This is a genomic window from Streptomyces spiralis, from assembly GCF_014654675.1.
Classification (GTDB): domain Bacteria; phylum Actinomycetota; class Actinomycetes; order Streptomycetales; family Streptomycetaceae; genus Streptomyces; species Streptomyces spiralis.
Window position 1 is genome coordinate 63,324 of record NZ_BNBC01000023.1, and the last position, 83,099, is coordinate 146,422.

Here is an 83,099-nt window from a genome sequence, read left to right on the forward strand (position 1 = left end):
ACCCCGGCCCCCGCCACCAGCTCGGCGGTCGGCCTGGACGCCGGGATCACCTCCCTGGTGACCCTGTCCACCGGGGAGAAGATCGCCAACCCCAAGCACGAGCGGCGTGACCGCGCCCGGCTGGCCCGCGCGCAGCGGGAGCTGTCGCGCAAGGCGAAGGGCTCGAACAACCGGGAGAAGGCTCGGCGTCGCGTCGCCAAGGTCCACGCCCGGATCACTGACCGGCGCCGGGACTTCCTGCACAAGCTGTCGACTCGGCTCGTCCGTGAGAACCAAACGGTCGTGATCGAGGACCTCACCGTCCGCAACCTGCTGAAGAACGGCCGCCTCGCGCGAGCCATCTCCGATGCGTCGTGGACGGAACTGCGCTTGATGCTGGAGTACAAGTGCGCCTGGTACGGGCGTGAACTCGTGGTGATCGACCGCTTCTTCCCCAGCTCGAAGCTGTGCGGGGCCTGCGGCACGGTCGCGGCGAAGCTGCCGCTGAACGTCCGCCAGTGGACGTGCGACTGCGGCGCGGTGCACGACCGCGACGTGAACGCGGCACGCAACATCCTGGCCGCCGGGCTGGCGGCGTCTGCCTGTGGAGACGGTGTAAGACCTCAACGGGAGTCATCCCGGACGGGGCGGTCGTCGATGAAACAGGAAACCCAGCGGGCGACCGCTGGAATCCCCCGCCTTTAGGCGGGGGAGGAGGTCAACTTCGCGGGAGTGGCACAACCACCGGGCGACGCCGCCCTCGGTGCCGCCCGTCGCAATACGGGCATGCTGCTCACGGCGAGCGGACTCGCCGTGGCGCATCTGGTGTCGGCCCAGTGGCTGCTGACCCACGGACCGAGCCCGTCCCTACTCGGTGCCGGAGCGCAACTCCCGGATGCGGACCAGGTTGCCCGCCGGATCACGGAACGCGCAGTCGCGCACGCCGTACGGTTGGAGCATCGGCTCCTGGACCACCTCGGCGTCGGATGCCTGCACCTTGTCGAAGGTGGCGTCGAGGTCGTGGGTGGCGAGCAGGATCCACCCGTAGGTGCCCTTGGCCATCATCTCCAGGATGGTGCTGCGCTCCGCCTCGGTGATCCCCGGGTCGGCGGCCGCGGGCGCCAGGAGGATGGACGTCTCCGGCTGAGAGGCGGGGCCGACCGTGATCCAGCGCGCCTTGCCGTGCCCTACGTCGCTGCGGACCTCGAAGCCGAGGATGTCGCGGTAGAAGGCCAGGGCGGCGTCCGGGTCGTCGTGCGGCAGGGAACTCGTATGAATCGTCAGGTCCATGGGCGCCACGGTAGCCGTAAACCCCTTGCGGGACTTCTCGATTCCTGATCCCTTCGGCCGGGAGACGCCACGATGGCCTCACGCCGCCAAGAGTGCACTTCAGCGTGCTGATCGGTGCGGTCGGTGGAGGGGGCGGTCACATCGCCCCGACCGGCTCGGCCGGATACGAATCCCCATGACGGCCAGCAGGATTCGGGGCGTTGAGCGGGCGTCCGACGAGGGAGTCGAGGATGTCGCGTGCGGCGATCAGGTCGTCGATCGCCGTGTCGATCCGGCGGCGCTCGTTCGCCAGGCCGTCGATGAGTTCCGGGCACCGTCCCGACAGCACCACGGTGTCGTCGACGGCACAGGGGAGGATCTCCGCGACGGCGGATGTGCCGAGTCCGGCGGAGAGCAGGATCTGGATGCGCCGCACGACGGTGACGCTGTGTTCGTCGTACTCGCGGTATCCGTTCGGCAGGCGCGCGGGGCCGAGCAGTCCTTGTTCTTCGTAGTAGCGCAGCGAGCGCCGGCTCACGCCGGTGCGTCGTGACAGTTCACCGATCCTCATGTGGGGCAGTCCAGCAGCGACTTGACCTTGACGTCAATGTGAAGGTTTAGCGTTCGAGACATGACCTCACCCGTTGACGAGACCGCCCGACCGACGCCTGTGACCGTCCTCGGCCTCGGCCCGATGGGCCACGCCCTGGCCTCCGCCTTCCTCCGAGCCCGCCATCCGGTCACCGTGTGGAACCGCACGCCTGGAAAGGCCGGAGACCTCCTCGACCGGGGTGCGGTGGCCGCCGGATCGGTGCGGGACGCGGTACAGGACGGACACGTGATCATTGCCTGTCTGATCGACTACGACGCGGTGCGAGCCGTGCTCGAACAGGCGCCCGCGGATTGGGGGAACCGGCGCCTGATCAACCTCACCAGCGGCGAACCGGCCCAGGCCCGCCGGATGGCCCGGTGGGCCTCGTCACGCCGCATCGACTATCTGGACGGTGCGATTCTGACCCCGACCTCCGCCGTCGGCACTCCCGCGGCCGCCGTCCTGTTCAGCGGCGCCCGCCACGTCTACGAGGCCGTCGAGGAGACGATGGCTGCCGTGGGCGGTACCGCGGTGCACCTGGGCGACGATCCCGGTCGGGCAGCCGCCTACGAGGTCGCGCTCCTGGACATCTTCGTCACCTCGGTCAACGGCATCGTCCACGCCTTCGCCCTGGCGTCGGCCGAGGGCATCGAGCCCGAACGGTTCGCCGCCTTCGCCACCGGGATCGGCGGACTCCTCCCGGAGATGATCACCCGTTTCGCCGAGCAGATCCGGACCGGCCGGTACCCCGGAGACCGGTCCACGATCGCGTCCGCGGCGTCGGGGATCACGCACATCATCAACGCCGCCACCAGCCACGGCATCGACACGGGCATGCTCACCGCGGCGAAGAGCGTCCTCGACCACGCCGTCGCGGAAGGCTACGGACCCCAGAGCCTGGCACGCCTGACGACCGTCCTGAACAAGACCGGCCGCCCCTGAACCCGCTCTGTGGAGCTCGGGCGCGCGGCCCCTGCTCCTCGACGACTCTTGCCGCGCCGGCAACTCGGGGGCGTCACTCCGGGTCCCTGAGCCGGGGCGGGATCCCGCCTTCTATGTCCAACCTGTGTTGTTCCTAGAATGGCCGGGTGGAGGACATCGACGCGATCGCGGCGTTGCAGGATCCGGTGCGGCGCCGCCTGTACGAGTACGTGGCGGCACAGGGCCGCGAGGTCGGCCGCAACGAGGCCGCCGAGGCGGCCGGGGTGACGCGCACGCTCGCCGCGCACCATCTGGAGAGGCTGACCGAGGCCGGGCTGCTGGAGAGCGGCAGCCGCCGGCTGACGGGGCGCTCCGGGCCGGGGGCGGGCCGCCCCGCCAAGGTGTACACGCGAGCACGGGCCGAGCGGGCGGTGTCGCTGCCCGCACGCGACTACCGCACCGCCGCCGAACTGCTCGCCGAGGCCGCCGAGCAGGCGGGGTTGGACGCCGGGCTCTGCGCGGCCGCACGCCGGCGGGGCGAGACCCTGCGCGACTCGGCGGCGCCCTGCGGCAGTCTCGAACAGGCCATGGAGATGCTGGCCGCCCGTGGCTACGAACCGCACCTGGAAGGCGCCGAGGGGGCGACCGGGGCGGCCGCACGCGTCGTCCGTATGCGCAACTGCCCCTTCCACGCCGTAGCGGAGCGCTTCCCGCCGCTCGTCTGCGGCATGAACCTCGCGCTGTTGGAGGGGCTGCTCGGCACGGACGGTCCGCTCCGCGCCCGTATGGACGCCCGGCCGGGGGAGTGCTGCGTGGTGGTCGACGACTCTAAAAACAATATCGATTGACATAGAAACGACGGCCTGCTGGGATGACGCCATGACCGCATCCACGCATGCCGCGCACCTCGCCGAGCTCAACGTCGCCACGCTCCGCCACCCCCTCGACGACCCGCGTATGACGCCGTTCGTCGAGATGCTCGATCCGGTCAACGCCGCCGCCGACGAAGCGCCCGGCTTCGTGTGGCGCCTCGTGGAGGACGGGGCGGCCGACGCCACCGGCCTGCGCCCGGCAGGGCAGGACGTCATCGTCAACCTGTCGGTCTGGGAGACCCAGGAGGCCCTGTGGGACTACACCTACCGCAGCGGGCACCTGGAGGTGATGCGGCGGCGCCGCGAATGGTTCGAGCGGCACGTCGAGTCCCACCTGGTGCTCTGGTGGGTCCCGGCCGGTCACCTCCCTACCGTCGGCGAGGCCCTGGAGCGGCTGGCGGACCTGCGGGCGCACGGGCCGTCCCCGCGCGCGTTCACCTTCGCCTCCTCCTACACCGCCGCCGAGGCCGCCGAGCACCTTCGCGCCGACGCCGCCGGCGCAGCCTGAGCAGGCCGCCCGGGACGCCCGACCGGCTCCGGCCGGGGTGCTCGGGCCGCGTGCGCCTTGCCGAATTCGCCGAGTCCGTCCGGGGCTTCTGCGCCTGTCTGGGCGCGTGCCGGCCCGATGCGACCTCGACTCGGCTCAACTGGTCAGCGTGCCCTGGTGGAAGTACATCCGCCAGCCCGTCTCCGTCAGACGCCACAAAGAGCTCCGCCATGCCCTACGGCCCTGGTTGTCGGCGAAGTAGGTCAGATGAACGATGCCTGGAGCGAGTACCACTCCCGACATCTCGCTGACCTCGACCGGAGACTCGGGGGACACCGAGCCACCGCTCGTCACCGTGAGGATGGACTCCGCGTCCCAGCGGCGCCCGGAAGCGCCGATCTCGGTGAACTCCGGATCCAGAAGTTCCAGCACACGGGCCGGCGAAGCCCGCACCTCGGGGTCGAGAAGCCGCATCTCCCCATCGATGGCCGCTCGAACGGCCGGCTCACTCTCATCCGTCATGCGGAAACCCTACGGACCCGTCCGCTTCGCAGCGGACGCCGGGTGAAGCCTTGCGGCGGCCCGGCGTACCGCCGTGCATGCCCGCCGCGCAGGCGGGTACGACCGTACGGGGGTGTCGCGGACGCGGCCGAAGAGCGAGGAGTGTCGGAAGTGATTCGAAAGCTGCAGGCCGTCGCGCTGGACTGCGACGATCCGGCACGGCTGGCGCAGTTCTACGCGGAGCTGCTCGGTGGCCGGGTGGTCGCGGACCCGGAGGATTCCGACTGGATCGAGGTGCACGGGTTCGAGGGGACGCCGCTGGCCTGCCAGCGGGTGGACGGCTACCAGCGGCCCGAGTGGCCCGGCCAGCAGCGCCCGCAACAGCTCCACCTGGACTTCGACGTGGACGACCTCGACGGGGAGGAGAAGCGGGCGCTCGCCCTCGGCGCGACGGTGCTGGAGCGGACGGACCAGCTCCGCCCGGAGGCCAACTGGCGGGTCTACGCGGACCCGGCCGGCCATCCGTTCTGCCTCTGCTTCCACTGATTCCACGGAGTTCGTTCAGGCTGTTCGCGAAGGTGTGCCGGTGACCTGACGGGGCCACCGGCACACGTGTCTTCCCCGGACGGTTCAGGTCACGGGTTGGGGCTCACGTCCGGGTGCAGGCAGTTCCATGTCTTCGGGCCGACGATGCCGTCCTTGGTGATGCCGCATCGTCCCTGGGCCCACACGACGGCGGCCTTGGTGGCGGAGCCGAAGATGCCGTCCTCCGCGAGCCCTCGGCCGTAGATGTTGAGCAGGCACTGCGCGTGGACGACGGCCTTGCCGGTGTCTCCCGGGTAGAGCGTCGGGTGAGCCAGGTCGTAGGGGCACGCGCTGTCCGCCGCAATGGCCGCCGGAACGGGGGCGGGAGCGGCGATCGCCGGGGCGGCGCCGGTTGCGGCGGCCCCGAGCACGAACGCCGAGAGGGCGAGGGCGGCCCGCTTGGTGAGCGTCATGAGCATGGTCCCTTTCTGTGACTTGAGGGCATCGGCGCTTCGAGACGTGCGCTTGCTTCGGGTGCGTACCGGCGACTCGGGCTCGGCCGGCCGGGCCGTCTTCCGGCCGCTTCGCGTGCTCCGTTCAGCAGCGCGGGATGCCGGGCCTGGGGTCGGCGCCGGTGTTGATGTGCTGGCCCGGGGTGTATCCGTCGACCCAGACCTCGTACTGCCAGGTCGTGGTGTAGTACCAGATGTTGTTGCCCGAGACCGACTGCCCGACGTAGTAGCAGGAGATCGACAGCGGCTGCCCGGCGAAGAGGTTCCTCTTCACCCGGCAGGTCGTCTTGGCGCAGGTGTACTGCTTCGTCGCCTGGGTGGTGTAGAAGACGTCGTCGCTCGCGGTGTCGGCCTTCTTCGGAGCCGCCTGCGCGGGCACGGCCAGGGCTCCGAACGCGAGCGTCGTACCGAGTGTCGCCGCCGCCAGGGCGTGACGCATGCTCATGAGCACTCCTTTGATGAAGCAGGTCTGATTCCAGGTCCACTTACCGAGAGGCGTTGCCGTTCGGGCCCCGCCTCCGTTGCGGCCCGTCCCCGCCGCGGGCCGCACCGCCTTGTCGCGGCCCCCGCCCCGCGAGCGGCCCCCCGCCGGCCGGGTCACCGGAGCAGCCGGGCATCACCCTGCACGGCCGGTCCTGGAGAAACCTTGGCCAGATCTCGAATTGGCTGCTCCGAGCCGCTTTGGCAGCGTGGACCGCGACCGAACGGGGGAGCGGTGTGATGGCAGTGGAGTGCCGCGTACTGGGCGACATCGCGGTACGGGTCGACGGCAGACCGGTGGAGTTGGGCCCTCCGAAGCAGCGCTCCGTCCTGGCGGCGTTGCTGGTCGATGCTCCCCGCACGGTGCCGACCTCCCAGCTCATCGACCGGGTCTGGGGCGACCGCGTGCCGCAGCGGGTCAGAGGCACGCTGTACGGATACGTCAGCCTCTTGCGGAAGGCTCTGGAACCCGCGGGCAAAGACGCCTCCATCACCAGGAGCTCAGGGGGCTACGCCTTGGAGGTCGATCGACTCGCCGTGGACCTCCACCGGTTCCGCGCTCTGGTGCGGCAGGCACGCGCGGTCGAGGACGCCGGTTCCCGCGCGCAACTCTTCGAAAACGCACTGGAGTTGTGGCACGGAGAGCCCTGCGCTGCCTGTGATACGCCATGGTTCGGCACGCTCCGCGAAGGGTTGCTCAGGGAGCGGTTCGCCGTCACGTTGGACTTCAACGACGCCCGACTGGACCTCGGTCTCCACGGAATGCTGCTGCCCCAGCTGTCCGCCCTGGCACAGCAGGACCCCTTGGACGAACGGGCAGCCGGACAACTCATGCTGGCCCTGTACCGCAGCGGGCGGTCCTCCGACGCCCTGCGCCACTACGAGTCCCTGCGCCGGCGCCTGGCCGAGGAGTTGGGCACCGACCCCGGCCCGGAGCTGCGCCGACTGTACCACCGGATCCTCACCGACTCCCCCGTCCTCGCCGCCCCCGCCCCGGGCTCTCTCTCCTCTGTCTCCTCTGCCAGGACGACGCACCTCCAGGTCTCTCAGCGGGCTGACTCGGCGGAAGCCCCGTATGCGACAGCGGCGGACCGTCCGGGCGACAGCGATGACCAAGCTCCGGGAGAGCGGGACGGGGGCGACGGCCAGCAACTCGTGCCCCGCCTGCTTCCCCCTGCCCCCGCGCTGTTCGTGGGCCGGGACGAGGAGCTGGCGGCCGCCCGCCGACTGCTCGGCCAGGTGCCGACGGGTCCGGTCACGCTCCTGGTGACCGGACCGGCCGGGGTCGGCAAAACGGCCTTCGCCGTCTCCGCGGGGCATGTGCTGGCCTCTCGGTTCGCCGACGGCCAGCTCTATGCGGACCTGCGGGCCTTCGACGACGAGCAGGTCGAGCCGTTCACGGTCCTGGGGGCCTTCCTACGAGCGCTCGGCGTACGCGGCGGTGCGGTGCCACCGGACCTCACCGGCCGGGTGCACATGTACCGCACCGTACTCGCCCAGCGGAAGACACTCGTCGTGCTGGACAACGCCGCGGACGCGCGGCAGGTGAAGGACCTCATGCCCAGCGGGGCGCGCTGCGCCGCCGTCGTCACCAGCCGAACCACCCTCCCGGACCTGAGCGGCCACCGGATCCCCCTGGGAGTTCTGGACTCCGAGACGGGACTCGCGCTGTTGCGGGAGATGATCGGTGCCGACCGGACCCGCGCGGAGTCGGACGCGGCCAGGGCCATCGTGTCGACCTGTGAGGGCCTTCCCCTGGCGGTGTGGGTGGCCGGTGCGCGGCTGGCCGCGCGACCGCACTGGCCCCTGGGCAAGGTCGCCCGCGCACTGGCGGACGAGCAGCGCAAGCTCGACGAACTCGCCGTCGGCCATATAGCCGTACGGGCCGGCCTGGAACTGACGTACCGGGCGATGACCCCCACGAACCGGCACGCCCTGCGCATGCTCGCCCTGCTGCCGACACCGGACTTCTCCGTCTGGGCCCTGGCCGCGCTCCTGGACCTGGACCTGCACCGCGCGGAAGCGGTGCTCGACGACCTCGTGGAAGTGCATCTCGTGGAGGCCGGTTCGACGGGGCCGGCCGGTACCCGTCACCGGCTGCACGACCTGGTGCGACTGCTGGGCCGCGAGAGGGCGGAACGGGAGGTGTCGCCGCGGGACCGGGCCGCCGCGCTGTCCCGGCTGCTGGGGGCGAGCCTGTATCTGGCCGATCGGGCCGCGGACAGTCTCAGCGTCGACTTCCAGGGCATCTCACAGACCCACCTGGCGTCCTGGCGGCCCACCCCGACCGACACCGCACAGCTCCTCACCGATCCGTCGGCCTGGTTCACCGCCGAGCGCCAGTTCCTGATCTCCGTGGCGGACCAGGCACTCGACAGGGACGAGATCACGGCGGCGGCCGCGCTGGCCACCGCGCTGACCACGCTCTTCCAGATCGGAGGCCACTTCGACGACTGGGAACGGCTCCAGGGCCGGGCCCTCGAGGCCGCCCTGCGCGGCAACCACCAGCACAGTGCCACGCAGCTCCACCGATGTCTGGGTGAACTCACCACCATTCTCGACCGGTATCCGGAGGCCCTGGACCACTTCGAGCAGGCGCTGACGTTGGCCGACGGAGCGGACCCGGCCTATCTGGCCGGCGCCACGGCCGGATTGGCGTACGTGCACCGACTCCTCGGTCGGTACGCCTCAGCCGTACGCCACTTCGAGCAAGCGGCGGAGCTGGCCCGCATGGCCGGAAACGTCAACTGCCTTGTGTACGCCACCAACGGCATCGGTGTGATCGAGCTTGAGCAGGGGCGTGTCGAGCCGGCCATGGAGCGGTTCTCGCAGTGCTTGCGCGTGAGCCGGGACGCCGGCTACCGGCCCGGTGAGGCGCAGGCCCTGCGCTGTCTGGGGCAGAGCCACCGCGCACACGGCGACTACCAGGCCGCCGCGGACTGTTTCCGGCAGGCCGCCTCGATCAGCGAGGGACTCGGCGACCGGCTGACCGCGACGCATGCCACGTGCTGGCTCGGCGATGTGCTGGTGCGGCACGGCGCGCAACGGGAGGGGCGTCGATTACTGGCCCGTGCCCTGTGGACCTACCGGGAATTCGGGAATCTCTGGGGCGAGGCGGCGACGCTCTACTCGCTCGCGGAGGCTCAACTCGTCGCCGGCCGCGTGGCGGCTGCCCGTCGACGCGCTGAAGCGGCCGCCGACCTGTGGCGGAGGATCGGCTCCCGCACCTGGCTCGCCATCGGCCTCGACACCCTGGCCAAGGCCCACACCCTGGCCGGGGACACCGCGGCCGCGTCCCGGGCTCGCGACGAGGCGGCCGAAGTACGCAGAGCCTTGGCAACCACCTGGCTGACCTAGGGGGTGTCTCGTCGATCAGGCGGGATCAGGGAGCGGTGCCAGGCGCCGCGAGCCCGGCATGATCGGCGAGACACCCCCTAAGGGCCTCTCGTTTGGATCAGGCCGGGCTCGCGGGTGTCCTGGCACAGTGCCTCCGATGTGGTGATGACCATGGCCACTGTCGGCAGCGCGGAGGTACCCGGCCTGGCCGTCCGCCTGGGACGGCGCCTGCTGGTGCACAGCATGCACAAGGGCTGCCGAACCGATCCTGCGGGACGTATCCGGGAAGTGGCCGAAGCCAAGCTGACCGACCCGAACCTCACGCCCGCGGAGGCGGTGTGGCCGCGGCGCCGTCTGGCCGGTGGCCGGGAGTGACCGCCTTGCGCCGCGAGGGAGCGGACGTGGTCCGCCGGGAGCCGGGCTGATTCCCGGTTCGGCCGCTGGGGTGGTGGCCTCGTCCGTCAGGGGCGGGTCTGTTCGCGCGCCGACGATGGAGCGATGACGATGAGCTCAAGGATCCCTCATCCAGGAGGAAGACCTGATGCTGTCCCTTCGTCGTGGCCGCCCCCGCCGCCTGCGACCTCTCGCCGTGGCCTCTACGGCCCTGACCTGCTCCCTCGCCGCCGGCGTGCTGACCGGGTGCGGCGGCGGTGGTGGCAACGGCTCGACGGGCAGCAGAACTCCCAGCACGCCGAACACGGCGTCGTTCACCGGATCGCCGCCCTCGGCGCTGGCCTCCTCAGCCTCCTCCGCAGCCGCTTCCGCCCGTGCCTCGGCCTCCGCGGCCGCCTCCTCGGCATCGGCGCGGGCTTCCGAGTTCGAGGCGTCGGTGTCAGCCGAGAGCGCCCGCAGGGAGGCGACGGCCGAGAAGAAGCTCAAGGGCGTCAAGGGACAAGGGAACGCGCTCTCCGAGGTCGGCATGTCGGGCATGCCCAAGGCCCAGACCGGTGGCGTGCTCGCCGTCCTGGTCAACATCACCAACAAGACGGACCGCAAAGCGTCCTACGCCGTACAGATCGACTTCGAGGACAGCAACCATCACGTCGTCGAGACCAGGTACACCGGCGCCGAGAACCTCGAACCGGGCCAGAAGCAGCAACCCATCGTCTTCAGCCGCCAGCCTCCCGAGCGGAAACTGACACCCCGTCTGGCCAAGGCCCAGCGGTACTGAGTGGTCCACGCTGCGACGGCTCTCAAGACACGAGCCCGGATGTCGGAGCGCAGGGCCACCGGCGCCCCGGACGGCCTCCCGCGCCCGTGCACTGGCGGCCCGCCTGGGACGGGCGGCCTGCCCGCTTCACTGGTGAACCGGGCGTCTCGGAGGGTCAGGTCGTCGGCCTCTCAGGGCCGGTCCGAGTGCCCGGTACAGGTGGATGGTCAGCGCGGTTGGCGTAGTCCCGCGACGAGGAGTGCGACCACTCGGCGCGCGTCGTAGCGGGGGTCGCTGTCGGCGCCGATGCAGAGGTTTCCGATGCCGCGCATGAGGTGGTAGGCGTCGATGTCGGAGCGGATCTCGCCGGAGGCGGCAGCGGCGTCGAGGAGCTGGGTGCACACCGGCAGGAGACGGTCGAGGAAGTAGGCGTGCAGCGTCTCGAAGCCGGCGTTGTCGGTCTGCAGTGCGGCCGCGAGGCCGTGCTTGGTGGTGAGGAAGTCGATGAAGAGGTCGACCCACCGTTCGAGGGCGGCGTGAGGTGTGGGGCCGGCCGTCAGCAAGGCCGGCCCGGCCTCGGCGCAGGCGTCGACCTGGTGGCGGTAGACGGCGATGACGAGGTCGGCCCGGGTGGGGAAGTGACGGTAGATCGTGCCCATGCCGACGCCGGCCTCGGCCGCGATGTCACGTACCGGCGCCTCCACGCCCGAGGTGGCGAAGACCGCGGCGGCCGCGTCCAGCAGGGTCTGCTGGTTGCGCCGGGCGTCCTTGCGTTTGGGCGCGGACGCGCTTTTCGGGTTCTGGCCGCTGTCGTTCACGGCGACGTTCCTTCCGTGCGGCTTGCGAACCGGAACAGCGCTCCGTATTGTTTGCGGAGCGAGGTTCCGTTTCGTTCATGATGGCAGACCGACGGTCCGGCGACCAAGCCGTCCACCGGCGTCATTCCCACACCCGGAAGCCGCGCGGAAGTCGCGCGGTCGCCCGGCGCTCGATCTCGATGTGGCCGAGCGCGAGCAACGTTCCTCGCTCACTGCTCGGCCCGGCCGTCGGCGCCGCCGACCACCGGGCCCTGCGAACCATGAGTGCGATGGAAACCCAACGGAAGGCACGTCCATGCCCGACTCGAACACCGCGCGGACCCCGAAGAGCCCCGGCGCTCCCGCCATGGTGATCTCCGCGAAGCCGGTCGTTCTGCCCGCCCCGGGCCGCGGTGAGGACCTCCAGGTCCGCATATCCGCCCCCGCGATCGGCGACGATCTGCCCGTCATCGTCTTCTCGCACGGCTTCGGCTCGTCGATGAACGGCTACGCGCCGCTGGCGGACTTCTGGGCGGCCCACGGCTTTGTGGTCCTGCAGCCCACCCATCTCGACTCCAGGACGCTCGGCCTGCCCGCCGACGACCCCCGTACGCCCAGGATCTGGCGCTTCCGCGTCGAGGATCTCAAGCGCGTGCTGGACGGACTCGACGTTCTGGAAGCCTGCGTGCCGGGCCTCGGCGGGCGGCTCGACCGCGGCCGTACAGCGGTGGCCGGCCACTCCTGGGGAGCCCAGACGGCGAGCATGCTGCTGGGCTCGCGTGTCCTCGGCCCCGACGGCCTCCCCGGGGAGGACATGTCCGACCCCCGTGTGAAGGCGGGTGTGCTGCTCGCCCTGACCGGTCTGGGCGACGACCTGACCCCGTTCGCCGCACAGAACTTTCCCTTCATGAAGCCGTCCTTCGACGCCATGACCACACCGGCTCTGATCGTCGCCGGGGACAAGGACCAGTCCCATCTGTCCACTCGCGGGCCGGACTGGTTCACCGACCCCTACACCTACAGCCCGGGGAGTAAGAGCCTGCTCACGCTGTTCGGGGCGGAGCACTCCCTCGGAGGCATTCCCGGGTACGAGGTCGCCGAGACGACGGACGAGAGTCCCGCGCGCGTCGCTCTGATCCAGCAGCTCACCACGGCCTTTCTGCGCAGCGCCCTCCACCCCGAGGACACCGGCTGGAAGGCGGCGGCCACCGCACTGGAGGACGACCCCCACCCATTGGGCAAGCTGCAGAACAAGTAGGCGGGCTCTGGTCGTGTGCCGGGTAACCGCAGGACGCCGGGCCGGGTGGCCGGACACGATGCGGCCATGATTGCTCACCTTCGACGTGCCCCGGACCCCGACTTCCTCGACAAGCCCGGCTTCGAGCAGTTGGGTCTGCACCGCATCTCGCTGGAGGTCTATGCCTTCAACCCGCGGGCTCGACGCGTCTACGAGAAGGTGGGGTTCCTCGCTGAGGGCGTCCTGCGCGATGCGCTGCTCTGGGAGGGCGAGCGGGTGGACGCGGCCGTGATGTCGATTCTCGCGCCGGAGTGGTCGCAGCACCGGGGCCGGCCGGAGACAACCGGGCACATGTCGGCCTGACCGTGCCGCTCGTATCCGACGACGATGCCGGCCACCGCCGGGGACGTGACCGGCCGTCGGATCCTGGGCGCGGGCTGCGACTCACTCGGCACCGGCGGGCCGGCGGGTGTCCAAGTCCGGGAAGAGGGTCGCGGCCACGTGCCGGGTGTCGGCGTACTCGACGACGGAGGTGATCCGGCCGTCGCGGACGGTGTAGATGCCGATGCAGCGGTTGTCGTACGTGCCGCCGTGGACGGTCTTGGCCCTGGCGGTCCATTCGGCGACCACGCGGTCGCCTTCGGCGATCGTGCTGACCAGTTCGATCTCCAAGGTGCCGGGGACGAAGGCCGGTCCCATGCCGCCGAGGAAGTCGTTGACGATCGCGTCGCGGCCGCGCCACACCCCGGAGACGGGGAGGTCGCCCGGGTAGTGCCAGGTCGCGTCCGCGGCGAAGCTGTCGTGGATGACGTCGGCGTCGCCGTCGCGGACGGCCTCGACGTAGCGGATGACGACGGTCCTGGGGTCGGTGCTGGTCATGGTCGTTCTCCTTCGGTGGTTGTCGGTTGCCGGCCGTTCGGATGGAGTTCAGGACAGGGTGAGCACGGCCTTGCCGCGGATGCGGCGCTCACGCAGGTCCGTGAGGGTGGTCGCGGTGTCGACCCAGCCCGCGACACGGCCGATCTCGGGGTGCAGGCGGCCTTCCGCGGTCAGCCGGACCAGCGCCGCCAGGTCCTGGTCGAGGCGGGTGTCGGCGTCGAGGTAGTGGAAGTGGCGGATGACGGCCGACTCCGGGCCGCTGAAGAAGTCGAAGAAGTCCAGCGTCGCGGGCGTACGTGCGGCCTGCCCGAACCAGATGAGCGTGCCGCGCCTGGCGAGCCGCGCCAGAGCGAGGGGGAGGGCCCGGCCGCCGGTCGACTCCAGCACGATGTCGTACGGACCGCGGGCGTCGGCGACATCGTGGACGATCTCGGCGGCGCCGAGCTCGGCGAGCCGGGTGCCGCGTTCGGGGTTCCGGGTCACGGCGGTGACCTCGGCCCCGGCGGCGGCCGCGAGCTCGGTGACGTAGTGGCCCACGCCTCCGGACGCACCGGTCAGCAGCACACGCCGCCCCAGCACCGGCCCCGCGGCCCGAAGCAGCCGCAACGCGGTGAGCCCGGCCAGTGGCAGCGCCGCGCCGGTGAGCGGGCAGACGGAGTCCGGCAGCACCGCCAGCGCGTCGGTCGGCACCGCCACGTACTCCGCCCAGCCGCCCGCCATGGGGTGGCCGACGACCCGCGCGATCCCGGCCGGTCCGCTGCCGTCGGCGGCCGGCTGGACCACCAGCCCCGCGACGTCCTTGCCGGGGCGCTCGCTGGGGACGGGCTTTTCCAGCTTGAACGTCTCACCCCGGTTGACCGAGAACGCCTCGACCCTCACCAGCGCCTCGTCGGGGCGCGGTGTGGGCTCGGGGACGTCGGCGAACACGACCGGCTCGGCGGGATCCCCGGTCGGTATGAGGGCCTTCATCGTTGTCATCTCCTCGGCGGGCTTCGCGGGTCACGCCCGGTGGGGCGTCCGGAACCATCCGACCCGGCGGGGCGGTGACTCGGCCAACAACGAAGCCGCCCAGCCGACAACGTGCGGTTGTCGCATAGGGTCAGCGGCATGGATCTCGACCTCGCCCTGGTCCGCGCGTTCGTCACGACCGCCGGGACACTGCACTTCGGGCGGGCCGCGGAAGAGCTGAACACCAGCCAGCAGGCGCTGTCCAAGCGCATCGCGCGGCTGGAGGAGCTGCTGGCCGTCCGTCTGTTCGAGCGCGAGGGCGGCACCCGGCTGACCGAAGCGGGCGAGCGGTTCCTGCCCGCGGCGCGCGAGGCGCTCGCGGCGGGCGAGCGCGCGATCGCGGCGGCCACCGGCGCCGTACCGGTCGTACGCATCGACACATGGGGCCACCTGTACGCGCCGATGCGCACGGTCGCCCAGGCGGTGCGGGCGTTCGGCCCGGTGCGGCTGGAGCCCGGTCCCGGACGCGACTGGCCCTCGGTCGCGCAGGCACTGCTGCGCGGCGACACCGACCTGGGATTCGGCCGGGTGCATCCGCTGCCGGGCGGCCGCGAGGCGGAACTCACCCAGCGGCTCGTGCGGCTGGAACCCGTGGACGCGGTGGTCGGCCCGTCCCACCCGCTGGCCGACGCCCGCGCACTGCGCCCGGACGATCTGCGCGACAGCACCCTGTGGTGCCCGGCCGAACTGACCCGCCTGGACTTCCTCCGCCGCTTCGCCGACGCCTTCCGGATCACTCGGCGACAGGACGGTCCCAACCTCGGCCTGGACCACCTCGTCCAGCACATCCGTGCCGACGCCGCGTGCTTCACCCTCTTCCCGGCCGACGCGCCGCTGCCCGACCATGCCGGCCTGCGCTCCATCCCGCTCGTCGAGCCGACCCCGCTGTACGCGTGGTCCCTGGCCTGGCGCGAGCCCTCCCGCCACCCGCTGCTCGACACCCTGCTGCGCGGCTTCACCGAAGCCGGCCGCGCGCGGCGCTGGCTGGACTACACACCGCAACGCGACTGGCTCCCCGACACCGACCACGCGAAACTGGCGGCGCACTCCGGGCTCGGGCTCGGCGTGGTGGACAACGGCCGACAGGACGACGCGAGTTCTCGGCCCTGACGTTGCAGGAGACGACCGGGCACGCGCACAGCGCGCCCGCGCGACGACCCGATGCGGCCGGCTTGCCCGGCACTGGACCGCTCGATCCCGTGCCGGGCCGGCCTTCGTCCGCCGTTCAGTTCGCCATGCCGTCGAACATGCCGGGCTCGTACGAACCCCCCGGCTGGTGCACGATCACGTTCATCCGGGTGGCCGCGTTGATCAGCGAGACCAGGCAGACCAGCGCACCGACCTGATCGTCGTCGTAGTGCTTGCGCACCTCGGCCCAGGTCTCGTCGGAGACGCCGTTCTCGCCGAGCCGGGTGCCCTCCTCGGCGAGCGCCAGCGCGGCCCGCTCGGCCTCGGTGAACACGGTGCTGTGGCGCCAGGCCGCGACCAGGTTGATCCGCAGAACGGTTTCACCGGCGGCCGCCGCCTCCTTGGTGTGGATGTCGACGCAGAAACCGCAGCCGTTGATCTGGCCGACCCGCAGCTGAACCAGTTCCCGCAGGGTCTTCGGCAGCGTCGACTGCTCCAGGACCGACGAGACGTTGTAGAACCGCTTGGCGACCTTCGCGGCGGTCGGGCTGTCGAACAGGTTGAAACGAGGTTCCATGACTTCTTCCTCACTCGGGCACGCTGCGTGCCGCGCGGATCGTCCGCACGGCGTCGTGACGGGCATTCAGATGCCGCCGCCCCGCTTCCTGTGACACCGGGGCCGTGTGACGAGCGCCACGTGCATGGGTGTCACAAAGCCGTGGACACCGGCGTCTTGTGTACGTCACGGTCGACGGCGAACGGGAGGAGCCGGCCATGGACGAGCGCGGCGAAGGAAGCAGCGGCACAGCCGGGCCGCTCCCTTCAGGCACCCGCATCGACGGTGCCACCGAGGCGTTCGTCGCCCACCGCGGCCTGCTGTTCACCGTCGCCTACGAGATGCTCGGCTCGGCCGCCGACGCGGAGGACGTGCTGCAGGAGACCTGGATGCGATGGGCGGGCGTCGCCTTCGACACCGTGCAGGACCAGCGTGCCTACCTGGTCCGGATCACCACCCGCCAGGCGTTGAGCAGGCTGCGTACGCTGCGCCGGCGCAAGGAGTCCTACGTCGGCCCCTGGCTGCCCGAGCCGTTGCTCACCACGCCCGACGTGGCCGAGGACATCGAGTTGGCCGACAGCGTCTCGATGGCGATGCTGCTGGTGCTGGAGACGCTCACGCCGACCGAGCGGGCGGTGTTCGTCCTGCGCGAGGTGTTCGATCTGGAGTACGACGAGATCGCCGAAGCCGTCGACAAGAGCCAGGCCGCGGTCCGTCAGATCGCGCACCGGGCGCGGGCGCACGTGGCGGCGCGCAGGCCGCGCGAGGTCGTTTCCCCGGCCGAGACCCGAGAAGTGCTCGAGGCCTTCCAGCAGGCGGTCGAGACGGGCGATCTGCAGAGCCTGCTCGACATCCTCGCGCCGGACGTCGTCCTCCTGGGCGACGGCGGCGGAGTCGTACAGGCCGTGCCGGCCCCCGTCGTAGGGGCGCGCCGCGTGGCCGAACTGGCCGCGGGGCTGGGCCGATTCGGCGCCGCGGCGTCGCTGCGGCCGGCACAGGTCAATGGCTACCCGGCGCTGATTCTCCGGCTCGACGGCGAGATCGACACCGTCGTGGCGGTGCATGTCGACGACGGCCTCATCACCGGGCTCTACGCCGTGCGCAATCCCGTGAAGCTGTCACGCGTCGAACAGGCGACCACCCTGTGCCGCTAGGGGGTGTCTCGTCGATCATGCCGGGTTCGCGGCGGCTGGCACCGCACCTCGCGGCGTTGTCGTCGGTCGCCGATGCTCCGCATCGACTCCCTCCTCCGCCTTGCGATGTTCCCCCACTGCCTGAACGGGGTGGGAGGTGCCCCCACCACCAGCCGCCGCTCCCTGATCCGGCCTGATCGACGAGACACCCCCTGGAAGGCGCGCCCGGCACTGCGGGGGCGCCTTCCGGCGGCGAGATCCGATACGGCCCCCGGGACCCCCTCGCGCGTGCTCGCCTGACTCGTGTGCCATGGGACGTGCACAGCCCGTTCGGCGCGACGGCGGGTCGGTCCCGGGGGTCCTGCCCGTCACAGGCTGCCGGCGTCGATGTTGCCGTAGCCGGTGGTGGCGTGGATGCGCAGGTCGGCGGCGCCGTCGCTGTTCCTGAGCGCGTTGTGGATCCTGCCGTAGCCGGTGCCGGCGTCCAGGGACGCGGACACTCCGGCTGCGGCGCCGACCGAGACGTCGCCCATCTGGGTGCTCAGCACGACCGCGCCGCGCAGGGCCTCGGTGATGCGGATGTCGCCCTGTCCGGTGCTGATCTCCGCGGGGCCGCCCAGGCGGCCGACCGACACGTCGCCGCCGGAGGTGGTGACGCGGACGCTCGCGGCCTCGTCGATCTTGACTGCGCCCTGCGCGCCCTCGAAGGCCACGTCGCCGAACCGTCCCACGCCCCGCAATTCGGAGCAGGACGACTTCACCGCGACCCGGGAACCGGCGGGCAGCTGGACGGTGACCTCGACGGATCCGGAGGGGCCGAAGTACTGGTTCTTCGCCGACGGGGCCTGGATCCGCAGAACGCCGTCGCCGTAGGTGATTTCGGTCTGCCCCGCCGCCTTCACGTCGCGGCCCTTCGAGGCGTTCGCGGGCAGGACCTCGACGGTGGTGTCGGCACGGTCGGCGGCGATGAACTGCACACGCCCGGCGGGGATGTCCACGACGGCGGAGACCGGGGCGGCGGTGTCGAACTTCTGCATGGTGCTCTCCTTCTGCGCTGTTCGTTTCTGACATCGCAAACGCTACGTTGCGTTCCCTGGTTGGGCAACGTGCTTGTTGCGTCTAAATGCTATTTATGCAGGTGGTAGACAGGTAATCGTTGCAACGATCGTGTTTTTAATGCAACGTCAGCTCACTCGACCGTTGCGTTGGGCGGAGAGTGAACGCTATGTTTGGCCGATCGAGGAAGCGTGGAGGGAGACCGTGATGCCGGGAGGCAGACTCACCCAGCAGGAACGCCAGCAGATCGCGCTGGGGGTGGCCGACGGGCTCGCCTACGCGGAGATCGCCAGACGTCTGGGCCGTCCCACCTCGACGATCACGCGTGAGGTGATGCGCAACGGTGGCCCGACCGCCTACCGCGCCGACCTGGCCCACCGCGCCACCGAACGCCGCGCGCACCGGCGCAGGCAGACCGCCCCCCGCGGCCCGCAGATGCCCGAGCAGGCGCACGGACGCGACGCCGAGGCCGTGCGCGAGTACGAGGAGGTGTTCACCACCCTCCTGATGCAGCAGGGCCTGCCCAAGATGATGGCCCGGGTGCTGACCTGCCTGTTCACCACCGACGCGGGCAGCCTGACCGCGTCCGAACTCGTCCAGCGCCTCCAGGTCAGCCCGGCGTCCGTCTCCAAGGCGATCGCGTTTCTCGAGAGCCAGGGCCTCATCCGCCGGGAACGCGACGAACGCCGCCGTGAGCGCTACCTCGTCGACGACGATGTCTGGTACCAGTCGATGATCGCCGCGGCTCGGGCCAACGCCCAGCTCGCCCAGACCGCGCGCCAGGGTGTGGGCATTCTCGGCGCCGACACCCCGGCGGCGGTCCGGCTGGAGAACATCGCCCGCTTCGTGGACTTCGTCGGTGAGAGCATCGCCCGCGCCGCCGAGCAGGCCCGCGAGATCCTCCACACGAAACCCGAGACGACCTCCGGCGGCACGGCCACGCCACGTCCGGACCACGGACAGCCGGCCTGACGGCCGGTCCCTCCCGACCAACGGCCCGTCCTCATCGAGGACCTCGGGCAGAGGCTTCCGGGCGAGCCGAGGTCAGGAGCGCTGGAGCTGTGGGAGGTCCTTGACGAAGACGATCCCGTCGGTGTCCGCCAGGTGTGCCGGGTCGAGCGGGGCATAGCCGAACCAGGGGGATACCCGGGGTGCGGGCCGTGCGTCGTCGAGGGCGGTGGCCAGACGGCGGGCGTCGATGACGCAGCGGTCCTCCGGGAGCGCGTACAGGAGTCCTTCGACGGTGTCCGGAGGCGGTGCGTCCACTCCCTGGTGCCGGATGGTGCCGAGTGCCGTCGCCACGAAGGCGTACTCCTCGCCGAGCCGTGCGCTCACCAGCGCGCCGGCGCTCCACCACTCCACCGCCCCCTGCCACATCCGCATGGAGCTCTGCTCCCGCTGGAGATGGGAGTTGTGGGCGTGGACGAGCACCAGGCCCCGAGCGGCGAGGTCGAGGAGGTTGTGGGCCATCATCACGTCCCGCAGCGCACAGAGCCGGGTCATCCGGGCCGGTGAGGTGTCGGCCATCCCGTAGTGGTAGCGCAGCAGGCCGGTCGCGGTGCGCCCGTAGAGGCGCGCCCGGTCCCACTCCTCCCGAGAGGACACCGCGAGCAGGTGCGGTGTCTGCGCGTCGAGCAGGGCCACCAGATCGTCGGCGAGCAGCCGCAACTCGCCGGCCTCGGCGGACCGCCCCACGGAGCGGGCCGGGTCCACCATGGCGGCGGGTTCGGTCCACCGGCCGTCGCCGCCGAGCAGGCGGTCGAGCGTCTCCCCGGTGCAGGGGAGCAGGTCCGCCTCCACCCGGGCCGCGAGATAGCCGTGGAGTGCGGTGAGGGACTGCCGGGGGCTCGCGGCACCGGTGATCTCCAGCGGGCCGTCGAAACCGGCGAAGCGGAGCCGCTCGGACGCGGGCCGGCCGTCGTTGTAGGCGCGCATCCAGCGCACGAGCTCGCGGTTGGCCGCGGAGGCGCCCCAGCCGTGACTGAACCCGTGCTTCATGACCTCGTCGAGATCGCCCCTGCCCGAGGTGACGTAGTCGTCCACGACCAGGCCCATCATGCAGTCGCTCTCGATCGCGACCGTCCGGTACCCCTCCTGCTCGACAAGCTGCCGGAACAGTTCGTTGCGCACTTCGAGCAGCGTTTCCTCGCCGTGGGTGGGCTCGCCCAGCGCGAGCAGCCGGGGCCGGGCCGGGAGCAGCCGCATGACGGAGGCAGCCTCGACGGCACGGGCGGTGTCCTTGATGTCAGTCGCCATGCCTTCAACGGTATCGTTGAAGGCTCGGTTGAAACTTTTCCACGCTATCGTCGGGAAACGTGGGACGAAACCTTCAAAGCGGTGAGCGGCTCAGGCCGGTCGATCTGGCGCGCCGGCACGGCCTTTCCACGCAGGCGGTCAGGAACTACGAGGAGGCCGGCATCCTTCCGGCCGCCGGTCGTACACCCCACGGCTATCGCACCTATACGCCGCTGCACGCGCGGGCGCTACGCGCGTTTCTCGCCCTGGTGCCCGCCCACGGTCACCCGACGGCGACGTCGATCATGCGGGCGGTGAACCGGGGCGCGGCCGATGAGGCGTTGCGTCTCGTCGACGAGAGCCACGCGCAGCTCCTGGACGACCGCCGGACCCTCGAGGCCGTCGAGCGGGCCCTCCGCGGTCTGGAGCTCACCGCGGCGTCCCACCCGGACACCGCGTCCCGCTCCGACACCGCGTCCGGGCCCGACGCCACGTTCATCGGGCCGCTGGCGGAGCAGCTCGGCATCCGGCCCGCGACGCTGCGTACCTGGGAGCGCGCCGGACTGGTGCGTCCGCGCCGCGACCCGCGGACCGGGTATCGCGTCTACGACGAGGCCGATGTACGGGACGCCCGGCTGGCTCATCAGCTCAGGCGCGGCGGCTACCTGCTGGAGCAGATCGCGCCGCTGATCGCCCAGGTGCGCGCGGCCGGCGGGCTGGAACCGCTGGAGGCCGCGCTGGGCGACTGGCGCGGCCGGCTGTCCGCCCGGGGCCGGGCGATGCTGACCGGGGCCGCCGAACTGGACGCGTACCTCCGCGAGCGCGGATGAGATGCCGGCCGTCAGCCGAGGAACATGCCGAGCACCGGCGAGGAACATGCCGAGGGCCGGCGCCTTACGGCACCGGCCCTCGGTTTCAGCAGCAGGTGTACGGCAGGTCTCGCCCGCCGGACCTCAGATGGCGCGAACGCGTGCGGCCTGCGGGCCCTTGGGGCCCTGAACGACCTCGAACTCGACCTGCTGGTTCTCCTCGAGGCTACGGAAGCCGTGGCCCTCGATCTCGGAGTAGTGCACGAAGACGTCCGGACCCTCGGCCTGGGCGATGAAGCCGAAGCCCTTCTCCGCGTTGAACCACTTGACGGTTCCCTGAGTCATTTTGTTGCTCCTTGCAGGGGCTGCGTACGGAACCCGCACCGTGCGGTGTCCCGGGCCGGCCTGGACGCTACTTCTCCAGTTCCCTGAAGGAAGGCGGCGCCCGCGACGTCGTTCTTCGCGAGCGTGCGGTGAAACACAGACACAAAAACTACGACCGATGAGTACAACCGGCCCCTCGCCGGATTCATTCCCACCGCTGAAGAGCCTGGTCAGAACGCTGACCTTGCACGTTGAGCCTCACGGCCCCGCGGGCCGGCCGTGCCGTTCCGAGGTCGCCCTGGGCCACCGCGGCGGCCCTGCAGCCCCCCGCGGAGGCGGCACCGGCGCCCGATGGTCGGGATGCCGGTGCCCGGCGGTGCGTCAGTCGCGCGAGAAGAGCCCGATGCCCTCGGGGATCGGGCGCTCGGCACCGCCCGTCGGGTGGTTGCGGACCACGGGGGCGCCGGAGACCGGGTCGCGGGTCACCAGGGTGGAGGAGCCGCCGCCGTCCAGGTTGACACCGTCGTCGGCGCCGACGTCGTGCAGCACCCCGGCGAGCTCGGCCACGGTCAGGCCGGCACCGCTCTCCGCGCTGCCGTCGAGCACCAGCAGGTACAGCGTCCGCCCATGGTCACCGATGGCTGCCCCGGTCCTGGTGGCCACGGCCTTGGTGTCCAGGCCGGGCAGTGGCTCACCGTCGCGCAGCACCGGGTAGCCGCCCACCGCGAATCTCAGTCGCTTGCCGCTGGTGGTCCGCAGCCTGTCGGAGACCCGTACCCGCTCTCCCACCTGGAGCGAACGCAGCTGCGCCGCCCCCGCCTCCCGGCCGACCAGGACCACCGACTCGGGGTCGACGGCACCGGCTCCGATGGAGTCGGACTCGGACACCACCCGGCCGTCCTTGACCGTCACCTCGTAGGCGTCGGTGGTGCAGGCGGCAGCGCGAACGGTGTCGGTGCCGCACACCGCGCGCCGACGCGAGACGTCACCCCACAGGGAGTTGAACGCTCCTATGCCGCCTTCGGGGATGGCGTACTGGTTCAGCCCGGCGAGCCCGAACCGCTCGCCGTGCCGGCCCCGGACCGTGCCGTCGAGGCTCAGCTCGTCCAGCCGGGCCTTGCGGTCGTAGCCGACGCCGATGACATCGCGGGTCGAGGTGCCGGGCGGCAGGGCGGGCCCGAAGCGCTGCCCGTTCGGCACGGCCGCCTTGAGCGGCACACCGTCCGCGATGGCGGGGCCCACCGCGGAACCGGTCGCCTGCACTCCGGGGTGCTGCGTCTCGTCGATGTTGAAGAAGTCGGCGTTGATGCCGGCCACCGCCTCCTGGGCCGCGGCCAGTTGGGAGAGTTTGGCGCGTGCCGCGACCTTGCCGGGGGTGAGCAGACCGACCGACACCCGCGGGTCGCTCAGGTCGGCGGCGACCACGTGGCCGGTCACCGTGCCGTGCGAGGCCGTCAGAGAAAAGGCCCGGTAGGTGATGCCCGGCGCGATCTGCACGTCGCCCGCCAGCCGGACCCGGTCGACCGCGTTCGCCGTGCCGGCCCCCGCACCCAGAACCGTCGCGCTGATCGCGAGCGCCGTCACCGCCGAGGCGGCCGCCGCACGCAACCGCACTGCCTTTGATGTCATGTGATCTCCCGTCAAATGGGCCCCGGCCGGGGCACCCAAGGAGACTGTCCACGCCATGACAATCGAACCGGGGAACGACGTGAGGCGCCGCGCTGACGGTGCGGCGAATGCCCGGGACTCGGTGGGTGTCGTACACCAGGTCTGCCTACTGACGGTCAGTCAAGTCCTTCGGCGCTGCACTTCTGTGCGCGTAGCATCTGCGTGCCCGCCTCCGCCCCGCCTCCGACCGGATCCGGCCGGGCACACGGCGGCGTTCGCTCATCGCCGCGTCCGTGGCGGCACGGCGTGCCGGACGGGTCGCGGATCAGGTGGTGTCCGGTGCCCGGCCGTCGTCCGAGGGCGCACGCTTCGTGGCATCGGGCAGGTAGCTCGCCAGGCCGCGCAGGATGATCTCCAGGCCGATGTCGAACCTCTCGTCGGAGGAGTCCGTCACCATCATTCCGGCCAGGGCGCGCAGGTGGGGGAAGTCCTGTGCGGGCAGGGACGCGAAGTAGTCCTGCATCTCCTCGGCCATCTCCCGCCAGTCGGGGCGGGCCAGGGAGGTGTCCTCACCGCTCTGCTCTGCGGCCCGGTCCCGCCACATGCCCTCCTCCAGGACGAACCCGTCGATGTAGGTGGAGATGAGATCACCGGCCTCCGCCGCGATCCGGTCGGGCAGCCCGGCGGTACGGAAGATGGCGAGCAACGACTCGACGTACGGCAGCAGTTCGGCGGTGAAGGGCACGTGGGCCATGGAGATCCTGGCCATGTCCCGGTGGGACAGCAGGCGTCGGCGTCCTGCGCGGGCGTAGTCGCGTACCTGCTCCTGCCAGCGGTCAGGGTCCGGTCGGGGCAGTTCGAAGCCGTCGAAGAGCCGGGTGTACATCAGCTCCAGGAGGTCGTCCTTGGAGCTGACGTGGGCGTAGAGGGCGGAGACCGTGACCCCCAGTTCGGCCGCCACCTGGCGCATCGACAGTCCGTCGAGCCCTTGCCGGTCCAGCACGGTGAAGGCGGCCTCGACGATCCGCTCACGTGACAGCGGTGTTCGCGCGACGGCGGCGCGGGTGCGAGCGGGGCGCTCTCGCTCCCAGGGGGAGGGCGGGGGAGGTGCGGGGGTGCTGTCGGCCGGGTCGGTCATGACTCCAGTCTAGGCATGGGCAGAACAGTGTTCTCCTTCGGCGAGCGGCGTTCATGCGGGGTCGGAGGCGGCGAGACCCAGGGCTTGACGCGATATATCTTGTCCAGCCGTCGAAGTTGCGCTATATCTTGGTTAACGCCGTTCTCTCGGTGAGCACTGTTCTGCTACGGTGAACAGTGTTCGCTCCTCCGCGACGTTCGGCCATCCGTCTGCACGGGCCGGATCAGCGGCCCGGACAGTCACATCCATTCGTCCCACCGCGCTCCCGGGTCACCACCCGACGCGGTTCCTCTGCGAGGAGTTTCGATGTCCACCACCGGTGTCGCGCCCGACGAGGCGCTCACCGATTCGCCGGCGCCCTACCGGTGGCGCTGGGCTGCCCTCTTCGTGATCCTCGCGGCCGAGGTGATGGACCTCCTCGACGCCGTTGTCACGAACATCGCCGGCCCGTCCATGCGGGCCGACCTCGGCGGCGGTGCCTCCACCCTGCAGTGGCTCGCCGCCGCGTACACCCTGTCGATGGCCGTCGGACTCGTCACCGGAGGGCGGCTCGGCGACATTCACGGCCGCCGCCGGATGTTCCTGGTGGGTGCGGCCGGCTTCACCCTTGGTTCGTTGCTGTGCGCGGTGTCCGTGGCGCCCGAGATGCTGATCGGCGCACGCGTCGTGCAGGGACTGTTCGGCGCGGTGATGCTGCCGCAGGGCCTGGGCATGATCAAGGAGATGTTCCCGCCGAAGGAGTCGCAGAAGGCCTTCGGCATGTTCGGCCCGGTCATGGGGCTGTCCGCGGTGTGCGGGCCGATCCTTGCGGGCTGGCTCGTGGACGCCGACTACTTCGGCACCGGCTGGCGGATGATCTTCCTGATCAACCTGCCGCTGGGGGCCGCGGCGTTCCTCGGCGCCGTGCGCTACCTGCCCAGGGGCCGGTCGAGCGACAAGCCGCGCCTGGACATCCCCGGCATGCTCCTGGTCTCGCTGGCCGCGCTGCTCATCATCTTCCCCCTGGTCCAGGGGCGTGAGTACGACTGGCCTGTGTGGACGTTCGTGATGATGGGCGCCTCGGTGGCCGTCTTCGTCGTCTTCGCCGGGTACGAATCGCGCCGCAGCAAGACCGGACGGGACCCGCTGGTCGTCCCCAGTCTCTTCCGCAAGCGCGGGTTCAGCGGCGGTATGACCCTCGGGCTGGTCTTCTTCTCGACCATGCAGGGCTTCATGCTGGTCTTCAACCTCTACACCCAGATCGGGCTGGGCTACTCGCCCCTCAAGGCGGGATTGGTGATGGTGCCCTGGTCGGGCGGCATGATCGTCGGCTTCGGGATCGCCCAGGGTGTCGCCCGGTTCGGACGTGCCGTCCTTCAGGTGGGCGCGCTCGTCATGGCGCTCGGCGTGTTCGGCGTGTGGCTCACCCTCGAGATGGTGGGCAGCGGCGTCGGCCCCTGGCAGCTCCTGCCGTCCCTGCTCGTCACCGGCATCGGGATGGGCCTGCTCATGGCGCCGTTCTTCGACATCGTGCTCGCGAGTGTCGAGCAGCACGAGACCGGTTCGGCATCCGGCACGATGACGGCGATGCAGCAGCTCGGCGGCGCCTTCGGCGTGGCCGTCCTCGGCACCGTGTTCTTCGGCCTGCTGGGCGGCGGGATCGCCGGCGCCGTCGACCACCGCTCGGACGACCTGCGGCACCAACTGGCCGCCGTGCACATCGCTCCCGCCGCTCAGGACCGCGTCGTCGCGGACCTGCGTGCGTGCTCCTCGGACCGCGCCGTCGCCAAGGACCCCGCAGCGACCCCCGCGTCCTGCGCACGCCTGGAGAAGGACACCCGGGCCGCCGTGACCTCCCCTCAGGCCGGGGCGCGCGTACCCGCCGCACTCAAGGCCACCTCGCAGTCGGCCTTCCGCAGCGGCTTCGGCTCGGTCATGAAGACCGTGCTGTGGATCGTCGACGCCATGCTCGCCCTGACCTTCCTGCTCGCGTTCCTCCTGCCGCGCCACGCACGCCCCGAGGGATCAGCCGGGCACTGAGCCCCGGCCGGGCCGGCAACGCCGAACGGGACGACGACGCAACAAGGACGCTTGCGCAGATCACGGGCAGCACCGTGATCTGCGCAAGCAGAGCCGCCACTTGCCACGCCCGGCCACCGGGGGGAGTGGACGGATGACGCACCGGGAGCGCCGGCCGACGCCTGACCCAGCAGGTGGCCCCGCGAGCCGCGTCGCGTGCCCGCTGTGCCGGCTGGGAAAATCGACGGCGGTTGTGCGGGCGTGATGATAGGCATCCAGCGTGGCGAAGACACTTGAGTTCCGCGTTCTGCTGCGGCTGATCGACGAACGCTCGGTCGCGTTCCGGGGCGCGGTGTCCTCGGCGCGCCTCGGCTGCGCCCCGGGAGCGCGAGGCACCGCTCGCCTGGTCGGCCGAGTCGACGGAGCATGGGTGTCCGGCGACCGGGCGAAAAAATCGGTGGTGAGGCTGCCGTTCGACGGAGGTGGCCTGCGCGGATGATGCGTGCGGAGCGAGCCATCGCGACGGTCGTCGGCTCAGCGGTGGGTGACGCGCTGGGAGCCCCTTTCGAGTTCGGTCTCCCGGGTGCGTTCTCTGCCCGGTTCCCGGAACCAGGGTGCGGCGGCGAGATGTGCGGAGGCGGCGGTTGGGAACCGGGCGAAGTCACGGACGACACGCAGATGGCCGTTCTGGTCGCGGAGTCGCTGCTGCAGCGCGGCGGACTGGACCTGCCGGACGTCTTCGCCCGCTTCCAACGGTGGGCGGCGGCTGAGCCCAAGGACATCGGCCTGCAGACCGAGGACGTGCTGACCAACGGCATGCCGTGGGATCTGGCTGCCGCCGTGCATTTCCAGGTCAACCACCGAGCGGCCGGAAACGGCTCGTTGATGAGGGCGTCGACATCCGCGGTCTACTTCGCACCCGGGCGATCGACCTCGGCGGTGACACAGACACGGTCGCCGCGGTGACCGGGGCTCTCGCGGGGGCGTATCACGGACTGGATGCGATACCTGCCCGGTGGACCGAGCCCTTGCACGTCCCCCTGCCAGGGTTCGACGGGCGGGTGCTGCGTCTGGTCGATCTGATCGATCTCGCCCACCGCCTCGGGGCCGGTACGGACTGACGCAGTCATCGGGCGAGCCGCGGGTCCAGTCTCCGTGGTTCAGGGTGGTGCAGATGGGGCCGGTGTGACGGTTGATCAAGGTTCTGCGCTTTGTCATTGGGGCCTGACGGGCCCTCAGGACAGGTAAGTGTCGGTCCGGCCTGATCCTCAAGTCGCGCATGTGCAGCGCGCTTGAGCGGTCCAGGCCGAAGGACTCCCTTGGGGGAACCTTGACGAGAAGCACCATGCCCGGGCGCCTACTGGCCAGGACCGTGGGCGTTGTCGCGGCGGTCACCGTCGCGCTCACTGCTGCGCCGCTGTCGGGCACCGCGCAGGCCCACAGCGCGGAGTCGGGAACGCTCAGTTTCAGCGGCGAAGCGGGGGAGCCGATCTCGGGCGGTCAGTCGTACGAGTACACGGCTGGCTCGGTCCAGCTGTTCGATGTCCAGGGCAGCAAGGACGAGAACGGCCTCACCGTCGCGGTGGATGCGGAGCAGGGCACTCTCTGGCGTCTCCTCATCGCCGCCCCCGACGGGCAGAAGCTGACGGAAGGCACCACGTACACCGGGGCCAGGCAATGGCCCGACGCCCAGCCGGGGGACCCGGAGCTGCAGTTCAGCGGGACCGACAACGGGACCGAGAAATGGTGCAACACCAACTCCGGCTCGTTCACCATCGAGCACATCGCCTTCGGTCCCTACGGCTACGTCCGGGCGCTGGACGCCACCTTCGAGCAGTACTGCAACGGATCGACGGTGCCTCTGCGCGGTGAGGTGCACGCGGTCATGCCGGAACCTCCGGCCGAACTCACCGTGGGAATGACCACCGACCCCGATGGCACGGTGGACACCCGCGACGGCCGGATCACCGTCGGTGGCACCGTGACCTGCAACAAGCCTGCGAGTGTCGCGTTGACCGGGCAGGTCTTCCAGATCCAGAAGAACGGCACGCCGAGCGCGTCGTACGAGACAGCCGTGGCCTGTACCCCGGGGGCGCCCGTCCCGTGGTCCGTCAGGCTGACCAGCCAGACACCGGACACCTCGTTCCGCCCCGGCACCGCGACGATGCGCAGCAGGGCCCAGGCGGACGACCGGGACTACCCGGTGACCGCCGACACGGGGCAGCAGGAGTCGGAGGTCACGCTGTCCAAGGCCTGATCTCGGCGCCATGAGGCCGGCCGGCACCACCGGTCGCGGGCGACGGGGCCGAGCCGCCCCGTCCGCTCGCGCGTGCCGGCCGGCATAGGCGCCGATGATGCCGGCACGGCGATCGCGCCTGCGCCCGGCGTGGTCGCCCGGGAGTTCCGGTACAAGATCGATCCCAGCCCCTGCCCCAGCCGCTGTCGGAGCACGGCGCGGCGCGTCGACCGCGAGACGTACGTCACAAATCGGGTGGGGCTGTCACACTTCGGGAGCGTGTCTCGTCCTCCCGGCATGAACGAACCGAACGCTGCCGACGAGGTGGCGGCCGTCTTCGAGGAGCTGCGCCCCCGCCTGGTCGGCGTGGCCTACAGCATCCTCGGAACCCTCTCCGAGGCCGAGGACGCGGTCCAGGAAGCCTGGATCCGCCTCCACGGTTCGGAAGTGGCCGCCATCGAGGACCTCACCGGCTGGCTGGTGACCACCACCTCCCGGATCGCCCTCGACGGTCTGCGCTCGGCCCGCGCCCGCCGCGAGGCCTACGTGGGACCGTGGCTGCCCGAGCCGGTGGAGACCGCACCGGACCCCGCCGACTCCGTCAGCCTCGCCGACTCCTTGTCCTGGGCGCTGATGGTGGTGCTGGAGACCCTCTCCCCGGCCGAACGTGCCGCGTTCGTCCTCCATGATGTCTTCGGGCTGTCCTTCACCGAGGTCGGCGCTGCCCTGGGCCGCAGCCCGGCCGCGTGCCGCAAGCTCGCCAGCCGCGCCCGCGCCCACGTCGAGCAGCGCAAGCCGCGCTTCGACGTCGACCCGCAGGCGCACCAGGAGATCGTCGGCGCGTTCGCGGAGGCCGTCCGCACCGGAGACATGGCCGGCCTGACACGGCTGCTCGATCCGGAAGCGGTGCTCACCACCGATGGCGGCGGGGTGGTCCGCGCCGTCCTCGAACCGCTCCGCGGAGCCGACGACATCGCCCGGTTCTTCGCCCGTGGCGCCCGCTTCGCACCGGACCGCGAATTCCGCGTCACCCGTGTGAACGGCGGTGCCGCGCTGCTGATGATCGATGACGGCCGCCTCAGTGCCGTCGTCGCGCTCACCATCAGCGAGGGCCGCGTCACCAGGATCGACGCGGTCCGCAACCCCCACAAGTTCCACGGCCTGCACCCCCTTGGCGAGGCCGGGAAGTGAAAGGAAACACACCACACATGGAACCCCGCTTCAACTTCAACGACACCGAGTTCGGCCGGACGTTCTACCGCAAGTTCGGCGCCGCCGCGATGGCGGTCAACGACTCGCCCCTGGCAAAGACCGTCCAGGAACTGGTGAAGATCCGCGCGAGCCAGATCAACGGCTGCGCGGCCTGCACCGACATGCACACCAAGGACGCCCTGGCCGCGGGTGAGACCCAGACGCGGCTCAACCTGATCGCGGTATGGCGGGAGGCGACCGTCTTCACCGAGGCCGAGCGCGCCGCGCTGGCCCTCACCGAGCAGGGAACGCGCCTGGCCGACACTCGCGGCGTGGACGACGAGACCTGGGAGGCCGCGCGGAAACACTTCGACAATGAGGAACTCGCCGCGCTCATCGCCCTGATATCGGTGATCAACGTATTCAACCGCTTCAACGTGATCGTCCGCACACCGGGCGGCGGCTACGAACCCGGCCAGTACGCGTAGCCCCTCGTGGACATGGAGGGAAGACCCTGACGCTGGTCACCAGGCCGGGCGTCATGATCGATACCGGTGGTCTGCAGCTGGCGCACCGCAGGGTCAAGTACCGTCAGTCTCCGGCGAGTCCTGATGTGCCGGTCGTTCTGCGAGTCGAGTTGGCCGGTCAGAAGGCTTCACGGCCGCGTGGTGGTACGGCCCGCGCGGCGGACGGTCGGGCAGTGGCTGCTGCGCAGGCCCACGTGCTTCTCCGCAGGTGAGTGACCCCTCGTGGTGAGCGGGTGGCCCGGGCAGGGTGAACGGCGGACCTCAGGCCTTCTTCAGCAGTAGCTCCGTGTTGCGGTCGCGCGGGTCGCCCTGAAGGCTGAGGGAGCCTTCGCGCGCGTTGAACGAGAGTTCCCGGTAGAGGGCGGCGAGGCCGGTCTGGGACAGGTCGGTGAAATCCGTGCGGTGCGGGGCGGCGGACTCGATCAGGGTGGTGTGCAGGGAGAGCGTGCCGTCCTTGTTGTCCACCAGCTCGATGATGCGGGCCAGTTGCGGGAAGTCGACGTGGGAGGCGGTGGAGATCTCCCAGAAGGAGTGGCCGCCGCTGCCGGTGTGCGGGGTGATGGTGTTGCGGTGCACATGGCCGTTGATCCAGGCGACCACGTTGCGGTGCCGGCCGAGCAGGGCGAGCAGTTCGTCGCCGTTGTGGCGCTTCTCGTGCGGCCGGGCGGGGTCGGGGCGCGGGGTGGTCATCGAGGTGCTGGTGTAGTGGCTGAAGACGATGGCGTACTCGTCCTTGTGTGCGTTCAGCGTGCGTTCCAGCCAGGCCATCTGGGCCGCCCCGATCGAGCCGCTGAAGTTGCCCTGAGGGTCGGTGGTGTCGAGGCTGATGCCGACGACGTGGTCGGAGACGCGGAAGGAGTAGTACTGGGTGCCCTCCGCGAGGTTGGCCTGTGTGTAGCCGTGGCCGACCGGGCCGGGGCCGGTGTACGCCGGGTCGAGGTGGGCCTCGACGTACTCGGCGGGCGTGAACAGGGCACGCCGCTCGTCCGGGGTGACCCGGCGCATCGCGCGGCTGTGGGACTTCAGCAGGTCGCGCAGGCCCAGGCCCTTGGGGTCGGAGCCGTCGTTGATGCTCTGCTGCAGCTTGCGGGCCTCGGCCGCGGTCACGGTGAACAGCTTGCGGTCGCCGGTGGCGAACTCGGTGAAATAGGAGTCCCCGTGTCCGAAGCAGCCGCCCAGGACGGAGTCGTGGTTGCCGACGGTGGAGTACCAGGGGAGGTTCAGGCCGGGACTACGCACCTCGCGGGTCGCGGACCGCAGGAAGCTCTCCAGGTGCGGGAAGCCGCGTTGCTTGTACTGGTCGCGGACGGTCGCTTCGGGCTGCCAGTACAGACTCAGGCCGCTGCTCGACGCGCCCTCGTAGTGGCGCGGATCGCCCGAGTCGGGGGTGATGCGGCCGCCGCTGAGCACCTTCAGGTACCAGTCGAGCTCGATGCGGGAGTTGTTGTCGGTGTTGTCGCCGGTGGTGATGGCGAACTCCAGGGGGCTGCCGGTGACCGGCGCGCCGCGCAGCGCGTTGACCCTCTCGACCAGGGAGATCGCGCCCTGCACGGTGAGCGCCTCCTGCGGGCGCCAGGCGTGCGGCGAGCCGGCCTGAAGGAACTCCGTGCGCAACGGGTGCTGGCTGTCCATCACATGGAGGTCGGTGAGCTGCACGAACGCGGCGAGCGCGGTACGCCGCCCGGCGCGACCCGCCTTGGGGCCGGCCAGTTCGCCGCGCACGACCCGGCTCCAGCCGGGGCCGTCGCCGAGACGGCGGTAGCCGGAGCCGTTGCGGGCCGCCGCGACCGTGGCGAGCGTGGTGCCCTTCGTGTACGGGGCGAGGGGCGCGGCCGGCGCCTGCCGGGAGTGGGCCGCGGGAACCTCCCTCCGGGCAGGGTCGGCGGCGGCCCGGCCCTCCCCGGGCCGCAGGGCGAGTCCGACGCCCGCGGTGAGCGACGCCGCCCCGGCGGCGAGGAGGGTGCGACGGTCCAGAGCGGCCTTCGTGGCGACAGAGCGTGTGCGCGACATGTGCGGTCTCCCCGATGCGAACGCGTCAGTGAGCAGTGGTCGCGGGGCCGTCGCCGTCGCGGACGTCCCGCTCGCTCTGGATCGTCGGCACCGGCGGTGACCTGCGCGCGAACGCGGACGCAACACACGACGCCGATAACCGTACGTGGATGTTGAACCACCCAGGGTGTTCACGGCCGCTCGTCGGACGGCCGTGGGGCGGTCACTGCGTGTTCATGCCGATGGGTAGCGGCCTCGCCGCTTTTGAGTGGCATCGACGGGCCTCCGGCCGGCCTCCGGCGGGGCCTCGGGTTATCCCCACCCGGGATCCGCCGGTGGCCACCATGGTTCGCGACGACCGTGATCCGTAGCTTCGAGGCATCGGTTCGAAAAGATCGCGAGAGGGCGGACCATGAGGCTGCGCAAGGGCAAGGGGCGGAAGACGGATGACCGGCCGGAGGCCGAGGAAACATCCGGTCTCGCCGTCGAACTGCGCGGCGTCCGGCGGCAGTACGGCCGCGGCTCCGGCGCCGTGCACGCCCTGGCGGGTATCGACCTCGCCCTGCCGCGCGGCACGTTCACCGCGGTCATGGGCCCTTCCGGTTCCGGCAAGTCCACCTTCCTGCAGTGTGCCGCCGGCCTCGACCGGCCGTCGGCCGGCTCCGTGCGCCTCGGCGGCACGGAGATCACGGGCATGCGCGAGAACCAGCTCACCGAGTTGCGACGCAGCCGCCTCGGCTTCGTCTTCCAGGCCTTCAACCTCCTGCCGTCCCTCACCGTCGAGCAGAACGTGCTGCTGCCGATGCGCCTCGCCGGGCAGCGCCAGGACCGCCGCCGGGCGGCCGAGGTGCTCGCGCGGGTCGGGCTCGCGCACAAGGCGCGGTGTCGTCCCGGCGAGCTCTCCGGCGGTCAGCAGCAGCGCGTCGCCATCGCGCGCGCCCTGGTCACCAGCCCGGACGTGATCTTCGCGGACGAGCCCACCGGCGCCCTCGACACCGGCACCGCCACCGAGGTCCTCGGTCTGCTCCGGCAGGCGGTGGACGCTCTCGAGGCCACCGTCGTCATGGTCACCCACGACCCGGCCGCGGCCGCCTGGGCCGACCGCGTGCTGTTCCTCGCGGACGGCGTCTTCGCCGGCGGCCTCGACCGCGGCTCGGCGGAGCAGATCGCGGCCCGGATGGCCGCTCTCACCTCCCGTACGAGCGCGATGGCGGGGGTCGCGGCGTGAGGAGCTTCGCCCCCAACGGCCTCGCCCGTGCGGCCGTGCGCTTCAAACCCGCGGCGTTCGCGGGCACGTTCGTCGCGCTGATGATGGCGGCGCTGATCGTCTCCGCCTGCGGCATCCTCCTGGAGACGGGCGCCCGCGCCTCGGTGCCGCCCGAGCGGTACGCGAATGCCTCGGTCGTCGTGGCGGCGGACCAGTACGCCCGCCTCGTCACGGGCAGCGGCGACAGCCGGTCCGAGTCGGCGGACCCGCTGCCGGACACGGCGCGCGTGGACGCCGCGCTGGCGGACAAGGCGGCCCGCGTGCCCGGCGCCGAGGCGGCGGTGCCGGACTTCACGTTCCCGGTGCGCCAAGGACACGGTGTGCTGACGGGCCACGGCTGGGGATCGCACGCCTTCACCGGAGCCGCGCTCACCTCCGGGGCCGCGCCCCGAACCGGCGAGGTCGTGCTCGACGCCGCCGCCGCGCGGGCCGCGAAGGCCGGCGTCGGCGACACCGTCACGCTCGAAACCGCCACCGGGCGCGCAGGCTTCCGCGTCTCCGGGCTGGCGAGGGACGGATCCGGCGACGTGGCCGAAGACGCCACCGCCTGGTTCGCCGACGCCCGGTCTCCGGCGCTCGCCGGGCATCCCGGCAAGGCCGACGCCATCGCCGTACTCGCCGAGGACGGGGCGGACACCGACGCCCTTGCCGCCGGTGTGAAGAAGGCGCTCACCGGCTCCGGCGCCAAGGTGCACACCGGCGACGACCGCGGCGCCGTCGAGGACCGCGGGCTCGGGTACGCCAAGGAGACGCTCACCGGGCTCGGCGGGTCCTTCGGCGGGATCGCGGCCGTGGTCGCCGTCTTCACCGCGTCCGGCACGGTCGCGCTGTCCGTCGCCCAGCGTGCGCGGGAGTTCGCGCTGCTGCGCGCCGTCGGCGCCACCCCGAGGCAGATCCGCCGTGCGGTCGCCGCCGAGGCGCTGCTCGTCGCGCCGCTCGCCGGGCTGGTCGGCTGCCTGCCCGGGATCGGGCTCGCGCACTGGTGGTTCGGGCAGTTGAAGGACCGCGGGGCCGTTCCGGATGCCGTGAATCTGCACGTCTCCTGGATCCCGCTCGTCGTCGCCGTCGGCACGGGGCTGCTGACCGCGCTCGCCGCAGGCTGGGCGGCCGGGCGCCGGCCCTCGAAGACCAAGCCGGGGCAGGCGCTCACCGAGGCGTCGGTGGAGCGGCTGCGGCCGGGAGTGACCCGTACGGTGCTGGGCCTGGGCGCCCTGGTCGGCGGCGGGTTCCTCACCGTCCTCGCCGCCCGTTCGGCCGGGGACGACGCCGCCAACGCGGCCCTCGGCGTCGTCATGCTCTTCATGCTCGCCGTCGCGCTGCTCGGCCCGCTGGTGGCACGGCTGTGCGCGGCGCTGTTCGGACTCGCGCTGAGCGGCGGCGACGCCACGGCCTGGCTCGCGGCCGCCAACTCCCGTACGAACGCCCGCCGGCTGGCCTCCGCGATCACCCCGATCGTGCTCGCCATGGCCTTCGCCTCGACGCTCGTCTTCATGCACACGAGCGAGAGCCATGTCGCCGCGCAGCAGCTGCGCGCCGGCGTCACCGCGGACCACGTGGTCACGGACCCGGCCGGGCTGCCCGCCGACGCCGTCGGCCGGGCCGCCCGCGCGCCCGGCGTCGAGGCCGCCGTGGGCCTGCTCGACACGCAGGTGCTGGTGCCGGTCGGCTCCGGCGGCGACCGGTGGCTGGCGGGCTCGGCGACGCAGGGCATCTCCGGCTCCGGCGAGCAGCTCGCGAAGGTGGAGGACCTCGACGTGCGCAGCGGCAGCCTGGACCGGGTCGGCAAGGGGCGTGTCGCCATCGACAAGACGCTCGCCGCGTCGGCCGAGGTCGAGGTGGGCGACAAGCTGCCGATGTACCTTCCGGACGGCACCAGGACCAGCCCCGAGGTCGTCGCCGTCTACGGCCGCGGGCTCGGCCTCGCGGCCGTGACCATGGACCGCGCCTCCCTGGCGCCGCACGTCACCTCGGGCTTCGACAGCACGCTGCTGGTACGGGGCGGAGACGCGAAGGCCCTCACTCCGCTCGGCAAGGTCACCGACGCCTCCGGCTACGCCGTCGAGCAGGACACCGACCGCGAGCTCAACGCCTGGGCCAACTACACGATGGCCGGCGTCCTCGGCGGCTTCGCCGCCGTCGCCGCCGTCAACACGCTCGTGATGACCGTCCTCGACCGCCGCCGCGAGCTCGGCATGCTCCGACTCGTCGGCTCCACCCGGCGCCAGGTGATGCGGATGCTGCGCTGGGAAGGCCTGCTGGTGGCGGTGGCCGGTATCGTCCTCGGCACGGCCATCGCCGCCGCGACGCTGATCCCGATGATGCGCGGCCTCACCGACGAGGCCCCCTACGTGCCTCCGCTGGTGTACGCGGCGTTCGCCGGGGGCGCGGTGGGACTGGGCCTCCTGGCGGTGACCCTGCCGGCCAGGGTGGCGCTACGACGCCGAGGCGCCGAGAGGCATTGACGACCGTCCCTGGGGGGTGTCTCGGCGATCATGCCGGGCTCGCGACCAGGCCGATGCCAGGGGGCAACAGTACGACCGCAAGCCCCAGGCCCAGACAGCCGACGTCCCCGCCGCCGAGCGCACGGGTTCCCCGTGGGGCGTCGAAGTCGAACCGCTGCGCGAGCTGCATGACGTCGCGAGGGGGCGCCTGTCCATCGCCGGCCTCTCCCATGGATGCACCGTCCTCTCCCGTTCCCGTGCTCCTACCCGTGTCAGAGGCGCGGGGCACTCCGGCCGCTCGGCGAACCGCCGTCGCTCGGGTCCTGACCGCTTGCTTCCCGCACGTACGCTGCCCGCCTGCCTGTGGGCCGGGCGCAGACTTGTCCTGTGGCCCAGGGAAGGACGGTGCGACATGACGGCTCGAGCGCCGGCCGAGCAGGAGTTGGCCCGCTCCTGCACCACCGCTGACGGCGGAGTCCGGTTCGGCGTGGTCGATCTGTCGGTCGACCACCTTCCGGATCGCACCGCCGTGCTCACATACCAGCTCACCGTGGAACGTCGGCGGCGGCCGAGTGAGCGTTGGACGGTCGCTCTTCCCTGGCACGACAAGTCCTTCGCCGACGTCCTCACCTCATCGGCCCCGGACCCCGACCGACTCGGGCAGCTGGTGCATCTCGTCCGGGCGCTGTTGGAGGAGTGGTGGGACACCAAGGATCACAACCGGCGGTCGGCGAGGATGGGGCGCCGACTCTCCTGAGCTGACGGCGTGTTGCGGGCTACCGGCGGCTGGAGACCGCGTAGTACTGGAGGTCCTGCACGCTGACCGTGCGCCGTACCGGAAAGCGGGTCGTGACCGCGGCGACGGTGTCCCCCGCGCGGCGGACCACGGCCTCGGTGCGGCCGGAATCCAGGGGCAGGTCCTGGGCGTGCACGCCCACGGGAGCCCGGTAGGTGTGAGGGGAGGTGCCCACCCGCACGGAGACGGTGGCGGGCGCGGTCAGGAAGGTGAGCAGCTCCACCCGGTCGCGTGGGGGAGCGGTGCCCGGTCGCGGGCGCATCAGCTGCGGCTGGAGCGAGGCGGCCCCGGCGTCCGTGAACTGGACACGGGAGGTGACGTACACGGTGTCGCGGACGATGCGCGGCCACGTCCCGGTCTTGAACCGGGTGAGGTAGTAGGAGGAGATGTCAAGGTAGGTGTGGCCGTTGTGCAGCGAGGGGGCGAACTGACTGCCCTCCGAGTAGTCGTTCCAGGTGGTGAGCTGCACCCAGTCGGCGCCGTCGGAGATCGCGTGGTTCCAGGTGGACCGCAGGGTGGCGGTGTTGCCGGCCTCGTCGTAGACGCCCTGGTTGGGCCGGGCGTCCTGCACGGACACGGCCTGCATCCACTTCTTGCCCAGCGAGTGGGCGAGCTGGATGTCGCCGGGGATGTTGTTCTGGCGGGTGTAGCTGCGGTTGCCCCAGGAGGAGAAGGCGTGGCTGATCGGGGCGAACCGCTCCGCGTTGGCGCGGAAGTCCAGGAAGACCGGGACGAGGGCGGTGGCGATGCCGTGGTCGCGCAGTCGCGCCATGACCTGGCTCCACCAGGCGGGGTCCTGGGCCTCGGCCTTGAACGGGGAGACCACGAGGCGCCCGTCGGCCAGCCGGTACGCGGACGGCTCCGCGGCGAGCAGGGCCAGTTGGTCGGCGAGGGTGCCCGGGTCGGTGTGCAGGGACGTCATGTCCGGCATCAGCACGATCCGGAAGCCCGGGTCGACGCGGTGCGCCGCGCGCAGGAGCAGGTCGACGCGCTCACGGTTGACGCCGGTCAGGGAGAGGATGTCAACGGTGAATCCGTCCAGCCCGGCGTCCCGGGCGGTCCTCACCTCCCGTTCCAGATTGGCCAGCTGCCAGTCGCCGGCGGCCGGCGGCACGGGCAGCGGCCGGTCGCGCAGCAGCCCGCCGTAGGAGGCGTGCCTGCCCTGCTCGCCCTGCGGAGTGAGGTAGTTGCGGGCGTAGTAGTCCTGCCCCGCGGGCCGGTTGTCGAGGGAGAGCGGATACGGCGGGAAGTAGTGCGCGAACACCAGATGCGTGCTGTCGCTCAGCACATGGGGGTTCGGCAGGTCGAAAGGAAGCGCGGCGGCACCGGTACGCCGGGTGCCGGTCGCGGTGTCCGTGCGGTCGAGTGCCAGCCCGGTGCCCGCGATCAGTGCGATCAGCACCAGTCCGGCCAGGGTGCCGAGTGCGGTGCGCCGGCGGCCGCCCGGCGGCCTTCGGTGGGCGCGCGTCGGACGAGCGGCGTGATCCGTCATGGGTGTCCTCCGCGGGCGCCGGTGGCTTCCGGTGCGAACTCTAGTGCGCCGGGTGGCCCGTTGTGCGGCGAACCGCACCGTACGGTCCGCTTCGGCCGTGATCGCCGCCCCGTCGGAGCGTCGGGACGCCGAGCCGGTGGGCCTCGGCGACCGGGAATGCGGTACGCCCGAGAAGCCTGCCGTGACGCCCAACACACCGAAATTCCCTCCCAGATGTGCCAAGTGCGCTGCATGACGTGTCATGTACTCGTATGGTTCGCGGAACAACAAAACATGCGTGCGAGCCCGTTCGGATCCGGGGAAGACCGGCGGGCTCGTCGAGGCAGGGGTCCGTGACCGGGCCCCGGAGCCGGGGGGTACATGAGAAGATCCAGGCGGCTGAGCGCCGCCCTCGTCCTGTCCACCGCGGCCGGCCTGGGCCTGGTGGCCCTGCCGCAGCCGGCCGCCGCACTGACCCCGCCCGTCGCCTTCACCGCCGACGACCTGCCGACCTGGCAGACCAACGGCATCGTGTGGGCCCTGGCGGAGGCACACGGCACCGTCTTCGCGGGTGGCACTTTCTCGCAGGTGCGCCCGCCCGAGGGAGGAAGCGGCACCGCCCAGAACGTGGTGAACTTCGTCGCGCTGGACGCGGCGACCGGCGAGCCCACGTCATGCAAGCTGTCCTTCACCATCGGCAGCGGCACCGCGACCGTGCGGGCGCTCGCCGTCTCGCCGGACAAGAAGACGCTGTACGCGGGCGGTTACTTCGGCGCCGTCAACGGCACGCAGGTCAGCAGCCTCGCCGCCATCGACATCGCCACCTGCACACCCAAGGCCGGCTTCCACCCGAGCGTCTCCGCCACCGTGCGGGCGCTCGCCGTCACCGACGACACCGTGTACCTCGGCGGCGACTTCTCCTCCGTCGGAGGCAGCGCCCACGCGCGGTACGCGGCGGTCGACGCCACCAGCGGCGCGGTCAAGCCGTTCCAGGCCGACGTCGACGAGCCCGGCCGTGCCGTCGCGGTCACCCCGGACGGCAAGGACGTCGTCCTGGGCGGTGACTTCTTCACCGTCAACGGCGCGAACTCGCACGCCCTGGCCGTCGTCGACGCGACCACCGGCGCCAACGTCCGCACCTATCCGGGATTCATCGAGAACAACTCCGTGGTCAAGTCGATCGACACCGACGCCACGGGCTTCTACACCGGCAACGAGGGCACCGGCGGCGGCGTCTTCGACGGCCGTATCGCCCTCGACCTGTCCACGCTCGACCAGCGGTGGCGCGACACCTGCCTCGGAGCCACCCAGGCCGTCAAGTCCTACCAGGGCGTGGTCTACAGTGCCTCGCACGCCCACGACTGCTCCAGCGTCGGGGAGTTCCCCGACGGGCGCCGCCACCACCTGCTCGCGGAGCCGACGACCGGCACCAGCAAGCTGGGCTGGTTCCCGGACACCAACGACGGTCTGGGCGAGGGCATCGGCCCGCGCGCCATGGTGGTCTCCGAGACCTCCGACAACAAGTACATGTGGGTCGGCGGTGAGTTCACCACCGTCAACGGCTCGCCGGCCCAGGGCCTCACGCACTTCGCGGCCTCCCCGGACACCGGCGCGCCGTCGGTGCCTTCGGCCAGCGCCGAGTCCGTGAAGCCGACGGAGGCCCATGTCCGCTGGCGGGCCAGTCTCGACACCGACGACACCAAGCTGACGTACAAGGTCTACCGCAACGGCGGTGCCACGCCCGTGTACACCGTGGACGGCGACTCCGTGGAGTGGTCGCGCCCGCAACTGTCGTTCACCGACACGAACGTCACCGCCGGCTCCACCTACACCTACCGGGTGACCGCCACCGACGGGGCGGGCAACACCTCGGCGCTGTCGTCCGCGGCCACGGTGACGGTGCCGACCTCCGCCCAGAAGTACGCGGCCCGGGTGCTCGACGACGGCGCGACCCTTTACTGGCGCTACGACGAATCCGCCACTCCGTTCGTCGGCGACACCTCGCCCGGCGACCAGAGCGGCATCCACCTCAACGGGCCCTCGCTGCGCCAGACCCCGGCGGCCGTGACGGGTCCGTCCACCGCCATCGGCTTCGACGGCACCGACCAGCAGGTCTACAGCGACAAGCGCACCACGGTGCCGAGCCAGTACTCGATCGAGACGTGGTTCAAGACCACCACCGACCGGGGCGGCAAACTCGTCGGGTTCGGCAACAACACCACGCAGGCCAGCAGCAACTACGACAAGCACATCTACATGCGCAACGACGGCCGGCTGGTCTTCGGCGTGTGGACGGGGACCGCCCGCATCATCACCTCGCCCGACAGCTACAACGACGGCACGTGGCACCATGTCGTCGCCACCCAGGGCACCTCCGGGATGGCGCTGTACGTGGACGGCAGCCAGGTCGGCACGCTCGGCGAGACGAACAACCAGAGCTACACCGGCTACTGGCACGTCGGCGGCGACAATCTCAACGGGTGGCCGAACCAGCCTTCCAGCAGCAACTTCGCCGGGCAGATCGACGAGACGGCGATCTACCCGTCGGTGCTGAGCGCGGACCAGGTGCAGAGCCACTACACCCTGGCCTCGGCCCCGGCCGACAGCGTGCAGAGCGTTCGAGCCTCGGACGACACCTACGTCAACGCCGGTGCCACCGGGACCAATTACGGCACCTCCACCTCGCTGGCGGTCCGCGGCAGCTCGGCGTACGAGACGTATCTGCGCTTCGACCTGCCGGCCGCCCCGGCCGGTACGGTGCTCAAGAGCGCGCGGCTGGCGGTGAAGACCACCACGCTGAGCAGCGCGGGCAGCACGGACGACGTCTCCGTGCGGCCGGTCACCGGAAGCTGGACGGAGGCGGGAACCACCTACACCTCCAAGCCCGCCGTGTCCTCCACCGTCGTCGGCACCCTGAGCGGGGCCACCGACCTCTCGACGGTCTACTCGGCGACCCTCGACACCGCGGCACTCTCCCCGGCCCTGGGAGGCGCCTACGACCTGGCGCTCACCAGCACCGGGACGGACGCGCTGTGGCTGTGGTCCAGTGAGGCACCGGCCGCGGAGAACACCCCGCAACTGGTGCTGACCTTCGGGGCGCCGTAACCCTCACCGCAGTCCCCGTGTGCGGGGCACCGGACCGTCAACCGGTGCCCCGCACACCCCAGTCCGCCACGCTGGGATCACCGACACCCTTGACACCACCCGACTACAGAGGGAGCATCCTCCCGATTCACTGACAACGTTGTCGGCAGTCCGGGCGGGAAGCGGACGCGCCTGATTCCGGCGCGCCTTGACATACCGTCAGGCAGGAAGGGCAGGAGCCGTGCCAGGCTCATCGATACGTCAGACTCATGTGGGGGACCGGCGCCGTCCGGGACGGCGAGCTCTCGGCGCCGTCGCGACGGCCGCCCTGGTGGCCGCAGCGACGGCCATGACCGTCACGCCCGCCTCGGCGGCAGCGGGCCGGGGCGAGGTCAAGGACCCGGTCTCCTACGTCAACCCGCTGATCGGCTCGTCCAACGCGGGCAACACCTACCCCGGCGCCGTCCGGCCGTTCGGCATGCTGGCGTGGAGTCCGCAGAACTCCCGCGGCAACCAGGTCTCGACCCCCGCTCCGGGCGGTTACCAGTACAACGCGACGAAGATCCGGGGCTTCAGCCTCACGCACCTCAACGGCGTCGGATGCTCCGGCGCCAACGGTGACATCCCGATCATGCCGTACGTCGGCGACGTCGACTCCTCGCCCACTGCCGACACCACCGACTCCAAGTACGCCAGCACCTTCTCCCACGCCAACGAGACGGCATCGGCCGGCTCTTACAAGGTGGGCCTGGACAGCGGCGCCTCCGCCGAGCTGACGGCCACCCCCCGTACCGGCTCGGGACGGTTCGGCTTCCCCGCGGACAAGCCCGCCAGCATGCTGTTCCGCACGTCGAACTCCGAGAGCGGCAGCACGGCCGCCGACGTCCACGTGAACGCCGCCGACAGGACCGTGACCGGGTCGGTCAGCGCCGGCAACTTCTGCGGGCCGCAGAGCGCGAACAACCGCAAGGATCTGTACACGCTCTACTTCACCGCGCACTTCGACACGCCATTCGCCAAGTCCGGCACCTGGACGGACGGAAACCTGCAGCTGGGCTCCACCTCCGCCAAGGGCGGCACGGGCTTCACCTCGTCCGGCAACCCGGTGGCAGGCAAGGGCTCGGGGGCCTACGTCACCTTCCCGGCGGGCACCACCCACGTCCAGGTGAAGGTGGCCGTCTCCTACGTGAGCCCGCAGAACGCGGAGGCCAACCTCCGTGCGGAGAACCCGCCGGCCAAGACCTTCGGCGCCGTCGAGTCCCAGGCGAAGGCGGCCTGGAGGAAGGAACTGAGCAAGATCGAGGTGAGCGGCGGCAGCGACGCCCAGCGCACCACCTTCTACACCGCGCTCTACCATTCGATGCTGGAGCCGACCCTCACCAGCGACGTCGACGGCCGCTACCTGGGCGCCGACCGCAAGCCGCACAGGCTGGCCAAGGGGCAGAAGGCGCAGTACGGCACCTTCTCCGGCTGGGACCAGTACCGCGCCCAGGTGCAGTTGATGACCCTGCTGAACCCGAAGGCCGGCAGCGACTACGCCCAGTCCCTGTTCAACTACGCACAGCAGAGGGGCGGCGAGTGGGACCGCTGGCTGCTGGAGAACGGCAAGACCAGCGTCATGTCCGGCGACCCCTCCGACCCGGCGCTCGCCGGCATCTACGCCTTCGGCGGTCATGACTTCGACGTGAAGGGCGCCCTGAAGTCGCTGGTGACCGCCGCGACCGTGCCCACGGCGAACGACTCGGACAGTGCGGGCTGCAACGTGGAGTGCGTGGGGCAACGCCCCGCGCTCGACAAGTACCTGACCCTCGGTTACGTACCGTCCGACGGCTGCCACTGCTGGGGCGGCGCCGCCGAGACACTGGAGGACGCGGCGGCCGACTTCGCCCTCTCCTCGCTCGCCGGCCGGATCGGCGACCACGCCACCGAGAGGAAGTTCCTCGACCGCTCCGGCAACTGGACCAACGTCTTCGACCCCAACGCCACACCGCAGGGCGGCTACATCCGTGACCGCAAGGCCGACGGCACCTGGGTGGGGACGTTCACCCCGGGCACCGGCAGCGGATTCGTCGAGGGAACCAGCGCCCGCTACACCTGGATGGTCTACTCCGACGTGGCGGGGCTCGCCAGTGCCATGGGCGGCCGCGACGCGGCCGTCGCCCGCCTCGACTCCTTCTTCCGCACCCCCGACGGGGCCTTCGACTTCTCCGCCGAGGACGGCACGCGCTACGACCCGACCAACGAACCCGACATCAACGCGCCCTACCTCTACGACTACCTCGGAACGCCGTACAAGACGCAGGAGACGGTCCGCGCGGAGATGGACCAGCTGTGGAACGACACCCCCGGCGGTATCCCCGGCAACGACGACGCCGGGACGATGTCGTCCTGGTACGTCTTCTCGGCGCTGGGCATGTACCCGCAGGTGCCCAGCCGTGCCGACATGGTGCTCTCGGCACCGCTGTTCCCGCACGCCGTGATCCACACCGGGAACCACAGGACCATCACGGTCAACGCGCCCGCCGCGTCCGCGGACAACCTCTACATCCAGAGCCTGAGGACCGACGACAAGAAGTCCGACAAGCCCTGGGTCCCCGCCTCGTTCGTCACCCACGGCGGCACCCTGGACTACACCCTCGGATCCAAGCCCGACACCTCCTGGGGCAGCGCCAAGGCCGATGCGCCGCCGTCCTTCCCGGGCGGCGGAGTGAAGTTCTTCACCGGCCTCACCCCCTCCAAGCTCAAGGCCGAGCCCGGTGGTGACGCCGCCACCGCGACGGTCAGGGTGCAGGCACTCCAGGAGCAGGACACCGAGGTCCACTGGACCGCCACACCCCCGGCGGGCATCACGGTGACACCCTCCCAGGGCGAGTTCACGGTGCCGGGCGGCGGATCAGCCGGCGCGAAGGTCTCCGTCTCGGCCGCTGCCGGGACGAAGGAGGGCTTCTACACCGTCCCGGTGACGTTCACGTCGTCGTCGGGTACGGCGCTGCCGAAGACGTCCGCATCGGTGACCGTCGCCGCCCGGAACAGCATGCTGTGGAACGTCAACAGCAACGGAATCTCGGCCGACGACACCGACCCGCAGGCCAACTTCGACGGCGAGGGCTGGAGTTACTCGGCCACCGCCCTCGCAGCCGTCGGCGTGGAACCGGGCGGCACCGTCTCCTCCGGCGGCTTCACCTTCACCTGGCCCGGGGCCGCCGCCGGTGACCCCGACAACATCGAGGTCGTCGGAGGCGGTCAGGTGCTCGCCGTACCGGCGGCCGCCGGCGCCACGAAGCTGAGTTTCCTGGGCAGTGCGGCGGAAGGGGCGGCGAGCGGCACGGTGACGCTCACGTACACCGACGGCACGACCCAGCAGGCCCAGATCGGCTTCAGCGACTGGACGCTCGGCGGCGGTTCGCAGAAGCCCTCCTTCGGCAACACGGTCGCCGTCACCACCGCCTACCGTGACGTACAGGGTGGCGGCAAGGACCCGGTGGCCACGGACGTCTTCGCCACCGCGCCCGTCGCGCTGGAGGCGGGCAAGCAGCTCGCGAGTGTGACGCTGCCCGCCACGACGAACGGCGGCGTGATCCACATCTTCGCGGCGGCGACCGCCTGACCGCCGATCCGACCGGTTGCGGCCACGCACAGGCCTGCTCAGCCCTGAGAAGGGTTGAGCAGGCCTTCGCCACGTACCAGTTCGGTGGCCAGGAGGTCCATCAGGAGACCGTCGTGCCAGGTGCCGTCCGGGCCACGCTCGTACTGCCGCATGATGCCGACCGGCCGGAAGCCGACCTTTGTGTAGCAGCGGATCGCCGCGGTGTTGTCGGCCGCCGGATCGATGATCAAACGGTGATAGCCGTGGACATCGATGAGATGGCAGGCCAGAGTCCGCACGGCCTCGGTGCCCAGGCCCCTTCCATGCACCGTGGGATCGAGGAAGAGATCGATGCCGGCGTGCCGGTAGTCCGGCTCGTCCTCGGCGTACCACTGGATCATGCCGATGATCCGTTGTCCGTGGTCGATGGTCAGGGGCCGGGTGCCGGGGTCCTCCAGATCGGCTGCGATCTCTGCCTCGAGTTCGTCTCCGCCTCTCCAGCGTGCACGCACTTCGGGCGTGGCCCGGATGGCGGCCAAGGCACGGAGGTCTTCACGGACGGTGGGGCGGAGGATGAGGGAGGCCCCGCGCAGCACAGTCATGACCGGAACCTTACGTGACCGGCGGGCCTCGGATCGGCTCGGTGCCGATGCCGGATGCCGGTTTCCGCCCCGGTCGGGATGCGCGTCACCAAGTGTGACTGAGCACCTTGTGGGTTCTGCCGTCCTTCCGATGAGTACCTGTACTCATGCCTGGGCGCTTCCTGTGGCCCACCGTGGAATCACCGACCCGACCGACCCGAGGGAACGCCCGATGCCGACTGCCGCTCGCCCACGCCGTCTTCCGCGCCTGCGCCGGCTCCTCGGCCTGGCCACGGACAACTGGCTCGCCCGCATCTATCTGGCTGTGCTCGCCGCCTCTGTGCTGGTCATGTTCCTTTCTCCGGAGAGCACCCTCGCCGCGAGCCCTCTGGTACTCACGGCGCCCCTCTCCTTCGTGGGCGTGGTCCTCCCCTTCGGGCCCGGCACGGAGGGCGGCGGAGCGTCCGAGGTGCTGGCCACCGGTTACTGGGTCGCATGGCTTCTGTTGTGCGCACTTGTGAACGCCGCCGTGCTCGGTGCCCTCGCCGCGCGGTCCGCGACCCCCGAATCGCCCGGCGCGCGTGACTCCCTCCCGCCTGTCCCGGACTCGTCCGGACAAGCGGCGAGAGACATGGCGCGTTCTGCGCGGGCCCGCCGTCGAGGAGCTCGGGTCCTGCTGATGCCCGCGGTGGACAACTGGCTCGCGCGCGGGTATCTCGCCGTGGCCGCGGCGTCGCTGGGGTTCTTCCTGTACGCCGTGTTCGTGTCGCAGGACCCGGGATTCGCCGGGATCTGGCCGCTCATGGCCACCGCACCGCTCAGCATCCTCGCCCTGCTGGTGGCAAGCCCCGCGGAGTACTCCTCGTTCTCCTGGCTGAGCCCGCTGATCTTCTCCGCCGGTGTCGCCGTGTCCGCGTTGCTCAACGCCGTACTGCTCGGCCTGCTCGCACACAGGCTGCGGGCGCGGGAACCACGCTCGGCCACCTGAGCGACGCGCGAAACAGCTCGGGCCTTTCCGGGTCGACGGGACCGGAAGGGGCCATGACGGACGCCGGTTCCGTGCACCGGCATGGACGAGGCAGGGCCCCTGTCCGCGGGCAGTTCTGCGGACGAGGCCCTGCCAGGTGTCGGGGCGTCAGGAGACGCGTCAGCTCTTGGCGTTGAGGACGGGGTAGTAGCCGGAGGCGTGGCCCGTGGCGGTGGGGTGGTAGGACTCCCAGCTCGGGGAGACCACCAGGGAGTGCAGCCAGTCGTCCCCGGAGCACAGTTCGTGGCCGTTGAAGGTGGAGCGGACGTCACCGAAGACGAAGCCGTGGGCCGCCGCCCGGCCGGCGATGACGTTGTCGAGGACGTCCGCGGCCTCGTCGATCTTGCGGTGCTTCGTGTCGCTGAGCCCGACGCAGAAGACGCCGAGCGTGTACACGTGCGGGTACCCCAGAACGACCACCTTGGCATTGGGCGCCTTGGCGCGGATCGCGTTGTAGGTGGCGTCGAGGCGGGCGGGAAGCGTGTTCTGGGCGTAGCTCTCGGCCTGGTTGACCCGGTTGACGCAGTCGGTGTCGGAACCGGTGACGCAGGTGGTCATGACGTCGGAGAAGCCCGCGTCGTTGCCGCCGATGGTGAGGGAGACCAGTGTGGTGGAGGAGTTGAGGGGCCCGAGCTGGGAGTTGGTCACATCCGTGGTCACCGCTCCCGAGCAGGAGGTGTCGGCGAACGCCGAGGGGGCGTGGGCGTTCTTCCACAGGTACGGGTAGGCGTTGAAGCTGCGGTGGCAGCTACCGCTGTTACTGTCGTAGTTCCCGGCGCCGTTGCCGGCGGAGTAGGAGTCCCCCAGCGCGACGTAGACCGGTCCGGCGGCCTGTGCGGGAACGGCCAGGGTCAGGCTGAGCAGCGTGGCGAAGCACAGTGTGGCGAGAGCTGTCAGGGACTTGATGGGTCTCACGAAACCTCCCGAAGCAAGAGCCGGCTGCCAGGGGTGGGGCAGCAGGCGGGTGACTGGAACGTCGTGTTCATGGCAGGACCGCGCGGACTTGCGCGTCCTGGCCATGCCTTGGGTGCGGGCAAGTCGAACGTGAAGGGCCGCCGTGCTGAGGGGCGGTGGGCGCACGACGGATGACGGAGCATCCGGTGTGTGTGCTGTGAGGGAGTGATCAGCTGAGCATCAGTGCGGGGTGACGCCGTACGGGCTCAGCACCTCGGTCATGGCCCGGAACGGGGCGATACTGTCCGAGGTGCAGGTGTCGCTGCCGCCGGAGAGCGGACCGCTCGCCGTCGTGCCGTCGAGCGGGGGAACGCCCAGATCGGCGGGCGCAGCACACATGTTGGTCTGGATGAGGCGGCAGACGCTCTGGCCGCTTGCGTGGTTGACGGTGGCGCTCAGGGCTCGGGCGGTGCCGCCGTGGCCATGGTGGGGGGCCCGGTCCGGAGTCGGGGGCCCCCGTCCGGGCGGCGCCCGGGATGCTCGGTGGCCTGTGTCGTGAGCGCTGCCGCCGCCGACAGGTGGGACGCCGTGGCGATCGGTCCGGCGGGTGGTGTGGTGTTGGACGTCCTGATCCGCACGCGTTCCTCCTGAAGGTGGGGAGGTCGGTCAGCAGGTACGACAACGGCACGGGAGTTCGCCGAGCCCGCAGGCTAGGCATGCTCCTGACAAGTTCAATACGAGAGTATTCCGGGGTGCGGGGCGGTCGGCAAGGAGTCGGCGGGGAGAATTTACGCGCGTAGCCCCGGGACGTGTCCCAAAGGGACATCAACCCCCTTTGGGCGGCGCGCAGATGAGCCGACGTCATGGCCCGGTGGCCGAAGCCGCCGGCGTCACGCCCCGACGCGGGACAGCTGCACGTCTATGTGCTCCAGCAGCATCTCCAGGGCGGCCGGGAAGGCGCTGTGCGGCATGCGCCGGGCGAGGAGATGCGCGGTGGCGGCGATGTTGGGATGAGACTCGGCGGGCAGGCGCGCATACGTGGACCGCCACATCTCCTCGTCCCGCGTACGAGCCTCGTCCGCCAGCGCGAGGGATCCGGCGTCGAGCGCGGCGAAGGCGAGACTCTGGTCGATGAACGCGTGGTACACGCCGACCGCCACCGGGTCGGGCAGCCCGGCGCCGCGCAGGATGCCGAGGATGGTCTCGTCCACCGCGATCTCGCGTGGTCTGCCGGTGACCCGGCTGGCGGTGAGGACGGCGGCCTGCGGGTGGGCGAGGTAGGAGGCGTGGATGGCCCGCCCCAGAGCACGCGGGTCCGCGCGCCAGTCACCGGTGGACGTCCAGCTGTCCAGGGCCCGCCCCATCAGCTCGTCCCCGATGGCCCGGGCCAGATCGTCCATGCCCGCGAAATAGCGGTACAGAGTGCTCGGATCGGCGCCGAGCGCCGCCCCCAGACGGCGTGCCGTGAGCCCGGTGCTGCCGTGCTCGCGCAGCACGCGCAGAGCGGTGCGCACGATGATCTCCTCGGACAGCACGGTGCCGCCGTGTGTACGCCGGCGCCGCTGACGCGCGGCCTCCGGCACGACTTGCTTGGCCATCTCCGCCGCACCCTCCTCCGGCCCGCCTGCATGCCGCCCGTACGCCACCTGCAAGCCGACTCGCCTCGAGCTTATGCCAACGCAGTTGACCTTACAGTCCCGCGTCGCGTTGCATCGACCCCGTCCGGAGGCACTCGCCTCCGGGAACGAAAGGTGTGTGACATGCGCGTACTTCTCGTGGGTGCGGGTGGCGTGGGGACGGCCGTCACCCGGATCGCGGCTCGCCGCGAGTTCCTCACCCACATGATCGTCGCCGACTACGACCTCTCCCGCGCCGAAGCCTCGGTCGCGGCGCTGGGGGAGCGCGGTGCCCGGTTCGGCGCACGGCGGGTGGACGCCTCGGACTGCGACGCGGTCCGCCGGATACTCCTCGAGGAACGGTGCGACGTGCTCCTCAACGCCACCGACCCCAGGTACGTGATGCCGCTCTTCACCGCGGCTCTGGAGGCCGGGGCGCACTACCTGGACATGGCGATGTCGCTGTCCGCCCCGCACGTCGCGCGTCCCTACGAGGAGTGCGGTGTGAAGCTCGGCGACGAACAGTTCGCCCTGGCCCGGCGCTGGGAGGACGCCGGACGGCTGGCGCTGGTCGGCATGGGTGTCGAGCCGGGGCTGTCCGACGTCTTCGCCCGGTACGCGGCCGACGAACTCTTCGACGACATCGAGGAGATCGGTGTCCGCGACGGCGCGAACCTGACGGTCGAGGGCTACGGCTTCGCACCGTCCTTCAGCATCTGGACGACCATCGAGGAGTGCCTCAACCCTCCGGTGGTCTACGAAAGGGACCGCGGCTGGTTCACCACCGCCCCGTTCAGCGAGCCCGAGGTCTTCGACTTCCCCGAGGGCATCGGGCCGGTGGAGTGCGTCAACGTCGAACACGAAGAGGTTCTGCTGATCCCTCGCTGGGTGGACGCGCGCCGTGTCACGTTCAAGTACGGCCTCGGCGACGACTTCATCGCCAAACTGAAGACCCTCCACGAGTTGGGACTGGACGCGACGACCAGGGTGACGGTGCCTGGGGACGACGGGCCCGTACGCGTCTCCCCGCGCGACGTCGTCGCCGCGTGCCTGCCCGACCCGGCCGGACTGGGGGAGCGGATGACGGGCAAGACCTGTGCCGGCACATGGGTCAAGGGCACCAAGGACGGGTCGCCGCGTGAGGTGTACCTCTACCACGTGGTCGACAACCAGTGGTCGATGCGCGAGTACGGCTCGCAGGCCGTCCTCTGGCAGACGGCTGTCAACCCGGTCGTCGCCCTGGAACTGCTGTCCACCGGCGACTGGTCGGGCAAGGGCGTCCTCGGCCCGGAAGCTCTGCCCCCACGCCCCTTCCTGGACCTCCTCACCGCGTACGGCTCTCCTTGGGGCATGCGCGAAGAGAACTGATCGCAGGCGAGGAGTGTCAGGGGCCACGCCCTCATGGCCGCCCGGACACGGCGAGGGCAGGGAGCGGGTGACCGCATCCCTGCCCTCGCTCTCCCACCTGCTGTGTGGGCGGTCGTCATGCGCTGCGGACGCGCGGCCTCCTCACGGGTCGCCTACGGCGCCACGTCCTCCAGCCGCTGTCCGCTCGTCTCCTCCGCGCCCGCCGCTGCCGTGACCGACCCCGCGAGGGCCACCACCGCCAGGGTCACGAAGACGGTGCCGAGCGCGCCGTCCGCGTAGACCGCGCCGACCACGATCGGGCCGAGGATGACGCCGACGCGGTTCAGGGCGCCGCCGACGCTCGAACCCAGGGCCCGCATGCGGGTGGGGAACAGCTCGGGGGTGTACAGATACAGGCAGATGTTCGCGCCGAAGAGGAACACGCTCCCCAACGAGGTCCAGACGAGCACGCCCGTCGCGGAGCCGCCGGAGAAGAGGCCGAGGAGCAGCAGGGCGACCGCGGAGCCGCCCAGGCACCACATGAGCGTGCGGCGGCGGCCGGCGCGGTCGACGGTCAGGGCCACGACGAGGCAGCCGACCAGGCCCGCGCAGGACGTCACGGTGGAGTAGCCGAGGGCGGTGGACAGGTCCAGGCCGAAGTGGGTGCGGTAGATCGTGGGCAGCCAGGACGTGATGCCGTAGTTGACGAAGTAGCCGGCGAACCACAGGGCGCCGACGACCAGGGCACGCCTGCGGTAGCGGCCGGAGAGGAGTTCGCGCAGGCCGCCCCTGCCCGCGGTCCGGTGTGCGACGGGGGCCGGGGGTGCGGGTTCGGGGAGGGGGCCGCCGGTGATCCCCTCGACCTTCTTCTCGATCGCGGCCATGGTGTCGAGCGCCTGTTCGTGGCGTCCGTGGTCGGCGAGCCAGCGCGGCGACTCCGGCACGTACCGGGCGACGACGAGGCACAGCACGCCCGGGATCGCGGCGAGCCCGAACATCCAGCGCCAGCCGAGCAGCGGCACCAGCCACGAGGCGAGCAGCGCGCACGCCGTCAGACCGGCCGGGAACACCAGCTCGTACAGCAGGACGAATCGGCCCCGCTGGTGGGTGCGCGTGATCTCGGCGATGAAGGTGGCCGCGACCGGTACCTCGCCGCCGATGGCCAGTCCCTGGACGAACCGGGCGGCCATGAACGGTGCCGGTGAGGTGCACAGGGTGAGGGCCAGGTTGCACAGGCTGGACACGGCGATGCAGACCGCGATCACCTTCACCCGGCCGACGCGGTCGGCCAGGCGGCCGGACAGCAGCGCGCCGGCGAGCATGCCCACCGAGCCGACGGTCATCAGGGCGGTGGTCTGGCCGGTGCCGAGGTGCCACGCCGCGCGCAGCTGGGGCAGGGCGTAGGCGATGAGCAGCTGGTCGAAGGCCTCGAAGAAGGTCACCGCGCCGATGACCAGGCGGACGGTGACGTGCCAGCGGCACAGGGGCAGGCGTTCGAAGCGGGCGCCGATGGCGGCGGCGAGCGCCGCGGTGTCCGGGTGGCGGCCGGCGGCGGCATGAGGGGCGTCGATCGTCATGGAGAGGTCCTCCGGCTCCCGCGCGGCGTGTCGGGGGACGAGCCAGGGCGCGCGAGAGGGTTCGGGCCGTACGGGGCGGGGCCGGGCGGCCCTGCGCACGCGTGGCAGTGAGGGACGGGAGGGGGGACGGCGGGTCGGTACGGGTGCCCGGGCGCGCCGGCGGATCTCGCCGCCGGCTCGGTGGGATGGCCCGATTGGGTAAGGGCTGAATCTCTTAGTGCTTAGGTTCTACCGTCTGGGTGTCGGGGGCCGTCAAGGGTTCGTCGTCGGCTGGGAGGAAAAAGTTGTCCAGCCCGACCCCTTGCGAGCGAGATATTTAAGCCCTTAGATTTCTAGCGCTTCGCCATTGCGGCTCCCGGCCCGAGAGCCGGCCGCCTGCGGAGGTTTCCCCCACCACCCATGTCCGGAGGTTCCGCCATGCCGCGCATCCCAGCCGACGAGATCCTCATCGCGGGCGAGTTCAGGCGCGGCGCGGGCGGGCCGATCCGGACCGTGAACCCGGCCGACGGCACCCTGATCACCACCGTCCACGCCGCCTCGCCGGCCGACGTCGACGAGGCGGCCGGCGCCGCCGCCGAAGCCGCCGCCCTGCACACCTGGCGCGACCTGCTGCCCCACCAGCGCGCCCGCGTCCTGTACCGGATCGGCGACCTGATCGAGGAACACGCCGCCGAGCTGTCCGCCCTGCAGACCGCCGACACCGGCAAGACCCTCACCGAGACCCGCGCGCTCGCCCTCAGCGCCGCCGGCACCTTCCGCTACACGGCCGCCGCACTGGAGACCGCCGAGGAGTCCCTCACCCCGGCCCGCGGCCCCTACATCACGATGAGCGTGTACGAACCGATCGGCGTGGTCGGCGCGATCAACCCGTGGAACTCACCCATCGCCTCCGACGCGCAGAAGGTCGCCCCGGCCCTCGCCGGCGGCAACGCGGTCCTGCTCAAACCCGCCGAGTGGACACCGCTGGTCTCCCTCGCCTTCGGCCGCCTGGTCCACCAGGCCCTCACCGAGGCCGGCCTGCCGACCGCGCTGCTGTCCGTCCTGCCGGGCAAGGGCAGCGTCGTCGGAGACGCCATCGTCACCCATCCGCTCGTGCGGCGCATCGGGTTCACGGGCGGCACCACCACCGGCCGGTCCATCGCGCACGCCGCCGCCGGCAAACTCGTCCCGGCCTCCCTGGAACTCGGCGGCAAGTCCCCGACGATCGTCCGCGAGGACGCCGACGTCGAACAGGCCCTCGCCGGCGTCATGTTCGGCGTCTTCTCCTCCAGCGGCCAGTCCTGCATCGCCGGCTCACGGCTCTTCGTGCACCGGTCGCTGTACGACTCCTTCCTCGGCGAACTCGTCGAGCGGGTGGGCAAACTGCGCGTCGGACCGGGCACCGACCCCGGCACCCAGGTCGCCCCGCTCGTCCACCACCGCCACCGCGACGCGGTCGCCGCCTACGTGGACCTCGCCCGCGCGGAGGGCGGACGCGTCCTGTGCGGCGGCACGGTCCCGGAGGGCCCGGAGTACAGCGCCGGCGCCTACTACCTGCCCACCGTCATCGACCACCTGCCCAACTCCGCCCGGATCTGCCAGGAGGAGATCTTCGGCCCGGTCCTCGTCGCCCTGCCCTACGACGACGAGGACGACCTCGTCCGGCAGGCGAACGACAGCGTGTACGGGCTGGCCTGCGGCATCTGGACCCGCGACGCCCGCGCCGCCTGGCGGCTGGCACGGCGCATCGACGCCGGCACCGTCTGGATCAACACCTACAAGCAGTTCTCCATCTCCACCCCGTTCGGCGGGATGAAGGACAGCGGCCTCGGCACCGAGAAGGGCCGCGACCTCATCCGCGCCTACCAGCGGCAGAAGTCCCTGTACTGGGGCACCGACGCCACCCCCCTGCCCTGGGCCAACTGACGCACCCCCGGAGAGACCCCACCATGACACACCCCCCTCGTCCGCCGATCGCCCACCTGCGCGCCCTGCGCTCGGTCGAGCTGCTCACCCCGCACTTCACCGAGGCCACCGACTTCTACGAAGAGGCGTGGGGACTGGAGGTCGTCGAGGCCGAGCACAGCGCGAGCTGGCTGCGCGGCACCGGCGAGGAGCACCACGCCCTGCAGCTCACCCGCGCGGACCGGATCGGTCTCGGCCGGCTCGTCTTCGCCGTCGCCACCCCCGCCGAGATCGACGAGGCGGCACGCCGGCTCGAGGCGCGCGGCATCACCCCGGTCACCGGACCCGGACCGCTCGAGCAGGTGGGCGGCGGCTACGGCCTGCGGTTCCACGACATCGACGGCCGGCTGATCGAACTGTCCGCGGACACCTGGGCGGTCGCCCCGCGCGGACGCGACGGCGCCGTGCCCGTGGGCGTCACCCACGCCGTCCTCAACACTCCCGACATCGACGCCTCGGTGGCCTTCTACCAGGACGTCCTCGGCATGCGCGTCTCGGACTGGTCCGAGCACCGGATGGCGTTCCTGCGCTGCAACACCGACCACCACTGCATCGCGTTCAATCAGGCGGCGTGGGTGTCCCTCAACCACGTGGCCTACGAGATGGGCTCGGTCGACCACTTCATGCGCGGCCTCGGACGCCTCCGCCACCACGGCATCACCCCCGAGTGGGGACCGGGCAGGCACGGCCCCGGCAACAACACCTTCTCCTACTTCACCGACCCCACCGGCCTCGTCTGCGAGTACACCTCGGAGGTCGCCCAGGTCGTCGAGGACACCTGGATCTGCAAGGTGTGGCGGCGCACCCCCGAACTGTCCGACCTGTGGGGCACCGCCGGGCCGCCGTCCAGGCTGATCCGCGCCCACATGGCCGGCACCCCCGACGGCAGCCCCGTCGTCCCGCCCCTCGACGCCGACGCCGAAGGAGTCCCCGCATGAGCACCCCCACACCGCGCCGCGTCGGCCTGATCGGCTGGGGCGCCATCGGCCGCGTCGTCGGCGGCGCGCTCGCCGCGGGCGAGATTCCCGGCGCCGAGCTGGTGTGCGTGGTCGACAACCGGCCCCTCGGGGACTCCGCGCCCGTCCCGCAGTACACCGTCGAACAGGCCCTGGACCACTGCGACCTGATCGTGGAGGCCGCCGGGCAGGGCGTCGTGCGCGAGTGCGGCGAGACGATCCTCGCCTCCGGCACCGACCTGCTCGTCGCCTCCACCGGCGCCCTCACCGACGACGAACTCGCCAAGCGGCTGCTGCACACCGGGCCCGGCCGCGTCTACTTCACCGGCGGCGCGGTCGGCGGCCTCGACCTCCTCCAGGCCGTACGCGCCATGGGTCCCCTCGACGAGGTCCGGCTGACCACCACCAAGCTGCCCTCAACCCTCGAACAGCCCTGGATGGACGAGCAGTTGCTCACCCGCATGCGATCGGCCACCGGACCGGTGGAGGTGATGGCGGGCACCGCCCGGGACGTCCCCGTGAAGTTCCCCAAGTCGACCAACGTCGCCGCCTCCGTAGCCCTCGCCGTCGGCGCCCCGGACGCGGTCCGCGTCAGCGTCGTCGCCGACCCCACGGCGCGGCACACCTCACACGTCATCGAGGCGAGCGGCGCGCACGGCACCTACCGCTTCGAGGTGCGCCACCTGCCCGACGCCGCCAATCCGGCGACCAGCCAGGTCGTCCCGTACGCGGTGCTGCGCTCCCTCGCCGCGCTCGCCGGACGGACGGGTCAGATCCTGTGACCGCCTACGACATCTCGGGCCTCCACCTGGAACAGGCCGGCGACAGCGGCCCGCTGCTGCTGTGCCTGCACGGCATCGGATCCTCCTCGGCCGCCTTCGCCCCCCAGCTCGCGGCGCTGAGCGACACGTTCCGGGTCGTCGCCTGGGACGCCCCCGGCTACGCCAAGTCCGCCGACGCGCAGCGCCCGTTGACGATGGACGACTACGCCGACGCCGCCGCGGACGTGATCCGCGCGCGCGGCGGCCGCGCCCACGTCCTCGGCGTCTCCTGGGGCGGCGTGATCGCCCTGCGGCTCGCCGCGCGCCACCCGGACCTCGTCGAGTCACTGATGGTCCTCGACTCCACACCCGGCTCCGGCACCGACCCCGACAAGGCGGCCGGGATGCGCGCCCGCGCCGACGAGCTCGCCCGGCTCGGGCCGGAGGCCTTCGCCGCCGCCCGCGCCCCACGCCTGGTGTCCGGCGACGCGCCCCCGCAGCTCGTCGAGCGTGTCACCGCCACCATGGCCGCCTCCGTCCGCCTGCCCGGCTACGGACACGCCGCCGAGGCCATGGCCGCCACCGACCTGCGCGGCGAACTGCACCGCATCACCGCGCCCACCCTCGTCCTGTGCGGCGACAAGGACCACGTCACCGGTCCCGACAGCTCACAGGTCCTGGCCGGCGGTCTGCACAAGTCCGCCTACGTGATCGTCAAGGACGCCGGTCACCTGGCCAACCAGGAGCAGCCCGAGCGTGTCAACGCCTGGCTCCTGTCCCATCTGCACATCGCCACCGACTACCGCACACCCCACCAGAAGGGCTGAACCCCATGCCTGTGACCACCACCGAGTACGACAACGGCGGCGACCTCGCCAAGTACACCGACTCCCTGATCGCCACCAAGGACTCCCGCGAGCCCGACTGGAACACCCTGTCCTTCCAGGAGAAGGCCGGCCCGCAGTACCGGCGGGCGCAGATCCGCTACGTCGGCTCCGGCGCCACCGGCAACCACGACAACGACAACCGGATCATCCCCTCCGGTGGCTTCACCTTCTCCAACATGCTGCTGCCGCCCGGCGCCGAGGGCCCCGCCCACACCCACCACGACGTCGAGGAGGCCTTCTTCGTCCTGGAGGGCGAGGTCCGCGTCGGCATCCACCGTGGCCCCGACGAGGTCGAGTACCGCACCCTCGGCTACCGCGACATGATCGTGGTCCCGGCCGGTGTCACCCGCTCGCTGAAGAACGAGGGCGAAACCGACGCGCTGTTCTGCGTGATCATCGGCACGCAGAAGCCGCAGGTGCCGACGTACCCCGAGTACTCGCCGCTGTACGGCGTCACCCGTGACTGAGCCGTCCGAGCCGTCCGCCCGGCGGACCGTCGTCGTGACGGGGGCGGGCCGTGGCCTGGGGGAGGCCATGGCCCGCCGGGCGGCGGCGGACGGCTTCCGGGTCGTGGTCGGCGAGCTGAACACCGCGTGGGGGGAGCGGACCGCCGAGGCGATCCGCGCGGCGGGCGGCGACGCGGAGTTCGTCCCGCTGGACGTGGCCGACCCCGCCTCGGTCGCCGCGCTCGCCGACCGGCTGGCCGCCTCCGGCCCCGTCTACGGCCTGGTCAACAACGCGGCCCTCGCCAACGGGGTGGGCGGCAAGGAGTACCAGGACATCGACGTCGAGGTCTGGGACCGGCTCATGGCCGTCAACGCGCGCGGTCCCTGGCTCGTCGCCAAGCACCTGCTGCCGCTGATGACCCGACCCGGCCGCATCGTCAACATCGCCTCGGACGCCGCCCTGTACGGCTCACCGCGCCTGGCCCACTACATCGCCTCCAAGGGCGCGGTCATCTCCCTCACCCGGGGCATGGCCCGGGAGCTGGGGGAGCGGGGCATCACCGTCAACGCCGTCGCGCCCGGCCTCACCGAGGTCGAGGCCACCGAGACCGTACCGGCCGAGCGCCACGCCCTGTACGCCGCCAACCGGGCGATCTCCCGGCCGCAGCAGCCCGAGGACCTCCTCGGCCTGGTCTCCTTCCTGCTCGCCGAGGAGTCCCGCTACCTCACGGGACAGGTGATCGCCGTCAACGGCGGATTCACCATGCACTGAACCCCGCCACCCGGTCCGTCCTCGATCTGTCATCGATCTGTCTGCAAGGAGTACGTCATGGATCTCGGCCTCGCCGGCCGCACGGTACTGGTCACCGGAGGCAGTTCCGGCGTCGGCCTGGCCACGGTCCGCGCCCTGCTCGACGAAGGCGCCCGCGTTGCCACCTGCGGCCGCGACGGCGACCGCCTCGCCAAGGCCGCCGCCCGGCTCGGTGCCGGCCAGGAGCGGTTGTACACCGGCGTCTGCGACGTCCGCGACGCCGACGCCGTACGCCGCTTCACCGACGCCGCCGTCACCCACTTCGGCGGCGGCCTCGACGGCCTGGTCAACAACGCGGGCCAGTCCCGCATGAAGCGCCTGGACGACACCACGGCCGAGGACTGGCGCGACGAGCTGGAGCTGAAGTTCGCCGGCGTCCTCAACCCCCTTGCCGCCGCGCGCAGTCACCTGCGCGCCTCGGACGCCGCGTCGGTCGTCAACATCAACGCGGTGCTCGCCAAGCAGCCCGAGACCCGCCTGATCACCACCAGCGCCGCCCGCGCCGGCATCCTCAACCTCTCCAAGTCCCTCGCCCGGGAACTCGCCGCCGACGGCATCCGCGTCAACTCCGTCTGTCTCGGCCTGATCGACACCGGCCAGTGGACCCGCCGGCACGCCACCGCGGACAGCGGCCTGACCTACGAGGAGTGGCAGGCCGAGCTGGCCGCCGACCGCGGCATCGCCCTCGGCCGGCTCGGCCGCGCCGAGGAGGTCGCGTACGCCGTCGTCGCGCTGCTCGCCCCGCGCGCCTCCTACATCACCGGAACCAGCATCGACGTCTGCGGCGGAGTCGGCCGCGGCGTCCTGTGAGGAGCCTCCCCATGCACCACGGGCAGTACCACAACGGAGGCGACCTCCTCGTCGCCCATCTGAAGTCCCTCGGCATCGACACCGTCTTCGGCATAGTCTCGGTGCACAACCTGCCGCTGGTCGAAGCGGTCGACCGCGAGCTGCGGTTCGTGCCGGTGCGCCACGAGGCCACCGCCGTCAGCGCCGCCGACGGCTACGGGCGCGCCCGCGGCTCCATCGGGTGCGCGCTCACCTCCACCGGCACCGGCGCGGGCAACGCGGCCGGCTCCCTGATCGAGGCCCAGTCGTCCGGCACGGCCGTCCTGCACGTCACCGGCCAGGTCGAGTCGGCGTACCTGGGCAGCGGGCGCGGATTCATCCACGAGACCAAGGACCAGCTCGGCATGCTGAAGGCCGTGTCGGCGTACGCGGCCACCGTCACCTCCCCGCACGACGCCGGACGGCTGCTGCGCGAGGCGTCGGCCGCCGCGCTCGGCGCACCCGGCGGCCCCGCGAGCATCGAGTGGCCCATCGACCTGCAGTACGCCGCCCAGCACGACGAGGGCGAGCCGGTCCCGGCCGCCACGGCGCCGGTGCCCGACCCCGCCACCCTCGCCGCCGCACGCGAGCTGCTGGCCTCCGCCCGGCGTCCGCTGATCTGGGCGGGCGGCGGAGCCACCGCCGCCCGCGAGGAACTGTTCGCCCTGCTGGAGGCCACCGGCGCTGGCCTGCTCACCTCCAACTCCGGCCGCGGCAGCGTCCCCGAGGACCACCCGCTGGTCATCGGCAACTTCGCCACCACCCCCGCCGGCCGCGCCCTGCTCGCCGACGCCGACGTGCTCCTCACGATCGGCACCCACTTCCGCTCCAACGAGACCGCCGACTACACGCTGAAGCCGCCCGCCGCGCACATCCAGATCGACCTCGACGCGGCCGCGCTCGGCCGCGTGTACCCGGCACGGCACGCCCTGCACGGCGACGCGGCCGGCGTCCTGCCCGCGCTGACCGAGGCCGCCGTACGCGCCGACGCCGACTGGTCGGCCCGCGTCACCGCCGTCCGCGAGGACGTACGAGCAACCCTGCACGAGAACATCGGCCCCCAGGCCGCCGTCTGTGACGCGCTCGCCGCCGCCCTGCCGCGCGGCGCGGTCGTCGCCCGGGACGTCACCATCCCCTCCTCGTCCTGGGGCAACCGGCTCCTGCCGATCCACGACCCGCGCGCCAACGTCTTCCCGCGCGGCGGCGGCATCGGCCAGGGCCTCGGCATGGGCATCGGCGCCGCGCTGGCCCGGCCGGAGCAGCCGACCGTCGTCATCGCCGGCGACGGCGGCCTCGCGGTACACCTCGGCGAACTCCTCACCGTCGCCCAGGAACGCCCCCGCCTGACCCTGATCGTCTTCAACGACGGCGGCTACGGCGTGCTGCGCAACATGCAGGACAAGTACGGCGAACGCCGCTCCGGCGTCGACCTGTTCACCCCGGACTTCGCGCCGCTCGCCGCCGCCTGCGCCCTGCCCTACGCACGCATCGCGGCCGAGGCGGACGCCGCACCGGTCCTCCAGGCCGCCCTCGCCTCCGACGGCCCGACCCTCGTCGAGGTCGACCTCGACGCGCTCGGCCCGATGAAGAACCCGTTCACCCCGCCCGTCACGATCCCCACCGCGTAGGGAGGCCACCGCCATGACCGCCGACCGCGAACACGAACTCGAGCTTCTCGTCCGCCGCATGACCTGGGAGGCGGACGGCGTACTCTCCGTCGACCTGGTCCACCCCGACGGCAAGCCGCTGCCCGCCTGGACCCCGGGCGCCCACCTCGACCTGCACGCGGGCGGGCACGTCCGCCAGTACAGCCTGTGCGGCGACCCCGCCGACCCCACCACGTACCGCCTGGGGATCCTCGACGAGCCGTCCTCGCGGGGCGGTTCACGTCACGTGCACACCAGGCTGCGCCCCGGCCAGAGCGTCCGCGTGGCCGGCCCCCGCAACCACTTCGCCCTGGAACCCGCCGCGTTCTACGTGTTCCTCGCCGGCGGCATCGGCATCACCCCGATCCTGGCGATGGCCCGCCAGGCCGACCGCGACGGGGTGCCCTACCGGGTCGTCCACGGCGGCAGGTCCCGCGCCACCATGGCGTTCGGCGCCGAACTGACCGCGCTGACCGGCGGCGAGGTGACCCTCGTACCGCAGGACGAGCAGGGCCACATCGACCTGGCGGCCGCCCTGAAGGACCTCCCGGACGACGCCCTGGTGTACTGCTGCGGTCCCGAACCGCTGCTCAAGGCGGCCGAAGCGGCCTGCCCGGCCGGACGGCTGCGCATCGAACGGTTCGCCGCACCCGCCACCGTGGCACGCGACGGGGACGACTCCGCCTTCGAGGTGGAGTGCCGCACCTCGGGAGTGACCCTGACCGTCGACGCCGCCACCTCCATCCTCGAAGCCGCCGAGAACGCGGGCCTGACCGTCGACTCCTCCTGCCGCGACGGCATCTGCGGCTCCTGCGAGACCCGCGTCCTGGCCGGCACCCCCGACCACCGAGACCACCTGCTCAGCGAGGCCGAGCACGCCGCCGGCGAGACGATGATGATCTGCGTCTCCCGCTGCGCCTCCGACCGCCTCGTCCTGGACCTGTGACCCGTACGGAGAGCGAGAGATCCATGACCACACACGCCGCCGCCTGGCCGTACCTCGACCCGCACCAGAGCCGGGACCACGAACCCACCCCGTACGAGCTGAAACTCGCCCGCACCCTCGAGGAGATCTTCACCCACGACGGCCACGAACTGGCCGACGTCGTGGCCGGGCTCAACGCCCGCCAGGTCCACACCCCCGGCGGCGAGCCGTGGACCGAGGACACCTTCCGCGCCGAGATGCACCGCCTGGGAGCCTGACATGACCCTCTCCACCCGCGACACCGCCGCCCACATCCTCGCCCACGGCCTGCGCAACCAGTGGCACCCCGTGGTGCCCTCCGACTTCGTGAAGCCGGGCGGCCTGCGCAAGGTCACCGCGCTCGGCGAGGACTGGCTGCTGTTCCGCAGGGCCGACGGCACCCTGTCCATGCTCGCCGACCGCTGCCCGCACCGCGGCGCCCCGCTCTCCCTCGGCAAACACCTCGGCGACCGCGTCGCCTGCTGGTACCACGGCGTCGAGGTCGACGGCTCCGGCACGGTCACCGCTGTGCCCGGCCTGCCCGGCTGCAACCTGGAGGGCAAGACACTCGTCACCTCCCTGCCCGTCCGCGAGGTCGGCGGCGCGATCCTCGCGTACTTCGGCGACGAGGAGCACCCCGAGCCGGCCGACCTGACCCTGCCCGAACCGCTCACCGACCCCGGCATCTCCGCCATCCTCTGCTACGCCGAGTGGAACGTGCCCTGGCGCTTCGCCATGGAGAACCTGCTCGACCCGATGCACGGCGCCTTCCTGCACCACGAGTCGCACACCATGTACGACGGCGACACCCAGGCCAAGTTCCGCATCCGCGAGACCGAGCGGGGCTACTTCTTCGAGAAGACCGACCAGCGCGGGGTCAACTTCGACTGGGTCGAACTGTGCCGCACCGGCGTCGACTGGGTCGACCTGTCCATCCCGTACCCGCCGTCGGCCGGGCCGGGCGGCCCGTTCGGCATCGTCGGCATGGCCTGCCCGGTGGACGCCGAGCGCACCGGCGTCTTCTTCTGGCGCTACCGCAACGTCTCCGACTGGCAGCGCGACACCTGGCGCTTCCTGTACAAGACCCTCATCGAGGAACGCCACTGGGAGGTCCTGGAGCAGGACCGGGTCATGCTGGAGGCCATGCCCGCCGACGCCGACCAGCAGGAGAACCTCTACCAGCACGACCTCGGCGTGGTCCGGCTGCGCCGCCTCTACCAGGCCCAGGCCAGGCAGCAGTCCAAGGCGGGTGCGGCGGACCCGGCCGCATGAGAGCGACATCCGCCGCACGGCGGTGGCCGGGCGTCCTGAGCCTGCTGGTGATCGTCCTGATCAGCTACGTGGACCGGGTGAACGTCTCCGTGCTCGTCACGGACAAGGCGTTCACCGACCACTTCGGCATCACCGGCGACACCGTCACTCAGGGCGCCCTGACCACCCTGTTCCTGACCGGCTACGGCATTGCCGCGTTCCTCCTGACCCCGCTGTACGAGACCGCGCTCGGCGTACGCCGCGGCCTGTTCGTCAGCGTCGGCCTGTGGGCGCTGCTGACTCTCCTCTCCCCGTACGCGTCCGGCGCGCTCGTCCTGGTCGTGTGCCGGGCGCTGCTCGGCGCGAGCGAGGGCCCGCTGTTCTCGCTGAAGACCATGTACGTGCGCGAGCACTTCCCGCCCGAACAGGCGGGGAAGCCCAACGCGGTCAGCTCCATGGGGGTGTCGCTCGGCACGGCGGCGGGGCTGCCGCTGGTCACCTACCTCGTCTACACCCTCGACTGGCACACGTCCTTCCTGCTGCTCGGCCTGCTGAACGCGGCCGTCGGCATCCCCCTGGTGTGGCTGTTCATCAAGGGCAAGGGCGCGGGGGCGCGGGAGCGGACGTCGTTCGGCCGGACCCTGAGGCTCGCACTGCGCACACCGCGGCTCGGGGTGATCCTGCTCATCGAGATCGCCACGCTCGCCTATCTGTGGGGCTCGACGGCCTGGCTGCCCTCGTATCTGCTGCGCGAGCGGCACTTCTCGATCGCCGCGATGGGCGCCGTGTCGTCGCTGCCGTTCCTGATGAGCCTGGCCTCCGGCTTCCTGGGCGGCTGGCTGCTGGACCGGCTGCCGGCCCGGCGCCTGCCGGTGCTGTTCGTGGCCGGCTCCCTCGGCACCGCCTGCTGCGTCGTGTTCGTCATCGGCGCGGACACGGCGTGGGCGGCGGCGACCGGGTTGATCCTGGCCAACGGCTTCTGGGGACTGCAGGGACCGGCGATCCCGACCCTGGTCCAGAGATGCGCACCGGCCGGCTCGGTGGGCAGCGCCTACGGGACCGTCAACGGCGTCGGGAACCTCGTCTCGGCGCTGATGCCCACGGCGATGGGCTGGGCGATCGCGCTCGGCGGCGGGAACGGCTTCGGCGCGGGGTTCGCTCTGCTGGCCGGGACGCAGCTGGTCACACTGGCGTGCGGGACCTGGCTGCTGCTCCGGCCGGCCGGCGCTCAGCCCGCCTCCTCCTCCGGCTCGGCCTCGTCGGACTCGACGATGGAGCGCTCCAGCTTGGACAGCAACCGGGCCAGCTGACGGCGCTCGGCGGGTGAGACCCCGCCGAGCATCCGCCGTTCGTTCTCCAGGTGCTCGGCGAACACCTCGTCGACCTTGCGCAGCCCGGCGTCGGTCAGGCGCGAGTAGACGACGCGGCGGTCGTCGGCGTCGCGCTCCCGTACGAGCAGACCGTCCTTCTCCAGCCGGTCCAGGCGCAGCGTGACGCCCGCCGAGGAGATGAGGCCGGAGGCCGCCAGCTGTCCCGCGGTCAGCCGGTACGGAGCCCCGGACCGGCGCAGGGCCGTCAGCACGTCGAAGCCGGCCACCGACAGGCCATGCTGCTCGATCTGCGAGGTCAGCCGCGAGTGGTACTGCAGATAGGCACGGTGCAGCCGGGCCAGCACCTCCAGCGGCGCGGTGTCGAGCTGGGGCCGCTCGCGCGCCCAGTCCTCGACGATCCCCGCCACGGCGTCCGGTCGCCGCACCGCCCTGCGCTGAGTCATGTCATCCCCTCGCGGCTCGCTCCGTCGCGAGGCGCGGGCTCCCGTGCCCGCGCACCCGCTGAAATCTTAGCCCTGAGAGAAGAAGGCCACGGTCAAGATCCACTTTTCGGGTCGCGCTCCACCGCCGGGCCCATCACCGGCACGCCGAAGTTGAACGCCTGACGAACAGTCGGCGTCGATCACGGCTGGACCCGCCGAATCACGCGGCCGGTCCGTACCGTCGGGCTCGTGGGATGGCTCGAGATCACCTTCACGGCCGCCGGCCTGGTGCTTGGCATCGTCTCCATCGGCACACCGTTCATCGCCGACCGGCAGGCCCGCCGCAGCAGACGCATCGGCTTCCGTAAACAGATGGACATCGCGATAGGCCACAACGGCCACGCCGACGGCGTGGATCCGCGCCTCGGCCTCTTCAACGACCTGCCCGCGATGCGCGATGCCACCCTGGTTCTGCTGCGCATCGAGAACGACGGATCGCGGCACGTCGAGGAGTCCGACTACATCGACCCTTCCGCGCAGTACGGGCTCACCGCGGAGTTCCCGGGACGGAGCATCCAGGCGCAGGACGTCACGCTGCCCGACGAACACGCCAACCTGATGGGCTACTTCGAGAACCAGCCAGGCCTCCTGGTCGCGGGCCCGAGCACCCTCCGCATCCCGCGCGTCCCGCTCAAACCGGGCGCCCACTACAAGATCCTGGTGCTGCTGACGGGCGGCCAGGAGGGCGCTCCGGTCGCCGTGACCGGCGACATCAAGGGCGGCAAGCTCCATGAGAACCACAGCCTGACGCCCGACGAGAAGCCACCGGTGTTCAGCAAACAGGCCCGTTGGACCACCGTCGTCCTCGGTCTCGCACTGATCGCGGCGGCCACCCTGCCGCTCGCCGTGCCGGCCCCGCTGCCTGAGGACTGCGAGTCGGGCAGGCTCAGGCTCACCGGATCCACGGCGTTCGAACCGGTGCTGGACGAACTGGCGCAGAAGTACCGCGACCACTGTGACGGAAAGCCGGACATCACGGTCGCCACGCACGGCAGCCGGACCGGAGTGCGCGAACTCGCCCTGTCCGGTGGCCGCCGCCGACAGGGCGCGTCGGTGATCGCCTTCTCGGACGGCCCGCGCCCGGCGAGCTACACCCAGCTCAGCGAGAGCCGCATCGCGGTGTCCCTGTTCACGCTGGTCGTGCACGACGACGTCCGGCTCACGAACCTGTCCGTGACGGACGTACGCCGCATCTACCGCGGCGAGATCCGCAACTGGTCGCAGCTCGCAGGCCCCGATCTGCCCGTGGTCCTGGTCAGCCGCACCTCCGGCTCCGGCACCCGCTCCGCCCTGACCACCCGCGTCCTCGGGGGCGCGGACGAACCGCCGGCGTCATCGGACGACTGCGTCAACCGAACGGTCCGCGGAGCGCCCGTGCTTCGTTGCGAGCTCGACTCGACGGAACAGGTCCTCGAGACCGTGGCCCGCACCCCGGGTGCGATCGGCTACAGCGAGCTGCGCGCCGCCTCCACTCCGGAGCGGCCTCGGGGACTGCACCGCCTCGATCTCGACGGGCACGCCCCCGACCTGGACCGCCTGGAGTCGAGCGGCTACCCGTACCGCGAGATCGAGTACGCCTACGCCTACGGCCGTCCTCCCGCCGATTCGCTGGCCTCCAGTTTCCTGGCGTTCGCCGTCGACAACGGAACGGGCAAGGGAGTGGTCGCCACCCACGGCCATCTGCCGTGCGGAACACCGGTGGGACTGCGGATCTGCGGCGCGATCGACTGAACCTCGCGTACGGCCGGCGATGAGCCGGGCAGGAGCCGGACTCGCGACGGGAGACGACCGTCACCGCTCACGGAGCCGGCCGCGCGTATGCGGGGCCGAACCCGCGCCCGGTGTCCCGGTCCGGCCACCAGGCGCGGTATGTGGGTGCTGGTCGCTCAAGAGGGCCTGGGTCCCGCGGCGCGGCGCAGCCGGTTGGCGATCGCCAGTCCCAGCCCGTCCTCCACGGGCAGGGACGCGACGATGAGGTCGCACCCCTGCTGGTCGAAGTCGCGCAGGAGTCCGTACAGGCCGCGGGCGTATGCGGCCGGCGAGTCGGGAAGGGCCACCACGGCGTGCGCCTTCACCGGGGTGCCGGCGAGGTCGGAGGGAAGGAAGACGCCGACCTGGTGTCCCAGCTCCTGCGCGCGCTCCGCTTCGGCGACGACCTTCTCGGGCTCGACGAGGACGACCCGCGCCCGCGGTGCGTAGTGTGACGGATGCTGGCCCGGCACCCGGATCCGGCTTGTCGAGGGGACCGAGAGCCGGTGCCCGAGCACCGCTTCGAGGTCCTCGCGCGTGACCCCGCCGGGCCGAAGGATGCTCGGGACCTCGCCCGTTGCGTCGACGATGGTCGACTCGACGCCGACCTGGCAGGGGCCGCCGTCCAGGACGAAGTCCACTCCGTCGCCGAGCTCGGCGCGGACGTGGTCGGCTGTGGTGGGGCTGACCTGGCCGAAGCGGTTGGCGGAGGGGGCTGTGACACCACCGCCGAAGGCCGCGAGCAGTGACAGAGCGACGGGGTGGTCGGGCACGCGCACGGCCACCGTCTCCAGTCCGCCGGTCGCTTCCAGGGGCACCCGCCGGCCTCGCGGCAGGACCAGCGTCAGCGGTCCCGGCCAGAAGTGCTCGGCCAGCAGGCGTGCCGTCGCGGGCACGTCCTCGACCCAGTCGTCCAGGTGCTCAGCGCCGCCGATGTGGACGATCAGCGGATGGGAGGGCGGGCGCCCCTTGACCTGGAAGATGCGCGCGACCGCGGCGGGGTCCTCGGCGTTGGCGCCCAGACCGTAGACCGTTTCGGTCGGGAAGGCCACCAGACCCCCCGCCTGCAGAACACTGGCCGCCTTCTCGATGTCACTGGTTGTTGCCGACACCCTCGCATCCTCTCACCGATCCGCTCCGGCCCGTTCCGTGGCCCCCATCGACGCATAACGACGAACCGGGTCCGACGGCACCGCCCAGGGTCAGGGGGCGGTGGGGACCGCCACGTCGAGGCCACGGGCGGCGACGAGTTGCGCGCTGCCGTCGGCGAGGCGGTAGCACAGACCGACCACGGCCGCCCGGCCGGCGGCGACGCGCTCGGTGAGGATACGGGAGCGGTCCAGCAGCAGGTCGACGGTGGTCCTCACGTGCTCGGCGAGGACCTGGTCCGCCTCGAGACGACCAGCGGCCCGGGCAGCGAGCACGCTGGGGGTGACGCGCTCGACGACGTCCCGAATGTATCCGGCGGGCGCCTTGCCGTCCTCCAGCGCCGCGCACGCGGCGCCCACCGCGCCGCAGGAGTCGTGACCGAGGACCACCACCAGCGGGCAGTCCAGCACGTCCACCCCGTATTCGATGCTGCCCAGCACCTCGGCGCCGACGATGTGGCCGGCGGTGCGGACCACGAACAGGTCACCCAGCCCGCGGTCGAAGATGATCTCGGCCGCCAGCCGGGAGTCCGAGCATCCGAACAGCACCGCGAAGGGATGCTGGACCGGCGCCGTCTCGGCGCGCCGGACGGCGTCCTGGTTGGGGTGCTCGGGGGTACCCGCGACGAAGCGCCGGTTACCGGAAAGCAGCAGATCGAAGGCTTCCGCGGGCGTCAGGGAGGGAGTCTGGGTGGTCATATCGGCAGCATACGAGCAGGCACCCCTGCCTGCCCTCACCGGCCGCCGCGGGACGTGCGGCAGCGTCCCCGGCATGGTGAAGAGTCCCGACGTGTCGGCGGCACTGGGAGGCGGGCCGGCCGACCGCTCGCAGGCCTGGGACTACGTGCGGTGGTTCGCGGGTCACTGGACAAGGCGCCCTCTGCAACCCGAAGACGGTGGCCGACAGCCTGTACGACGCCTGCGAACTGCCGGACACGCTGGTGCCGAACCTTCGGAGTTCCTACTCCCGTGTCGACCTGCCCGACCATCCGATGTGGGCGAGCGAGGAGGACTCACCCGTGCGCTGGTATGCGGCCCCCGGCCGGTTGCTGCGCCGGGACGGATTGCAGCATCACTGCTGGATCCATGCACGCGGCCGCACGGTCGCCGATCTTGAGATCATCCGCGCGGACCTCCCTGGATCATGGGTTCGCTGAGCCGTTGCCCGCGGCGTATCGATGGCCACCGGAATCGGGTCCTCGGGCCTGCCGCCGTGCCGGACCAGCAGGTCCATGTTTGTCATGCGGTGTGTTCGAGGATCGCGGGGACGATCACCGCCCAGTCCGCTCGCTCGACCCCGTGCCCGGCGTCCTCCAGGACCAGTAGCCTTCCCCCGGGGATCTGTTCCGCGAGTGCCTCACCGTGCCGGAGCGGGAACAACGGATCGGCGGTCCCGTGGATCACCAGCGTGGGCACGGCGATCGAGGCCAGGGACGCCTGCGGGAGCTCGCCGTCCGGAAGCGAGTCGTGGTTGCGGGCGGCGGCGAAATCGTGAGCACGCTCGACGTCGCGACGGACGAGGCCGCGGGCGGCGGTCTCGTCGAACGGGCGCCGACCCCCCGCGAGGACGCGTACATAGGCGACCTGATGATCGATCGCCGAGTCGGCATCCGACCGATTGACGTGCGCGGTCGCGACGAACTGTGTGAACTCCTCGCTCGGGGGAGGAAGAGTGCGGTCACCCGGTACAGCGGAGGACGTGCTGATCAGAACGAGTGAGAGGACGCGACGGACGTAATGGAGCGCGAGCAGCTGCGCGAGGGCCCCTCCGGCCGAGACGCCCACGACGTGCGCGGCCGGGACCTCGTGGGCGTCGAGCACACGGGCGGCGTCACCGACCAGGTCCGCGCCGGTGTATTCGGCCCGGCCCGGCCCGTAGGTGACCGATCGGCCGGTGTCACGGTGGTCGTAACGGATCACGAAACGCCCGCCCTCGGCGAGCATCCGGCAAAAGCCCTCCTCCCACCACAGCATGGAAGCCCCGGTGCCCATGATGAGCAGGACGGGCGGATCCGAGGGGTCGCCGAAGGACTCGGTGCACAGCTCGATACCATCCGCCTGGATGACGCGCTCGGCCATCACTGCGTCCCTTCTCCTGTCCGATACATGTCGAACGCCCCGAGCGGAAGGCAGGGTGAGCGTCCTGGAGCCCACAACCATCCACACCGGCCGGCTGACACTCCTGCCCTTGGCGATCGAGCACGCCGAAGAGATGGCCGCGGTGCTGTCCGACCCGGACCTGCATACCTTCATCGGAGGTGCTCCCGCCACCGCGCAGGCACTGCGCAGCCGCTACGAACGCCTGGTCGCCGGCTCGCCCGATCCCAGTGTCTCCTGGTGCAACTGGGTCGTACAGCTGCGAGATGCGGACTGCTTGGCCGGCACGGTCCAGGCGACGGTCACCGCCGACGGTCACGGAGGCGTGGCGGAGATTGCCTGGGTGGTGGGTACTCCCTGGCAGCGGCGTGGCATCGCCACCGAAGCGGCCCAAGGACTGGTCGCCTGGCTCCGGAGACACGGCGTGCGAACGGTCATCGCCCACATCCACCCCGACCACAAGGCGTCCGCCGCCGTCGCCACCACCACCGGCCTGACCCCCACCGATCAATGGCACGACGGAGAGGTCAGGTGGCAGCTGACGATCGGTGCTGTGGCCTGACCTGACGTCATGGTGCCATCGGCAGCGGCCAGTCGTGCCGCCACCAGGGCCGGCGTCTCAGCCGATGCGAGCTCCTGTGCCGCTGACGCGGACGCCCGCCTCACCCGGTCGCAGCGTCACCGTGAGCTCGCCGGGGCGGCCCAGGTCCTCGCCCTGGTGGAGGGTGAGGACGGCGTCGTCCGGGACCAGGCCGAGCTCACGGGCGTACGCACCGAAAGCGGCGGCCGCGGCACCGGTCGCCGGGTCCTCGACGACGCCGCCGACGGGGAACGGGTCACGCACATGGAAGACGCCGGCTGACTCCCGCCACACCAACTGGACCGTGGTCAGGTCCAAGCGGCGCATCAGCGCTTCGAGGCGCGCGAAGTCGTATGCGAGGTCTGCGAGGCGAGCGCGCGTGGCCGCCGCGAGAACGAGATGGCGGGCGCCGGCGAACGCGATACGGGGCGGGAAGGCCGGGTCCAGATCGGCGGCCGGCCACCTGAGCGCGGCGAGCGCCTCCGTGAGGTCGGCGGCGGCGATCTCCTCGATGTACGGCTCGACGCTGGTGAGCGTGGCCCTCACCGCCCCCTCTTCCTCGACGACCTCCACCGGCACGGTGCCGGCGCGCGTCGCGAACACCAGATGTCCGGGGCCCGTCCGCTCGGCGAGCGCGATCGCGGTCGCCACGGTGGCGTGCCCGCAGAACGGCACCTCGGCCTTGGGGCTGAAGTAACGGATGCTGTACGCCCGCCCCTCCTGGCCGCCGGAACCCTCCGGAGGCGCCGTCAGGAACGCGGACTCCGAGTATCCCAGGTCGGCGGCGATGGCCAGCATGTCGCCGTCGTCCAGCCCGGAGGCGTCCAGGACGACACCGGCGGGGTTTCCGCCGTCGGGGGAACTGGAGAAGGCGGTGTAGCGCAGCACCTCGGGCCGCGGCGCATTCGTCGTCATAAGCGTGGCAACCGGCCGGAGCCCACGGCTATTCCTGCACGGCGATGCCCGGTACGAGGCGACGCGCGCCGGGAGCCGGACGAGTCCGTTCAGCACAGCGCGTCGGCGATGCGCGTTGATCCGGTGGATCCCGTGGTCACCGGGCGTACGTCCGGTTCCGCGTCCTGAGCCGGAAGACGGCCAGCCCCACGGTGCCGACGCCGCGGCCCAGGCCGGCCCGAGGGCGGGATGCCCCCACAGAGCGGTGTGACCGAGGGAGCCGCCGACGGCGAACTGCATCGGACCGAAGGACGGGAACCACTGCGCCCAGGGCGGATCGAGCGCGATCCGACGGTGGCCCGTCGTGATGGACGTGCGACGCAGCTGGTGTCATGATCACGCTGTCATCGGGCGTGGGCCCGGTATGCAGGGGAGGAACCGTGAAGCCGTACCTCGCCGTGCCCCTTGCCCTGTTGGCACTGCTCATCGCCTCCTCCGGCGTCGCGGCGGTCACCAGCGGCTGGGTGCTTCCCATGAACCGGCGCCATGTTCGCGCCCCGCGGATCCACGGCTGGGGTCAACTGGTGGTGGCCTTCGCGCTGTGCTGGCAGCTGGCCTTCGGGTTGATGATCAGCGACTCGGGCGCTCGGCCGTCGGGAACGCTGATCGGCGCCGCCCTTCTCCTTGCCGGTATCGTCGTCATGATGGTGGGTCAGCTCGCCGGTGGTGACCGGAAGGGCGGCGGCACACCGTGAGCCTCGGCGCTGCGGGCCGGTGCTCCGGGACATCGGACATGTCGGCTCTCGGCCTCTGTTGGACAAAGACGCGAGGCGGCAGCCGCTCGGCCGGAAGAAGTGTGACACCCATGCGCCGCAGGCGTCGGCCCTCGACCCATGCCGAGCCGCACCTCATGGCGCACCTGCGGACCACGGTGTGGGGCCCCGCCGAGTTCGTCGGGCTGCCGCCCGCGCGGCTCCTCGGAGCGGGGATCCTCGCGGGAGGCCTCGGCGCCGCGGCGATCGTCGGCACGTCGGTCCTGGACGGGTGGGCCCTTGCCGGCCGACGGCGAGGCGGGACTGGTGTGCGCGGCGGCCCTCGCCCTGTACCTGTCGTCCATCGGAGCCGGCCGTGCACTGATCTGTCACTGCCCTGCTCGGCGTGTGCCTCGCGCTCCAGGCGCCGCAGGCCGCCGCCGGCGTGGTGCTGGCGGAACGGGGGCGGGTGGAGTCCGTGGTGGTGACGTCCGTCGATGACGGCCGGGCGGCGGGCGGTCGGCACGCCCGCTACCTCTGCTCGGTGACGGACCGCGACGGCGTCCCGCTCACGATCCGCATCTGGCGCGGCTGCGGGCAGGAGACACGGCCCGGGGACGCGCTCGCCGTCGTCTACGACCCCGAGGGGCGGGTGCCGCCACGCGGTGTGACGACGGAGGGGCACGGACCGCTGCGCGACCTGGCACCGTGGGGCGCGGCCCTCATCGCCGCGACCGTGACCGCCGTGGTGCGCTCGTACCGGCTTCCCGCCTTCCTGCACGGACCCCGATAGCAAGAGCGTCTGCCGGCATGTCGCCCCGGCGTGCCTCTGAGCCGGCTCCCTTCCGCGACTTGTACCGCCTGCCTGTACCGCCTGCGCAGGATCTATCGCCGCACGCTCTTGGACAGGTACATCGACGACACGCCGTAGCCGTTGCGTCGATACAGGGCAATGGCTCCCTCGTTGTCCCCGACGACGTTCAAATTGAGCGACGTCCTGCCTTCGCGGGCAACGAGCTCCTCGGCGGCGGCGAGGATCGCGGATCCGTACCCGCGGCGCCGGAACGGCGGGAAGACGTTGATGTCGTACAGCCAGGCTGAGCTGGTGGTGCCCGAAGCCTGGCGCGGATCCGGACCGATCCATGCGTTCCCCACGACCTCGCCCGAACCGTTCTCCGCCACCACGAGATGATGGCCGGCCGTGTCGAGTCCGTCCGGGAGGAACCGGGCTGTGCCCTGACGAGCCCGCTCTCGCGCCGGCTCTTGGGGCATGAACTTGCTGAGTTCACGAGCCGTCTCGGCTTCACGATGCTCGGTCGCCGCGTCGTACTCCGACGGCGTCATTCTCCGCAAGGTCACCTTCTGCGCGTCCATGCCGCCATCTTCGACCGGTGACCGGTGACTCGGCCAGACGGCCCTGCCGTCCGCGGTGGTCCGGCCGCCGGGTGGGCAGCGAATGTCTCACATGCCACTCATGTCCCCGCCGGTGAGGCCCGGAGCCAGCGCCGGAACCCAGAAGACGGCGACGGCCAGGGCGATCGAGGCGATCCCCACGGCACGGGCCACCAGGCGACCGGCCGGAGCGAGTTTCTCGGCGGTGATCACGGCGGCCAGTACCACCATGGCCCACAGGTTCATCACGCCGAACAGGGCCAGCAGCGTCATGAGCGACCAGCAACAGCCCAGGCAGAAGGCCCCGTGGTGGGCTCCGGCGCGCAGATCGCGCGAGCGCCCCGGGTACGAGGCGTAGCGCAGCATCAGCCCGACCGGCGAGCGGCACTTGGCCAGGCAGCGGTCCTTGAGGGGAGTGAGCTGGTAGACGCCGCCGACCGCGAACACGGCCGCGGCCACCGCGGTCCCCGCCGTGGCGGGAAGGCTCGCCGCCCGGCCCAGGCCGGCGGCCAGCGCGTACGCCGGCAGTCCGGCCGCAGCCCAGACGAGCAGGTAGGCGACGGTGAAAACGACCATACGCGGTGTCCGGCGGACGATGATGGTGCGTGCGTACAGCGCGGCGACGGACGCCGTGGCCGGCAGCATCATCGCGGCCATCATCAGCGTCCACACGGCCAGGAAGGCGGGCAGGCCCAGGCCCATGGTGCCAGGCATCGCCTGCATGCCTCCCCAGCGCGTCACCACCCATACCCAGGCAGCGGCCGCCGCCACCAACAGCAGTCCCACGGGGCCCGCCGCGCGGCGGACGGCGACCGGCCCACCGGTCACGCGGACCACGTGAAGGGGGCCGAGTGCCCGTTGCCGCCGGTGAAGTCCCAGGACCGGCCGTACACGCCGTCGCCCGTCGCCCGGGTGGACCGGGCGATCGTCAGCGTGCTGTTCACCGGGTGGAACATGCCGGTCAGGCCCATCACCGGGCCGTCCTCGCCGAACTGTGGCGCGATCTGGTCCTCGATCTCGATGTCGATGGCGTCGCCCACCCGTGCGGCGTGGCGGCGGCCGTCGTCGCGGTAGTCGATGGGGACGCGCTCCACCCCGAGGACCTCGCCGATGAGCGGAGTGAGCGCCGCCATCGGCCCGCCCGCCTGGCCGGAGAAGACCTTGCTCAGCGCCTCCGCCTGGTCGTCGTCGGCCGAAGCGTCGACGTACAACGCCACCTGCCAGCCGCCCTCGGCCATCACCCGGGGCGCGTCCACGAAGACGGCGACGTTGCGGCCGGAGACGTCCACGCCTTCCACGTTCCCGTCGTCCACGTGGAAGGCGAAGGTCACCTGGCAACGCTCGTGATCGGCCGGTGCGGCCAGGCCCGAGGTGGTACAGGGGCAGACCACGTCGCAGTTGCAGCTCTCCAGATAGGTGCCGTTCAGATTCCAGGGCATGGCTCTTCCTGCCTGTGTCGCGTCCCCCCTCGGCGAAGAGAGTGCATCGGGAGGACCTGTCCTGCCCTGGTGCTGCTCCCTTCCAGGCTATTCGCGGTGACGACACCGCGCAGACCGGATCAGCTCAGAGAGTGCGGGAGGGTCGCGAGAGAGCGCGTGCCCGCGGGCGACGGTCGTGGTCTGCCGCTCACCGAGGCTGTCGAGGACGAGCACGGCGGACGGCTCATTCTCCGACACGCCGGGGCGGGCGGTGTCGTCCCGCCCCGGCACGATGGCGACAGGCGTTCCTTGATCCGCTACCTGCGCCAGGGCCCGGTCACCGCGAAGGTTGTGCCCGGCGTGTAGCAGTTGACGTACATCGTGCCGCCGTCGGGGGAGAATGTGACACCTGCGAACTCACCCCATTCAGGGGCGTCCGGGGTGCCGATGTTCTGCCGGCCGCGCGCCATCGCGTACACCTCGCCGCCGCGGGTGACACCGAAGACGTGCTGGGCGCCGTTTCCGTCCTCGCACACCATCAGTCCGCCGCTGGGGGTAAGGCAGATGTTGTCGGGCGACTCGCCGGGCAACTGCACATCGGTGGCCGGACCGAAGACGATCACCAGGGTCAGGCGGCGCCGTTGCGGATCGTAGCGCCAGATCTGGCCGTAGTGGTCGGCCGCCGAGCCGTCCGTGCTGCGGGCGAAGGACGACACGAAGTACACGCAACTGCCGCTCCAGTAGCAGCCCTCCAGCTTCTGCGCGTGGGTGATCCCCTTCGGGCCGTAGTCCTGCAGACGGGTGGGGGTGGAGGCGGCCAGGGGGTCGGGTACGTCCACCCATTCGACGCCGTCGAAGACCGCGCCGGTGTCCTGGATCGTCGACAGGTCCGGTGTGCCGGGCACCCGCATTGCCTGCAGCCGGCCGCCCGCCCGCAGAGAACCCGTGCCGCCCAGCGGCTTGTCGGGCAGGAAGCGGTAGAAGAGGCCGAACGGCTTGAGGAAGGCGTCCTCGGTCTCGTAGACGACACCGTTGCGCGGGTCAACGGCGATCGCCTCGTGCTGGAAGCGGCCCATCGCGGTCAATGGGACGGCGCCGGTGCGGTGCGGGTCCGTGGGATCGACCTCGAAGATGAAGCCGTGGTCCTTGGCGTAGCCGTTGGTGCCCGCCTTGTCCTCGGTCTCCTCGCAGGTCAGCCAGGTGCCCCAAGGAGTATGGCCGCCCGCGCAGTTGACGGCCGTGCCGGCGATGGCGACCCGCTCCGACAGGACGCGGTTGCGGGAGTCCAGTGTGAGGGCGGTACAGCCGCCCTTGCCTGCCGGGTCGTAGGTGAGACCCTCGACGGCCGGGACCGGGATCTTCGCGGTGGCGCGGTTCTCGTGGTTGCGGACGAGGTGCGTACGGCGGCCTCTGCCGGCGAAGGCGGCCATGCCGTCGTGGTTGGACGGCACAAGGCCCTCACCCGACCGCAACTGGTCGCCCTCGCGGGAGAGCACGGTGTAGCGGAAACCTTCCGGCAGGTCGAGCAGGCCGTTCGGGTCCGGAACAAGGGTGCCGTAGCCGGTGTGGCCCAGGTTCTGCGCGGCAGCGGTGCCGGTGAAGAGTTCGGACAGCGTCCCGGTGAAGGCGATGCCCGCTCCCAGGGCGCTCGCTCGGGCCAGGATCTGACGTCGTGTTGCGGACATGCGGCAGCAACCTTCCTGCTGGCGGACAGGAACTGTGACCCCGCTGTGTCTATCATCTGGCGCGGGCCCCGTGAACCACGCCTGTTGCACGTGTCACTTATCGGCCTGACCCTGCCTCGGCGGGGCGCCGTTCTTCGGGAACGGCCGGCTGATGAGCTCGTGCGCGGTAGGCGGCGGACGCGGGCGCACTGTCAGTCCGGGTGCGCGGCTCCATGCGAACGTCCCCCGCTGCGGGGAAAGTTGTCGAGACCGCCATGCCCCGGGATTGAGCGATGTCACGTCAGTCGAGTCCGTCGAGGGCCGAGCCTCGCCACCGAGGACGGTCGGCCCGCGTCGATCGACCCTGCGATCTCCTGGACATGGGCCGGGGTCGACCCGGCCCACCTGTGGTGCTCTCCCTGTGGTGCTCCCCGCGGCCGCCGGAGGCGAAGCGGTTCTTCGACGTATGCGCGGAGCTGACCGGCCTGGACGACGACGGGCGAGCCCGGATGCCGCTCGTTCAGGTGCGGCAGCTCCTGGCTGTCATCGCCCAGTTCGACCACGACGGGGGCGCGGCGCAGCAGGTCCGTGCCACCCTCGAGCCGTTTCGCCGATGACGTTCGTGCTCGTCCCTGTTGTCGACCGGTTCGCTCACGCCCCGCCGATCGGTTGTTCGGCCCAGATCGTCTTGCCCGCGCGCGTGTAGCGGGTGCCCCAGCGCCGGGTGAGCTGGGCGACCAGGAACAGGCCGCGGCCGCCCTCGTCGCTCGGCCTGGCCCGGCGCAGATGAGGGGCGATACTGCTGCCGTCGGACACTTCGCAGATCAGAGCACTCTCCTTGATCAGCTGAAGCCTGATCGGGCCGGTGGCATACCGGATGGCGTTGGTGACCAGTTCGCTGACCACCAGTTCCGTGACGAAGGCTTCCTCCTCCAGTCCCCAGGCGCCGAGCTGGTCGCAGACCCGTTTGCGCGCCTCGGCCACGACGGAGGGGTCACCGGTCAGGTCCCAGCCGGCTACGTGGTCACGATCGAGGACCCGCGTGCGGGCGAGGAGCAGAGCGATGTCGTCGTCGCGTGGGCCGGGACACAGCGTGTCCAGCACGGTGTCGGCCAGCTCCTCGAGCGAGGAGGCGGGCTGGGAGAGAGCGCCGCGCAGCGCAGCCACACCGTCGTCGATGTCGCGGCCGCCGGCCGTGACAAGACCGTCGGTGAACAGGGCGAGCAGGCTTCCCGCGGGCAGGGTGAGCTCCGTGGCCTCGAAGGGCAGGCTGCCCAGGCCGAGCGGAGGGCCGACCGAGACGTCGACGACCTCTCCGGAGTCGTCCGGGCGGACGAGCAGCGGGGCCGGGTGACCGGCACGGGCCAGAGAGCAGGTGCCGGACACCGGGTCGTAGACGGCGTACACGCACGTGGCGCCGATGTCGCCGGGGATTTCACCGAGGGCGTCCGTGTCCTGCTCGCCCTCCGCGTGGGTCACGATGTCGTCGAGATGGGTGAGGAGTTCGTCGGGCGGCAGGTCCAGGTCGGCCAGGGTGCGCACCGCCGTACGGAGCCGGCCCATGGTGGCGGAGGCGTGCACACCGTGGCCTACGACGTCACCGATGACCAGGCCGACTCGTGCCCCGGGCAGCGGGATCACGTCGTACCAGTCGCCGCCCGCCTGGACCTCGCCGCCCGCGGGAAGGTACCGGGCGGCTGTCTCCGCGGCCGGGTGAACGGTCGGTCCCCGCGGCAGCAGGCTCCGCTGGAGCGTCAGCGCGATGCCACGGTCCCGGGTGAACTGGCGGGCGTTGTCCAGGCAGATCGCCACTCGGCCGACCAGGTCTTCGGTGATGGCCAGACATTCGGGGCCGAAGGGCTCGAGGGACGTGGCACGCCGTCCGAACACCACCGCCCCGAGGGTGGCGCCGTGGGCTCGTACCGGCACGGCGATCAGCGAGTGCACCCCGCCGGCACGGATCTGCTCCGCGTGAACGGGATCGTCGGCGAGCCAGCGGACGATCTCCTGGTCGGTGACGGCGTGCTGCACCGATCGGCCGTCGACCAGGCACTGTGCGACGGGCGAAGACCGCGGATAGCGGTGGAGCGCGTCCGGGCCCTGGACCTGAGCGTCCCGTGCGAACGCCGTCCGGTGTGCCGCCCGGCGCAGCAGAACAGGGCCGGAGGGGACAGGTCCGGGCGCACCGCCCTGGAAGACCGACTCCAGCAGGTCGACACTGACGACGTCCGCGAAGCGCGGCACGACGACCTCGGCCAGCTCCTGGGCGATGCCCTCCACGTCCAGGCTGGATCCGATACGGGTCCGGGCCTCGCTCAGCAGCGCCAGCCGCTCCCGGAAGTCGTACTGCTGCGAGAAGTCGGAGGCCGACACGGCCACCCCGCGTACCCGGCCGGCCGCGTTCTTGAGCGGGAAGATGTCCATGAACCAGGCGTGCGCCTTCGGCTCGCCCGGCGTCCTGACGAACGGCTCCGTGTATTCCGCCCGCCCAGTCCTGAGCACCCGACGGATCCTCCGCTCGATCTCCTCGTACACCGACCCCGGGACGATCTCGGCCAGGAAGCGCCCGCGCATCTCGTCCTCGCCGTACCCCATGATCCGGGACATGGCGGTGTTCAGCCGCTGGATGCGGGCCTCGTGATCGTAGAGCACGAAGGCGGTGGGATGCTGGTCGAAGGCCCACTTCACCAGGGCGCCGTTCCCGGCTTCCTCGCCGCTCTCCGGTGCGCCCCCGGCCACCAGGACGAACCCGGCGGGCTGCTCGACCGACCCCAGGGGGAACAGACGCACCCGCGTGTCCAGAGCCCTGCCGTCGCGGTGCCTCACCGCTGTTGCGTCGGCGGTGACCAGGTCGGCCAGTGGAATGCCGATGGCGTCCTCCGGGGCGTAGCCCCACAGCGCAGGCGCACCGGTACTGCAGTGCGTCACCCGCCCGGTCGAGTCCGCGACCACGATCGCTTCGGGTGCGTCGCAGTGGACGTCTGCCGACGCCGGAGCCAGTCGGCTGGGTCGCATGTTGCGCTTCATCGTCGTGCACGCCTTGTTCTGCGCCGATCACCGGCTATCACCACGATGCTCCGGCAGCGGGCGGTCGGCAAGGCGTGCGGCCTCGCCGCTGCCGGGGATCGAGCAAGAATGTACGTTCGTACGCTCTCGAGTGTACGGTCGTACGCATGACGACGGACCACTTCGCGGGCGACCCGCGTACGAACCTGGAACGCATGCTGGCGGGCGACCTCTACATCGCCGACGATCCCGAGATCACCCGCCGCCAGCAACGGGCCGTGCGCCTGGCCGCCCGCTACCAGGCCGCCTACGCCGACGACATCGACACCGCCCGGCCGCTGCTCGCCGAACTGCTCGGCGCCCTGGGCGATGAGGCGCACGTGCGGCCGCCGCTGTACGTCGACTACGGCAGCAACGTCACCGTCGGCGCGCGCACCTTCGTGAACTACAACCTCACCGCGCTGGACGTCGCGGCCATCACCATCGGCGAGGACTGCCAGATCGGTCCCAACGTCCAGCTGTTCACCCCCACCCACCCCCTGGAGCCGCAGCCGCGCCGGGACAAGCTGGAGGCCGCCCGGCCGATCACCATCGGCGACAACGTCTGGATCGGCGGCGGTGCCATCGTCCTGCCCGGCGTCACCATCGGCGACAACTCCGTCATCGGCGCCGGAGCCGTCGTGACCAAGGACATCCCCGCGAACGTCGTCGCCGTCGGCAATCCGGCACGGCCCGTGCGAACCCTGTGACGCCGCTGCCATGGCCACGGGACACACCGATCCGCAGCGCCGCGAGCGCATCATCGCCGCGACCCTGGACCTCATCGCCGACGAAGGCGTCGCAGGAGTCTCCCACCGGAAGATCGCCGCACGCGCCGGCGTGCCCCTGGGGTCGATGACCTACCACTTCAGGGGCATCGACGACTTGCTCCGTGAGGCGTTCCGCCGCTTCACCGACGACATCGTCGCGCTGTTCGACGCCCATCTGGCACCTCCGACCGACCGCGGCCAGGCCAGGACCGCGGTGGCCGACCTCATCCACGCGCTGTTGGGGGGAAGCCGACGCGACCTCGTCCTCACTCAGGAGCTCTACACCCTGGCTGCACGCCGGCCCGCCTATCGGGCACTCACCCAGGAATGGATGACCCGCAGCCGAGTCCATCTGGAAAGGCACTTCGACCCCGTCACTGCCCGCCAACTGGACGCTCTCATCGAAGGACTGACACTGCACCGCGCCCTGGCCCAGGAATCGCAGGACCACGCCTTCACCCTGGAAGCCGTCACCCGCATCACCACCACTGGTCGGCGCGCCCCCTGAGCGCCCGTGCGGCACAGGGCCGCCTCGCCCCGCAGGCCGGCGGACTGCGTACTGCGGACTGCGGAACAATAAGAGGCAGTGCGGAAGCGGTGGTCGGTACGGGGGAGGCGTGATGGACTCGGCTGCGGCAGGCCTGCTGGCGGCGGTTGTGGGCGTGGGAGGCACGCTGGGTTCGGCGTGGCTGACCCAGCGCCGTGGCGACGCATCGCGCCGCGATGAGTGGGAACGCCTCGAACGCACCCGCCGCGCCGAACTCGCCGCGCAGCGGGCGGAGTCGGGTCGGGAGGTCCGGAGGTCGGTGTACACGGAGTTCAATGCCGCCGCCCGTCACTACCTGGCGACGCTGAACGATCACGCGCACGTACTGGGTATCGGGTACGACCCGCAGGAGTCGTTGGCCATGGTCGAGACGGCTCGCGTGGACTATCGCCGCCGGTACGCCGAGGCCCAGATGGCTGTGCCGGACACGGTGCTGGCGGAGGTGGGACGGGTCGACAGCGGCCTTGGCTCGCTGTACGGCATCCTCGCCCGCCTCACCCGCGACACGGGACGCGAGGGCGACGACCTCGAGAACGTACGGGACAGGATCAAGCAGGGCTGGCGCGACCTGTCCAGGATGCGCGCCATGATGCGTGCGGATCTGGGGGTGACGGGGCCGTCACACGAGTGAGCGCGGTTCGCGGCGGCAGTGGAGGAAGAGGTGAGGCTCTGGCACGGCGTCAGGGTGAGACGGGGTGAACAGAAGGCTCTCCTGGGACACCACCGTCAGGCCCGCCTCGGTGACCATCGCGGCGAAGTCGTCGGCGGCGAAGCTCGTCACCCGTACCTTCTGGCCCATGAAGACACCCTCGACGTCCTCCACGTCCAGGGGCACCGTCGCGACGGCCAGGCTGCCGCCGGGCTTCAGCGCCTGCACGAGCCGCCGCAGGAGCCGAGACTGGTCGTCGCGCGACATCTGCAGGAGCGAGAAGTACACGCAGACCGCGTCGAACGAGGCATCGGACAGGGGAAGTTCACGGATGTCGGCGCACTGGAAGGAAGCCCCGGGCACCTGCCGGCCCGCGAGTTCCACCATGACCGGGGAGACATCTACGCCGAGCACCTCGTGCCCCGCCCCCACGAGGGTCTCCGCCGTGGGCCGGCCCGTTCCGCTGCCCACGTCGAGCACCCGACCGCCGGGCGTGAGCCGGCCGAGAACCCACTCGAGCGACGACCGGTGCGCGGCCGACCCGGCGAACGCCTTCTCGTAGTCGGCTCCCAGAGCATCGAACACCACCGCGGCCCGAGAACCGCGCTCCTCGTCCATCAAGAGGCCTGCCCCTATCGCCGGTCGACGTCTCAAGGGCATCGTCCCACCCGCGAGGTGGCCCCACAACGCCCCCGCTCCGCCGGCACGAAAGGATCGGGCCGGTCAGCCGAGCGCGGCTGCCTGGTGGTGACACACCCAGGATGAGCACACACTGCCCGTCGTGCCGCCGCAGCCGCAGGATCGGTGCCATGAACAGCAGCGCGCAGATGAAGGCAGTGACCATCCCCGAGTTCGGCGGGGCCGAGGTGCTCCGCGTCGCGGGCCGCCCGGTCCCCGAGCCCGGACCAGGCCAGGTCGCCGTCGACGTGGCGTACGCGGGCGCCAACTTCGCCGAGATCCTCTACCGGCGCGGCGTGGTCGATGTGCCGCTTCCCTTCGTGCCCGGCATCGAGGTGGCGGGACGGATCCGGGCCGTGGGCGAGGGGGTCGAGCACCTGGTCGTCGGGCAGCCGGTGGCGGCGCTCACGATCGTCGACAGCGGGGGCTACGCCGAGGTGGCGGTCACATCGGCGGACCTGGTCGCGCCGTTGGACGGCCTCGGCCTGTCGATGGAGGTCGCCGCGGCAGTGCCGTCCAACAGCACCACAGCGTTCCTCGTCCTGGACCGGGTGGCCCGGATCGAGCCCGGACAGAGCGTTCTGGTCCTCGCGGCGGCCGGCGGCGTGGGCAGCCAGCTCGGTCAGGCCGCCCGCCTGCTGGGCGCCGGCCGCGTGGTCGGCGCCGTCGGCAGTGCGGCCAAGATCGACACCGCCAGGAGCTTCGGCTATGACGAGGTGATCCTGCGGGACCGGCTCGCCGACGCCGGCGAGTTCGACATCGTGGTCGACATGGTCGGCGGCCCGGCCCGCCGCGCCGGCCTGGACCGGCTGGCCCCGATGGGCCGCCTGGTGGTGATGGGCAACGCCTCGGGCGCCGAGGACGTCGGAGTCCCCGCCAACGAACTGTGGTTCACCAACAAGACCGTCTCCGGCTTCAACCTGGCGGCCTTCTCCGCGGCCTTCCCCGACGAGACGGGCCGGGCGCTGCGCCGCGCGGTGGCGGCCGCCGCGGCGGGGGAGCTGCGGGTCCAGGTCGAGACCCTGCCGCTGGAGCGGGCCGCCGAGGCCCACCGCCGCATCGAGTCCGGGACCACCACGGGCAAGCTGGTGCTGGCGGTCGCGGCGCCGTGACCGCCCGCGACGAGCCCCGTGGTGCTTCACCGCATTCGGACACGTGTAGAGTGGTGTCCACGACGCGGGGTGGAGCAGCTCGGTAGCTCGCTGGGCTCATAACCCAGAGGTCGCAGGTTCAAATCCTGTCCCCGCTA

At 71.3% G+C, this 83,099-nt stretch carries 80 protein-coding genes, 1 tRNA gene and 2 pseudogenes; 50 read left to right on the forward strand and 33 right to left on the reverse strand.

Annotation, left to right across the window (positions count from 1 at the left end; all coding sequences use genetic code 11):
• A partial coding sequence (locus IE318_RS23275) for an RNA-guided endonuclease TnpB family protein (protein WP_229903704.1) occupies window positions 1-684 on the forward strand: 684 nt, incomplete at its 5' end.
• Window positions 685-846: 162 nt separating this feature from the next.
• Here the strand turns inward: IE318_RS23275 and IE318_RS23280 are convergent.
• Both IE318_RS23280 and IE318_RS23285 read right to left on the reverse strand, forming a co-directional pair.
• Window positions 847-1,269, reverse strand: a complete 423-nt coding sequence (locus tag IE318_RS23280; protein WP_189903337.1) for a VOC family protein — start codon at window positions 1,267-1,269, stop codon at window positions 847-849.
• Between the two features lie 136 nt (window positions 1,270-1,405).
• Complete coding sequence (locus IE318_RS23285) at window positions 1,406-1,819, reverse strand: MerR family transcriptional regulator (RefSeq protein ID WP_189903339.1); 414 nt, start codon at window positions 1,817-1,819, stop codon at window positions 1,406-1,408.
• Between the two features lie 60 nt (window positions 1,820-1,879).
• On the opposite strand from IE318_RS23285, the gene IE318_RS23290 reads away from it, so the two are divergent.
• The 3 genes from IE318_RS23290 (at window position 1,880) to IE318_RS23300 (ending at window position 4,141) form a co-directional block, all read left to right on the forward strand.
• Window positions 1,880-2,782: an NAD(P)-dependent oxidoreductase gene (locus tag IE318_RS23290; RefSeq protein WP_189903341.1), complete on the forward strand. Its 903-nt coding sequence runs from the start codon at window positions 1,880-1,882 to the stop codon at window positions 2,780-2,782.
• Between the two features lie 146 nt (window positions 2,783-2,928).
• Window positions 2,929-3,609 carry a helix-turn-helix transcriptional regulator gene (locus IE318_RS23295; RefSeq protein ID WP_189903343.1) on the forward strand — a complete coding sequence of 227 codons (681 nt, stop codon included), beginning with the start codon at window positions 2,929-2,931 and terminating at the stop codon, window positions 3,607-3,609.
• Window positions 3,610-3,640: 31 nt separating this feature from the next.
• Window positions 3,641-4,141 (forward strand): DUF3291 domain-containing protein, encoded by a 501-nt coding sequence (locus IE318_RS23300; protein WP_189903345.1) that lies wholly within the window; start codon window positions 3,641-3,643, stop codon window positions 4,139-4,141.
• A gap of 135 nt (window positions 4,142-4,276) precedes the next feature.
• On the opposite strand, the gene IE318_RS23305 is transcribed toward IE318_RS23300, so the two are convergent.
• Window positions 4,277-4,642 (reverse strand): nuclear transport factor 2 family protein, encoded by a 366-nt coding sequence (locus IE318_RS23305; protein ID WP_189903347.1) that lies wholly within the window; start codon window positions 4,640-4,642, stop codon window positions 4,277-4,279.
• A gap of 150 nt (window positions 4,643-4,792) precedes the next feature.
• Here IE318_RS23305 and IE318_RS23310 point away from each other — a divergent pair, with 150 nt between their 5' ends.
• The gene (locus IE318_RS23310; RefSeq protein ID WP_030176023.1) at window positions 4,793-5,167 is read left to right on the forward strand and encodes a VOC family protein; all 375 of its coding nucleotides are present in this window, start codon (window positions 4,793-4,795) and stop codon (window positions 5,165-5,167) included.
• 89 nt (window positions 5,168-5,256) lie between these two features.
• Here IE318_RS23310 and IE318_RS23315 read toward each other — a convergent pair whose 3' ends face one another.
• Both IE318_RS23315 and IE318_RS23320 read right to left on the reverse strand, forming a co-directional pair.
• Entirely contained in the window at window positions 5,257-5,619 is a 363-nt protein-coding gene (locus IE318_RS23315; RefSeq protein WP_189903349.1) for a peptidoglycan-binding domain-containing protein, read from the reverse strand.
• Window positions 5,620-5,743: 124 nt separating this feature from the next.
• On the reverse strand, window positions 5,744-6,103 hold the full coding sequence (locus IE318_RS23320; protein WP_030176016.1) for a hypothetical protein: 360 nt from the start codon (window positions 6,101-6,103) through the stop codon (window positions 5,744-5,746).
• A 275-nt stretch (window positions 6,104-6,378) separates the two neighbouring features.
• Here IE318_RS23320 and IE318_RS23325 point away from each other — a divergent pair, with 275 nt between their 5' ends.
• The 3 genes from IE318_RS23325 (at window position 6,379) to IE318_RS23335 (ending at window position 10,645) form a co-directional block, all read left to right on the forward strand.
• Window positions 6,379-9,495 (forward strand): AfsR/SARP family transcriptional regulator, encoded by a 3,117-nt coding sequence (locus tag IE318_RS23325; protein ID WP_189903350.1) that lies wholly within the window; start codon window positions 6,379-6,381, stop codon window positions 9,493-9,495.
• Between the two features lie 144 nt (window positions 9,496-9,639).
• On the forward strand, window positions 9,640-9,849 hold the full coding sequence (locus tag IE318_RS23330) for a hypothetical protein (protein ID WP_189903352.1): 210 nt from the start codon (window positions 9,640-9,642) through the stop codon (window positions 9,847-9,849).
• Window positions 9,850-10,015: 166 nt separating this feature from the next.
• Window positions 10,016-10,645 (forward strand): hypothetical protein, encoded by a 630-nt coding sequence (locus tag IE318_RS23335; protein WP_189903354.1) that lies wholly within the window; start codon window positions 10,016-10,018, stop codon window positions 10,643-10,645.
• A 206-nt stretch (window positions 10,646-10,851) separates the two neighbouring features.
• On the opposite strand, the gene IE318_RS23340 is transcribed toward IE318_RS23335, so the two are convergent.
• The gene (locus IE318_RS23340) at window positions 10,852-11,442 is read right to left on the reverse strand and encodes a TetR/AcrR family transcriptional regulator (RefSeq protein ID WP_189903356.1); all 591 of its coding nucleotides are present in this window, start codon (window positions 11,440-11,442) and stop codon (window positions 10,852-10,854) included.
• A gap of 121 nt (window positions 11,443-11,563) precedes the next feature.
• Entirely contained in the window at window positions 11,564-11,704 is a 141-nt protein-coding gene (locus IE318_RS23345) for a hypothetical protein (RefSeq protein ID WP_189903358.1), read from the reverse strand.
• A gap of 33 nt (window positions 11,705-11,737) precedes the next feature.
• Between IE318_RS23345 and IE318_RS23350 the strand changes: the two genes are divergently transcribed.
• Window positions 11,738-12,679 (forward strand): alpha/beta hydrolase family protein, encoded by a 942-nt coding sequence (locus IE318_RS23350; protein ID WP_030176004.1) that lies wholly within the window; start codon window positions 11,738-11,740, stop codon window positions 12,677-12,679.
• A gap of 117 nt (window positions 12,680-12,796) precedes the next feature.
• Window positions 12,797-13,021, forward strand: a pseudogene (locus IE318_RS23355) (GNAT family N-acetyltransferase); the annotation flags it as partial.
• 81 nt (window positions 13,022-13,102) lie between these two features.
• On the opposite strand, the gene IE318_RS23360 reads toward IE318_RS23355, so the two are convergent.
• Both IE318_RS23360 and IE318_RS23365 read right to left on the reverse strand, forming a co-directional pair.
• Window positions 13,103-13,537, reverse strand: a complete 435-nt coding sequence (locus IE318_RS23360) for a nuclear transport factor 2 family protein (RefSeq protein WP_030175999.1) — start codon at window positions 13,535-13,537, stop codon at window positions 13,103-13,105.
• A gap of 48 nt (window positions 13,538-13,585) precedes the next feature.
• Window positions 13,586-14,506, reverse strand: a complete 921-nt coding sequence (locus IE318_RS23365; RefSeq protein ID WP_189903360.1) for a zinc-binding dehydrogenase — start codon at window positions 14,504-14,506, stop codon at window positions 13,586-13,588.
• Window positions 14,507-14,644: 138 nt separating this feature from the next.
• Here IE318_RS23365 and IE318_RS23370 point away from each other — a divergent pair, with 138 nt between their 5' ends.
• Entirely contained in the window at window positions 14,645-15,655 is a 1,011-nt protein-coding gene (locus IE318_RS23370; RefSeq protein ID WP_189903362.1) for a LysR family transcriptional regulator, read from the forward strand.
• Window positions 15,656-15,770: 115 nt separating this feature from the next.
• Here IE318_RS23370 and IE318_RS23375 read toward each other — a convergent pair whose 3' ends face one another.
• A complete protein-coding gene (locus IE318_RS23375; protein WP_189903364.1) occupies window positions 15,771-16,250 on the reverse strand; it encodes a carboxymuconolactone decarboxylase family protein in 480 nt (159 codons plus the stop codon).
• Window positions 16,251-16,447: 197 nt separating this feature from the next.
• Here IE318_RS23375 and IE318_RS23380 point away from each other — a divergent pair, with 197 nt between their 5' ends.
• Window positions 16,448-17,383, forward strand: coding sequence for an RNA polymerase sigma-70 factor (locus IE318_RS23380; protein ID WP_189903366.1), 936 nt, complete (start codon window positions 16,448-16,450; stop codon window positions 17,381-17,383).
• 347 nt (window positions 17,384-17,730) lie between these two features.
• Here IE318_RS23380 and IE318_RS23385 read toward each other — a convergent pair whose 3' ends face one another.
• A complete protein-coding gene (locus IE318_RS23385; RefSeq protein ID WP_189903368.1) occupies window positions 17,731-18,399 on the reverse strand; it encodes a DUF4097 family beta strand repeat-containing protein in 669 nt (222 codons plus the stop codon).
• Between the two features lie 226 nt (window positions 18,400-18,625).
• On the opposite strand from IE318_RS23385, the gene IE318_RS23390 reads away from it, so the two are divergent.
• Window positions 18,626-19,390, forward strand: a complete 765-nt coding sequence (locus tag IE318_RS23390) for a helix-turn-helix domain-containing protein (RefSeq protein ID WP_189903370.1) — start codon at window positions 18,626-18,628, stop codon at window positions 19,388-19,390.
• A 72-nt stretch (window positions 19,391-19,462) separates the two neighbouring features.
• Here the strand turns inward: IE318_RS23390 and IE318_RS23395 are convergent, their stop codons facing one another.
• A complete protein-coding gene (locus tag IE318_RS23395; protein ID WP_189903372.1) occupies window positions 19,463-20,674 on the reverse strand; it encodes an erythromycin esterase family protein in 1,212 nt (403 codons plus the stop codon).
• A 59-nt stretch (window positions 20,675-20,733) separates the two neighbouring features.
• Here IE318_RS23395 and IE318_RS23400 point away from each other — a divergent pair, with 59 nt between their 5' ends.
• Window positions 20,734-21,483, forward strand: coding sequence for a TioE family transcriptional regulator (locus IE318_RS23400; RefSeq protein ID WP_189903374.1), 750 nt, complete (start codon window positions 20,734-20,736; stop codon window positions 21,481-21,483).
• A gap of 123 nt (window positions 21,484-21,606) precedes the next feature.
• Here the strand turns inward: IE318_RS23400 and IE318_RS23405 are convergent, their stop codons facing one another.
• From IE318_RS23405 to IE318_RS23415, 3 genes are all read right to left on the reverse strand, one after another.
• On the reverse strand, window positions 21,607-21,807 hold the full coding sequence (locus IE318_RS23405; protein WP_030175973.1) for a cold-shock protein: 201 nt from the start codon (window positions 21,805-21,807) through the stop codon (window positions 21,607-21,609).
• 360 nt (window positions 21,808-22,167) lie between these two features.
• Complete coding sequence (locus IE318_RS23410; RefSeq protein WP_189903376.1) at window positions 22,168-23,415, reverse strand: phosphodiester glycosidase family protein; 1,248 nt, start codon at window positions 23,413-23,415, stop codon at window positions 22,168-22,170.
• Between the two features lie 304 nt (window positions 23,416-23,719).
• A complete protein-coding gene (locus IE318_RS23415; protein WP_189903378.1) occupies window positions 23,720-24,532 on the reverse strand; it encodes a TetR/AcrR family transcriptional regulator in 813 nt (270 codons plus the stop codon).
• A gap of 306 nt (window positions 24,533-24,838) precedes the next feature.
• On the opposite strand from IE318_RS23415, the gene IE318_RS23420 reads away from it, so the two are divergent.
• The 6 genes and pseudogenes from IE318_RS23420 to IE318_RS23445 all read left to right on the forward strand — a co-directional run bounded on the left by IE318_RS23420 (window position 24,839) and on the right by IE318_RS23445 (window position 30,445).
• Complete coding sequence (locus IE318_RS23420; RefSeq protein WP_189903381.1) at window positions 24,839-26,551, forward strand: MFS transporter; 1,713 nt, start codon at window positions 24,839-24,841, stop codon at window positions 26,549-26,551.
• 259 nt (window positions 26,552-26,810) lie between these two features.
• Window positions 26,811-27,029: a hypothetical protein gene (locus tag IE318_RS23425; protein ID WP_189903490.1), complete on the forward strand. Its 219-nt coding sequence runs from the start codon at window positions 26,811-26,813 to the stop codon at window positions 27,027-27,029.
• Window positions 27,026-27,651, forward strand: a pseudogene (locus tag IE318_RS23430) (ADP-ribosylglycohydrolase family protein). The gene IE318_RS23425 and the pseudogene IE318_RS23430 overlap by 4 nt, the downstream one beginning before the upstream one ends.
• Before the next feature lie 224 nt (window positions 27,652-27,875).
• The gene (locus IE318_RS23435; RefSeq protein ID WP_229903706.1) at window positions 27,876-28,787 is read left to right on the forward strand and encodes a hypothetical protein; all 912 of its coding nucleotides are present in this window, start codon (window positions 27,876-27,878) and stop codon (window positions 28,785-28,787) included.
• A gap of 276 nt (window positions 28,788-29,063) precedes the next feature.
• Window positions 29,064-29,957, forward strand: coding sequence for an RNA polymerase sigma factor SigJ (gene sigJ / locus IE318_RS23440; protein ID WP_189903383.1), 894 nt, complete (start codon window positions 29,064-29,066; stop codon window positions 29,955-29,957).
• A gap of 17 nt (window positions 29,958-29,974) precedes the next feature.
• Window positions 29,975-30,445 carry a carboxymuconolactone decarboxylase family protein gene (locus IE318_RS23445; RefSeq protein ID WP_189903385.1) on the forward strand — a complete coding sequence of 157 codons (471 nt, stop codon included), beginning with the start codon at window positions 29,975-29,977 and terminating at the stop codon, window positions 30,443-30,445.
• Between the two features lie 300 nt (window positions 30,446-30,745).
• On the opposite strand, the gene IE318_RS23450 is transcribed toward IE318_RS23445, so the two are convergent.
• A complete protein-coding gene (locus tag IE318_RS23450) occupies window positions 30,746-32,494 on the reverse strand; it encodes a TIGR03767 family metallophosphoesterase (protein WP_189903387.1) in 1,749 nt (582 codons plus the stop codon).
• Between the two features lie 391 nt (window positions 32,495-32,885).
• On the opposite strand from IE318_RS23450, the gene IE318_RS23455 reads away from it, so the two are divergent.
• From IE318_RS23455 to IE318_RS23465, 3 genes are all read left to right on the forward strand, one after another.
• Window positions 32,886-33,701 (forward strand): ABC transporter ATP-binding protein, encoded by an 816-nt coding sequence (locus tag IE318_RS23455; RefSeq protein WP_189903389.1) that lies wholly within the window; start codon window positions 32,886-32,888, stop codon window positions 33,699-33,701.
• Window positions 33,698-36,202: an FtsX-like permease family protein gene (locus tag IE318_RS23460; protein ID WP_189903391.1), complete on the forward strand. Its 2,505-nt coding sequence runs from the start codon at window positions 33,698-33,700 to the stop codon at window positions 36,200-36,202. Before IE318_RS23455 ends, IE318_RS23460 begins: the two co-directional genes overlap by 4 nt.
• A gap of 391 nt (window positions 36,203-36,593) precedes the next feature.
• On the forward strand, window positions 36,594-36,938 hold the full coding sequence (locus IE318_RS23465) for a hypothetical protein (protein WP_189903393.1): 345 nt from the start codon (window positions 36,594-36,596) through the stop codon (window positions 36,936-36,938).
• Window positions 36,939-36,957: 19 nt separating this feature from the next.
• Here the strand turns inward: IE318_RS23465 and IE318_RS23470 are convergent, their stop codons facing one another.
• On the reverse strand, window positions 36,958-38,469 hold the full coding sequence (locus tag IE318_RS23470) for a glycoside hydrolase family 71 protein (RefSeq protein WP_189903395.1): 1,512 nt from the start codon (window positions 38,467-38,469) through the stop codon (window positions 36,958-36,960).
• A 360-nt stretch (window positions 38,470-38,829) separates the two neighbouring features.
• Here IE318_RS23470 and IE318_RS23475 point away from each other — a divergent pair, with 360 nt between their 5' ends.
• On the forward strand, window positions 38,830-41,553 hold the full coding sequence (locus IE318_RS23475) for a LamG-like jellyroll fold domain-containing protein (protein WP_189903397.1): 2,724 nt from the start codon (window positions 38,830-38,832) through the stop codon (window positions 41,551-41,553).
• 328 nt (window positions 41,554-41,881) lie between these two features.
• Entirely contained in the window at window positions 41,882-45,139 is a 3,258-nt protein-coding gene (locus IE318_RS23480) for a GH92 family glycosyl hydrolase (protein WP_189903484.1), read from the forward strand.
• A gap of 38 nt (window positions 45,140-45,177) precedes the next feature.
• Here the strand turns inward: IE318_RS23480 and IE318_RS23485 are convergent, their stop codons facing one another.
• Window positions 45,178-45,720 (reverse strand): GNAT family N-acetyltransferase, encoded by a 543-nt coding sequence (locus IE318_RS23485; RefSeq protein WP_189903398.1) that lies wholly within the window; start codon window positions 45,718-45,720, stop codon window positions 45,178-45,180.
• Window positions 45,721-45,931: 211 nt separating this feature from the next.
• Between IE318_RS23485 and IE318_RS23490 the strand changes: the two genes are divergently transcribed.
• The gene (locus IE318_RS23490) at window positions 45,932-46,687 is read left to right on the forward strand and encodes an SCO4225 family membrane protein (RefSeq protein ID WP_189903400.1); all 756 of its coding nucleotides are present in this window, start codon (window positions 45,932-45,934) and stop codon (window positions 46,685-46,687) included.
• Window positions 46,688-46,846: 159 nt separating this feature from the next.
• Here the strand turns inward: IE318_RS23490 and IE318_RS23495 are convergent, their stop codons facing one another.
• The 3 genes from IE318_RS23495 to IE318_RS23505 all read right to left on the reverse strand — a co-directional run bounded on the left by IE318_RS23495 (window position 46,847) and on the right by IE318_RS23505 (window position 49,218).
• A complete protein-coding gene (locus IE318_RS23495) occupies window positions 46,847-47,641 on the reverse strand; it encodes an SGNH/GDSL hydrolase family protein (RefSeq protein ID WP_229903707.1) in 795 nt (264 codons plus the stop codon).
• 219 nt (window positions 47,642-47,860) lie between these two features.
• On the reverse strand, window positions 47,861-48,019 hold the full coding sequence (locus tag IE318_RS23500) for a hypothetical protein (protein WP_189903402.1): 159 nt from the start codon (window positions 48,017-48,019) through the stop codon (window positions 47,861-47,863).
• A gap of 491 nt (window positions 48,020-48,510) precedes the next feature.
• Window positions 48,511-49,218: a TetR/AcrR family transcriptional regulator gene (locus IE318_RS23505; protein WP_189903404.1), complete on the reverse strand. Its 708-nt coding sequence runs from the start codon at window positions 49,216-49,218 to the stop codon at window positions 48,511-48,513.
• Between the two features lie 162 nt (window positions 49,219-49,380).
• Between IE318_RS23505 and IE318_RS23510 the strand changes: the two genes are divergently transcribed.
• Window positions 49,381-50,604 carry a saccharopine dehydrogenase family protein gene (locus IE318_RS23510; protein WP_189903406.1) on the forward strand — a complete coding sequence of 408 codons (1,224 nt, stop codon included), beginning with the start codon at window positions 49,381-49,383 and terminating at the stop codon, window positions 50,602-50,604.
• A gap of 152 nt (window positions 50,605-50,756) precedes the next feature.
• On the opposite strand, the gene IE318_RS23515 is transcribed toward IE318_RS23510, so the two are convergent.
• Window positions 50,757-52,160, reverse strand: coding sequence for an MFS transporter (locus tag IE318_RS23515; RefSeq protein WP_189903408.1), 1,404 nt, complete (start codon window positions 52,158-52,160; stop codon window positions 50,757-50,759).
• 417 nt (window positions 52,161-52,577) lie between these two features.
• Between IE318_RS23515 and IE318_RS23520 the strand changes: the two genes are divergently transcribed.
• The 12 genes from IE318_RS23520 to IE318_RS23575 are packed head-to-tail and all read left to right on the forward strand — an operon-like array spanning window position 52,578 to window position 63,964.
• The gene (locus IE318_RS23520) at window positions 52,578-54,065 is read left to right on the forward strand and encodes an aldehyde dehydrogenase family protein (protein WP_189903410.1); all 1,488 of its coding nucleotides are present in this window, start codon (window positions 52,578-52,580) and stop codon (window positions 54,063-54,065) included.
• A gap of 23 nt (window positions 54,066-54,088) precedes the next feature.
• Window positions 54,089-55,042 (forward strand): VOC family protein, encoded by a 954-nt coding sequence (locus IE318_RS23525; RefSeq protein ID WP_189903413.1) that lies wholly within the window; start codon window positions 54,089-54,091, stop codon window positions 55,040-55,042.
• A complete protein-coding gene (locus IE318_RS23530; protein WP_189903415.1) occupies window positions 55,039-55,842 on the forward strand; it encodes an aspartate dehydrogenase domain-containing protein in 804 nt (267 codons plus the stop codon). The genes IE318_RS23525 and IE318_RS23530 overlap by 4 nt, the downstream gene beginning before the upstream one ends.
• Complete coding sequence (locus IE318_RS23535; protein WP_189903417.1) at window positions 55,839-56,648, forward strand: alpha/beta fold hydrolase; 810 nt, start codon at window positions 55,839-55,841, stop codon at window positions 56,646-56,648. The genes IE318_RS23530 and IE318_RS23535 overlap by 4 nt, the downstream gene beginning before the upstream one ends.
• Before the next feature lie 5 nt (window positions 56,649-56,653).
• Window positions 56,654-57,175 carry a cupin domain-containing protein gene (locus IE318_RS23540; protein ID WP_189903419.1) on the forward strand — a complete coding sequence of 174 codons (522 nt, stop codon included), beginning with the start codon at window positions 56,654-56,656 and terminating at the stop codon, window positions 57,173-57,175.
• Window positions 57,168-57,926 carry an SDR family oxidoreductase gene (locus tag IE318_RS23545; RefSeq protein WP_189903421.1) on the forward strand — a complete coding sequence of 253 codons (759 nt, stop codon included), beginning with the start codon at window positions 57,168-57,170 and terminating at the stop codon, window positions 57,924-57,926. The genes IE318_RS23540 and IE318_RS23545 overlap by 8 nt, the downstream gene beginning before the upstream one ends.
• 57 nt (window positions 57,927-57,983) lie before the next feature.
• Window positions 57,984-58,775, forward strand: coding sequence for an SDR family oxidoreductase (locus IE318_RS23550; protein ID WP_189903423.1), 792 nt, complete (start codon window positions 57,984-57,986; stop codon window positions 58,773-58,775).
• An 11-nt stretch (window positions 58,776-58,786) separates the two neighbouring features.
• On the forward strand, window positions 58,787-60,421 hold the full coding sequence (locus tag IE318_RS23555) for a thiamine pyrophosphate-binding protein (RefSeq protein ID WP_189903425.1): 1,635 nt from the start codon (window positions 58,787-58,789) through the stop codon (window positions 60,419-60,421).
• A 13-nt stretch (window positions 60,422-60,434) separates the two neighbouring features.
• Window positions 60,435-61,385 (forward strand): PDR/VanB family oxidoreductase, encoded by a 951-nt coding sequence (locus IE318_RS23560; protein ID WP_189903428.1) that lies wholly within the window; start codon window positions 60,435-60,437, stop codon window positions 61,383-61,385.
• Between the two features lie 23 nt (window positions 61,386-61,408).
• Window positions 61,409-61,642: a recombinase-like helix-turn-helix domain-containing protein gene (locus tag IE318_RS23565; RefSeq protein ID WP_030175882.1), complete on the forward strand. Its 234-nt coding sequence runs from the start codon at window positions 61,409-61,411 to the stop codon at window positions 61,640-61,642.
• 1 nt (window position 61,643) lies between these two features.
• Complete coding sequence (locus tag IE318_RS23570; RefSeq protein WP_189903430.1) at window positions 61,644-62,675, forward strand: Rieske 2Fe-2S domain-containing protein; 1,032 nt, start codon at window positions 61,644-61,646, stop codon at window positions 62,673-62,675.
• Window positions 62,672-63,964 (forward strand): MFS transporter, encoded by a 1,293-nt coding sequence (locus tag IE318_RS23575; protein WP_189903432.1) that lies wholly within the window; start codon window positions 62,672-62,674, stop codon window positions 63,962-63,964. Before IE318_RS23570 ends, IE318_RS23575 begins: the two co-directional genes overlap by 4 nt.
• Here the strand turns inward: IE318_RS23575 and IE318_RS23580 are convergent.
• Window positions 63,883-64,428, reverse strand: coding sequence for a MarR family winged helix-turn-helix transcriptional regulator (locus IE318_RS23580; RefSeq protein WP_030175876.1), 546 nt, complete (start codon window positions 64,426-64,428; stop codon window positions 63,883-63,885). The genes IE318_RS23575 and IE318_RS23580 overlap by 82 nt on opposite strands.
• A gap of 228 nt (window positions 64,429-64,656) precedes the next feature.
• On the opposite strand from IE318_RS23580, the gene IE318_RS23585 reads away from it, so the two are divergent.
• Window positions 64,657-66,198: a substrate-binding domain-containing protein gene (locus tag IE318_RS23585; RefSeq protein WP_229903708.1), complete on the forward strand. Its 1,542-nt coding sequence runs from the start codon at window positions 64,657-64,659 to the stop codon at window positions 66,196-66,198.
• A 155-nt stretch (window positions 66,199-66,353) separates the two neighbouring features.
• Here the strand turns inward: IE318_RS23585 and IE318_RS23590 are convergent, their stop codons facing one another.
• Together IE318_RS23590 and IE318_RS23595 are read right to left on the reverse strand one after the other, a co-directional pair.
• On the reverse strand, window positions 66,354-67,328 hold the full coding sequence (locus IE318_RS23590; RefSeq protein ID WP_189903434.1) for an L-threonylcarbamoyladenylate synthase: 975 nt from the start codon (window positions 67,326-67,328) through the stop codon (window positions 66,354-66,356).
• Between the two features lie 90 nt (window positions 67,329-67,418).
• Complete coding sequence (locus tag IE318_RS23595) at window positions 67,419-68,063, reverse strand: carbonic anhydrase (RefSeq protein WP_189903436.1); 645 nt, start codon at window positions 68,061-68,063, stop codon at window positions 67,419-67,421.
• A gap of 197 nt (window positions 68,064-68,260) precedes the next feature.
• Between IE318_RS23595 and IE318_RS23600 the strand changes: the two genes are divergently transcribed.
• Window positions 68,261-68,521, forward strand: coding sequence for a hypothetical protein (locus tag IE318_RS23600; protein ID WP_189903438.1), 261 nt, complete (start codon window positions 68,261-68,263; stop codon window positions 68,519-68,521).
• Between the two features lie 82 nt (window positions 68,522-68,603).
• On the opposite strand, the gene IE318_RS23605 is transcribed toward IE318_RS23600, so the two are convergent.
• Window positions 68,604-69,443, reverse strand: coding sequence for an alpha/beta fold hydrolase (locus IE318_RS23605; RefSeq protein ID WP_189903440.1), 840 nt, complete (start codon window positions 69,441-69,443; stop codon window positions 68,604-68,606).
• A gap of 55 nt (window positions 69,444-69,498) precedes the next feature.
• Between IE318_RS23605 and IE318_RS23610 the strand changes: the two genes are divergently transcribed.
• Window positions 69,499-70,023 (forward strand): GNAT family N-acetyltransferase, encoded by a 525-nt coding sequence (locus IE318_RS23610; RefSeq protein WP_229903709.1) that lies wholly within the window; start codon window positions 69,499-69,501, stop codon window positions 70,021-70,023.
• Window positions 70,024-70,080: 57 nt separating this feature from the next.
• Here IE318_RS23610 and IE318_RS23615 read toward each other — a convergent pair whose 3' ends face one another.
• Complete coding sequence (locus IE318_RS23615; RefSeq protein WP_189903444.1) at window positions 70,081-70,956, reverse strand: PhzF family phenazine biosynthesis protein; 876 nt, start codon at window positions 70,954-70,956, stop codon at window positions 70,081-70,083.
• A gap of 419 nt (window positions 70,957-71,375) precedes the next feature.
• Between IE318_RS23615 and IE318_RS23620 the strand changes: the two genes are divergently transcribed.
• Both IE318_RS23620 and IE318_RS45150 read left to right on the forward strand, forming a co-directional pair.
• The gene (locus IE318_RS23620) at window positions 71,376-71,690 is read left to right on the forward strand and encodes a hypothetical protein (RefSeq protein WP_030175854.1); all 315 of its coding nucleotides are present in this window, start codon (window positions 71,376-71,378) and stop codon (window positions 71,688-71,690) included.
• 403 nt (window positions 71,691-72,093) lie between these two features.
• Window positions 72,094-72,480, forward strand: coding sequence for a hypothetical protein (locus tag IE318_RS45150; protein WP_229903710.1), 387 nt, complete (start codon window positions 72,094-72,096; stop codon window positions 72,478-72,480).
• Window positions 72,481-72,572: 92 nt separating this feature from the next.
• On the opposite strand, the gene IE318_RS23630 is transcribed toward IE318_RS45150, so the two are convergent.
• The 4 genes from IE318_RS23630 to IE318_RS23645 form a co-directional block, all read right to left on the reverse strand.
• On the reverse strand, window positions 72,573-73,061 hold the full coding sequence (locus tag IE318_RS23630) for a GNAT family N-acetyltransferase (RefSeq protein ID WP_189903446.1): 489 nt from the start codon (window positions 73,059-73,061) through the stop codon (window positions 72,573-72,575).
• Window positions 73,062-73,148: 87 nt separating this feature from the next.
• Window positions 73,149-73,907 carry a DUF2182 domain-containing protein gene (locus tag IE318_RS23635; protein ID WP_189903449.1) on the reverse strand — a complete coding sequence of 253 codons (759 nt, stop codon included), beginning with the start codon at window positions 73,905-73,907 and terminating at the stop codon, window positions 73,149-73,151.
• Window positions 73,904-74,518 (reverse strand): DUF1326 domain-containing protein, encoded by a 615-nt coding sequence (locus IE318_RS23640; RefSeq protein ID WP_189903451.1) that lies wholly within the window; start codon window positions 74,516-74,518, stop codon window positions 73,904-73,906. The genes IE318_RS23635 and IE318_RS23640 overlap by 4 nt, the downstream gene beginning before the upstream one ends.
• 296 nt (window positions 74,519-74,814) lie before the next feature.
• A complete protein-coding gene (locus tag IE318_RS23645; protein WP_189903453.1) occupies window positions 74,815-76,182 on the reverse strand; it encodes an alkaline phosphatase PhoX in 1,368 nt (455 codons plus the stop codon).
• Between the two features lie 386 nt (window positions 76,183-76,568).
• Between IE318_RS23645 and IE318_RS23650 the strand changes: the two genes are divergently transcribed.
• The gene (locus IE318_RS23650) at window positions 76,569-76,778 is read left to right on the forward strand and encodes a hypothetical protein (RefSeq protein WP_189903454.1); all 210 of its coding nucleotides are present in this window, start codon (window positions 76,569-76,571) and stop codon (window positions 76,776-76,778) included.
• A 34-nt stretch (window positions 76,779-76,812) separates the two neighbouring features.
• On the opposite strand, the gene IE318_RS23655 is transcribed toward IE318_RS23650, so the two are convergent.
• Window positions 76,813-79,176: a SpoIIE family protein phosphatase gene (locus IE318_RS23655; protein ID WP_189903456.1), complete on the reverse strand. Its 2,364-nt coding sequence runs from the start codon at window positions 79,174-79,176 to the stop codon at window positions 76,813-76,815.
• 158 nt (window positions 79,177-79,334) lie between these two features.
• Here IE318_RS23655 and IE318_RS23660 point away from each other — a divergent pair, with 158 nt between their 5' ends.
• The 3 genes from IE318_RS23660 (at window position 79,335) to IE318_RS23670 (ending at window position 81,154) form a co-directional block, all read left to right on the forward strand.
• Window positions 79,335-79,916, forward strand: coding sequence for a sugar O-acetyltransferase (locus IE318_RS23660; RefSeq protein WP_189903458.1), 582 nt, complete (start codon window positions 79,335-79,337; stop codon window positions 79,914-79,916).
• Between the two features lie 10 nt (window positions 79,917-79,926).
• Complete coding sequence (locus IE318_RS23665; protein ID WP_189903460.1) at window positions 79,927-80,484, forward strand: TetR/AcrR family transcriptional regulator; 558 nt, start codon at window positions 79,927-79,929, stop codon at window positions 80,482-80,484.
• A 112-nt stretch (window positions 80,485-80,596) separates the two neighbouring features.
• A complete protein-coding gene (locus IE318_RS23670) occupies window positions 80,597-81,154 on the forward strand; it encodes a hypothetical protein (protein WP_030175831.1) in 558 nt (185 codons plus the stop codon).
• On the opposite strand, the gene IE318_RS23675 is transcribed toward IE318_RS23670, so the two are convergent.
• Window positions 81,143-81,790 (reverse strand): class I SAM-dependent methyltransferase, encoded by a 648-nt coding sequence (locus IE318_RS23675; RefSeq protein ID WP_229903711.1) that lies wholly within the window; start codon window positions 81,788-81,790, stop codon window positions 81,143-81,145. The two genes, IE318_RS23670 and IE318_RS23675, sit on opposite strands and share 12 nt — an antisense overlap.
• Window positions 81,791-81,981: 191 nt before the next feature.
• Here IE318_RS23675 and IE318_RS23680 point away from each other — a divergent pair, with 191 nt between their 5' ends.
• Entirely contained in the window at window positions 81,982-82,962 is a 981-nt protein-coding gene (locus IE318_RS23680; RefSeq protein WP_189903464.1) for a quinone oxidoreductase family protein, read from the forward strand.
• A 63-nt stretch (window positions 82,963-83,025) separates the two neighbouring features.
• Window positions 83,026-83,099, forward strand: a tRNA-Met gene (locus IE318_RS23685).

Bases quoted from the DNA above. Each gene is read 5' to 3' on its own strand.
- IE318_RS23670 (WP_030175831.1), top strand. From the start codon at position 80,597: ATGGACTCGGCTGCGGCAGGCCTGCTGGCGGCGGTTGTGGGCGTGGGA.
- IE318_RS23435 (WP_229903706.1), top strand. From the start codon at position 27,876: ATGCCCGGGCGCCTACTGGCCAGGACCGTGGGCGTTGTCGCGGCGGTC.
- IE318_RS23330 (WP_189903352.1), top strand. From the start codon at position 9,640: ATGACCATGGCCACTGTCGGCAGCGCGGAGGTACCCGGCCTGGCCGTC.
- IE318_RS23350 (WP_030176004.1), top strand. From the start codon at position 11,738: ATGCCCGACTCGAACACCGCGCGGACCCCGAAGAGCCCCGGCGCTCCC.
- IE318_RS23325 (WP_189903350.1), top strand. From the start codon at position 6,379: ATGGCAGTGGAGTGCCGCGTACTGGGCGACATCGCGGTACGGGTCGAC.
- IE318_RS23520 (WP_189903410.1), top strand. From the start codon at position 52,578: ATGCCGCGCATCCCAGCCGACGAGATCCTCATCGCGGGCGAGTTCAGG.
- IE318_RS23450 (WP_189903387.1), bottom strand. From the start codon at position 32,494: ATGTCGCGCACACGCTCTGTCGCCACGAAGGCCGCTCTGGACCGTCGC.
- IE318_RS23645 (WP_189903453.1), bottom strand. From the start codon at position 76,182: ATGTCCGCAACACGACGTCAGATCCTGGCCCGAGCGAGCGCCCTGGGA.
- IE318_RS23465 (WP_189903393.1), top strand. From the start codon at position 36,594: ATGACGGCTCGAGCGCCGGCCGAGCAGGAGTTGGCCCGCTCCTGCACC.
- IE318_RS23380 (WP_189903366.1), top strand. From the start codon at position 16,448: ATGGACGAGCGCGGCGAAGGAAGCAGCGGCACAGCCGGGCCGCTCCCT.
- IE318_RS23285 (WP_189903339.1), bottom strand. From the start codon at position 1,819: ATGAGGATCGGTGAACTGTCACGACGCACCGGCGTGAGCCGGCGCTCG.
- IE318_RS23560 (WP_189903428.1), top strand. From the start codon at position 60,435: ATGACCGCCGACCGCGAACACGAACTCGAGCTTCTCGTCCGCCGCATG.
- IE318_RS23375 (WP_189903364.1), bottom strand. From the start codon at position 16,250: ATGGAACCTCGTTTCAACCTGTTCGACAGCCCGACCGCCGCGAAGGTC.
- IE318_RS23445 (WP_189903385.1), top strand. From the start codon at position 29,975: ATGGAACCCCGCTTCAACTTCAACGACACCGAGTTCGGCCGGACGTTC.
- IE318_RS23595 (WP_189903436.1), bottom strand. From the start codon at position 68,063: ATGACCACCCAGACTCCCTCCCTGACGCCCGCGGAAGCCTTCGATCTG.
- IE318_RS23490 (WP_189903400.1), top strand. From the start codon at position 45,932: ATGCCGACTGCCGCTCGCCCACGCCGTCTTCCGCGCCTGCGCCGGCTC.
- IE318_RS23680 (WP_189903464.1), top strand. From the start codon at position 81,982: ATGAACAGCAGCGCGCAGATGAAGGCAGTGACCATCCCCGAGTTCGGC.
- IE318_RS23565 (WP_030175882.1), top strand. From the start codon at position 61,409: ATGACCACACACGCCGCCGCCTGGCCGTACCTCGACCCGCACCAGAGC.
- IE318_RS23630 (WP_189903446.1), bottom strand. From the start codon at position 73,061: ATGGACGCGCAGAAGGTGACCTTGCGGAGAATGACGCCGTCGGAGTAC.
- IE318_RS23360 (WP_030175999.1), bottom strand. From the start codon at position 13,537: ATGACCAGCACCGACCCCAGGACCGTCGTCATCCGCTACGTCGAGGCC.
- IE318_RS23615 (WP_189903444.1), bottom strand. From the start codon at position 70,956: ATGACGACGAATGCGCCGCGGCCCGAGGTGCTGCGCTACACCGCCTTC.
- IE318_RS23555 (WP_189903425.1), top strand. From the start codon at position 58,787: ATGCACCACGGGCAGTACCACAACGGAGGCGACCTCCTCGTCGCCCAT.
- IE318_RS23640 (WP_189903451.1), bottom strand. From the start codon at position 74,518: ATGCCCTGGAATCTGAACGGCACCTATCTGGAGAGCTGCAACTGCGAC.
- IE318_RS23655 (WP_189903456.1), bottom strand. From the start codon at position 79,176: ATGCGACCCAGCCGACTGGCTCCGGCGTCGGCAGACGTCCACTGCGAC.
- IE318_RS23315 (WP_189903349.1), bottom strand. From the start codon at position 5,619: ATGACGCTCACCAAGCGGGCCGCCCTCGCCCTCTCGGCGTTCGTGCTC.
- IE318_RS23665 (WP_189903460.1), top strand. From the start codon at position 79,927: ATGGCCACGGGACACACCGATCCGCAGCGCCGCGAGCGCATCATCGCC.
- IE318_RS23290 (WP_189903341.1), top strand. From the start codon at position 1,880: ATGACCTCACCCGTTGACGAGACCGCCCGACCGACGCCTGTGACCGTC.
- IE318_RS23570 (WP_189903430.1), top strand. From the start codon at position 61,644: ATGACCCTCTCCACCCGCGACACCGCCGCCCACATCCTCGCCCACGGC.
- IE318_RS23485 (WP_189903398.1), bottom strand. From the start codon at position 45,720: ATGACTGTGCTGCGCGGGGCCTCCCTCATCCTCCGCCCCACCGTCCGT.
- IE318_RS23675 (WP_229903711.1), bottom strand. From the start codon at position 81,790: ATGGACGAGGAGCGCGGTTCTCGGGCCGCGGTGGTGTTCGATGCTCTG.
- IE318_RS23455 (WP_189903389.1), top strand. From the start codon at position 32,886: ATGAGGCTGCGCAAGGGCAAGGGGCGGAAGACGGATGACCGGCCGGAG.
- IE318_RS23525 (WP_189903413.1), top strand. From the start codon at position 54,089: ATGACACACCCCCCTCGTCCGCCGATCGCCCACCTGCGCGCCCTGCGC.
- IE318_RS23390 (WP_189903370.1), top strand. From the start codon at position 18,626: ATGCCGGGAGGCAGACTCACCCAGCAGGAACGCCAGCAGATCGCGCTG.
- IE318_RS23385 (WP_189903368.1), bottom strand. From the start codon at position 18,399: ATGCAGAAGTTCGACACCGCCGCCCCGGTCTCCGCCGTCGTGGACATC.
- IE318_RS23575 (WP_189903432.1), top strand. From the start codon at position 62,672: ATGAGAGCGACATCCGCCGCACGGCGGTGGCCGGGCGTCCTGAGCCTG.
- IE318_RS23300 (WP_189903345.1), top strand. From the start codon at position 3,641: ATGACCGCATCCACGCATGCCGCGCACCTCGCCGAGCTCAACGTCGCC.
- IE318_RS23540 (WP_189903419.1), top strand. From the start codon at position 56,654: ATGCCTGTGACCACCACCGAGTACGACAACGGCGGCGACCTCGCCAAG.
- IE318_RS23395 (WP_189903372.1), bottom strand. From the start codon at position 20,674: ATGGCGACTGACATCAAGGACACCGCCCGTGCCGTCGAGGCTGCCTCC.
- IE318_RS23335 (WP_189903354.1), top strand. From the start codon at position 10,016: ATGCTGTCCCTTCGTCGTGGCCGCCCCCGCCGCCTGCGACCTCTCGCC.
- IE318_RS23320 (WP_030176016.1), bottom strand. From the start codon at position 6,103: ATGAGCATGCGTCACGCCCTGGCGGCGGCGACACTCGGTACGACGCTC.
- IE318_RS23500 (WP_189903402.1), bottom strand. From the start codon at position 48,019: ATGTGTGCTGCGCCCGCCGATCTGGGCGTTCCCCCGCTCGACGGCACG.
- IE318_RS23505 (WP_189903404.1), bottom strand. From the start codon at position 49,218: ATGGCCAAGCAAGTCGTGCCGGAGGCCGCGCGTCAGCGGCGCCGGCGT.
- IE318_RS23305 (WP_189903347.1), bottom strand. From the start codon at position 4,642: ATGACGGATGAGAGTGAGCCGGCCGTTCGAGCGGCCATCGATGGGGAG.
- IE318_RS23280 (WP_189903337.1), bottom strand. From the start codon at position 1,269: ATGGACCTGACGATTCATACGAGTTCCCTGCCGCACGACGACCCGGAC.
- IE318_RS23345 (WP_189903358.1), bottom strand. From the start codon at position 11,704: ATGGTTCGCAGGGCCCGGTGGTCGGCGGCGCCGACGGCCGGGCCGAGC.
- IE318_RS23480 (WP_189903484.1), top strand. From the start codon at position 41,882: ATGACCGTCACGCCCGCCTCGGCGGCAGCGGGCCGGGGCGAGGTCAAG.
- IE318_RS23475 (WP_189903397.1), top strand. From the start codon at position 38,830: ATGAGAAGATCCAGGCGGCTGAGCGCCGCCCTCGTCCTGTCCACCGCG.
- sigJ (WP_189903383.1), top strand. From the start codon at position 29,064: ATGAACGAACCGAACGCTGCCGACGAGGTGGCGGCCGTCTTCGAGGAG.
- IE318_RS23515 (WP_189903408.1), bottom strand. From the start codon at position 52,160: ATGACGATCGACGCCCCTCATGCCGCCGCCGGCCGCCACCCGGACACC.
- IE318_RS23370 (WP_189903362.1), top strand. From the start codon at position 14,645: ATGGATCTCGACCTCGCCCTGGTCCGCGCGTTCGTCACGACCGCCGGG.
- IE318_RS23415 (WP_189903378.1), bottom strand. From the start codon at position 24,532: ATGACCGACCCGGCCGACAGCACCCCCGCACCTCCCCCGCCCTCCCCC.
- IE318_RS23405 (WP_030175973.1), bottom strand. From the start codon at position 21,807: ATGACTCAGGGAACCGTCAAGTGGTTCAACGCGGAGAAGGGCTTCGGC.
- IE318_RS23410 (WP_189903376.1), bottom strand. From the start codon at position 23,415: ATGACATCAAAGGCAGTGCGGTTGCGTGCGGCGGCCGCCTCGGCGGTG.
- IE318_RS23365 (WP_189903360.1), bottom strand. From the start codon at position 14,506: ATGAAGGCCCTCATACCGACCGGGGATCCCGCCGAGCCGGTCGTGTTC.
- IE318_RS23420 (WP_189903381.1), top strand. From the start codon at position 24,839: ATGTCCACCACCGGTGTCGCGCCCGACGAGGCGCTCACCGATTCGCCG.
- IE318_RS23605 (WP_189903440.1), bottom strand. From the start codon at position 69,443: ATGGCCGAGCGCGTCATCCAGGCGGATGGTATCGAGCTGTGCACCGAG.
- IE318_RS23580 (WP_030175876.1), bottom strand. From the start codon at position 64,428: ATGACTCAGCGCAGGGCGGTGCGGCGACCGGACGCCGTGGCGGGGATC.
- IE318_RS23510 (WP_189903406.1), top strand. From the start codon at position 49,381: ATGCGCGTACTTCTCGTGGGTGCGGGTGGCGTGGGGACGGCCGTCACC.
- IE318_RS23470 (WP_189903395.1), bottom strand. From the start codon at position 38,469: ATGACGGATCACGCCGCTCGTCCGACGCGCGCCCACCGAAGGCCGCCG.
- IE318_RS23660 (WP_189903458.1), top strand. From the start codon at position 79,335: ATGACGACGGACCACTTCGCGGGCGACCCGCGTACGAACCTGGAACGC.
- IE318_RS23550 (WP_189903423.1), top strand. From the start codon at position 57,984: ATGGATCTCGGCCTCGCCGGCCGCACGGTACTGGTCACCGGAGGCAGT.
- IE318_RS23530 (WP_189903415.1), top strand. From the start codon at position 55,039: ATGAGCACCCCCACACCGCGCCGCGTCGGCCTGATCGGCTGGGGCGCC.